The 80,865-nt window shown below is 52.2% G+C and carries 76 protein-coding genes, 1 tRNA gene and 3 pseudogenes (1 of these 80 running past the window's edge); 67 read left to right on the forward strand and 13 right to left on the reverse strand.

What is annotated here, in order from left to right:
* From ACLD72_RS02960 to ACLD72_RS03005, 10 genes are all read left to right on the forward strand, one after another.
* On the forward strand, window positions 1-500 hold the final stretch of the coding sequence (locus tag ACLD72_RS02960) for an FUSC family protein (RefSeq protein WP_410997961.1). Its footprint begins 529 nt before the window's first position; the window shows 500 of its 1,029 coding nt (coding positions 530-1,029); its start codon lies off the left edge, out of view; the stop codon is at window positions 498-500.
* Between the two features lie 258 nt (window positions 501-758).
* Window positions 759-3,122: an RNA polymerase recycling motor HelD gene (gene helD / locus ACLD72_RS02965; protein ID WP_410997959.1), complete on the forward strand. Its 2,364-nt coding sequence runs from the start codon at window positions 759-761 to the stop codon at window positions 3,120-3,122.
* A gap of 373 nt (window positions 3,123-3,495) precedes the next feature.
* Complete coding sequence (gene uxaC / locus ACLD72_RS02970; protein WP_410997957.1) at window positions 3,496-4,923, forward strand: glucuronate isomerase; 1,428 nt, start codon at window positions 3,496-3,498, stop codon at window positions 4,921-4,923.
* A gap of 171 nt (window positions 4,924-5,094) precedes the next feature.
* Window positions 5,095-6,489, forward strand: coding sequence for an MFS transporter (locus ACLD72_RS02975; RefSeq protein ID WP_410997955.1), 1,395 nt, complete (start codon window positions 5,095-5,097; stop codon window positions 6,487-6,489).
* 120 nt (window positions 6,490-6,609) lie between these two features.
* Complete coding sequence (locus tag ACLD72_RS02980) at window positions 6,610-7,617, forward strand: LacI family DNA-binding transcriptional regulator (RefSeq protein WP_410997953.1); 1,008 nt, start codon at window positions 6,610-6,612, stop codon at window positions 7,615-7,617.
* Between the two features lie 202 nt (window positions 7,618-7,819).
* Window positions 7,820-9,295, forward strand: coding sequence for a tagaturonate reductase (locus ACLD72_RS02985; RefSeq protein ID WP_410997951.1), 1,476 nt, complete (start codon window positions 7,820-7,822; stop codon window positions 9,293-9,295).
* A 16-nt stretch (window positions 9,296-9,311) separates the two neighbouring features.
* Complete coding sequence (locus ACLD72_RS02990; RefSeq protein ID WP_410997949.1) at window positions 9,312-10,802, forward strand: UxaA family hydrolase; 1,491 nt, start codon at window positions 9,312-9,314, stop codon at window positions 10,800-10,802.
* A 77-nt stretch (window positions 10,803-10,879) separates the two neighbouring features.
* Window positions 10,880-12,127: an MFS transporter gene (locus ACLD72_RS02995; RefSeq protein WP_410997947.1), complete on the forward strand. Its 1,248-nt coding sequence runs from the start codon at window positions 10,880-10,882 to the stop codon at window positions 12,125-12,127.
* A gap of 152 nt (window positions 12,128-12,279) precedes the next feature.
* Entirely contained in the window at window positions 12,280-12,966 is a 687-nt protein-coding gene (rpiA, locus tag ACLD72_RS03000) for a ribose-5-phosphate isomerase RpiA (RefSeq protein WP_410997945.1), read from the forward strand.
* Complete coding sequence (locus ACLD72_RS03005) at window positions 12,951-13,382, forward strand: GNAT family N-acetyltransferase (RefSeq protein WP_410997943.1); 432 nt, start codon at window positions 12,951-12,953, stop codon at window positions 13,380-13,382. The genes rpiA and ACLD72_RS03005 overlap by 16 nt, the downstream gene beginning before the upstream one ends.
* 420 nt (window positions 13,383-13,802) lie before the next feature.
* On the opposite strand, the gene ACLD72_RS03010 is transcribed toward ACLD72_RS03005, so the two are convergent.
* Window positions 13,803-14,480, reverse strand: coding sequence for a tetratricopeptide repeat protein (locus ACLD72_RS03010; RefSeq protein ID WP_410997942.1), 678 nt, complete (start codon window positions 14,478-14,480; stop codon window positions 13,803-13,805).
* Between the two features lie 101 nt (window positions 14,481-14,581).
* Window positions 14,582-15,175 (reverse strand): hypothetical protein, encoded by a 594-nt coding sequence (locus ACLD72_RS03015; RefSeq protein ID WP_458475526.1) that lies wholly within the window; start codon window positions 15,173-15,175, stop codon window positions 14,582-14,584.
* Between the two features lie 195 nt (window positions 15,176-15,370).
* Here ACLD72_RS03015 and gpmA point away from each other — a divergent pair, with 195 nt between their 5' ends.
* On the forward strand, window positions 15,371-16,120 hold the full coding sequence (gpmA, locus tag ACLD72_RS03020; protein WP_410997936.1) for a 2,3-diphosphoglycerate-dependent phosphoglycerate mutase: 750 nt from the start codon (window positions 15,371-15,373) through the stop codon (window positions 16,118-16,120).
* A gap of 566 nt (window positions 16,121-16,686) precedes the next feature.
* Window positions 16,687-17,580: a copper amine oxidase N-terminal domain-containing protein gene (locus ACLD72_RS03025; protein WP_410997934.1), complete on the forward strand. Its 894-nt coding sequence runs from the start codon at window positions 16,687-16,689 to the stop codon at window positions 17,578-17,580.
* An 87-nt stretch (window positions 17,581-17,667) separates the two neighbouring features.
* On the opposite strand, the gene ACLD72_RS03030 is transcribed toward ACLD72_RS03025, so the two are convergent.
* Window positions 17,668-18,156 carry a GNAT family N-acetyltransferase gene (locus ACLD72_RS03030; RefSeq protein WP_410997932.1) on the reverse strand — a complete coding sequence of 163 codons (489 nt, stop codon included), beginning with the start codon at window positions 18,154-18,156 and terminating at the stop codon, window positions 17,668-17,670.
* 215 nt (window positions 18,157-18,371) lie between these two features.
* On the opposite strand from ACLD72_RS03030, the gene ACLD72_RS03035 reads away from it, so the two are divergent.
* A complete protein-coding gene (locus ACLD72_RS03035; RefSeq protein WP_410997930.1) occupies window positions 18,372-18,836 on the forward strand; it encodes a hypothetical protein in 465 nt (154 codons plus the stop codon).
* A 76-nt stretch (window positions 18,837-18,912) separates the two neighbouring features.
* Here ACLD72_RS03035 and ACLD72_RS03040 read toward each other — a convergent pair whose 3' ends face one another.
* Window positions 18,913-19,425 carry a GNAT family N-acetyltransferase gene (locus ACLD72_RS03040; RefSeq protein WP_410997928.1) on the reverse strand — a complete coding sequence of 171 codons (513 nt, stop codon included), beginning with the start codon at window positions 19,423-19,425 and terminating at the stop codon, window positions 18,913-18,915.
* A 358-nt stretch (window positions 19,426-19,783) separates the two neighbouring features.
* Here ACLD72_RS03040 and ACLD72_RS03045 point away from each other — a divergent pair, with 358 nt between their 5' ends.
* The 5 genes from ACLD72_RS03045 to ACLD72_RS03065 all read left to right on the forward strand — a co-directional run bounded on the left by ACLD72_RS03045 (window position 19,784) and on the right by ACLD72_RS03065 (window position 24,216).
* Window positions 19,784-20,794, forward strand: coding sequence for a hypothetical protein (locus ACLD72_RS03045; RefSeq protein ID WP_410997926.1), 1,011 nt, complete (start codon window positions 19,784-19,786; stop codon window positions 20,792-20,794).
* A 37-nt stretch (window positions 20,795-20,831) separates the two neighbouring features.
* Window positions 20,832-21,062 (forward strand): hypothetical protein, encoded by a 231-nt coding sequence (locus tag ACLD72_RS03050; RefSeq protein ID WP_410997924.1) that lies wholly within the window; start codon window positions 20,832-20,834, stop codon window positions 21,060-21,062.
* Window positions 21,063-21,415: 353 nt separating this feature from the next.
* On the forward strand, window positions 21,416-21,544 hold the full coding sequence (locus ACLD72_RS03055) for a hypothetical protein (RefSeq protein WP_410997922.1): 129 nt from the start codon (window positions 21,416-21,418) through the stop codon (window positions 21,542-21,544).
* 845 nt (window positions 21,545-22,389) lie between these two features.
* Window positions 22,390-22,692: a hypothetical protein gene (locus ACLD72_RS03060; protein ID WP_410997921.1), complete on the forward strand. Its 303-nt coding sequence runs from the start codon at window positions 22,390-22,392 to the stop codon at window positions 22,690-22,692.
* A 63-nt stretch (window positions 22,693-22,755) separates the two neighbouring features.
* On the forward strand, window positions 22,756-24,216 hold the full coding sequence (locus ACLD72_RS03065; protein WP_458475527.1) for a class III lanthionine synthetase LanKC N-terminal domain-containing protein: 1,461 nt from the start codon (window positions 22,756-22,758) through the stop codon (window positions 24,214-24,216).
* Window positions 24,217-24,746: 530 nt separating this feature from the next.
* Here ACLD72_RS03065 and ACLD72_RS03070 read toward each other — a convergent pair.
* Window positions 24,747-25,175, reverse strand: a pseudogene (locus ACLD72_RS03070) (LysR family transcriptional regulator substrate-binding protein); the annotation flags it as partial.
* 235 nt (window positions 25,176-25,410) lie between these two features.
* On the opposite strand from ACLD72_RS03070, the gene ACLD72_RS03075 reads away from it, so the two are divergent.
* The 3 genes from ACLD72_RS03075 to coaD all read left to right on the forward strand — a co-directional run bounded on the left by ACLD72_RS03075 (window position 25,411) and on the right by coaD (window position 27,086).
* Window positions 25,411-25,593 carry a helix-turn-helix domain-containing protein gene (locus ACLD72_RS03075; protein WP_458475541.1) on the forward strand — a complete coding sequence of 61 codons (183 nt, stop codon included), beginning with the start codon at window positions 25,411-25,413 and terminating at the stop codon, window positions 25,591-25,593.
* Between the two features lie 377 nt (window positions 25,594-25,970).
* Window positions 25,971-26,540, forward strand: coding sequence for a 16S rRNA (guanine(966)-N(2))-methyltransferase RsmD (gene rsmD / locus ACLD72_RS03080; protein ID WP_410997913.1), 570 nt, complete (start codon window positions 25,971-25,973; stop codon window positions 26,538-26,540).
* 27 nt (window positions 26,541-26,567) lie between these two features.
* Window positions 26,568-27,086 carry a pantetheine-phosphate adenylyltransferase gene (gene coaD / locus ACLD72_RS03085; RefSeq protein ID WP_251588631.1) on the forward strand — a complete coding sequence of 173 codons (519 nt, stop codon included), beginning with the start codon at window positions 26,568-26,570 and terminating at the stop codon, window positions 27,084-27,086.
* On the opposite strand, the gene ACLD72_RS03090 is transcribed toward coaD, so the two are convergent.
* Window positions 27,083-28,315: a nucleoside recognition domain-containing protein gene (locus ACLD72_RS03090; protein WP_410997911.1), complete on the reverse strand. Its 1,233-nt coding sequence runs from the start codon at window positions 28,313-28,315 to the stop codon at window positions 27,083-27,085. The two genes, coaD and ACLD72_RS03090, sit on opposite strands and share 4 nt — an antisense overlap.
* A gap of 189 nt (window positions 28,316-28,504) precedes the next feature.
* On the opposite strand from ACLD72_RS03090, the gene ACLD72_RS03095 reads away from it, so the two are divergent.
* On the forward strand, window positions 28,505-29,530 hold the full coding sequence (locus ACLD72_RS03095; RefSeq protein WP_410998346.1) for a SepM family pheromone-processing serine protease: 1,026 nt from the start codon (window positions 28,505-28,507) through the stop codon (window positions 29,528-29,530).
* On the opposite strand, the gene ACLD72_RS03100 is transcribed toward ACLD72_RS03095, so the two are convergent.
* Window positions 29,527-30,774, reverse strand: a complete 1,248-nt coding sequence (locus ACLD72_RS03100) for a nucleotidyltransferase (RefSeq protein WP_410997909.1) — start codon at window positions 30,772-30,774, stop codon at window positions 29,527-29,529. The genes ACLD72_RS03095 and ACLD72_RS03100 overlap by 4 nt on opposite strands.
* Before the next feature lie 122 nt (window positions 30,775-30,896).
* Here ACLD72_RS03100 and ACLD72_RS03105 point away from each other — a divergent pair, with 122 nt between their 5' ends.
* The 11 genes and pseudogenes from ACLD72_RS03105 to ACLD72_RS03155 all read left to right on the forward strand — a co-directional run bounded on the left by ACLD72_RS03105 (window position 30,897) and on the right by ACLD72_RS03155 (window position 39,297).
* Entirely contained in the window at window positions 30,897-31,424 is a 528-nt protein-coding gene (locus ACLD72_RS03105; RefSeq protein WP_410997907.1) for a YceD family protein, read from the forward strand.
* A gap of 54 nt (window positions 31,425-31,478) precedes the next feature.
* Complete coding sequence (gene rpmF, locus ACLD72_RS03110) at window positions 31,479-31,652, forward strand: 50S ribosomal protein L32 (protein ID WP_009222962.1); 174 nt, start codon at window positions 31,479-31,481, stop codon at window positions 31,650-31,652.
* A gap of 480 nt (window positions 31,653-32,132) precedes the next feature.
* Window positions 32,133-32,730, forward strand: a pseudogene (gene fapR, locus ACLD72_RS03115) (transcription factor FapR).
* A complete protein-coding gene (gene plsX, locus ACLD72_RS03120) occupies window positions 32,714-33,700 on the forward strand; it encodes a phosphate acyltransferase PlsX (RefSeq protein WP_410998344.1) in 987 nt (328 codons plus the stop codon). Before fapR ends, plsX begins: the two are co-directional and overlap by 17 nt.
* A 13-nt stretch (window positions 33,701-33,713) precedes the next feature.
* A complete protein-coding gene (locus tag ACLD72_RS03125; RefSeq protein ID WP_410998342.1) occupies window positions 33,714-34,700 on the forward strand; it encodes a beta-ketoacyl-ACP synthase III in 987 nt (328 codons plus the stop codon).
* A gap of 49 nt (window positions 34,701-34,749) precedes the next feature.
* A complete protein-coding gene (fabD, locus tag ACLD72_RS03130) occupies window positions 34,750-35,685 on the forward strand; it encodes an ACP S-malonyltransferase (RefSeq protein ID WP_410998340.1) in 936 nt (311 codons plus the stop codon).
* A gap of 233 nt (window positions 35,686-35,918) precedes the next feature.
* On the forward strand, window positions 35,919-36,668 hold the full coding sequence (gene fabG / locus ACLD72_RS03135) for a 3-oxoacyl-[acyl-carrier-protein] reductase (RefSeq protein WP_410998338.1): 750 nt from the start codon (window positions 35,919-35,921) through the stop codon (window positions 36,666-36,668).
* 68 nt (window positions 36,669-36,736) lie between these two features.
* A complete protein-coding gene (gene acpP / locus ACLD72_RS03140; protein WP_128633117.1) occupies window positions 36,737-36,970 on the forward strand; it encodes an acyl carrier protein in 234 nt (77 codons plus the stop codon).
* A 126-nt stretch (window positions 36,971-37,096) separates the two neighbouring features.
* Window positions 37,097-38,335 carry a beta-ketoacyl-ACP synthase II gene (fabF, locus tag ACLD72_RS03145; protein ID WP_410997905.1) on the forward strand — a complete coding sequence of 413 codons (1,239 nt, stop codon included), beginning with the start codon at window positions 37,097-37,099 and terminating at the stop codon, window positions 38,333-38,335.
* Between the two features lie 13 nt (window positions 38,336-38,348).
* The gene (rnc, locus tag ACLD72_RS03150) at window positions 38,349-39,053 is read left to right on the forward strand and encodes a ribonuclease III (RefSeq protein ID WP_410998336.1); all 705 of its coding nucleotides are present in this window, start codon (window positions 38,349-38,351) and stop codon (window positions 39,051-39,053) included.
* A 40-nt stretch (window positions 39,054-39,093) separates the two neighbouring features.
* A complete protein-coding gene (locus ACLD72_RS03155; RefSeq protein WP_458475528.1) occupies window positions 39,094-39,297 on the forward strand; it encodes a hypothetical protein in 204 nt (67 codons plus the stop codon).
* Window positions 39,298-39,419: 122 nt separating this feature from the next.
* Here ACLD72_RS03155 and ACLD72_RS03160 read toward each other — a convergent pair whose 3' ends face one another.
* A complete protein-coding gene (locus tag ACLD72_RS03160; protein ID WP_410997901.1) occupies window positions 39,420-40,784 on the reverse strand; it encodes a transcriptional regulator in 1,365 nt (454 codons plus the stop codon).
* A gap of 519 nt (window positions 40,785-41,303) precedes the next feature.
* On the opposite strand from ACLD72_RS03160, the gene ACLD72_RS03165 reads away from it, so the two are divergent.
* Window positions 41,304-42,794 carry a stalk domain-containing protein gene (locus ACLD72_RS03165; RefSeq protein ID WP_410997899.1) on the forward strand — a complete coding sequence of 497 codons (1,491 nt, stop codon included), beginning with the start codon at window positions 41,304-41,306 and terminating at the stop codon, window positions 42,792-42,794.
* Between the two features lie 71 nt (window positions 42,795-42,865).
* On the opposite strand, the gene ACLD72_RS03170 is transcribed toward ACLD72_RS03165, so the two are convergent.
* Window positions 42,866-44,299 (reverse strand): serine hydrolase, encoded by a 1,434-nt coding sequence (locus ACLD72_RS03170; RefSeq protein ID WP_458475529.1) that lies wholly within the window; start codon window positions 44,297-44,299, stop codon window positions 42,866-42,868.
* Window positions 44,300-44,479: 180 nt separating this feature from the next.
* Here ACLD72_RS03170 and smc point away from each other — a divergent pair, with 180 nt between their 5' ends.
* The 9 genes from smc to trmD all read left to right on the forward strand — a co-directional run bounded on the left by smc (window position 44,480) and on the right by trmD (window position 54,166).
* On the forward strand, window positions 44,480-48,052 hold the full coding sequence (gene smc, locus ACLD72_RS03175; RefSeq protein WP_410997896.1) for a chromosome segregation protein SMC: 3,573 nt from the start codon (window positions 44,480-44,482) through the stop codon (window positions 48,050-48,052).
* 343 nt (window positions 48,053-48,395) lie between these two features.
* Window positions 48,396-49,391 carry a signal recognition particle-docking protein FtsY gene (gene ftsY, locus ACLD72_RS03180; RefSeq protein ID WP_410997894.1) on the forward strand — a complete coding sequence of 332 codons (996 nt, stop codon included), beginning with the start codon at window positions 48,396-48,398 and terminating at the stop codon, window positions 49,389-49,391.
* A 100-nt stretch (window positions 49,392-49,491) separates the two neighbouring features.
* Entirely contained in the window at window positions 49,492-50,139 is a 648-nt protein-coding gene (gene trhA / locus ACLD72_RS03185; protein WP_410997892.1) for a PAQR family membrane homeostasis protein TrhA, read from the forward strand.
* Between the two features lie 206 nt (window positions 50,140-50,345).
* Window positions 50,346-50,699: a putative DNA-binding protein gene (locus ACLD72_RS03190; RefSeq protein WP_410997890.1), complete on the forward strand. Its 354-nt coding sequence runs from the start codon at window positions 50,346-50,348 to the stop codon at window positions 50,697-50,699.
* A gap of 45 nt (window positions 50,700-50,744) precedes the next feature.
* Entirely contained in the window at window positions 50,745-52,121 is a 1,377-nt protein-coding gene (ffh, locus tag ACLD72_RS03195) for a signal recognition particle protein (protein WP_410997888.1), read from the forward strand.
* A gap of 37 nt (window positions 52,122-52,158) precedes the next feature.
* Entirely contained in the window at window positions 52,159-52,431 is a 273-nt protein-coding gene (rpsP, locus tag ACLD72_RS03200; RefSeq protein WP_059045412.1) for a 30S ribosomal protein S16, read from the forward strand.
* Between the two features lie 22 nt (window positions 52,432-52,453).
* Window positions 52,454-52,684 carry a KH domain-containing protein gene (locus ACLD72_RS03205; RefSeq protein ID WP_251588548.1) on the forward strand — a complete coding sequence of 77 codons (231 nt, stop codon included), beginning with the start codon at window positions 52,454-52,456 and terminating at the stop codon, window positions 52,682-52,684.
* Between the two features lie 188 nt (window positions 52,685-52,872).
* On the forward strand, window positions 52,873-53,391 hold the full coding sequence (gene rimM / locus ACLD72_RS03210) for a ribosome maturation factor RimM (RefSeq protein WP_410997885.1): 519 nt from the start codon (window positions 52,873-52,875) through the stop codon (window positions 53,389-53,391).
* Between the two features lies 1 nt (window position 53,392).
* Complete coding sequence (trmD, locus tag ACLD72_RS03215; protein ID WP_410997882.1) at window positions 53,393-54,166, forward strand: tRNA (guanosine(37)-N1)-methyltransferase TrmD; 774 nt, start codon at window positions 53,393-53,395, stop codon at window positions 54,164-54,166.
* On the opposite strand, the gene ACLD72_RS03220 is transcribed toward trmD, so the two are convergent.
* Complete coding sequence (locus tag ACLD72_RS03220; protein ID WP_410997881.1) at window positions 54,156-55,067, reverse strand: polysaccharide deacetylase family protein; 912 nt, start codon at window positions 55,065-55,067, stop codon at window positions 54,156-54,158. The genes trmD and ACLD72_RS03220 overlap by 11 nt on opposite strands.
* Before the next feature lie 275 nt (window positions 55,068-55,342).
* Here ACLD72_RS03220 and ACLD72_RS03225 point away from each other — a divergent pair.
* A tRNA-Pro gene (locus ACLD72_RS03225) sits at window positions 55,343-55,416 on the forward strand.
* Window positions 55,417-55,807: 391 nt separating this feature from the next.
* Here ACLD72_RS03225 and ACLD72_RS03230 read toward each other — a convergent pair.
* Window positions 55,808-55,891 (reverse strand): putative holin-like toxin, encoded by an 84-nt coding sequence (locus ACLD72_RS03230; protein WP_221928479.1) that lies wholly within the window; start codon window positions 55,889-55,891, stop codon window positions 55,808-55,810.
* 603 nt (window positions 55,892-56,494) lie between these two features.
* On the opposite strand from ACLD72_RS03230, the gene ACLD72_RS03235 reads away from it, so the two are divergent.
* From ACLD72_RS03235 to ACLD72_RS03290, 12 genes are all read left to right on the forward strand, one after another.
* On the forward strand, window positions 56,495-56,674 hold the full coding sequence (locus ACLD72_RS03235; protein WP_410997879.1) for a hypothetical protein: 180 nt from the start codon (window positions 56,495-56,497) through the stop codon (window positions 56,672-56,674).
* Between the two features lie 2 nt (window positions 56,675-56,676).
* Window positions 56,677-56,898: a DUF5780 domain-containing protein gene (locus tag ACLD72_RS03240; protein WP_458475542.1), complete on the forward strand. Its 222-nt coding sequence runs from the start codon at window positions 56,677-56,679 to the stop codon at window positions 56,896-56,898.
* 455 nt (window positions 56,899-57,353) lie between these two features.
* A complete protein-coding gene (locus ACLD72_RS03245; protein WP_410997877.1) occupies window positions 57,354-57,677 on the forward strand; it encodes a hypothetical protein in 324 nt (107 codons plus the stop codon).
* Between the two features lie 83 nt (window positions 57,678-57,760).
* On the forward strand, window positions 57,761-57,955 hold the full coding sequence (locus ACLD72_RS03250; RefSeq protein ID WP_410997875.1) for a flagellin N-terminal helical domain-containing protein: 195 nt from the start codon (window positions 57,761-57,763) through the stop codon (window positions 57,953-57,955).
* 174 nt (window positions 57,956-58,129) lie between these two features.
* On the forward strand, window positions 58,130-58,474 hold the full coding sequence (gene rplS, locus ACLD72_RS03255; protein ID WP_036622198.1) for a 50S ribosomal protein L19: 345 nt from the start codon (window positions 58,130-58,132) through the stop codon (window positions 58,472-58,474).
* 231 nt (window positions 58,475-58,705) lie between these two features.
* Window positions 58,706-59,248, forward strand: coding sequence for a signal peptidase I (gene lepB / locus ACLD72_RS03260; RefSeq protein ID WP_251588932.1), 543 nt, complete (start codon window positions 58,706-58,708; stop codon window positions 59,246-59,248).
* Between the two features lie 46 nt (window positions 59,249-59,294).
* Window positions 59,295-60,161, forward strand: a complete 867-nt coding sequence (gene ylqF, locus ACLD72_RS03265) for a ribosome biogenesis GTPase YlqF (RefSeq protein WP_251588526.1) — start codon at window positions 59,295-59,297, stop codon at window positions 60,159-60,161.
* Window positions 60,162-60,412: 251 nt separating this feature from the next.
* The gene (locus tag ACLD72_RS03270) at window positions 60,413-61,768 is read left to right on the forward strand and encodes an amidohydrolase family protein (protein WP_458475532.1); all 1,356 of its coding nucleotides are present in this window, start codon (window positions 60,413-60,415) and stop codon (window positions 61,766-61,768) included.
* Between the two features lie 160 nt (window positions 61,769-61,928).
* Window positions 61,929-62,546 carry a ribonuclease HII gene (locus ACLD72_RS03275; protein WP_410997871.1) on the forward strand — a complete coding sequence of 206 codons (618 nt, stop codon included), beginning with the start codon at window positions 61,929-61,931 and terminating at the stop codon, window positions 62,544-62,546.
* 109 nt (window positions 62,547-62,655) lie between these two features.
* Window positions 62,656-64,740, forward strand: a complete 2,085-nt coding sequence (locus ACLD72_RS03280; RefSeq protein ID WP_458475533.1) for a flagellar hook-length control protein FliK — start codon at window positions 62,656-62,658, stop codon at window positions 64,738-64,740.
* The gene (locus ACLD72_RS03285; RefSeq protein WP_251588516.1) at window positions 64,737-65,042 is read left to right on the forward strand and encodes an EscU/YscU/HrcU family type III secretion system export apparatus switch protein; all 306 of its coding nucleotides are present in this window, start codon (window positions 64,737-64,739) and stop codon (window positions 65,040-65,042) included. The genes ACLD72_RS03280 and ACLD72_RS03285 overlap by 4 nt, the downstream gene beginning before the upstream one ends.
* A 16-nt stretch (window positions 65,043-65,058) precedes the next feature.
* A complete protein-coding gene (locus tag ACLD72_RS03290) occupies window positions 65,059-65,427 on the forward strand; it encodes a YraN family protein (protein ID WP_411003887.1) in 369 nt (122 codons plus the stop codon).
* Window positions 65,428-65,883: 456 nt separating this feature from the next.
* Here the strand turns inward: ACLD72_RS03290 and ACLD72_RS03295 are convergent, their stop codons facing one another.
* Window positions 65,884-67,473, reverse strand: coding sequence for a YifB family Mg chelatase-like AAA ATPase (locus ACLD72_RS03295; RefSeq protein ID WP_411003875.1), 1,590 nt, complete (start codon window positions 67,471-67,473; stop codon window positions 65,884-65,886).
* Window positions 67,474-67,874: 401 nt separating this feature from the next.
* Here ACLD72_RS03295 and ACLD72_RS03300 point away from each other — a divergent pair, with 401 nt between their 5' ends.
* The 11 genes from ACLD72_RS03300 (at window position 67,875) to ACLD72_RS03350 (ending at window position 80,530) form a co-directional block, all read left to right on the forward strand.
* Window positions 67,875-68,825: a DUF1177 domain-containing protein gene (locus ACLD72_RS03300; protein WP_411003876.1), complete on the forward strand. Its 951-nt coding sequence runs from the start codon at window positions 67,875-67,877 to the stop codon at window positions 68,823-68,825.
* Window positions 68,822-69,520, forward strand: a complete 699-nt coding sequence (locus ACLD72_RS03305) for an AroM family protein (protein ID WP_411003877.1) — start codon at window positions 68,822-68,824, stop codon at window positions 69,518-69,520. Before ACLD72_RS03300 ends, ACLD72_RS03305 begins: the two co-directional genes overlap by 4 nt.
* A gap of 52 nt (window positions 69,521-69,572) precedes the next feature.
* A complete protein-coding gene (locus tag ACLD72_RS03310) occupies window positions 69,573-70,517 on the forward strand; it encodes an aminopeptidase (RefSeq protein WP_411003878.1) in 945 nt (314 codons plus the stop codon).
* Window positions 70,518-70,642: 125 nt separating this feature from the next.
* Window positions 70,643-71,269 (forward strand): aspartate/glutamate racemase family protein, encoded by a 627-nt coding sequence (locus tag ACLD72_RS03315; RefSeq protein WP_411003879.1) that lies wholly within the window; start codon window positions 70,643-70,645, stop codon window positions 71,267-71,269.
* Window positions 71,270-71,871: 602 nt separating this feature from the next.
* Window positions 71,872-73,416: a PucR family transcriptional regulator gene (locus ACLD72_RS03320; protein ID WP_411003880.1), complete on the forward strand. Its 1,545-nt coding sequence runs from the start codon at window positions 71,872-71,874 to the stop codon at window positions 73,414-73,416.
* A gap of 202 nt (window positions 73,417-73,618) precedes the next feature.
* Entirely contained in the window at window positions 73,619-74,629 is a 1,011-nt protein-coding gene (locus tag ACLD72_RS03325; RefSeq protein ID WP_411003881.1) for an ABC transporter permease, read from the forward strand.
* 40 nt (window positions 74,630-74,669) lie between these two features.
* Window positions 74,670-75,566: an ABC transporter permease gene (locus ACLD72_RS03330; protein WP_411003882.1), complete on the forward strand. Its 897-nt coding sequence runs from the start codon at window positions 74,670-74,672 to the stop codon at window positions 75,564-75,566.
* Window positions 75,567-75,617: 51 nt separating this feature from the next.
* Window positions 75,618-77,222 (forward strand): ABC transporter substrate-binding protein, encoded by a 1,605-nt coding sequence (locus ACLD72_RS03335; RefSeq protein ID WP_458475535.1) that lies wholly within the window; start codon window positions 75,618-75,620, stop codon window positions 77,220-77,222.
* Window positions 77,223-77,250: 28 nt separating this feature from the next.
* Window positions 77,251-78,522 (forward strand): M20 family metallopeptidase, encoded by a 1,272-nt coding sequence (locus ACLD72_RS03340; RefSeq protein ID WP_411003883.1) that lies wholly within the window; start codon window positions 77,251-77,253, stop codon window positions 78,520-78,522.
* 68 nt (window positions 78,523-78,590) lie between these two features.
* The gene (locus tag ACLD72_RS03345; RefSeq protein WP_411003884.1) at window positions 78,591-79,568 is read left to right on the forward strand and encodes an ABC transporter ATP-binding protein; all 978 of its coding nucleotides are present in this window, start codon (window positions 78,591-78,593) and stop codon (window positions 79,566-79,568) included.
* Entirely contained in the window at window positions 79,565-80,530 is a 966-nt protein-coding gene (locus tag ACLD72_RS03350; RefSeq protein ID WP_411003885.1) for an ABC transporter ATP-binding protein, read from the forward strand. Before ACLD72_RS03345 ends, ACLD72_RS03350 begins: the two co-directional genes overlap by 4 nt.
* A gap of 137 nt (window positions 80,531-80,667) precedes the next feature.
* Here ACLD72_RS03350 and ACLD72_RS03355 read toward each other — a convergent pair.
* A pseudogene (locus tag ACLD72_RS03355) lies at window positions 80,668-80,865 on the reverse strand (hypothetical protein); the annotation flags it as partial.

Consider the following 80,865-nt stretch of genomic DNA (forward strand, 5'->3'; position numbering starts at 1 on the left):
TCCGCAGTGAAAAAAGGGCGCTTGAGGATACGATCGGTTCGCTTACGGACAAGTATAAGCTGATGGAAGAGGAGAAAAACAAACTGCGCAAGCCGAAGTTCAGTGACAATCGTGGGTTGGTCGTCTACAAACAGATGCTCAGCGCCTTGCGGAAAGGCTTTGAGGTGCTGAACGCGGTGGACCAGCATTATTTTCAGGCCGTCCGTTCCCCGGAGTTGAACCGGGAATTCGACGAGCATTTGGAGAAGCTGACCAAGTTTCACGAGCATATCATGCTGAAATTTGATGATAAACTTAAGCCCAATTACGGGGAGGCGATGCAGTTCGAACAGGAAAACGACGCGTTTTTGCGGCGGATGCTGGATCGGTATGCGGCGGAGCGGACCGGGGTATTGCGGCTGTCGATCGTTTCGGCGGAAATGTACGAATACGGGCATCAGCTGGAAAGGCTGAACAGGCTGGCGGATCATACCGGTGCGGCTGCAGCTGCGGAGGAGTGAGTGCCTTAATGAGGTAGTTCAAGGACATCTTTTGATCACGCATTTAAAGCCACGCGTTTAAAGCAGAAAAAGTCCTGCCAAAGCGGCAGGACTCTCATGACGGAAAAAATAATACATAGATTGAAAATTAAGGGCAAAGTTGATACAATAAAAAATGGACTGCAAATAGGTAGATATAAAAGTGTTTATCCCTTTTGATTATATCACGTGTTTATTTGATTGTCAATAGTCTGAACGTAAACCAAGGGAGCGATTGAATTGGACAATAAAGACCAGGCTTGGCTTGAAGAGCAGCGCCGCGTAGAGTATGTCGCCGACCAAATCGACGCCAGAATCCGCAAACTTGAGCGGGAGGTCGGTGCGGTTCGCGGGGATGTCGTTACCATGCGCAAAGATTTTTGGGATGAAGTGACCGTCAATTTCAGCGAGGCTGATGACGTGGGCGAAACGTCCACCAGCCTCCGGCAGCAATCCCAGGTGCTTGCGGAGCGGGAAAAAAGCCACCTGCACGCTTCCGCCATGCTCGGAAAAATGAAACGGCTGAAAGAGTCCCCTTATTTCGGACGGATCGATTTCGCCGAAGCAGGAGAAGCCGGGGCCGAGGCGATCTATTTGGGCATCGCCTCCCTGCTGGAGGACGGAGACGAGCAGTTTCTTGTTTACGATTGGCGGGCGCCGATCTCCAACCTGTATTATGACAGCGTGCCCGGGCCGGCTTCCTATGAAACTCCCTCCGGCACCATATCGGGTGAGATGACGCTTAAACGGCAGTATGTCATTCGCGGGCGCGAACTAAGGCTCATGTTCGACACCGGCGTGACGATCGGGGATGAACTGCTGCAGCAGGTGCTTGGCCGCAGCTCCGACGCGCAGATGAAAAGCATCGTTGCCACGATCCAGCGCGAGCAAAACCTTATCATCCGCAACGACCGCAGCCGGATGCTGATCGTGCAGGGAGCCGCGGGCAGCGGCAAAACGTCGGCCGCTTTACAGCGTGTCGCCTATTTGCTGTATAAGCATCGCGACGTGCTGCAGGCGGATCAGATGATATTGTTTTCCCCGAATCCGATGTTTAACAGCTATGTATCGACCGTGCTTCCCGAGCTTGGGGAAGAGAACATGCAGCAAACGACGTTCCAGGAATATCTCGAGCACCGGCTGGGCCGGGATTTCCAGCTTGAGGATCCGTTCGTGCAGATCGAATATGTCTTGTCTTCCGAAGAAGATGAGGCTTATCAAGCGCGGATCAACGGGATCCGCTTTAAATCGTCCGTTCAATACCTGGAGGCGATCGCCCGCTACAAGGAGCTGTTGGAGAAGAAAGAAATGAAATTCAAGCCGCTGCGGTTTCAAGGCCGCGAGGTGATCGGTGCGGAAGCGATTGCGGCGCAATTTTACGGTTACGAACCGGCGATCCGGCTCGCCAACCGCTGCGAGTTGTTGAAGGAGTGGCTGCTTAAAGAGCTGGCCGCTTTCGGCAAAAGCGAGTTGGATCAACCCTGGGTCGAGGAACAGATTCAGCTGCTGGACACCGAGGACTACCAACGGGCTTACCAGCGGATGCGGCGCAAGAATCAAGGCAAAGGAGATTCCTTCAGCGAATTTGAGGACGAAAAAACGATTTTGGCCAAAATGGTCGTGAGCGAACGGCTGAAGCCGCTGCGGAAATGGGTGAAATCGCTGCGCTTCGTCGATGTGACCCGGCTGTATACGCAGCTGTTCAGCGATGTTTCGTTGTTCCGTGAAGTGCATCCGGGAGCTTTGCCGGAGCGTTGGGATGAAATTTGCTCCCAGACGCTGCGGAAAATCGCCGAAGGGGAGCTGTTTTACGAGGACATCACCCCGCTATTGTACCTGAAGGAGCTGCTTCTGGGCTTTAGATCGAATACGTCCATTCGCCATGTCATCATTGACGAGGCCCAGGATTATTCGGCTTTTCAGCTGTTTTTCCTGAAACGGCTGTTCCCGCGGGCAAAGATCACGGCTTTGGGCGATTTCAACCAGGCGATCTACGCGCACGGCTCCGTGCTGCAGGAATCCGGTCTTTTGGTGGACCTGTACGGTCCGGAGGAAACCGAGGTCATTTCGCTGACGCGCAGCTACCGTTCCACCAAGGAGATCGTCGAATTCACGCGGGGCATGGTTCCGGGCGGGGAGCACATCGTTCCATTTAACCGGAGCGGGGAGCGTCCGCGCGTAACGGTTCTGGACAACCGGGAAAGGCTGCTGCGGGTAATATCGGAGGACCTGAAGCGCCTGGCGGAAGAAGGGTTCGAGTCGGTGGCGGTCATTTGTAAAACGGCCGAGCAGAGCGCGGAGGTGCAGCAGGCATTGGAGCCGCTTTTGCCTGCGCCGCCGAAGCTGGTGAAGAAAACGACGCTTGGTTTTGAAAAAGGGGTGCAGGTGATCCCCGCCTATTTGGCCAAAGGGGTCGAATTCGACGCCGTACTGATCTATGACGCCTCGGCGGACCAGTATTCCCGGGAAAGCGAGCGGAAGCTGTTCTACACGGCCTGCACACGGGCGATGCATCTGCTTTATATTTACTCACTCGGCGAGCCCAGCCCGTTTGTTACCGGCCAGGACGCCGCCCTCTACGTGAGCGAACGGCAGCCTGTCTGAAGCCGGATAAGCGGTTTACAAAAGCAAGATAGCGATCATGCGAATCATACGGACAACCAATCTATTTAAGTTGAAAATATGGAATGGAACGGGGAAAGCTGCCTCTTCGGTTCGATCAGTAGTTCAACTTTTTTAGCTTTCGGTTGTCCGTTTTTTTTCGTTAGCGAATTCATAGTTCTGTAACAATAGATTGCAAATAAAATCTTGCGTAAGGAAATAAAACGGATACAATATAATGGTAACGTGAACATTTAAGGATTGAGATGATCATATTGCCGGCAATTATGTGATTTTTTTCTCACCATCTCTGCGCGCAGACATTTTTTTTAAAACAAATTGTTCACGTTAACAATATTTGCGGGAGGATACGGATGTGGTAAAGAAATTTATGGATGAGAACTTTCTTCTCTCCACCGAAACAGCCGTACGGTTATACCACGATTGGGCCAAGGATATGCCGATTATCGATTACCATTGCCACTTGAGCCCTCAGGAAATTTATGAGAACAAGCAGTTTGCCAATATTACCGAGGCTTGGCTTTACGGCGACCATTACAAATGGAGAGTGATGCGCGCGAACGGAGTGGACGAAGAGTGTATCACCGGCGCGGCCAGCGATTACGACAAGTTTTTGGCCTGGGCCCGCACCGTGCCGACCTTGATCGGCAACCCGTTGTATCATTGGACGCATTTGGAGCTGCAGCGCTTTTTCGGGGTATATGAACTGCTTAGTGAAGAGACGGCTCCGCTGATTTGGGAAAAGGTGAACCGTCAGCTGCAAGGCGAAGGGTTTGGGGCCCGAGATTTGATTACGAAATCGAAGGTAACCGTCGTTTGCACCACGGACGATCCGGCCGATTCGCTGGAATTCCATTTCAAGATCCGTGAGCTTGCCGGTTTTGAAACCGCTGTACTGCCAAGTTTCCGTCCGGATAAAGCGCTGGAGATCAAACGCGCGACGTTCCTGCCCTGGATCGAAAAGCTGTCCGGTGTATGCGGGGAAACCATCGCCGATTACGACGGGCTGCTTAAAGCGCTGGAAGCGCGGATTCGCTTCTTCCATTCGGCTGGCGGCCGGGTATCCGACCATGCGATCGATGTGCTTGCGTATAAGGAAGCGACCCGTGCGGAAGCCGCCGCCATATTCGCCAAGGCGCTCCGGGGAGAAGAAATTACGGCCGAAGAGGAAGCGATGTACAAATCGCACACTTTGCGCTATATGAGCAAGCTTTATGCAGAACTCGGCTGGGCGATGCAGCTGCACATTCACGCGCTGCGCAACAACAATACGAGCATGTTTAACCGCCTCGGGCCGGATACGGGATACGATTCCATCAATGACGGGGCGATTGCCAAGCCGCTTGCGGCCTTGCTGGATGGACTCGAGCGTGAAGGCGCGCTTCCCAAGACGATTCTGTATTCATTGAATCCGAACGATTACCCGGTTCTTGCCAGTGTGATGGGCAGCTTCCAGGCGTCCGGCATACCCGGAAAAATGCAGCTTGGGACAGCATGGTGGTTCAACGATCATATCGACGGGATGACCGAACAGATGAAAACGCTGGCGAATTTGGGCGTATTGTCCGCGTTTGTCGGAATGCTTACAGACTCACGCAGTTTTTTGTCGTATACTCGGCATGAATACTTCCGCAGATTGTTGTGCGCGGTGCTCGGAAACTGGGTGGAGCACGGAGAAGCGCCGGATGATATGAAGCTGCTCGGCAAAATGGTGCAAAATATTTGCTACGAAAACGCCAAGCGCTACTTTGCTTTTCCGGCCATGGCGGCGTTCCCGGGTTAAGCACGGCGGTTCGAAGCCTTTTGCCGCTATCTTTTGCCTAAAAAGTGAATACCGCAAAAGAAGGGCAAAAGGCTGCGATATGTCGAAGAAACCGGAAAATACCGCTTATTGTAAATTTGCAAGTGAATATTTTCACAAAATTTTTCACATAAATAGAAAGAAGGATAGCATATGGGAGTGGCTGTTACTGAACAAGCAAAAACCCTGAACAACACAGGAAGCCCAAATCAGGGCATTGGATTAAAGGAGAAAATCTCCTACGGTTTGGGCGACTTTGGAAACGGATTCATGTTTGACCTCGGACAATTGTACTTGCTGAAATACTTTACCGACGTCGCGGGCATATCCTCGCAAGCGGCGGCGGGCATCTTCCTGGTGAGCAAATTGTTCGCTGCTTTTGTTGATCCGATCGTCGGTTCTTCGATTGATTACCGCAAAAAAATCGGCCCCCGAGGCAAATTCAGACCGTTTTTGCTGTATGGAAGCTTCGTGCTTGCCGTGCTGACGGTTCTAACGTTTATTAGCCCGGGACTATCCTCCGGCGGCAATTTGTTTTACGCATACGCTTCTTATATGATCTGGGGCATCGGTTATTCTTTCGTAAATATTCCTTACGGTTCTTTGGGGGCGGCCATTACACAGGACACCAAAGAACGGGCGTCGTTGTCCTCGTTCCGGCAGGCCGGCTCGTTGGGCGCCCTGTTTGTGACTAGCGTGATCGTAATGCCGCTGATCGTCCGCTTCCCGAACGAAAAAATCGGGTACCCGGTTGTGATGGGGCTCATGTCCGCCATCGGCATCGTAGCCTTCTTCTTTTGCTACCGCGGGACAAAGGAGCGGATTGTGAAGCAGGAAGCACCGCGGGAAAAGCTGACTTTTATGACGATTGTCCGTACCTTCATATCCAATAAACCGCTGCTGGTTTTGGTGCTCATGACGATTTTTACAATTTCCGCCTACAACCTGAAATCGGCGATGCTGGTGTATTTCGCGGAATATAACCTGGGCAATGTGGAACTCATGGCTTATATGAACTTCATTATCATCGGTTCTTCCTTTATCGGCGTGCTTTTCCTGCCGAAGCTGGTTGCCAAATTCGGCAAGAAGAAAACGGCTTTGATCGGGATGGTCATCAGCGTTGCCGCCGATCTGCTGAACTTCTTTATGCCGTCCAATGTGGTGCTTTTTACGGTGCTCGCAAGCATCGCTTTTATCGGCATCAGCATTCCGAACGGCGTAACCTGGGCTTTCGTCTCCGACATTATCGATTACGGGGAATGGGTGTCCGGCGAACGCAAAGAGGGAACAACCTACTCGCTGTTTAATTTCTCGCGGAAGTTGGCGCAATCGCTCTCCGGGTTCCTTTCCGGGATCGGTCTTTGGCTGGTGGGGTATGTCCCCAATGTAGCCCAGAAAGCAGGCACTTTAGTCGGAATCAAGGGTCTGCTGCTGCTTTATCCGGCTGTGGCTTTGACGCTGGCGGCGCTTGTCATTGGTTACATGTATAAGTTGACGGACAAAAAACACGAGCAGATCGTTCAGGAGCTGCAAGCGGCCAACAAATAAGAAAAATGTGTGAATGTGTTCCCCAAGTCTTATGAGGCGTTTATCTGCTTGCCCGGGTTATGCTATTGTTAAAAGAAAAGACGGCAAGTACAGGATGCTGATAAGAGAGGGCTCATTCGGATGACAGTAACGATCAAAGATCTCGCCAAGCTGGCGAACGTATCCCATACAACGGTATCCCGGGCTTTGAACAACAGCCCGTTCATCAAGGAAGAAACCAAACGTAAAATTATGGAACTTGCGGCGCAAATGAACTATACGCCAAACGTCAACGCCAAAAGCCTGGTGATGCAGCGGTCGTACACGATCGGTTTGTTTTTTACCAGTCTGAAAAGAGGGACCTCCTCGAGCTTTTTTGCCGACGCCATGAGCGGGGTCAACCGGGTCATCGATGTCGAATACAATTTGTTCACGCGCGGCATTGAAGACTACGAGGATTATTCCTCGATCCATCGCAAACGGTTTGACGGCATTATCGTGATGAGCCAGAGCGAATCCGATAACGCGTTTATTTACCATGTGCTGCAGCAGGAGATTCCGCTCGTGGTTCTGAACCGTCAAGTGGCAGATTCGCGGATTATCAATATTTTATCGGATGACAAGGAAGGAGCGTACGCGGCGGGAAAACATCTGATCGCCGAGGGCCATACGCGCATTGCCATGATTGAAGGGGTCGAGGGCTTTAAGTCGACGCAGCAAAGAAGGGAAGGGCTGCTGAACGCATTGATCGACAGCGGCATTCCGATTGTCGGCGGTTATTTTGTGCATGGGAGCTATGATATGGAAAGCGGGTTCCAGGCCATGCAGGATTTGCTTAAGCTTGAGCAGCCTCCCACTGCCGTCTTCTGCGCCAATGACGATATGGCCATCGGTGCGATCAAAGCCGTGTTTGAGCAGGGCAAAAAGGTGCCGGAGGATGTCTCGGTGATCGGCTTTGACGATATTGAGTTTTCCCAATTCACCACGCCGTCGCTGACCACCATTAAACGGCCGATCGAAGAGATCAGCGCCGAGGGCGCACGCAAGCTGCTACAGCTGATCGACGATCCGTCAGCCGCGGGTGAGACGCTGTTCCTGAAGACGAAGCTGATGCGGCGGAACTCCACCGGGAAGCCGGCTGGGCTGTAGGGCGGCAGCAACTTGAGTCAGACCGGTTGCTTAAGGGTAGCCGGTCGCTTGATCGCCTATTTATTTTAACGTGTGCATATTTTATGAACTTATTAATAATTTGATTGATTTGTTTAAATAGTTTGCTAATATGTTAACGTGTGCATTAATAAATTTACGAATTCAAATGATTAATAGTCTGATGCGATGGAGGAATTTTGTGATGAATCGATTAACGCGAACCATGGTGCCGAACCGCGCCGCTCGTCCGGAGAAAGTGCTGCAGTTTGGGGAAGGCAATTTTTTGCGGGCTTTTGTCGATTGGCAGATCGATATCATGAACAAGCAAACCGGTTTTAACGGAAACGTAGTGATCGTCCAACCGCTTCCCGCGGGCCTGGCCGAGGCGCTGAATGAGCAGGACGGACTTTATACCGTTTATCTGGAGGGAATGAAGGAGGGGCGGGCTGTCCGGGAACATTCGCTGATTGAAGCGGTGGCCCGGGGCATCAATCCCTACAACCAATATGAGGCGTATGCCAAGCTGGCGGAAAATCCCGACCTGCGCTTTATCATCTCCAATACGACGGAGGCGGGGATTGCTTTTGTACCGTCGGACTGGCTGGAGGATCAGCCGCAATCCAGCTATCCCGGCAAGCTAACCGCTTTGCTGTACCGCCGTTTTCAATACTTTGGCGGCGACCGTTCCAAAGGCTTCATCATTATTCCTTGCGAGCTTATCGACCGCAACGGCGATGAACTGAAAGCGATTGTGCTGAAGTATGCCGAACTCTGGAACCTGAGCGCTGATTTTATAAGCTGGCTGCATGAAGCCAACACGTTTTGCTGCAGCTTGGTCGACCGGATTGTGCCGGGTTATCCGAAGGAGCGGATCGGGGAAATTACCGAAGAACTGGGGTATGAGGACCGGTTTGTCGTTGTGGGCGAGCAGTTCCATCTGTGGGTGATCGAGGGGCCGCAATGGATCAAGGAGGAATTTCCGGCGGAGCTTGCGGGACTGCAGGTGCTGGTGGTGGACGATATGACTCCGTACCGGACCCGTAAAGTCAGAATACTGAACGGGGCGCATACTGCCTTAACCCCGGTGGCTTACCTTTACGGGCTGGAAACGGTGGGCGAAAGCCTCGATCACCCGATCGTGGGAAAATTCGTAGAGTCGCTGATATATAACGAGATCATTCCTACGCTGGAGCTGCCGGAGGAAGAGCTGCGGTCTTTTGCGGCGGCCGTGCTTGAACGGTTCCGCAATCCGTTTGTCCGCCATTATTTAATGAGCATTGCGCTGAATTCCGTGTCCAAATTCAAAACCCGGGACCTGCCGACGTTGCTTACCTATTCCAAAGAACAAGGGAAATTTCCGAGGAAGCTCACCTTCTCATTCGCCGCGCTGCTGGCGTTCTACAGAGGAAAACGCGGCGGGGAGCCGATCGAGCTTGCCGACGATCAGGATGTGTTGGAACAATTTGCCGCATTGTGGCAGGTTTGCGACGGTTCGCCTGAAGCCATCCGCCGCCTCGTGATGGAGGTCCTTGCTTCCAAGGAACGCTGGGGCGCGGATTTGAACGAGGTGAGCGGGCTGACCGATCAACTGGCGGAAGATTTGTACCGCATCGAATCGGCAGGCATGGTGCGAGCGCTGGGCGATTTGCTCGGGACATCCGCCGCTGCCGATCGATGATGGGGAGGGCGCGCGAATGAAAGAGTTTATCCGGATTCAAGAGAGCGACAATGTGGCCGTTGCGCTGCGGGACTATACCGCCGGCGAAAAGATCAGCGTGGACGGGCGCGATATTGCTTTGACGGAAGCGATCGGACGGGGGCACAAGGTTGCGCTGACCCCGATCTTAAGCGGCGAAAATGTGATCAAATACGGCTATCCGATCGGCCACGCCATCCGTGATATTGCCCCCGGCAGCCACGTGCACACGCATAACACGAAAACGAATTTGACGGGCGTGGAGGAATACAGGTACACCCCCAAACTCGCGTCCAATCCGTTTTCCTGCGAAAACCGGACCTTTGAAGGATACAAACGAAAGGATGGCAGTGTCGGCATCCGCAACGAGCTGTGGATCGTGCCGACCGTGGGTTGTGTTAACGGGGTGGCCGACCTGATTTTGTCCAGTTTTATCCAGGAGGTCGGATCGACCCTGCCGTTTGAGAACGCGCTTGTCCTGAAGCACAATTATGGTTGTTCACAGCTTGGTGACGACCATGTCCATACCCGGACGATGCTGGCCGATGCCGTAAAACATCCGAATGCCGGGGGCGTGCTGGTTCTGGGATTGGGCTGCGAAAACAACACAATGAACGAATTTAAAGAGGCTTTGGGTGAATACGATGCTTCCCGGATAAAATTCCTCGTGTCCCAGGAAGTGTCCGATGAGGTTGGTGAAGGCGTGCGCCTGCTTAAGGAGATTTATGAGGCCGCGCGCAAGGACTGCCGGGAGAGCGTTCCACTGTCCGCGCTCAACATCGGACTGAAATGCGGGGGTTCCGACGGGCTGTCGGGCATTACGGCCAATCCGCTGCTGGGCCGCCTTTCGGATTATATGGCGGCGCAGGGCGGGACGACGGTGCTCACGGAGGTGCCGGAGATGTTTGGGGCGGAAACGATTTTGATGGAGCGTGCCGCCGATGAAGAGGTGTTCGGCAAGATCGTTCATCTGATCAATGACTTCAAGCAATATTTCCTCGATTACAAGCAGCCGGTATACGAGAATCCTTCGCCGGGCAACAAGTCGGGAGGCATTACGACACTGGAGGATAAATCGCTGGGCTGTACGCAGAAGTCGGGGATTTCTCAAGTCAATGACGTATTGCGGTACGGCGAACGCCTTAAAACAAAAGGCTTGAATTTGCTGAGCGCCCCCGGCAACGACCTGGTTGCATCCTCGGCGCTGGCGGCTTCCGGATGCCAGATGGTGTTGTTTACGACCGGGCGCGGAACTCCGTTCGGCACATTTGTGCCGACGGTGAAGGTGTCGACCAACTCGGCGCTGCATGGGGATAAGCCGCATTGGATCGATTATAACGCCGGCGTTCTGGTTGAGGATGGGGATCCGGATCAGGTGCTGGACGATTTCCTGAACTTTATTACGGATATCGCCAGCGGCAAGCGGGTCAATAACGAGAAAAACGGCTTTCGGGAGATTGCGATTTTCAAAAACGGAGTAACCCTTTAGCAGGTATAATTTCGCCGAAAATTAAGACACTAACCGGGTCGGTTATATACGTTATACGGAAGGACGGCGGACGACCTATGGTTAGCAAAAAAGGCGATTTGGTTGCGTTGGCTTCGATACCGCTTATCATGACGCTGGGGAATTCCATGCTGATCCCAATCTTGCCGGAAATTGCCCGTGCGCTCCGCGTCACTTCGTTTCAGGTCAGCATGCTGATTACGGTGTATGCGGTTGTCGCGATTTTGCTAATCCCCGTGGCCGGTTATCTGTCGGATAAATTCGGACGCAAAGCGATTATCATCCCCAGCCTGATCCTTGCCGGAATCGGCGGGGCCGTTTCGGGCGTTGCCGATTGGTTTGCCGATGGCATCGCTGTGTATTGGCTGATTTTGGCCGGACGTTTTTTGCAGGGTATCGGAGCTGCCGGAGCCTTTCCGATCGTGCTGCCGCTCGTAGGCGATTTGTTCGAAGATGAGGAGGAGGTTAGCCATAACCTGGGGATCATCGAAACCTCCAATACATTCGGCAAGGTGCTCAGCCCGATTCTCGGCGCGCTTCTGGGCGCCTGGATATGGTATGTACCGTTGTTGGCGATACCTGTACTCTGCCTGATCTCATTGTTGCTCGTCCTGTTTTTGGTTAAGGAACCGAAGGGAAGGGAGAAGGCGAAACCGCTGCCCGAGTTTTTACGTGCGGTTAAGGAAGTGTTCAGGGAGAAGGGGCGCTGGCTGTTTGCGATTTTCGCCATCGGCGGCATCTGCATGTTTTTGTTGTTTGGCGTGCTTTTTTACTTGTCGGAGCAGTTGGAAGTGAAGCACGGACTGAAAGGCGTGATCAAAGGTTTAGTGCTGGCCATTCCGCTCGCCGCGTTATGCCTCGCTTCGTATCTGACCGGGAAAAAGATCGGGAAAAACAAAATCCTCATGAAATGGCTGGGGGTGGCGGGTCTGGTGCTTGCGACGGCTGCCCTTTTCGGCATCGGATTTTTCAATAACATTTATTTCGTCATCGCTTGTCTTGTTGTTTGCGGCGGGGGGATCGGCATGGTGCTCCCCAGCCAGGACGCGCTGATTACCGAAGGCATCGGCAAGGAAATGCGCGGCACGATTACTTCCCTGTACAGCAGCATGCGTTTTATCGGGGTGTCGGCCGGGCCGCCGGTGATGTCGCTGCTGATGAAGCGGGGGCATATGACGATGTTTTTTGTCATCGCGGGGGTGTCTTTGGCGGGGATGCTGCTGCTTCTGCTGATGGTTAAACCCCATTCGGGGCGCGGCGGAGTCTCTCGGCCCACGAAAACGCCACGGCCGCTGCATCAGGGTTAAACTCCATAGGATTCGCCTGCCTGGACAGTGGAGCTGGAGCTCCGCTGTTCTATTGTGCGGGCTTTTTTGGTATGATTAAAAGCGAGTCGCATGAAAGAATGGACAGGTATTACATAAAGGCTTAGGCCATTATTTTTTTGGAGGGGAATCACATGAATGCAAAACAGGCGGCAGGGTACCGCGCGGCGGAGTGGGTTAAGGACGGGATGAAGGTAGGGCTTGGAACCGGATCCACGGCCTACTATGCGATTGAGAAAATCGGCCAAATGGTCGCCGAAGGGCTGCGCATCCGTGCCATCGCTACTTCCAACGCTTCGGAGGAGCTTGCCGTAAAATATAATATTCCGCTGCTTCAGGCTGGTGAAGTTGATCGCTTGGACATCGCCATCGACGGGGCGGACGAGGTTGATCCCGGGCTTTCGCTGATCAAAGGCGGCGGCGGCGCGTTGCTGCGCGAGAAGCTGGTCGCCATCAACAGCGACCGGTTTATCGTGATTGCCGACAGCGGGAAAATCGTGCCGCATCTAGGGCAATTTAAGCTGCCGATCGAAATCGTGCCGTTTTGCTATGAATGGACGCTGAAACAATTGGAAAGACGCTATAGCGTTCCGTTTGAGATGAGGATGCGAGGAGAAGAACGGTATGTCACCGACAACGGAAACTATATTGTCGACGCCGCATTCGGCAAAATTGAAAACCCGGCCGCGCTGGCCAAGGAGTTAAAAGCGATGACTGGCGTCGTAGATCACGGTTTATTCGTCGGAATTGCCGATACGGTCGTTGTCGGCTACGATGACGGGCATACGGAAATCAAGGAGGCCACATGTTCAAGCAAGTAAATTCGCGGGTGGACGAGCCGCAAATCCGCGAGCTGTTGGAATACGCCGCCGTTTTGGAACCTGAAGCACTGGAGGAAGCGTTAGAGGTGTACCGCTCCGGCGCGGGCCAACTATACGGTTATGAGGACGAAGGCGAAATCGTCGGGCTGATCGGTTTTCGGGTCAATGAATCTCGCGAGCTGGAAATCATTCATCTTGTCGTACGGCCCGAGAAACGGCAGCAGGGATATGGACGGGGAATGGTGCTGCTGGCGTTGTCCCATGCCAACCCGGACAGCATCGTCGCGGACACGGACGAGGAGGAAGCCCAGTTTTTCCGCAGCATCGGCTTTCAAATCACCGGTCTTGGCGGCGGCCCTTACGGGGAAGAGCGCTTCCGCTGTGTGTACAACGTGGACGAGGAGAATGAGGAATAATTCTCGGAGAGCAATTATTGGGGGGGGGAGCTGCCGAGGCATTATTTTTGCCTCCCTTTGAGGGATCGGCGGCAGCTTTTTATGGTCTGTGTGAATCAACTGCAAAAGTGCATTCCAATTGAAGAAATTCACCTGCTTTGGGGCGATTGAAATGCAAAAATGCATCTGTTTTGGGGCAGTTTGATAAAAAAGACTGTTTTGATCGAAAATGAACTGCAGTTTTGCATTTGACAAAGCATTTTCGGGGCATTTGAGTGAAATTGAACTGCACTTTTGCATCTCGTGGAAATGGATTAAGCCCTGGATTCAGTTAATTCATGTAGAGGAGTATAGACGGACAAGATTTACAAATGACCGCTATTTCGAATATCAAAAGACCGCCGGAGCAGATTCCTCCGGCGGTCTTTATAATCCGGCCGTTTAGTTTAATGTGCTTCGTTTAATCAGGCTGCGCAGTGCCCATTTGCGTTCCTGCCGTTTTTTGTATTTCGGCAAACTGCGATAAACGGCGATCGATTCGTTGAACGCCTGTCTGGCCTCCTCCTTGCGTCCGAGCGACTGATAAAGTCCGGCTAGCAAATAATAGGCTTCGCTGGAGGAGGATTGGATTTCCCTGAATTTGGCGGCGTAATCCAGCGCTTTTTGCGGATCTTTGTCGCGAAAAGCGGAGGCGAGCAGGAGATAGGGCTGTCCGTATTTGACGCGATCATTCAGGGAAAGCGCGCGCAGCATTTGTTCTTCACCTTCCTCGAGGCGCCCCAGCCCAAGTAGAGCGGCCCCCAGATCGCTCCAAAACTCGGCGGAGGTTTCCGAGGACGGCTTGACATCCTCAAGCAGGTCCCAGGCTTCGCGATATCGTTTCCGTTCCAGCAGCAGACGGGCAAGCTCGCGTTTGGAAGAAACGTCGAACGGGCTTAGCACAAGCTGCTGCCGCAATCGGGAGATACTGCGGGAACGTTTGAAAGGCTTCGTTATGCTGGGGAAAATGCCGATAAATTGCCGATCCAGGAAGTAGACGATAAGGAGCAAAATCACGATGGCGATAATCGGATTCCCGGTCAACCAGGTTAAGGCAAAAAACAGAATAAACTTACTCATGAGTGTCCTCCAACCAATGAATTAATTTCCATTATAACACAGGGCAGGAGAACGCGAAAAAAGAACAAGCCGTCCGCCCGGACGGCTTGTTCTTTGGGAAATTACTGAAATCCGCGCATATGGCCGCCGGAAGCGGTGGACGCGGAACCGGAGCCGGAGCCGGAGCTGGATACACTTGGTGCACTGCCAATGCCGGACGTACTGGACATCGCATTGCCCATGCCGCTGCCGGACGCTCCTGACATTCCACTGCCCATGCCGGAAGCAGAGGACATCCCGCTTCCAATGCCGGAAGCGGGAATCGAGTGGCTGATGCCGGAGGAGCTGAAGCTTCCTGCACTTCCCGGATTGTAGCCGGATGCTCCGATATGCTGCACGCCGTACGAGCTTTGGCCGATGCCGGATTGGCCGAAGCTTGCGCTGGCGTTCATCGAGTGGATGCTGTTTTCGAGTTGGCTTGCGATTTGGGCCACGCGTTGATAGGACTGCATCGCGTTGTGATGTCCTTGCAGCGCGCTTTGAATCGATTGCGCCGCTCTGTGTTCACGCTGAGCCAGCTCTTCAAGCTGCAGCGCATTATGATGCTCCTGCTGCAGCATTTGCTGATACATCATCGTAGCTTGACGGGTTTGCTGCTCCAATTGGCGCATCATTTGCTCGATTTCACGGAGTTGCTGACTAACATTGCTGTACATGAAATGAAAATCCTCCTCTAAAGATATAGGTTGGTGATTGAACCAGAGTTAGGTTGCCCTGCCCGCGTAGCGATATGCATAAAGACGAGCGGCGGGGCCTTACTAACAGAAATTTGAACCGCTGCGGCAAACGTAGTATGTTTTAAGAAGAAACGGAAAAGAAAGGTAAGGATAAGATAGAGGAGGGGAAAGAACATGTATCAATTAGTGCTTGTCAGACACGGTGAAAGCGAATGGAATAAATCCAACTTGTTTACCGGCTGGACCGACGTCGATTTATCCGAAAAAGGCGTCATGGAAGCAAAGGAAGCCGGGCAGTTGCTGAAACGGGAGAAATTCGAATTTGATGCCGGGTTCACCTCCTATTTGAAGCGTGCCATTAAAACGTTGGACTATATTCTTGATGAGATGAACCTGCTCTGGATTCCGGTCCGCAAATCCTGGCAGCTCAACGAGCGGCATTACGGAGCCCTTCAAGGGTTAAGCAAAGAAACGACCGCCCGTCAATATGGCGAGGAGCAGGTAATGAAGTGGCGGCGAAGTTATGATGTTCTCCCACCCGCCCTTACCGCCGGAGATGAACGAAATCCGCGCAATGACAGCAAATACCGCGATGTTCCTAAGCAATTTCTCCCGTTGACCGAAAGTCTGAAGGAGACGGGCGTTCGGGTCGAGGACTACTGGGAAAAGGAAATCGCCCCCCAAATCAAAGCTGGGAAAAAGCTCATCATTGCGGCCCATGGCAACAGTTTGCGGGCGCTCATCAAATATTTGGAGAATATAAGCAACGAAGCGATCGTCGATGTCAATATTCCGACAGGAACGCCGCTTGTTTATACGCTTGACGAGCACTTAAAACCCGTCGAAAAACATTATCTTGGAAGCGAAGGACGTACTTCGAACAAAATTGAAACAGCGGCCAATCCTGACCGAATTCTCGAATAAAAGTCTTGCTCTATCGTACATAGAGGGTTTTGCCCTTAAGTACGATTTTTTTATGGGATGTCCTGCCTAGCGGTCTTTTCGAATAAATTAACCGCGATTCCTGGTCGTTAAGTCCCTGCTCAGATACCTAGGCCAGAATGAAGAGCTGGCAGAACCATGCACAAGGATAGAGAGGCTGCTGTTCTCCTCTTGAATCCATCTTTTAATTTACACATTTTTATTGATTTATTTGTCCGATTCATTTCTCAGCGGCTTACATAAAATGAATTAAGTCTTGTTCGAAGGGAGGGGTGTCACATGAAAGATGATCATAAAAAGGTTATTGTAGTGATTCTCAAACCCGGACAAACAGCAGTAGTTAAGTGTAAAAAGCACAAAAAGCATCACTGGTAGAGGTACATTTTTGTGGTGGACCTTATTTTGGATAAGGTTCACCACTACCAAGGGGTTGTTTGAATGAAGTCCATACATAATTGAAAGTCGCTTGCAGTTGGAGCGGCTTATTTATTTTGCCGGAAAATAGTGATTCGATTATAATTGAGAGAATATGAAATGGAGATGACTATATGATTTTAAGAAAAAGAGTGGTATTCATCATGATATCCGTTACCATGGCGCTAGGTTTCAGTGTATCTGCGGCTGCTGCCGCCAAGGTCAATGTAACCGTACAGGTTGATGGGAAGACGATCTCTTTTCCGGATGCACAACCTTATTATGAAGATAATCGGGTAATGATCCCTTTGCGGTTTGTTAGCGAGGCGCTTGGAGCGGATGTAGGGTTTAAGAAAACCGCTTCCGGAGCTATTGTGAATCAGACGGTGATTACATCTTTAGGCGATAAAAAAATGAGCATGAATATTAATAGCAAGCAAGTTGTGGTCGGAGAAACCGTCGTAACTTTGGATGTTCCCGCCCGGCTGCAGCAAGAGCGTACTTACGTGCCGCTGCGGTTTGTAAGCGAAGCGCTGGGGGCAAAAGTCGATTGGAATCAAAGCAAGAAGCTTGTGAGCATTAGCACGGGAAAAGAAGTGACCGATCCGGATCCTGTACCGGATGGAAACAACGTGTATAGTGGTGATTTTACCTGGAATGAAGGTTATACAAAATTGGCTAAAGCGTTGTTTGCAGATAATATGCAAGTAGCGAACGGCAAGCTAACGTTTGCTTTGCCGAAGGAAGCGACTGCTGTCTATTCAACAGCAAAAGGAGCCAAAACCAGTTTGACTCCCGGAAAAACCTACACCTATCCGGTCGGTGAGAAGCAGGGCTCCATATCCATATCTCAGGTTTATCCAGGCAACGACAAGCAGGAAGCATATACAGTATTCCTCAACAGTAAAGAGAATGGGGATTTGGAAGAGCTCTTCGGACAATACGATGATGCCATTGTGATTGTCGGCGGGAATAGTTCCGGCGCCCCGCTTTCCGAAGTTCAAAAGTTGGCGCAGGAACTGAAATAAATAATTTTGAAGCACAAAAAGCGGAAACTAAGATGTGAAATATGTCTTAGTTTCCGCTACGTTATTAACTAACTTTCCTTTAGTTCATTAACTGCTTGTTAGTTTCAACTCCATAAACACATCCGCTCTTACATATGGCATTGGCCCGATTTGCTTGATAGGAACATGTTTGAATCCCACCGATTCATAAAGATGAACGGCGTTTGGCAGCTTGGTGCTACTGCCCAAAAAGAGAGATTCTGCACCAAGATCTCGTGCACGGTTAATAGCAGCCTGGATTATCTTCCGTCCGTAGCCGTGTCCCCTCGACTCGGGGCTAACGCTCATCTTCGAGAGCTCGAACCCCCCAGCTCCGCCCGGCACAAGTGCAACGCAACCTACGATCGAATCTCCTGCACGCGCAATGAGTACATCCCCACCTTTATTTACGATGTTCTCTACCGGATTATCTAGGATAACTTGGTCCGCATCTTCGATGGCGAAGACGCGGGTGATCCATTCTTCGTTAAGTGTTTTGAATGCACGAGCTTCATCGGGAGTCTTCAGTGATGTGATTGTAAGCACTGTTTCAAACATGATAGTTTCCTCCTCTTGTATAGTTATCTCCACTGTAGAAAAAAGCGAACGATTGATCAATGTCGATGTTTATATTATTTGCATTGATACTATCTATGATCGAATGTAGGCAACGTCGATATTTGCGGATTTAGTCATTAATTCAATTGAAAACAAGTAGAGTTTAAAGAACGCTTCTGGTACAATATCCTCATAAAGTCGAAGGAGCGGAACTTATGGAAAATGATTTAACCGAACTGTTGCGGTCCGTTATCAAAGAAGAATTGGCTCCCATGAATGAGCGCTTCGATAAGATTGAAGCTGAACAGAAAGAAATGAAACAGGACGTTCAAGGAATCAAACAGGAAGTTCAAGGAGTTAAACAGGAAGTTCAAGGAATTAAACAGGAAGTTCAAGGAATTAAACAGGAAGTTCAAGGAATTAAACAGGAAGTTCAAGGAATTAAACAGGAAGTTCAAGGAGTCAAACAGGACGTTCAAGGAATCACACAAGACATTCAAAAAATCAATCAGGACATTCGAGAAATTAAAGAGGATCAGCATTTAATTAAACGTGCAGTGTTGGACACCAACGAACGAGTTATGAAAATGGAATCCGTCCTGGAGAACCAGCATAAAATTATTGAATTGCTCTCCACTCGCTCTATCCAGCAGGAAGCAGAACTGAAAAGAATTAAGTAAATCAATCCGATGCGGCGGCATCGGATTTTCTTTGTCATTAATCTAATTCTTTGAACAGAGTGCTGGTTTTTAGGTTTTACTTGTAATAGTAAGAAGGGTGGTATAAACTTGTCGGTTCATAAAATTCGTCATGCGAATATTTGAAACCTAACTTCAATAACATTTTTTTAGAAGCTTCGTTATTGGGATTGTGGCCTGCAAACAAGTTATCGACTTTTTTTACGTCAAAGGCATATTGAATAACAGCATTTACGGTTTCTGTTGCATAGCCGTTCCCCCAATGACTACTTCTAAGATGTATTCCAATCTCATAAATATTTTTTTCTGTGTCGTACGGGCGTAGACCACAACAACCAATGAACTCTTCGTTTATTAGATTGAAAAGAGGCCAATATTGAACTTGGAATTCCTTCTGCGTATTAATTTCTTTATTCAATCTATCTTTAACTTGTTCGCGTGAAAACAGGCCGTTTGCAGAGATGTATCTTGTGACAGCGGGATCTCCCCAAAGCGTATATGCTAAGTCAATATCACTATTATCCCAGTGGGAAAAAGCTATACGGGAAGTTTTTAAAAAATACTTTCTCATTACCAATTACCTTCTTTCATAATCTATTTCATTTTTTAGATTAACATATTACCTCGAAAAATGACTGGTGGAGTTGACGCCGAAAACCGGGTTTATCGTTTTTCATGGGAAGAGGGACGGCCCGCTGGGATCAACTGCAAAGTGCATCTATTTTTCACCAATAACCATTTTAAAGCGGTTGAAATGCAAAGTACATCTCATTTAAGGTTATACGATTAAAAAAGCAGCTTTTGACTGGAAATGAACTGCACTTTTACCTCCGTGAAAACCAACTCAACACAAACTAGAACTAGTCCTAAAATCTGGGAATCTAATTGTCGATAAATAACATAAATCCGTATAAAAGGAGTGGTGTTCTATGATTATTGGGAGAAAGTATATTTCTGGATTGATGGTTGTCTTTTATCTGTTGTTTTCAATTGTGACACCCGTATCAGCAGAGGGTTCTAAAAGTTCTTCCTTAACGTTTTCGATTCCTGCAAATACTTTTTGTGATCAGTCACATACCTTGGAGCTATCACTGAACATAACAAATTTAAGCAGTTCAAGCTCAAGCGTAAAATTAGAGCTAAACCGTTATGACGGTAGTTCATTTACAGAGGCAGGAACCTCCTATAATGGAGTTTCTTCTAGCCTTGTTCCAGGTGTGGATGTAACTTTATCCCCACTTGAAACAGCGGCATACCACGTCTCTTTTGGGAGTAAATTATCGAATTGCGAGGACAGACCTTTTTCCGGTGCATTTGTTGCTGGGAGTGACGGTGCGGCATTCGTTGCATCAGGGTTTGTATCTGGTTCGCTTGGGGGTGTTCCGATCATAATCAATAATGGATCTCTGTGGCAGTACGATGGAGGCGATGGTGAAAATGACGATACTCCTATAAATACTCCTATTGATGTTTGCAGTGTAGAAAATAACAATTCATTAATCCATGCAATGACTTCGAATAGCGATCAGTATGGGGTTGCTACTGCTAGCAGCTATGATACATATTATGATACTCAGCCGTTCCGTGCTTTCGACAACAGTTGTTCTCCTTGGGAAAGCGCAAATGGTGAAAAGTCAGGTTGGATTCAATACGAGTTTTTTGATGCAAAAGTAGTTAATAAATACTCGATTCGTATGAAACAAAATGACCCAGCTCACGGTTTTCTACAATCACCGAACTCTTGGTTTTTTGAAGCCTATGACGGGCAAGAATGGGTAGTGTTAGATTCTCAGAGCAATGTTAAGGATTGGGACCGGGATATTACCAAAGAGTTTTCGTTCCAGAACTCAACCCCGTACAATAAATATAGACTTAGAATAACCGCTAATAATGGGGGGAACTTGGTTAATATAAGTGAAATAGGCATGATGGGTTATTAGTAAAATTGATGACCCGAAGGCGAAGGTTGAATATGGAATGAGTCGTGAGGATGCTGAAAAAATATTGGGCACTGGGAAAAGGCAAATGAAATTTCTTTACACTTACCAAGATGGCGTCACCATGTATTATCGGAATGACCTTGTGGCTGGGGTAGGTATTGCTAAAGAAGCAAAAGCACGGTACGAGACGGCTGGCGGAGCAAGGATTGGCCTTCATTATTCCTTATGCTTGTCGCTAGCAGCGATCTTCTGGATGATCAAGAAATAGAGAGCATCGAACTGGTGATTTTCGAAGCGTTTCGGGATCATATAAACGCGTCGCAGTTCTCATATGAGGAGAGTACGAGGACTCTCCGGTGGGTAGCTACTTATGTTGGGAGGGTCGGATATATAAAAACAGGGAAGCCACTGCTCCAGACCAGCATAGGTAGTTAACCTTGTTTACTGGACTGTAGACATCTGTATCGAAAACCGAATTCACTTCACTGAAAAGTGCCATAGGTGCGTTTGGCTATCCGTTAGAGAGGCGGTAAGTTATGGGCGAGTTGTTATCCGCGACCAACACAACGCATAGTGCGAAGTTGCTCGCCGCATAATATTACCTACAGGAGGTGTCTTGTGATGAACAAGAAGAATAATGCGAAGCACAGCTCCAAGCAAGTAAAAAAGAAATTAGGTGTTCCAAATCTTAATGTGGAATTTGCTGATGCAGATACCCTTAAAGGAACGTCCCAAAAGACGAAGCAATAGAATGAGCATAAGACCACCGAGGCATAGTGCCAGGTGGTTATTTTTTAGGATGATTAATCAGGGAACGCTTATTCATTTATAATACAAACGAACGTTCGTGTACAAAAGAGTGTAGACGACATTGAGCGCAGTCCTAACCTTCTAAAACAGCTTTATCTAGCAACTGGCCAAGTGGTCATGAACAAAATAAGCAAAGACATGCGTGATATAAGACGTGAGTTGACCAAACGTAACATAAAGATTATCAGTGACGAACATGCGGATTTGATCGTGTATCACCGTTTTCTGTGTCGAGGATATGAGGAGCGTTTTGGGATGCCTCGTGATGTTATACGTTCTGAAATAGCATTGAGACTGTCCAGATACATTGTGGAGCTCGAGCAAATTTAAAAGATCATTCAAAGTAAGGGTTCACCAGTTATCAATAGCGAGTTTTTTTTCTTTATCTCCTTTCGTCGTCTTCTCTATACATAAGATAAGACCACACAATCAATCTGGAGAAAAAAGCGCCACAGATCCGCAGCGCTTTTTTTGTCGAGGGACAAGAACATAGTCCCATAATAACCCGCGCCCAGCGCGGTTTTTCTTTTTTAAGGGACCAAGTTCTTGTCTTTTTCTCAGGACAAGAACTTGGTCTTATAGCCGATTTGACTTGAGGCTCTTGAAAGGTGGGGAGTATTTTACGTTTACTTTCAGGCGTTGATGGTGTGTTGGGTTTGATGCTTACCCAGACTGGGTAAGCGAAGCCCCGCTGAAACGAGAAAAACAAATTTTATTCAGAATAATTTAGTGTCATGAGTTAAAAATAAGTTCGGCAAAAAACAATAATTTACGGAGGTTCACGAATGAAATTAAATGAGGTTTTAAGTCGTGCAATGGAAGACAAGGAGTTCGCCAAGACTTTGAGGTCTAAGGCGATTGCAGCCTCGCGAAAAGGAATTGAGAGTTCTGAATGGTATGAGTATATGGCTTACTTCGGCACGAGTCCGGAGCTCCTCGCTCGAATGAAAACAGGACTAACTTCAGATGGTGCAGAGTATAGAGAAGAAGAGGGTACGACAACAACGACAACGATCACGACAACGACGACGATCTCGTGTACGATGACAACGGTCACAACAACGACGACAGGAACTGGCGTGGAATAACACTAAGGAGGTCCCGTTCCTGTGCGGAATGGGACCGTATCACTTAGCGAATGCTTACGATGTATGGTTCCTTCGGAAACATTTCAGAAAGGACAGATGTTTAAATCAATGTCGAATCTATTAACTTTTGAAAAGCATGAAAATGAGTGGACAGCGCTTTGTGAAACATACCTGCCCGTCGTGAGTGAAAAAATATGGAGACAAAGTCGTGCGGTTACGGAGCAAGATCCTAAACAGGGGTGGAAACTCCATGTATCTGCAACGATATTGTGTGCCTGCAATGTCTTTAAACAGGTTGCGCCATTTCTATCCGATTTGGGCGTACTTTTTAAAGCGCCTCGTTCTATGTTAGAACTTAAAAAACTGAACTGCGGGATGCACTATGGCTATAGTCAAATTGGAAAATTTATTACCGTTTACCCTCAATCAGAGGAAGATGCGCTATTTCTTGCAAATGAGTTGCACAATAGGACGATTCATTTCTCTGGCCCCGTAGTCCCCTATGATATTATATTTCAAGCGGGCAGCCGCGTTCATTACCGTTATGGATCATTTAGTAACTTGGAGATGCAGGATCAGAATGGTAAAAGTGTTCCCGCAGTCCGTACGCCAGAGGGGGATTTAGTTCCCGACCTTCGTGAACCAGGGGCAGCCGTGCCAGAATGGATAACGGATCCTTTTGCCAAGCAACTTCAGCAGGACAAACCGAAAAAATTTTCGCCAACGTTAAGTCCGCTCCAAACGACGATTTTGGCTTATGAAGCTCTATCTCAGAGAGGGAAAAGCGGTGTGTACCGCTCTCTGGATATAAGTGTAAGTCCGGCTCGCCTTTGTATCCTAAAAGAGGGACGAAGAGATGGCGAAACGGATTGGGATAGTCGTGACGGTTACTGGAGAGTACGACAAGAAGCGAACGTTCTCAATGACTTAATATTAAAAGGCGTAAAAGTTCCAAAGGTGTACACAACATTTGAAGAGGGGGGTAATTACTATTTAGCAATGGAACTCGTCGAAGGCGATAATCTTCAAACTCTTTTACGCAAAAAATTAAGCATTCAAGATGCCCTTCGGTACGGCATCCAATTAGCGAAACTTTTGAATGCGATACACACTTCCGGATGGGTGTGGAGAGACTGCAAACCACTCAATTTGATTGTGACGAAACAAGGCTTTATACGTCCAATCGATTTCGAAGGCGCTTGCCGCATTGAATGTCCAGACGATACGGAGTGGGGAACGCAAGGATATTTGCCGCCAGAATGGAATAAGCCATTCATTGGACAATCCAGACTGCCTGAAGATCTCTATGCCCTGGGTGCTACCTTGCATCAACTATTCAGTGGGCAGACGCCAAGAACGGCAACTTTAACACCGGTTGGTAAGCTAAGACGAAAAATTCCTTTTGCAGTTCGAAAAATAATTTCAGCACTGCTTGATTCGAATCCGGATACCAGGCCTGCCTCCGTAATTGTATTGCAAACATTGGAAAACGCCTACACAGAAAATTTCGGAGAGATATTATAGAAATGTATAAGGAGAGCCCTGCAAAAGCTCTGCTTTTGTCATAAAAAAGACTCCGATCTGGAAAACGCATACCCAGAATCGAGTAGGAGGGGGCGGTAGCCCCCGTCCTCTCACACCACCGTACGTACCGTTCGGTATACGGCGGTTCAACCGTTTAAGTGCCATTGACGCAAGCGCTCGTTTTCCTTAATGGTTTTTATTTGACCATACCTGAGACTCTTATATTCGTTCGTCGTCTTCTCTTTATAGAAGATGGAGTGTGGTTAAAGACAATCAGGGAATTGTATCTCCAAACCGTGACTCCTATATATATCGTTCCGGCTGTAAAGAAGCCGTATTAAACAAACCCGAGTGTGTGATATCACTCGGGTTGTTGTCTTAGTATTGGGGTCCCGCCAACATTTTAACGAAAATATATACACTAAGCCTTCGGATCCAGTCTGGCTTTACGTTTTTTCTTGCTCTAAGCTTTACGCGTGATGTATTTATGACATTCTACTAATAACTATGGCAAACCACAGTATTTTGTTTCAAGGCAATTTATCTATCTCATTTATTAAATGATCAATAAAAAATTTGCTGGATATAGGGAGAGTTTTTCTGTCTTTAATAACAAGTCCGATTTTTCTTGTGACAGGTGGATTAATCGGTAAGATGGCAACTTCATAGCCAATCCTACGTAAAACAAGTTCTGGTAATATACTCACACCCAAGCCACTTTCAATCATAGACAGGATTGAATAATCATCATGTAAGCATATTCTCACATTTGGTTCTAGACCATTTTTATGAAAAGCCTCCAATGGCTCGCTTAATGTACCCTCTTCTAACAGAAGAAACGGTTGCTCAGAAAGTTCCTTTAGTGTAACGAATTTTTGCTTTGCTAAAACATGATCTACTGGCAAAACTGCCTTCAACTCTCCTTCTTTCAAAAAATGTGTTTTTAAACCAGTTACGGCGGGTCTCGCAGCGAGGAAAGGTGGTGAACTAGATGACCTGTGATGCTCTTATTATTGATCTATTTTATTAATTACAGGACAGGAATTTAGCGCGTTATCGATACTGAATCAAATCAAAGGGAGGAAGATATACAGTGGATCTTAAGGATAAAAATGAAGGGCTACAATTATCTAGTGAAAAAATTGGTGGAGATTAAATCTTCCAATAATAATGTCACAATTAGCACAACTCATGATGCAGCAAAAAGATGTATCGGGAGAAGGCCAGACTTTAGACGTAAAAGAAGCAGCCGCTTTTTTAAGGGTCTCTACATGGATGATCTATGATATGGTACGGAAGAAGAAAATCCCATTTTTTCGAATCGGAAGCCGTATATTTTTTAGGAAAAAGGCATGGATAGTTAGGCTTGTTTATTGATATTTTGGTCCCCAAATGGTCCCCAGACCTTAAATTTTGCTTGTGTTATACAGTGTTCTAGAATCTGTATTATTCTCTTTATGCCTTATGAAACAAGGAGATTTTGACCTGTGCCAATAAAAAAATCGGGACCCCCTTGCGAGGGCCCCATCATGGGAGAGGAGAAACCGGACGAAGAGCTTATGGGGAAACGTAAGTCTTCTCCGCGGTTGTCTACGACATTTGGTGATGTCGATAATACAATTGTGTCCGGGAGGTTCGGGTTATATACCTCGGCGGTGAAAAAAAGTTATGATCTTTTGGTTTTTCAATCTGCGGCGGATTGTGGTACGATATCGACAGGAATTTTTCAGGCATACATAAGGGTGTGAATATTCATGAGAGTTATTTCGGGCAGCGTCCGAGGCCGGGCGCTAAAGGCGGTCCCCGGCATGGGGACGCGGCCCACGACGGATAAAGTGAAGGAAGCGGTGTTCAGCATCATCGGTCCTTACTTTGAAGGAGGAACGGCGCTGGATTTGTTTGCCGGTACGGGAGGTCTCGGCATCGAAGCGTTAAGCCGCGGCATGGACAAGGCCGTATTTATCGACAAAGAGTACAAAAGCATTGAAACCGTCCGCGCCAATCTGAAAGCAACCGGCCTCACAGATCAGGCCGAAGTGTACAAAAACGATGCGGAAAGAGCGTTGAAAGCTTTGGCCAAACGCGAAGCCGTCTTTGATCTGGTATTTCTGGATCCGCCTTACCGGCTAAAGCACGGGGATCAACTGATGACGCAAATGGACGAGCTTATGCTGCTTAAAGAGGGAGCTACGATCGTTCTGGAGTATGAATCCTCCCATGCGTATCCGGAGCGGTTCGGGAACTTTACGCAGCGGCGCAAGGCGGAATACGGAGAAACGGCCGTATCCGTTTATGATTACGAACGAGAAACCAGCGCGGTCTAACCGCTAAGATAGGAGAGGAACACAGGCATGAACGAACAACGGATCAATCATCCGCGAATCGCCGTTTATCCGGGCAGCTTCGATCCGGTGACCAAAGGACATATGGATATCATTCAACGAGCTTCGCGCCAATTCGACAAGCTGATTGTGGCGGTGCTGAACAATTTAAGCAAAAACCCGTTATTTACGGTGGAAGAACGGAAGCAGCTGCTGACCGAGGTTACCGGACATTTGCCGAACGTGGAGGTTGACAGTTTTCGAGATCTGCTCGTCAACTATATGAGCTACAAGCAGGCTCACGTCATCGTGCGCGGTATCCGCTCCGTCACCGATTTTGAATACGAGCTTCAGCTCGCCTCTACCAATCACAAGCTGAACAGCGACGTGGAGACGATTTTTATGATGACGAACCCAAAATACTCCTATTTAAGCTCCAGCATTGTCAAAGAGATCGCCAGCTTTCACGGAGACGTGAGCGATCTTGTGCCGCCGGAGGTAGAACTGGCGCTGCAACATAAATCCGCGGGCCGAACGGGCAAAAATTAATGTTCGCCGCGGCGGTTCCATACGAGCGCAATGGTTGCGAAGCCGAGCGTTAACAGCGCAAGCATCCATAGCTGCCATCCCATCACCCCGAACGCTTGCTGCCAGGTGGGCAGCCCGGCTGCCGGGGTGTCGTGTCCTATGCCGGTTTGTCCCTCCTGGGCAAAAGCGGGAAAAGCGCCGGGCAGCCATCCGATAAGCGGCTTCCACAACAGCAGCGTGATGGCGTAGGCGTAAGCTCCATGCAGCAGGCGGTTCAGCAGAAAAAAACGTTCGCGGATTCCGGCCGGTCCGAGAATCGCCCGAACCTGGAGATAGGCGCACAGACCGCTCCAGCCAAGGGCGGCGCCCAGCAGAGCGGTGAATACCGCCGGCGACAGCGCCGGGGAAGACAACCGGGACATGGCGTACGAGCCGAGGTGAACCTCCAGCAGGCTTTTGACGGTGACGGAAAAAAATGTTCCCGGCAATGCCAGCAGTATGACATGAATAATGATCGAAAAAATAAGCATGTAGCCGCCGGTGATCATCAGCGTTTGCACGCCGGAGGTCACGGTATCGCCAAGCAGCCGGCCGAGGCTGCGGCCGTCCTCCTGCCGCGCATGCTCCATGCTGCGGAGCGCCTGGCTAAGCCGGGACGATCTGCGCCGGTTGCTGCTTTTCGCAGTGGACGATCCCGAAGCATTCCGGGCGGAGGAGCGATCCGGCAAAAGAACATGCAACGTGCCCCCGGCGGCCAGGCCGGCGGCCCAGTGTACGGCGAGCAGCAGCAAGCCGAATTCGGGGCGGCCGAAAAAACCGGCGCCGATGACGATCACAAGCAGCATCGGGCTGCAAAAATGGGCCGCTCCGGCGATCCGTTCCGCCTCGCTTGCGGAGATTTTTCCTTGCTTGTATAAAGTCGCCGCCGTGTCGGCGGCGGCCGGAAAGCCGGCGGTCATGCCGAGCGGCAGCACCCAGCCGAAGGTGCCGGGAAGACCGAGCAGCCTTCGCGTCAAAGGTTCAAACAGCGCGCCTAGGCCATGGGCGAATCCGCCGGCGAGGAGCATCTGCGATAACATCACGAAAGGGAGCAAAGCGGGAAAAACGATATGCCACCAGATAGTCAGCCCCTGACCGGAGGCTTTAAACGCTTCGCTTGGAGCATATACGACGCACACGACAAGCATAACGGCCAGCAGCCCCGTGAAGGCGGTGGATGCGGGACTGCCGGCAAAATTTTTTAAGTTCAATCCGATTCACCTTCTTCATAAGTAGATAGAAATAAGCAGCATCTTGATCAAAAGATGACTTTTTGAACAACCTCGTATAGTACATGCTATGCAGCAGCCGTGAATCGCAGACTAGCCGTTTGCGGCCGGATGTTTCGCGTCCGGTCCGCCGCCCGTCTGCCGCGCGTGATGAAGGGAGAGTGCGAAACCATGCGTCAATCAAGATCCATAGCTTTAAAAGCGGGGTTATACGTCCTGACGATGGCGGTGATTGTATATGTGGTCGTTTTTATGAACACGCCGTACATGATCAATCAGCCGGGAACCGCCGAAGAGGTTAAGCCGATTGTCAGCGTCAAGTCAGGGGATACGGAGGAGAAGGGCGCATTTATGCTTACGACGGTATCGGTCAGCTACGCCAATTTGTGGATGCTGGCCACGTCTCCATTCAACAAGGATGCCGAAGTGGTCCGCAAGGAACCGGATCGCAACGATAAGGAATACGAGACGGAGCAGCGGTATTATATGAGCAGCTCGCAATCCAGCGCGGTGATGGCGGCCTACCGCAAAGCCGGGGTGAAATACGACGTGGTGTCCCAGTATGTTTTTATTATCGGACTGTCCAAAGAAAACGAGCCCAAAGGCAACTTCCGGTCCGGGGACATCATCCGCCAGGTGAATGGCCAGCCGGTGAAAAAGTTTGAGGATCTGGCGCCTTTGCTTCAAGGTAAAAAGCCCGGGAACGTCGTTCCCGTGCAGCTTTCACGAAGCGGAAAAACGGTTGAAGAGCAGGTGGAGCTCGTCCAGATCGTCAATGCGGAAGGTGTCCGCAAAGCGGGGCTGGGCGTCAGCGTCGGGGAAGTGCTGAAGGTGGAGGCTGCGGATAAGACGAAAGAAGTCATCTTTGCCGATACGGAGATCGGCGGTCCTTCGGCGGGCCTGATGTTTACACTGGAAATTTACAACCAGTTGACGCCCGGGGATTTGACCAAAGGGCATCGCATCGCCGGAACCGGCACGATCTCGGAGGACGGCACCATTGGGCCGATCGGCGGCGTCCAGTTCAAGATCGTCGCGGCGGAGCGGGAGAAGGCCGAAATATTTTTTGTGCCCGAAGCGAATTATAAAGAAGCCAAGGCAAAAGCGGAGGCAATCGGTTCGAAGATGAAGCTCGTGCCGGTCAAAAAGCTCGACGATGCGCTGGACGATTTGCAGGCGCTTAAGCAAAAAGACTAAATCCGCATCGGCGGTTGACGGTAGTCCCGGAACAGCTGATCGGCCTGCCGCCCAGGCATGCCGTTGGCATAAGCGGCGGCCGCCCGGATATCGAGCGTCAGCTGCGGATGCTCAAGCTCGGCGGCCCGGGTAACGATCGGCAGTTTGGCGCGCTGTTTCATCCGCTTCAGCATCTCCTGCCCCTGGTTGCTAAACGCCAGCACGCGCAGGTAGCCCGGACCTTCCGCCAGTGCTTCGGGTGTCAGCAGATCCCGCGGATGCTGCAGCAGCGCGTGCAGCAGGGTGCGCTGCAGCTTCGTGTGGGTGTACCGTTTCGTTTTGAGCTTGGCCAGCAGCTCGGCTACGGTCGGCTTTTCGAGCCGGGGCAGCGCTTTTTTGATACGGTACTCCAGGCCTTCGGTCATTTCGTGGCAGGCGCGGAGCTGCTCAGGCGAAGCGAGCAGCAGCTGGTGAAACAGCGGCGCGGCCAGGTTCTCCCACGTCACGGGGCCCCGTCCCGCCGCGAATTCGCGGGCGAGGATGTCCGCCGTGTACGGCGGGAGATAAGGCGCAGCCGCGTCCAGGCCGCCGCCGGCGATCAGCCGGCGCACGGCTGTGGCGCTGGCGATGCGCGCGTCCGTCGGCGCGGCATCGTTATAGCCCGCGGCCCGGCGCCGGACCGTGACCGGCGCGATGCCGCTGTGAAGCCGCCGCAGCGCGATCAGGTAGTGCAGCCCCAAGCTGTTGTTGGGCTGCTCCAGCAGCGCTCGCGCTGCGGCGGCATCCGCGCCGGCGGCAGCGCCGCTGCCGGCGAGCAGGCGCGCGGCCGCGGCGGCGTAGGCGGCGGGGAAGCTCGCCCCGGTGGCGAGCTCCTCCGCGACCGCCGCCTTCAGCGCGCCGCCGCCGTCGGCGAGCCGCTCGGCGAACGGCTGCAGCGCCTCGAGCGCGCCGGCCTCGCTGCCAAAGCACAGATGCGTCGCTACGCCCGTCGCCTCAAGCAGCGCCACCGCGCCGTACGCGAACCACTCCGCCGGCTGCGCCGCGTAAGCGATCGGCAGCTCGAGCACGAGATCGGCGCCGAGGTGCAGCGCCATTTCCGCCCGCGCCCATTTGTCCACGATCGCCGGCTCGCCGCGCTGCAAAAAATCGCCGCTCATGACGGCGATGACCGCGTCCGCCTTCGTCAAGCGCTTCGCCTCGGCGAAGTGATGAACATGCCCGTTGTGGAGCGGATTATATTCAACAATAATTCCGACGACATTCACGTACGGATCGACTCCTTTGTTTAAAGGCTTTTCCTACAAAATATACCACGAATTAAGCTATATTGTTGACAAAACTTGCTTGAAATCGGTATAATAAATTTTGTTTGTTTGGAGTGATGCTGATGTTTATACATTTTCGCCAGGTGGCATCGTCGGAAGCTCCGGTGGAGATCCATCAGACCTTGGATGTCAGCCGGGTGATTAAAGGCCGCAGGGACATCACCGGGATCAGTCCGCTACGGGTTGATCTGCGGGCGGAAGCCTCCGGCGGCGGAGTTGTCGATGTCAGGGGCAAGCTGACGGCTGAGCTCGACATGACGTGCTCCAGATGTCTGAAGCCTTTGAAACGCACGGTCGCAGCGGAATTTGCAGAGAGCTTCAAACAAAGTGACGATCCCGAGATGGACATGCAAGCGCAGGACGAAGAGGACGATCTGCAATATGTCGCCGAGGACAAATTGGACTTGACGCCATATGCGGAGGAAACGTTATTGCTGAATCTGCCGTTTGCCGCTGTCTGCAAGGAATCCTGCAAAGGGCTTTGTCCCAATTGCGGAGCCGATCTGAACGAACGGGAATGCGGCTGCAACACCGAACGGATCGATCCGCGCCTCGCAGCGCTCGGTGATTTTTTCAAAAACAAGCAGTAAACACGAATAAAGCACACCGTTAATTGGGTTGACTTGAATAAGGAGGTGGGAATCATGGCAGTACCTCAACGGAGAACGTCCAAAACGCGCCGCGACAAACGCCGCACGCACTTCAAATTGGCTGTGCCGGGCATGGTGAAATGTGAACAATGCGGCGAATTGAAGCTTGCTCACCACGTATGCAAAGTTTGCGGAACATACAAATCGAGAGAAATTATTGGTCAATAAGCTGCATCTGAATTCCAAGTAGTACTTCATTTCGGTGAGGTGCTATTTTTTTTGCCTGCGGTATCCGTAAGAAGGGCGGAGGAACATTCGGGTTGCCGCTTCCCGGCCGTTTGCGGAGGTTGCCCCAAATCCCTGTCCTGCAATGTTTCCGGCAATGCCACTTTCTTTTTGCTGCGGGATGTTTTATACTAAAATTTAGTACCAGGTTCTAATGAAAACAATAGAAGCAGAACTCACACTAATAGATTCCTGCAAAAGTGCAGTTTTTTTCAGCGTGAATCATGAGCGACGAGGGAAGGCCTGCAGCTCCTGCATTTTGCGGGAATTTGCGTTTGATCGCTTGGATAGCCGAAAAGAACTGCAGTTTTGCAGACTTTGGACGAAATGATTTTGAAATTTGAAAGTATAGAGGTTTAGCCGGTTCAGTTCAGTGTTGAACTGTCTCTATGATCATCAGGGAGGGGAACACCCATCGAACGTTTGCCCAAAAAGGCGAGACAGCAGCAGCTCGTCCAAATAATCGAAGAAAATCCGTTCATCACGGACCAGGAGCTTACCCGGCGGCTGAAAGTCAGCATCCAGACGATTCGGCTCGACCGCATGGAGCTCGGCATCCCGGAACTGCGGGAGCGGATGAAGCTGATGGCGGAGCGCTCTTACGACCAGGTTAGGTCGCTGCCGCTCGATGAAGTTATCGGGGAAATCGTTGACTTGCAGTTGGATAAAAGCGGGATCTCGATCTTTGAAATCCGCGAGGAGCATGTGTTCTCCCGGACCGGCATCGCCCGCGGCCACCATGTATTCGCTCAGGCCAACTCCTTGGCCGTCGCCGTCATTAATGACGAGATTGCGCTGACGTTTTCTGCGGACATCCGTTTTATCCGCTCGGTGCATTTGGGGGAGAAGTGCATCGCCAAAGCGTATGTACGGCCTTCCTCGGGGCAAAAAGGAAAAGCCAGGGTAGAGGTTTTTACATATGTCGGCGAAGAGATGGTGTTTCAAGGAAACTTCGTCATTTACCGTTCTACGGGAGAGGACAGACATGAAGGAGGAAAATCATCATGAGAATCGCCATTGATGCTATGGGCGGGGATCATGCGCCGCAAAGCACCGTCGAGGGCGCGCTGGCCGCGGCCAGGGAATGGAGCGACACCGAGATCGTTCTTGTCGGAAAAGAACAGGTGCTGAAGCCATTGCTGGAGGGCGCCCCGGCCAACCTGCGCATCCATCCCGCGGAGGAAATCATCGAAGCGGAGGATGAACCGGTCAAAGCCGTCCGGCGCAAAAAAGACGCTTCGATGGTCGTCGCCGGCCGGCTCGTCCGCGAGGGCGAAGCCGACGCGATGATTTCGGCCGGTAACACCGGCGCGCTTATGACGACCGGGCTGCTCGTCGTCGGCCGCATGGAAGGGATCGAGCGACCGGCGCTGGCGCCGATGATCCCGACCGTCGACGAGCGCGGTGTGCTGGCGCTGGACCTTGGCGCCAACATGGACGCGAAGCCGGAGCATTTGGCGCAGTATGCGCTGATGGGCAGCGTTTACCGCGAAAAAGTGCACGGGATCGCGAAGCCGCGCGTTGGGCTTTTGAACGTCGGCACCGAAGCGATGAAAGGCAATGAGCTGACCAAGGCGGCCTATCCGCTGCTGGAGGAGCTGCCGGTCAACTTTGTCGGCAATGTGGAAGCCCGCGATATTTTGACCGGTGCCTGCGATGTGCTGGTGTGCGACGGGTTTGCCGGCAATATTTTGCTCAAATCACTGGAAGGAACGGCGGGTACGCTGTTTTCGATTCTAAAGCGGGAATTTACGAAATCATGGAAAAACAAGCTGGCCGCAGCGGTGCTGATGCCGTCTTTGCGCGGGCTGAAGCAAACGCTTGACTACAAGGAACACGGGGGAGCGCCGCTTTTGGGGCTTAGCGGACTTGTCGTCAAAGGGCACGGCTCCTCGGACGGAGGAGCGGTCAAAAATGCCGTGCGCCAGGCGCGTCTAGCGCTGCAAAACAAACTGACGGAGAGCATAGCACGGGAAATCAGCGGGAAGTGAGTGATTGAAGCTAATGAAATTACGTTCGGTAGGAATTATCGGGACCGGGAAATACGTTCCTGAAAGAGTGTTGACGAATGCCGATTTGGAACAAATGGTGGATACCAATGACGAATGGATCGTGTCGCGGACGGGAATCCGGGAACGCCATATCGCCGCTCCGGAGCAAGCAACATCCGATTTGGCGTATGAAGCCGCGGTGCGGGCGTTAAAGTCCGCGGGCTTGGCGGCGGAGGAGCTTGATCTGATTATTGTGGCCACGATTACGCCGGACATGGCGTTTCCGTCTACGGCTTGCATTTTACAGGATAAGCTGGGGGCTAAAAAGGCGGCCGCGTTCGACCTGTCCGCCGCCTGCTCGGGTTTCGTCTACAGTATGGCAGCGGCCAACGGGTTCATTCAGACGGGAATGTACAAAAACGCCTTGGTGATCGGCGCCGACACCTTGTCCCGCATCACCGACTATACGGACCGCAATACATGCGTGTTGTTCGGCGACGGGGCGGGCGCGGTCGTGCTCGGCGAGGTGCCGGAAGGACGCGGCTTCCTCTCCTTTGATCTGGGCGCGGAAGGCGCCGGCGGCGTGCAGCTTAATCTGCCGGCGGGAGGCTCACGGCTTCCGGCCTCGGAGGCGACGGTTGCGGAGCGTAAACATTACCTTTATATGAACGGCCGCGAAGTGTTCAAGTTCGCAGTACGGGTGATGGAGAATGCGACCGAGGAAGTCTTGCGCAAAGCGGGCAAGAGCAAAGAGGACATCGATCTGTTTGTGCCGCACCAGGCCAATATCCGCATTATTCAATCGGCAATGCAGCGGCTGAATTTGTCGGAGGAAAAATGCGTCATCAACGTGGATAAATATGCCAACACGTCGGCGGCTTCCATTCCGCTCGCGCTTGTAGAAGCGGCAGAGGAAGGCCGGATGAAGGAAGGCGATACGCTGCTGCTGGTTGGCTTCGGCGGCGGATTGACCTGGGGGGCTTCCGTACTGGTGTGGTAGGACGCCGGCTTTGACAAAGGGTATTTTTTTAAATGAGGAGTGCTACAAGATGGGCAAATTGGCATTTGTTTTTCCCGGACAGGGTTCCCAAAGCGTCGGAATGGGTAAGGATATATATGATGCGCTGCCTTCGTCCCGGAACTTGTTTGATATCGCGGATGAAAAATTGGGCTTTCCGCTGACCCGGCTCGTGTTCGAAGGACCGGAAAGCGAATTGAAGCAGACGGCCAACACGCAGCCGGCGCTGCTTACGACAAGCTCAGCGCTGCACCAGGCGTTTGCGGCCAAAGGCTTCGCGCCGGATTATGTTGCCGGACACAGCCTGGGCGAGTACAGCGCGTTAACGGCGGCCGGGGCGCTCGCTTTTGAAGACGCCGTCTCGATCGTGCGGGCCCGCGGCGAGTATATGGAGCAGGCCGTGCCCGGCGGGCAAGGGGCGATGGCCGCGGTGCTTGGCGGCGAACGCGAGGCGCTGGCGCAGCTCTGTGCGGATATTACCGCCGGCGGAGCACTGGTCGAGCTTGCCAACGTCAATTGCCCGGGGCAGATCGTCGTCTCCGGCAGCAAGGAAGGCGTTGCGCAGGTCGCCGAACGCGTCAAGGAGATCGGGGCCAAACGGGCGATTCCGCTTGAAGTCAGCGGACCGTTTCATTCCTCGCTGATGAGAGCGGCGGCGGAGCGTCTCTCGGACAAGCTTGCGGGCGTCACGTTTAAGGATGTTTCCGTTCCGGTTGTCGCGAATGTCACCGCGCGCCCGGTTCAAAGCGGGACCAACATTTCCAAACTGCTCGTGGAGCAAGTATATTCTCCCGTACTTTGGGAGGACAGCGTTGCCTGGCTGATTGCGCAAGGCGTGGACACCTTCGTGGAGATCGGGCCGGGAAGCGTGCTTTCCGGACTAATCAAAAAAATCGACAAATCGGTGCGTCTATTCAACGTGAGCGGCTTGGAGAGCCTGGAGCAAACCGCGGCCGCGCTGGGATAAGCATTCAGACCCGCATCTGCTGTTTAGGAGCGGATCGCCGCAAAGGAGCGATACGGCATGCTTAAAGCTCCCTGCTTCGGCCGCAACTCGGCCGGATGGAGAGTGCACCGCCGTGCTTCAAGAATGGCGACAAAATGGAAATATCTTAATATAAGTGCGAGTTCAAAAAGTCAGGTTTTCAAAAGATGACTTTTTGAACTACCTCTAAAATTTAATGAAAGGAGATGAACATGATGAGTAGACCGCTTCAGGGCAAAACCGCCCTCGTTACCGGAGCGTCGCGCGGCATCGGGCGCAGTATTGCGCTGGCGTTTGCCGAAGCCGGGGCCGATGTGGCTGTCAATTATGCCGGAAACGAACAGGCTGCGGCTGGCGTTGTCGCCGAAATCGAGGCGCTTGGCGTCAAAGCGTATGCCGTCAAAGCCCATGTCGGAAGCAGCCAGCAGTTTGAGGATATGGTCAAAGGCATGCTGGACGCCTGGGGCCGGATCGACATTCTGGTGAATAACGCGGGCATTACTAGAGATAATTTAATTATGCGCATGAAGGAAGAAGAGTTCGATCAGGTCATTGAGACGAATCTCAAAGGCGTATTCAACGGCATCAAAGCCGTCACCCGGCCGATGATGAAACAGCGCTCTGGGCGCATCATTAACATTTCCTCGGTCGTCGGCGTGCTGGGCAATGCAGGGCAGGCCAATTACGTGGCGGCTAAAGCCGGCGTTATCGGTTTGACGAAATCGTCGGCCCGCGAGCTGGCCTCGCGGGGCATTACGGTGAACTGTATTGCGCCTGGATTTATCGAGACCGACATGACCGATCAGTTGCCTGAAGAATTGCGTCAAAGCATGCTGGCAGGCATCCCGCTGACGCGTTTGGGTCAGCCGGAGGAAATCGCGAATGTCGCCGTGTTCCTCGCTTCGGACGGCGCGTCCTACATGACCGGACAAACGCTGCATGTCGACGGCGGGATGTATATGTAATTGCATCCCTTGCTTCTATGGCATTTTAGCGGCAATTCTCGTATAATACCAAAGAGGAGGTGAACCGGATGTCCGATGTATTTGATCGCGTAAAGCGCATTGTAGTGGATCGCCTCGGCGCTGACGAAGCCGAAGTGACGCTGAAAGCGTCTTTCAAAGATGACCTTGGTGCTGATTCGCTCGACGTAGTTGAATTGGTCATGGAGTTGGAAGATGAATTCGATCTGGAAATTTCAGACGAAGATGCTGAGAAGATTACGACCGTAGGTGAAGTTGTAAACTACATACAATCTCATACCTAATGTCATTCCAAAGTCCCGTACCTCCTTACAAGAAGGCGGGACTTCTCCTCATTTTGACATGAGCGTCGTTTTATCTTGGAAAAACATTTGCATGGTACACATGTAGTCCATACGAGGTGAGTGTGTTTGAAGCATAGAGTAGTGATAACGGGGATGGGCGTCGTAACTGCGCTCGGACAAGATCTGGATACGTTATGGAACAACCTGGTTGAGGGGAAGTCCGGCGTTTCCGCGATCGACTCGTTTGATGTTAGCGAATATCCGACGCGTATTGCCGCTTCGGTGAAAGACTTTAATCCCGAAGATTATATGGACCGCAAAGAAGCGCGGAAAATGGACCGTTTCGTTCAGTTTGCAACGGCGGCAGCCAAAAGCGCATTGGATGACAGCGGCCTGAATATTACCGAACAGGCCGACCCCGAGCGGGTGGGCGTGATGATCGGTTCAGGGATCGGCGGCCTCGGCACCTGGGAGGATCAGCACAACATTTTGCTGGAAAAAGGCCCGAAACGCGTGAGTCCCTTTTTTATTCCCATGATGATTGCGAACATGGCTTCCGGTTATGTCTCGATTTTGTTTGGCGCCAAAGGGCCGAACACAGCGGCGGTGACGGCGTGCGCTACCGGAACTCATTCCATCGGCGATTCGTACAAGCTCATCCAGCGGGGTGACGCCGATGTGATGATTTGCGGCGGCGCGGAGGCGACGATTCGCCCGACCGGTCTGGCGGGGTTCTGCTCCATGCGGGCGATGTCAACGCGCAATGACGAGCCGGAGAAAGCGAGCCGGCCGTTCGACCTCGAACGCGACGGATTCGTCATGGGCGAGGGTGCGGGCATTTTCATTTTGGAAGAACTGGAGCACGCGAAGAAACGCGGCGCGAAAATTTACGGCGAGATCATCGGCTACGGGCTTAGCGCGGACGCTCACCATATGACCGAACCGGACCCGAACGGACCGGAGCGCTGCATGAAGATGGCGATCCGCGATGCCGGCATCGCGCCTGAGCAGATCGATTATATCAATGCCCATGGCACTTCGACGCCGGTTGGCGACCGCTCGGAAACGATCGCGATCAAAAACGCGCTTGGCGACCACGCCTACAAAGTGGCCGTCAGCTCGACGAAGTCGATGACCGGGCATTTGCTGGGCGCAGCGGGCGGCGTCGAAGGTGTGATTTGCGGACTGACGCTGAAGCACGGCGTGATCCCGCCGACGATCAATCTGGAGCATCCAGACCCGGAATGCGATCTGGATTACGTTCCCAACGTAGCGAGAAAGGCCGATGTTCAGGTGGCCATGTCCAATTCCTTCGGTTTCGGCGGGCACAACGCCACGATCATTATCAAGAAACTCGAAGCATAAGGGGTTAAGTCCGGTGAATGGAGATCTGAAGCAGTTACAGCAAAAACTTGGGCTGTCGTTCCAAAACAGGCAGCTTTTGAAACAGGCCTTCACCCATGCATCTTACGTTAACGAGCACCGTTTCAGTCAGTATGAGGATAACGAACGCCTGGAATTTCTTGGCGATGCCGTGCTTGAATTGACCGTTTCGGAGCATTTATACCAGCTATTTCCGGATCGTCCTGAAGGCGAATTGACGAAGCTGCGCGCCGCGATCGTATGCGAGCCGTCGCTGGTGAAATTCGCCGAAAGTCTGGAATTTGGCCACTACGTATTGTTAGGGAAAGGGGAGGAACTGACGGGGGGACGGACGCGTCCGGCACTGCTGGCCGACGTGTTCGAGTCTTTTATCGGCGCATTATACCTGGACCAGGGCCTGGAAGCCGTTACTGTGTTCCTTCATCGCCATGTTTTTTCCCAATTGACGTTTGACGGGAAACTGCAGACGAGCGATTACAAGACAGAGCTGCAGGAGTTGACTCAGCATCATAATATGGGCGCGCTGGAATACCGGATCATCGAAGAACGGGGACCTGCCCATGAGCGCGAGTTCGTCTCCGAAGTTTGGATGGAGGGCCGTGCGCTGGGCCGGGGAACCGGCCGATCCAAGAAGGAAGCCGAGCAGCAGGCCGCGGCCGTAGCGCTGAATGTGTTGAAGGAGTCCGATTCCCGAGATTAATGCAGAAATGAAAAAGGCTGTTCCGCAGGTTCGTTAGGACTTGGGGGCAGCCTTTTTTGTGGCGGTTTTGGGAATAGCGGTAAAAAAGGGCCTTATTTTCGGAGAAAAAGGGAGTACAACGAAAATAGAGGAATTTTATTCCTCTATTTTAGAAATATGTGAGCAATCAGGCGCTTTTTCCAAGTCCAATCCCAAAATAGCGGAAAAATTTTCCGCTACTTTGCCTGGGAAAGGAGGATTGTAGCAATAACGACATAAATTGTCTCTATTTTCGGCATGGGTTTGATTTGCATCAGAGGACCGCCGATTCTGCGGGGGCTTTATAGGACTGTGAAGAATGGACAGGTTCGATTAACATCAACCAACTTAGGTTAAAGAACATTCTTTTTTTGAGGATTGCTCATCAGCGAAAGAGTAGCCAAGCCGGCATAAAAGTTCTAATAATCCTGCACATCGACAACTGATTAGACATGTTTTGTTGTTTATGATAACGGATTTTTCCAAACTGATTTGTAAAGCATCGAATACCTCTTTATATCTTGATTTATTTAATTGATATTTAGCTAGTTCATATAATAAGAAAGCTAATGAATTCGACATAAACTGTTCTGTGTATACGTCAGTGGCCTGTTGCTCCTTTATTGATGCCGTAATATATGAATCAAACCGGAGGAGAATGTCATCAACGTTGATATTGTATTGATTTGCAGCTCGCAATATAATGGCCAGCGCCGGAAGAATCTCTTCTTCTTTCGTTTCAATATATGCTATGTAATCCGGAAGAACGCTAACATCGCCGGATGATAATTTATTGACATAAAGATTGGCTTGAGCCCATTTCTGGAACAGTTCCTTCCAATGCAAAGTGTCCTTATCCGTCTCTTTAACCCAACTTAGATCAGCATAGGCATATGTATATCTTAACGCTTGCTCATAGTCTCCGTTGGCATTGCATACGTCAGCAAGAAACAAATTAGATAGAGCTATATATGAAAACAGCGGCCTGCTGGGCTTTTTTGGGGAATGCGCATTCCTTCTGGGTTGAAGATTTAAGGTGTATTGCATCTTCGCTTTTAATTCCATTTCATGCGCAATTTTCTCTACTTTATCCCAACGGTATAAGGAACGGTACGTATTTCCTAAATCCTTTAATGCGTCTAGTTGATCGAATTCATCCAAACGGTCGACAAATGGCTCAAATTGGATCGCTGCTTGATAATTTTTCTCTTGATCTTCACTTTGTCTTAACAGAAACAAGCGGTATTGGCACATTGCAAGCCGTTCCGAATGCTGCATCCTTTCGCTCATTGCCACGTTTTCGTACAGGATGGCTGCGGCCTCCTTCAGACCGCGATGAAAAAAATCCTCCGCGGCTTCGAACAACAGGGGCAAATACATCAGGTTGTCAAGCAAAATGCCTGTGACCTGCCGAATACAGTCCAGCTTGTCCAATTCCGCGCAGCGGTCTAAAAAAGGGCGAGCTCTGCGCCAATCGGGCGCGGTTTGAGCGAGGAACTCCTCGATATATTGTTCGTAAAAATAACCCTCAGGCAAAGCCAAAGCAGCAGTAATCGAATCCAGATGCGTTGCGTTCAACAACCGCTTGCCGTTTAAAATCGAGCTTAACGAGCCCGTGTTTATTTCGGCTTTTTGACTTAACTGGAGTAAGGTTAAACTGTTTTGCTTCATAAAATTTCTGATTTCCGCAAGAATCGTGGTTGTATGTTTCAAATAAACCACCCCTTAAATAAGCGAAGCTGATCACCGGATTCATTTCCGATTATATACAAATATACTCATATTATGAATTTTGGTCAATTGGTTAAATTGAACTAATAAGTTAAATTTCTGTGGCGGAAAATCAGCTAATAAAAAAGGCAGGGTAAACTCGGCTGTCCGAGCATGCGGTTCGGTTTTCTAACGGTTGCCACAAGCGCTATTTGCTCCAAAAACATTGATTTCGAATTCTAACGGTTGCCGTGGCGCTTATTTTGCTTAAAACCGGCTGATTTTACCTGGATTAGAGCAAATAACGTCGTTCACAACCGTAAGAATTTAGAAAAGGTCATTTTTCGTAAAATAGCGGCTGCTGCAATCGTTAGATTTCCGGCGGGTCACCAATACCGTCGCGAAAAACGCTGGGGGTTCGTTAATAGGGGACTTTTTCATATGAGCGAAACATTTTCCCTAAACCGGCGTCAGTATATCGCAAATATATATGCAGTTTATGGAAGAAGGGAGATATTGCAGTTGAAAACTAAAATACGCTGGGTCAGCGGGTTTTTAGCGGTTGTTCTTGCGGCGACGGTTGGTGCTTCTGCCTGGGTTCATGATGTGGGGGCGGCGTCAGCTGTACAGCCGGTAAATGCGGCAGGCGGGTTCGGACAGGGGATTGCTGCTTGGAGTGACGGTTCGGTTACGGGCTGGGGATACAACAAATTCGGACAGGTTGGCGACGGAACCTCCATAGATCAGTTTGTACCCAAAACGATAGCCGGGTTGTCGGATATTGTCCAGGTTCAGGCAGGCGAACGCACTTCATTTGCAGTAAGTAAGGACGGAGAAGTCTGGGCATGGGGGGATTTTTATTCTCGTTACGTCAGCGGGGACCCCATTCTTCCCTATCAGAAGCGGGGGGAACCGGTTAAGGTGGAACAGCTGCAGGACGTGAAGCGCCTTGCCTATGCGAATGCGTATGCTTCTATCGCCATTCACAAAGACGGCACAGCTTCGTTATGGTACCCGTCTTTCCAGGACGATTACCAATCCTATGATATCAAGCTTACTCCGCTTAAAGGCTTTTCCAATGTTCAGGATGCCGTGATCGCGGGATACGAAGCCGTTGTTCTGACGGAGGGCGGAAACGTAGGCACTTTGAATTTGTACAATAGCTATTACGACAGATACCGTACAGAGAGTGAACTGAAAGAAGTAAAACCTCTTGCATCCTCGATTGAGCAGATGGCAGTATCGGCGAGGGATGTATTCTTCCTGCATCAAAACGGCAGCATCCTTCGTTGGAATGCCGACACTAAAGAGCCGCCGGCTGTAGTCAAGGATCTCAGCAGTGTCAAGGATATCAAGGAGATTAAGACGGGATATAATCGGCTGTATATGTTGAAGGACGACGGGACCGTCTGGCAGTGGAATTACAACACGGGTCAGTTGGCCAAACCGTTTCAGGTGAAGGGACTTACCGGGATCAAGGCGATCGAAGGCACTTACGATCAAACCGGGTATGCGATCAGCAAAAATGGAAAACTGCTTGCATGGGGCGACGGCTACTACTCCGGAATGGGAACGGACAGCGGCTCGCAGCAGATCAAAGACGGCGAAATTGCTCAAGTGCTGCCTCCTTTCTCCTTTAAGGTCAACGGGCAGGATGTGCAATTTTACGCGACATCGGCTAACGTTGACGGCAAACTGTACGTACCTTATAGTAGTGTATTTGAAGCGCTGGGCGTCAAAACCAAAACCGTGCAGTCCAAACCCGATCCGAAAAACTATAATCGGTCCTATTCAGTGGTATCTTTCTCTTATAACGGGCAGACCGTTTCCTTTAAACGCACCAGTCCGACGGTGCTGCTGGTAAACGGGAAAGTTGCGAAGGAGGAGGTTAATCTGCCGTTCCTGGCCAACTCCACGCTGTATCCGTTAGAGCTGATCTGTGAGAAGCTGCGAATCCCGCTCGATTGGAACCGGGAGACCGGAGAAGTTCGTCTCGGCGGGAGCTCGCAATAACTCGATATAAGAAAAGATCGAGGACAGGCTCTATTTTCAGAGGTCTGATCTTCGATCTTTTTTTCCGGTTCCTATTTAACCAGCCCGCGCAAGTTATCCATCAGCTCTAGCATATCGATCCCGGCGTGATTGCCGAGCAGGATGATCGTAACGCCTCCGCCGGCTTCCCGGGACAACCCTGTGGCGTATCCCGTGCCGCTGCCATTATGAAAGACGATCGTACGGTCTCCCTGCTGCTTAATCATCCAGCCGTATCCGTAGTTTTTTTCGGAATAGGGGGTGAACATCTTTTCCAGCGAAGCTTTTTGCAGCACTTTATTCGTATTTAAGGCCAAATCCCATTTCAACAGGTCGTCCACGGTGGAATACAAACTGCCCGTCCCCGAGGGGGAGATGTAATTGCCCGCGAGCGTCCAATCCTTCGTTTGGCGGATATATCCTTTAATGACCTGAGTCGATGAATCCGCTTCTCCGGTATCGTCCATATTGAGCGGCTGAAAAAACTGCTGATTCAGATAATCTCCATACTTCATCCCGGATATCTGCTCAATGATGGAAGCTAGAAGCACATAACCTCCATTGCTGTATTTGAATTCGGCCCCGGGTTCCGCCAGCAAGGGTTTGCTTTTGATCGCGTCGACCGTCTGCTGCAGCGTCATGCCCTGTTCTCGGGGAATGTTGGAAGTTATCCCGGAGGTATGGGAGAGCAGCATATGAATGGTGATCCGGTCGCCGGACGGAAATCCGGGTATGTAGGATTCCAGCGCATCGTCCAGCTTGAGTTTGCCCTTTTCGGCCAGCTTCATAACCGCCGCGGCGGTAAACGACTTCGTCAAGGAGGCGATGCGCGATTTTTGGTCGGCGTGGACAAGCCGGTTTTCATCGCTGTAGCCGTAGCCTTTACGGAGCAGGATTTGCCCGTTTTTGGCGATCAGGGCGATGCCCGAATATTGTTGATCGATCAAATATTGGTCCGCTTGTTTAGTTTTTCCGGAAACTAGCGTTGCCGTGTCACGCGTCAGATTGACGGAGGTACCCCCGGAAAGCGAAAGAGTTGAAAGGTCGGCTTTCAGAACTTCGGCCAGCGTTCTTAGTGGCACCATCGTCTTTCCGTTCTTTTGAAAAGACGGCAAAGCGGCTTGAACGGAATAAGAGTTCACCTGAAAAACGGCCGTTCCGGGCCGATGCTGAATCGTATCGCCATTGAGTTTCAGCTCGGTAACGCGTTCGGCAGGGTTCCAGCGCACGGTAGCGCCAAGCTGTTCGGCGGTTTCCCTTAACGAGACAAAGGTTGAGCCTTTGTACATCAACGGCTCGACACTGGTTGCGGCCTTTCCTTCAAAGGCGATTTGCGATACGGCCGCGGCGTTTGCCGTGGCCGCCGGATAGAAACCGACACCAGCCGAAAACGTAATGGCTACGGCAAGGGACAGAATCGCGGTGGTGCGTCCAGCTCGGCCGTGGTTTTTGGAGTAGTTGCGGATCGATTGCATGTAGTGCCTCATCATCAGAGCTCCTTTTACCGAATATTAGTATGTCTATCAGACTAGCAAAACGTGCCGGAGAATTCAAGAGGTCCGTGGGCGATCCAGGCGGACTTCCGCTTCTTCCAGCGCCCGCTCGGTTGTCCTGTGCTCCGGGGTCTACTGTGTGTTACAATAGTCGTTAGAGGTGATCGTGAACGTATGTTTTTGAAACGGATCGAGCTAGCGGGTTTCAAATCATTCGCGGACAAGACGGAAATGGAATTCGTCCGCGGCATTACCGCTGTAGTAGGACCTAACGGCAGCGGCAAAAGCAATATTTCCGACGGCATCCGCTGGGTGCTCGGGGAGCAAAGCGCCAAATCGCTTCGCGGCGGCAAGATGGAGGACATTATTTTTGCCGGCAGCGATGCGCGCAAGGCGGTGAACTACGGGGAGGTTTCGCTGACGCTGGACAACGGCGATCAGGCGCTGCCGCTCGACTTTAGCGAAGTGACGGTAACCCGGCGGGTCCACCGCAGCGGGGAAAGCGAATATTACATCAACAAACAGGCCTGCCGCCTGAAGGATATAACCGAACTGTTTATGGATACCGGGATTGGCAAAGAGGCGTATTCGATCATCGGCCAAGGCCGGATCGAGGAGATTTTGAGCACGCGTTCGGAGGATCGCCGCGGTATCTTTGAAGAAGCTTCGGGGATCGTGAAGTACAAAAGCCGCAAGCGCGACGCCCGCCGCAAGCTGGATGATACGGAGCAAAACCTGCTGCGGATTCACGATCTGATCAGCGAACTGGAGGATCAAGTCGGACCGCTGAAGGAGCAGTCGGAAAAAGCGCTGAAATACAAGGAACTGCGCGAGCAGCTGAAAAATAAAGAAATTTCGCTGTACGTCCATCAGATCGAGCAAATTCATGAGTCCTGGAGCGAGGCCAACGCCAAGCTCACCAAGCTGCAGGAAGAACAGCTCGCTTTGTCCACGGTCGTATCCGCCCATGACGCCAAGCTGGAAAGCGACCGTTTGGCGCTGCGGCAGGTCGAAGACCGGATCGAAACGCTGCAGGCGCAGCTGCTGGAATACAGCGAAAGCTACGAAAAAAGCGAAGGCTACGGCGAGGTGCTCAAGGAACGGGCCAAAAACCTGGCTCAGAACCGGGAGCAGCTGCGGCAGTCTTTGGCGGTTAGCGAGGATCGTTATGCTCAGCGTTCGCAGGAGCTGGAGCAGCTTACGGCCAAATTCACCGCCGCCGAGCAGCAACTGGAAGAGCTGCGCCGCGAGTTGGCGGATGAACAAGCGAAGCTGATCGGGGTGACCGGGGGCATCAGTCAGGCGCAGGAGGAGGGCCTAAAGGGCCAACTGCTGGAGGTCATGAACCAGATGGCGCAGGCGCGCAACGAAATCCATTATGCCGAGCAGCAGAAGGAAAGCGTAAAGCGCCGGATGGAGCGGGCCGAAGTGGAAGGCGTCAAGTGGACCGAAGAGCAGCAGCGTCTGAAAGCGCGCAAAAGCGAACTGGAAGCGATGCTGGAGAAGCTGGGGAAAGAGATTTCCGATTTGCGCAGCAAATATATCCAGCAAAGCGAACACCACCAATCGCTGCAGAAGCTCGTCGAGGAAAGCCAAAGCGGTATCCGCAAGTGGGAGCAGAAGCGCGAAGGCTTGGTGTCGCGCCGCGATACGATGAAGGAAATGGAAGAGGATTACGACGGCTTTATGCTTGGCGTCAAGGAAGTGCTTAAAGCCGCCAAGAAATCGGTGCTGCCCGGCGTACACGGGGCCGTGGCCGAGCTGATCCGCGTTCCCGAAAAGCTGGAAATTGCGGTGGAAACCGCGCTCGGAGGGGCGATGCAGCATATCGTCATGGAGAACGAAGCCGTGTCCCGGCAGGCGATCGCCTTCCTGAAGCAGCGGCAGCTTGGACGGGCTACGTTCCTGCCGCTCGACGTCATCCGACCGCGGCAAATTTCCGCGGGTGACAAGCGGCTGATGGAGGACGCCGAAGGCTTCGTCGGCATCGGCGCCGAGCTGGTCGGCTATGAGCCGCGTTACGCCGATATCGTCGGCAGCTTGCTGGGCAACGTCGTGTTTGCGACCGATTTGGAAAAGGCGAACAAAATGGCGGCCCGCTGCCAATACCGGTTCCGGATCGTCACGCTCGAAGGCGATGTCGTCAACGCCGGCGGTTCAATGACGGGGGGCAGCCAGCATCGCAAGAACAGCAACCTGCTCGGCCGCAAGCGCCAGCTGGACCAATTGGCCGCCGACATTCGCGAAAGCGAAGAAATGCTGGACAAGCTGCGCAAAGGCCTGACCGATGTCCGCAGCCAGGTTGCCAAGTCGGAGAGCGACCTGAACCGGCTGCGCGAGGCGGGCGACGCCAAGCGGGCGGAGGAGCAGTCCGTCGCCGGCGACCTGAAGCAGGTCGAGCACGAATGGCGGCATGTAGCGGAGCAGTTCGAGCTCTACGGCCAGGAAAAAGGCCAATATCAGAAAGAGCTGGAAGGGCTGGAGGCGACGAAAAAAACGGCGGAAGAACGCTTGGTGGAGCTGGAGAAACAAGAGCAGTCGGTGCAGCAGTCAATCCGGGCAGCCGAATTTGCGCGCAAAGCAAGCGAGTCAGCCAAGGAAGAACTGCAGGATTTGCTAACCGGGCTCAAGGTACGCGAAGGCAAGCTGGACCAGGAGTGTTCCTCGCTCCGCGAACAATTGCGCCGCGCCGAGGAAGAATACCAAATCCAGCAGCGCGAACTGGAGCAGAACCGCACGATCCTGCAGTCGATCGAAGCGGATTTGCAGCAAAACGAAGAGCAAAGCGTCCGCCAGCGCGAAGAGCTCAACGATTTCAAGCTGAAGAAGGAACGCGCCGGCGAGCAGCTCGAAATGGAACGGGCTTCGCGTACCGTGCTCGTGAAAAAGCTGGAGGAAGGCGAAAGTGAAACGAAAGAGCAGCGGGTCGGCCTGAAAGCCGTGGAAGAACAGCTGCGGCAAACGGAAATCCAGGCCAACCGGCTTGACGTGGAGCTGGACAATATTTTGCGCAAGCTGTCGGAAGACTATGAGCTGAGCTACGAATTGGCCAAGCAGCGCTACGCGGTGCCGGAGGACGTGCCGCAGACCCAGGCCGAGGTGAAGGAGCTGAAGCGGCAGATCACCCTGCTTGGCGAGGTGAACCTCGGTGCGATCGAGGAATACAACCGCGTCAACGAACGCTATCAGTTCCTGACCGAGCAAAAGGACGACTTGGTGGAAGCGAAAACGACGCTGTATCAGGTTATCCGCGAAATGGACGAGGAGATGTCCAAACGGTTCAAGACGACATTTGACGCCATCCGGCGCGAGTTCGTCATCGTCTTCTCCAAGCTGTTCGGCGGCGGCCGCGCCGATTTGGTGCTGCTCGATCCGGACAATCTGCTGGAGACGGGCATCGATGTGGTCGCCCAGCCACCGGGCAAAAAGCTGCAAAACCTGCAGTTGCTCTCCGGCGGGGAGCGCGCTTTGACGGCGATGGCACTTCTGTTTGCCATTTTGCAGGTGAAGCCGGTGCCGTTTTGCGTGCTCGACGAAGTCGAGGCAGCGCTGGACGAAGCGAACGTGTCGCGGTTTGCCCAGTATTTGCGGGAGTTTTCCGAACAAACGCAATTTATCGTCGTAACGCACCGCAAAGGAACGATGGAGGAGGCCGACGTGCTGTACGGCGTGACGATGGAGGAAGGCGGCGTTTCCAAGCTTGTTTCGGTGAAGCTGGATGATGGGGAAACGATGGAAATCGCCTGATCCCGCTAATCGGGGCTCGAAGCAGTTAGCGCAAAATTGCTTGGCTGCAAGCATTGTGCGATAATGGAGAGGGACGCACGAAGCGAATTAACGGCACTTTATGGACTTATTGCGGGGCAACCGAGCATCTTTTCATAATTAACGGTAATCCATGGCGCTATTTATGGAGACAAGCGTGAATAAAGCGGATTTTGCGTAGGTTTTCCAGGGATAGCGCCATATTTTTCCGCTATGTTGCGGGCAACGTTCGAATGAATATAAATAACACCCTTTATTTCCTTTAAGTTATGGTAGGATCGCTACATATACATACCCGGATGAATCGAAGGAGGATAAAGCTTGTATGAGTTTCTTTAAGAAACTGCGAGAAAGCATCGCGGCAAAAACGGAATCGGTAACGAAACAGTTCAGGGACGGCCTGGAAAAAAGCCGCAAAGGCTTTGTCGAGAAGGTCGCGGAGCTGGTTACCCGCCGTAAAAAAATAGATGAAGAATTTTTCGAGGAACTGGAGGAAATTCTTATCGGCGCTGATGTGGGCGTGAATACGGTGTTAAAGCTGATCGACGACCTGCGCAAAGAAGTTAAGCAGCGCCGGATCGAAGACCCGGCGGAGCTGCAGCCGCTGCTGTCCGAGAAGCTGACTGAGCTATTGCGCGGCGATGAGGACAACGAAGTGCACCTGAGTCAAGACGGGATCAGCGTCATTTTGTTCGTAGGCGTCAATGGCGTCGGCAAAACGACGACGATCGGCAAGCTGGCGCACTACTACAAGCAGCAAGGCAAAAAAGTAATTCTGGCCGCGGGCGATACATTCCGGGCCGGGGCGATCGAACAGCTTGAGGTATGGGGCCAACGGGTTGGCGTCGATGTGATCAAGCAGCAGGCTGGGTCCGACCCAGCGGCGGTCATGTTTGACGCGGTGCAGGCGGCCAAGCAGCGGGGAGCGGACATTTTGCTCTGCGATACGGCGGGCCGGCTGCAAAACAAGTCCAACCTGATGGAGGAGCTGAACAAAATTTACCGCGTCATCCAGCGGGAAATTCCTGGCGCGCCGCATGAGGTGCTGATGGTACTGGATGCGACGACCGGGCAAAACGCCCTGAACCAGGCCAAGCTGTTTGGAGAAAAAAGCGGCGTTACCGGGCTTGTGCTCACCAAGCTGGACGGCACGGCCAAGGGCGGGATCGTCATTGCGATCCGCCAAGAGCTGAGACTGCCGGTAAAATTCGTCGGCCTCGGCGAGAAAATCGGCGACCTGCAGCAGTTCGATTCCGAGCAGTTTGTACACGGCCTGTTTGCCGGGCTGATCAGCGACGAGGAGGCTTCGGCGGAAGCCTGATTCCGGAGTAGGCGAAGTCTTGCACCACATGAAGCTCAATGGCGTAAAATGGGTAAACGCCCAGATTTTTTAGCAAGGCAAAAATATGGAGGTGACAGGGATGGCGAGTACGCATACTTTTGACCGCAGGGAGGAAATCGCTAACGCCGTAACGCACGGGATCGGGGCGCTGCTGAGCGTGGCTGCCCTGGTGCTGCTGATCGTGTTTTCCAGTATAAAGGGGACGGCCTGGCATGTCGTGAGCTTTACGATCTACGGGGCCAGCATGCTGCTGCTTTACCTTTGTTCGACGCTGGTGCACAGCTTTAAAGCAGGCAAAGCGAAGGATTTGTTCGAGTTCTTGGACCATTCTTCAATTTACATCTTCATTGCCGGGACGTATACTCCGTTTTTGCTGGTGGTGCTGCGCGGTCCGCTCGGGTGGAGCCTGTTCGGGACGGTGTGGGGGATCGCCCTGCTTGGCGTCGTGTTTAAAGCTTTTTTCGTAAAGCGATTCCTGTTTTTGTCGACGGTATTTTACGTCATTATGGGTTGGCTGATCGTGATTGCATGGGGGCCGTTGACGGCGGCTGTCCCGTCTCAGGGCATCGTTTTGCTCGTTACGGGCGGCGTTTTGTACACGCTTGGCACCGTGTTTTACGTCTGGCGGGGGTTTCCGTACCATCACGCGATCTGGCATCTGTTCGTGCTTGGCGGCAGCGTTACCCACTTTTTTGCAATCCTGTTGTATTTGCTTCCCCATCACTGAATTTCACATCTTCAATAGCCGCTTTGCGCTCCGTTCGCGAGGCGGCTTTTTGGCGTTTGAGGGATGCTTTTGCTGTTCAACCGGCATTACGGTGGGCTTTTCAACATGTTAAGGGAAAATGCTTGACATCTTATTCGGCGCTGAGGTATCATAGGAAAAGTTGATGCGCTGTAAAGTGTTTTTCCTTGACGGAGGGGAGTGCCCAAATGAGTCAGGAGAATAGACTTGAGAAAACAAATCGGATCAACCTTTTGTTTGATTTTTACGAAGCGCTGCTGACGGAAAAGCAGCAGACTTTTTTACGATATTATTTTCTGGACGATTTTTCGCTTGGCGAAATCGCCGCAGAGTTTGAAATCAGCCGCCAAGCGGTGTTCGAGCACATTAAACGGGCCGAGGGCATGCTGGAAACGTATGAAGAGAAGCTCGGGCTGCTGGGGAAGCACGAGGCGCGCAGCGGTGTGTTGTCCCGGCTGGAGAAGCTGGTGGAAGGCAGCGCGATGTCGGCGCCCGATAAAGAAGCAGCGAGAAATTTGCTTCGCCAGGCGGAGCAATTGTAATATGGCGTTAGGAAACAAATTTTAGCGAATGGAGGTGACGGCAACATGGCATTCGAAGGATTGACGAGCCGGCTGCAGAGCGTGTTCAGCAAGCTCCGGGGCAAGGGCAAGGTTTCGGAAGACGATGTCAACGAAGCGATGCGAGAGGTCCGGCTGGCCCTGCTGGAGGCGGACGTCAACTTTAAAGTCGTCAAGGAATTCATCGCCAAAGTGAAGGAAAAGTCCGTCGGCAAGGAAGTGATGGACAGCTTCACGCCGGGCATGGTCATTATCGACATCGTCAACAAGGAACTGACCGAGCTGATGGGCGGCAGTCAGGCTAGGCTAGCTAAGAGCAACCGTCCTCCGACCGTCATTATGATGGCAGGTTTGCAGGGGGCCGGGAAGACGACGACATCGGCCAAGCTGGCGAAGCTGCTGCTGAAAGAAAACCACCGGCCGCTCCTCGTGGCCGGAGACATATACCGTCCGGCGGCGATCAAGCAGCTGCAGGTGCTGGGCGAACAGATCAAGGCGCCGGTGTTTACGCTGCCGGAAGGCAACAGCCCGGTGGAGATCGCCCGTCAGGCGCTGCAGCACGCGAAGGATAACGGCAACGATTATTTGCTGATCGACACCGCTGGCCGGCTGCACATTGATGAGGAACTGATGGAAGAGCTGCGGCAAATCCATGAGGTGACGAAGCCGGACGAAGTGCTGCTGGTCGTCGATGCGATGACCGGTCAGGACGCCGTCAACGTCGCCGAAAGCTTTAATCAGCAGCTTACCTTGACAGGGGTCGTGTTGACGAAGCTGGACGGCGATACCCGAGGCGGGGCGGCGCTGTCGGTTAAAGCGGTAACCGGCTGCCCGATCAAGTTCGCCGCGCTTGGCGAGAAGATCGACGCTCTTGAGCCGTTTCATCCCGAGCGGATGGCTTCCCGGATTTTGGGCATGGGCGACATGCTGTCGCTGATCGAAAAAGCCCAGGCAAACATCGATGCTGAAAAAGCGAAGGAAATGGAACGGAAAATGCGCAATGCGGAATTTACGTTCGACGATTTCCTGGAGCAGATGGATCAGGTGAAGAAGCTGGGTCCGCTGGATCAGCTTATGGACATGATTCCGGGCATGGGCAAAATGAAGCAGATGAAGGACATCAAGGTCGACGAGAAGCAAATGGGCCGGGTGGAAGCCATCGTTCATTCGATGACCAAAGCGGAGAAGCAAAACCCGGAAATGATCAATCATAGCCGCCGCAAACGGATCGCCGCCGGAAGCGGGACGACGCTGGCCGATGTCAACCGCTTGATCAAGCAGTTTGACGAGATGCGCCGGATGATGAAGCAGTTTTCCGATATGATGGGGCCGAAAGGCAAAGGCAATAAAATGATGAAGCAACTGAGCAAAGCCGGAAAAGGCATGCGTTTTCCGTTCCGTTAATCGGCGGATCATTGATTTTTTGAAGGAGGTGAATTTCGTGGCAGTTCGTATTCGTTTGAAACGTATTGGTGCTCATAAAGCTCCTTTCTACCGTATCGTGGTGTCGAATTCCCGTTCCCCGCGTGACGGCCGTTTTATCGAGGAGATCGGTTACTACAACCCGGTTGCTCAACCGGCCGTAGTGAACATCGACGAAGAGAAGGCGCTTAAATGGCTTCAAGACGGAGCGCAAGCATCCGATACCGTTCGCAATCTGCTGAGCAAAGCAGGCGTAATGAAGAAGTTTCATGAGCTCAGACAGCAGAAATAATTGCTGATTCGGAGGGTCGTAAGTGGAACAATTAGTCAGCGTTATCGCGAAGGCTCTTGTTGACCATCCGGACGATGTTCGTGTGGAGATTGTGGAGAAGGATCACCTGATTGTGTATGAACTGTCCGTGCATCCCGACGATGTGGGGAAAGTGATCGGCAAGCAGGGGAGAATCGCCAAAGCGCTCCGCACGGTCGTGACATCGGCAGCGGTCAAGATGGATAAGCGGGTTACCGTGGACATCATGTCTTAAACAACCTCTTAAAGATGTACGAAAGCGGGTTAGGATGTTTGTCCTAACCCTTTTTCGTACATGCTGAAGCGTAAAGGGCATGGTTTTTATGGATACTTTGGCTATTATACTTGAAGCAAGGCTTTTAAAGCGGCTGGCTGGTTTCCCTGGGGTTCAGCGTCAGCCGTTTATAAGATGGGGAGGTTGTTATGTCGAATTCTTTGTTGACGGTCGGCAAAATCGTAAATACGCACGGGATCCGCGGGGAGCTGAAGGTGCTGCTGCAAACGGATTTCCCGGACGTGCGGTTTGCGCCGAAAAGCCGTCTTCTAATCGTTCACCCGGAAAGCGGGGAACAAATGGCGGTCACCGTGCAATCGTCGAGACCGTACAAACAGACGTACATCGTGAAATTCAGCGAATTTTCCGATATCAATGAAGTTGAAAAATTTAAGGGCCGGGATCTAAAGGTGACAAAAGCGGAAACGGTGGAATTGCCGGAAAACGAGTACTATTTCCATGAAATCATCGGCTGCCGTGTCATCAGCGACGAAGGCGAGGACCTCGGCGTGATCGAGGAGATTTTGCGTCCGGGAGCGAACGATGTGTGGGTCGCCAAGCTGCCGTCCGGCAAACAGCTGCTGCTGCCCGTTATCGATGACGTCGTGCTGGACGTTAACGTACATGACAAACTGATCAAAGTTCACCTGATGGAAGGGCTGTTATAGGATGCGTGTGGATGTGCTGACGCTTTTTCCGGAAATGTTTGCAGGCGTGTTCGCCAGCAGCATCCTCGGCAAAGCGCAGGAAAAAGGAATCGCTACGCTAAATGCGATCAATTTCCGGGAATATTCGGGGAATAAGCATGGGACCGTAGACGATACGCCGTACGGCGGCGGAGGAGGGATGGTGCTGAAGCCGGAACCGATCTTCGCTGCGGTGGAAGCTGTACTGGAAGGGAAGCATGGTGATGCCCCCAGGGCGAAAACCCGCACACCGCGGGTTATTTTGATGTGTCCGCAAGGCGAGACTTTTACGCAGAAGAAGGCTGAGGAGCTTGCCGCCGAGGAACATTTGATCTTTATTTGCGGCCACTACGAAGGGTATGATGAACGGATTCGTGAGCATCTCATAACCGATGAAATATCCATCGGCGATTATGTCCTGACCGGCGGCGAGCTGCCGGCGATGGTCGTGATCGACAGCGTGACCCGGCTTCTGCCAGGCGTGCTTGGGAATGAGTTGAGTGCGGTCACCGACTCCTTCAGCACCGGAATGCTGGAGTACCCCCATTACACGAGACCTGCGGAGTTTCGCGGCTGGAAGGTGCCCGATATTCTGCTGAGCGGACATCATGCCAATGTGGAGGAATGGCGGCGAAAAGAAGCGCTTCGTCGCACCCTTTTGCGCCGCCCGGATCTGCTTAAGAAGCTGGAATTATCGCCTCAGGATTTGAAGTGGCTGGAGCAAATGAAAGCTCATCTTCCGGAAATTAAGGATTGAGCAATTTATCTATGTCTGTGTCCGATGTGACCGTCAATCTCTTCAAGGTCATTAGCCGATCCCCGGGTTTTATGAAGCCCTGGTGGACGGTGAAGGCCATTCGGTAACCGTTTTCCTGAAGATAATAAATCATCTGCCGGGTCTTCTCTCCAAATGGGTAGGCGAAGTAAGGAGAATCGACCACTTTTTCTTTCATCATCGCAATATCCTTTTCCACTAACGAGGGGTCTTGTCCCGCGGCTTTATTTACTCCGCATTTCTCAAAGCCTTTGCGATGCAGATCGTAAGTATGGCTGTGAAACTCGAACACATCGCCCGCAGACTTCATTTCTTCCTTCGATAAATACGTTTTTTTGGCGGGATCAAAGGCTTGAGTCTGTTCTTTCAATTTACTGCCGATGACAAAAATGGCTGCCTTATATCCGTATTTTTTGAGGATCGGGTAGGCGTATATATAGTTGTTTTGATATCCATCATCAAACGTAATGACAACGGTTTTGGCCGGGAGGGAGATCTGCCCCCTGACGTATTGTTCCAGTTCGCTTAGCGAAGCCGTATAGTACCCATGGTCATGGAGATAATCGATATCTTGTTCGAAGGCCTCCAAATTGATGACGGATTCGTTGCCCGGATACTTATTGTATTTCTTCGGCGTGATGTAATGATACATAAGTACGGGAACTTGCTCGGCAGTGCCGGGTGCGACGGTAAAACCTTCGGGCAGCTTAGGGTACACTTCATGCTTTTTATGGGTCAAGGTAAACATTGTATTTTTGACCATGCCCCATGAGGTGCAAGCCTTGCGTGATAATACGTTGCTCGGGTGGGTCACCGCCACCGCATAGATCAGCACCAGAATGGCCAGCGAGAGTAATGCATACTGCGAGATTCTTTTTCTCATTCCTTGATAAAACTCCTATCCTATCTAATTGTCTAACATATCTATTTTATATGGTCTTAAAAAAAATGGGTTACGATTTGTTTGCAATTTGGATTGAAATGGGGCTGGTCGGTGATCAACGCACGTTTTCGTTATTTTATTGGGAAAATTTTGTGCTGCTATGCTCGTCAAAGTCTTGCAAGGATGCGCGTCTATAGCGTATAATAACATATGTCGCTATTCATGAGCGTTGGGCCAACGGTACTGAAACGTTGATACAATGCTTTAGACAGCATCGGGGTATGGCGCAGTCAGGTAGCGCGCACCCTTGGGGTGGGTGAGGCCGTGGGTTCGAATCCCGCTACTCCGATTTAAACTGATAATATCAGGGGTTTTCATTGCTTTCTGATGAACAAAAAAGAATGCGGTCGATAGCAGAAACGGTTTTGCAAGAAAAGACCACACCTTATACCAGATTAACATCTGTTATAAGGTGTGGTCTTTTTTGCCGCTTAAATTTTCCATTACCAGAACTCTTAATGAGTTTCACCACGATGAAGAGGATGAGTTGGATATATCAACTTCATGATGATTTGATTCAACATTTTGATACTTTTATGCTATAATGAGTTCAAAAGAGGATTTAAATGCTGAATGGAGCCGTGCGGCTAACACGACTCCATAGCAATAGCCGCTTTTAAGGGCGATGGCAGCAACGGAGCAGTGATACAAATAGACCGTTTACCTTTGGCGAGGGCGGTCTATTTGCGTTTATGGAAAGATAGTATCAGGACAATTAGAGTCGCAAATGAGATCATTAGCGTCAATGCTTGATAAACTTCCATAGCGGCACCTCCCTTCCGGGAGATTAGCCGACCGCCCTTAAGCCTATTCTATTGCTTGTACAATTATACCATATATTGTAGTTAAGTGGCGTTTTTTGCCGCTCTTTTTTGCTCTCATATTTACGAAAGGAAAATGTAAATGGTTCTGACCAAAAAGCAAAAATATTCAAGATAGTAGTTATAAGAATGCTATAAATATTTACAATAAGGAAATCAAAGGAAATACAAAAAGGGAAACTGAGGTAGAAAAATATCTTGAATCAGATCTTATTAAAATCCAGCAAGATTTTGAAGAAGAGAAAATTGATTTTGATAAAGCGATAAGCAAACTAGATACTATAAAGAAAACAGAATTACTTACTTCTAAAGTTTCCGAAGTTCAAGAAAAAATAAACTCTTTAAATAATTCCAGGATAGCATTTAAAACAGGTAATGAACTAATAAAAAATAATAATATTAAAGACGCTCTTGTTGAATTAAAAAAAGTTACTGAAGATGATTCTAAGAATTATGCAAATGCGAAAGAATTAATTGAAAAGTCTTCAAGTGACTATAAAATTATAATTCTTAATAATGCTGAAAAAGCAGTAGCTAATAAAAAATTTGAAGAAGATACTTAGCGAAATAAATCAACGATTAAGTGTAATTCCCAATGATGCTGATTTAATCGCAAAAAAATCTATATATGAAAAGAAAAAAGAGGAACAAATTGAAAATGAAAGAAAAATGAAGATGCAAGAAACAAAAGATAAACAAGAGATTATTTTGAGAAAGCAAGTATAGTAATTCAAAGTACTAAATATAAAGCATTGTATCCTGATATGATTCAAGTAATAGCAAAAAATAAATCAAAAAAAGAAGACAAAGGGTGGTCTATTGATGAGAACCAAGGTATAAAATCTGTTCTTTCTTGTGTAAAAGAGGTTGAATATTACGATGGGACAACTTGGGAGAATGAATATTATAATTATTGGCTTGACGAATATAAAGAAAAGCCATTGCATTAAATTAATTAACCGCCAATTTAGGCGGTTTTTTCTTTCCTGACAAATATCGCACGCCTTAAATTGAAAAACGTCTGCAAACCCTTGATACATATGGAGTTCAAAACTCGGGGTATGGCGTTTCAACTGATAGTTCCCCATGATCACTAACTACATTTTTTATTAATTCTGTAGACCTATTTTGCCGATAATGATAATGTGGTGGAAAAATATAGGTTTGGGGGAATGTTTAAGTGAAATTGAATACTGCAACAAAAACTCTGATCGTTGGATCTCTCATTTTTTTATTTGGCATCTTGTATAATTCCTTTTTTTAGCTTAGGAATCATTGAAGTTAATATTGACAATTATCGAGTACATAATTTTGTGCTGAGTCTGTCCAATTTTATTTTTGCTATCACAGTTCTTATTTTCTCAGTTTCTTTCTTAAAAGCCCAAAATAAGAGAGGAAAATAATCATGAACTCATTGCTTGATGAAATCATTGAAGAACAAGAAGAAAAGAATAAATCTGATGATAGCTCAACTTCCAGTTCAATAGGTTCAGCATTACATTATGTTGGAATTGCTTTTATAGGATTAGGTTTACTAGTGGGAGTATTTGTAATCACCTTATTGAAAGACGCGGATTCAGGTTCTTATTTTCCTGATCCTCATCCATTAAGATGGTTATATGGCATTGGAATAATAATTTCCACATCGATAAGTGGGCTTTTATTTATGGGGTTTTCTGAAGTGATCAAATTATTAATCAGTATTAGGGACAATACAAAAAGTACATAATTTTTTAACCGCCATGTAGAACCGAGGGAAAGTTGTTAATAGTAATGGGGTATTTTCTGTAATGGTATTAACGGGGGGCTAAAATGATTGTATCTCATAATATTGTTGCGCTTACCACAGCAAATAACTTAAAGCAGAAAAATGCGGCAGTATCCAAAAATTCAGAAAAATTGTCATCAGGTCTAAGGATAAATAGGGCTGCAAATGATGCAGCAGGATTAAAAGCCGGTCCATCCGGTAAAGGCGGGCATTTTTTTATGAAAAAGGGATATGATTAGAATGACTAGGTATAAGTTAACCCCTTTAATAAATTAGATTTTCCTTGCTATGCCTATGGAATTATGATAAAATTCTCCTTGTTGTGAATTCGGTGGTCCGCTGCGGATGATGAAGGAGAACATGGGGTTCTCCGGAAGAGGCATGAACACCTGAGTGGAAGGAGGGAGTCATAGATGAATATCGTACAAGCGATTACGCAAGAACAACTTCGCAAAGATATTCCGAGCTTTCGTCCTGGTGACACTTTGAAAGTGTTCGTTAAGGTTATCGAGGGATCTCGTGAACGTGTCCAATTGTTCGAAGGTGTTGTTATCAAGCGTCGCGGCGGCGGAATCAGCGAAACTTTTACGGTTCGTAAAATTTCCAACGGTGTAGGCGTGGAAAGAACTTTCCCGCTTCATTCCCCGAAAATCGATAAAATCGAAGTGGCTCGCCGTGGTAAAGTGCGTCGTGCGAAGTTGTACTATCTTCGTGCATTGCGCGGTAAAGCAGCGAGAATTAAAGAAGTGCGTCGTTAATTTTTTAACGAACAGGGGGCTTGTATCCATTCAAGCCCTTTTGCTGTTTTTAACGGAGGAATTTCCGTTTACATATTCCAAAACAAAGTGAGGTCGCGGTCCATGGAGAAGCATGAGCAACCAAACCATCCGGACGATCGGGAAGTGCCAGGGCAACTGAATGATCATGAATCAAGCCCAGTGGAAACGGCACCCGCCCCTGCTTCGGGCAAAAAACAATCGAGTGAGGCCATGGAATGGCTTAAGGCGATCGTGATCGCCGTCGTGCTCGTTCTTGTGATACGTTGGCTTTTCTTTGCGCCGTTTATTGTGGATGGCCCATCGATGCAGCCGAATTTTCATACGGGCGAAAGAATTATCGTAAACAAAATCATTTACGATATCCGTCAGCCGAAGCACGGGGAAGTCATCGTGTTTCACGTCCCGTCCGAAGGTCGCGACTTCATCAAACGGGTGATCGGCGTTCCCGGGGATACCGTAAAGGTCGAAGGAGATACCGTCACGGTTAATGGGCAGGTTGTGGATGAGACTTACATCAAAGCAGCCGTGAATGCAAAGCATAACAACAATGAGCTTTATAATACGGAAGCGGATTTCCCAAATGAGCGGGTTTCCGATGGAGCCGTGCCTGAAGGATATGTTTTCGTGCTTGGGGATAACCGTTCCAACAGCACGGACAGCCGGAGCATCGGGTATGTGCCGTTTGGCGACATCGTAGGAAGGGCCGACCTGGTGTTCTGGCCGCTACAGGAGCTCCATTTCATTAAGCATTAAAATCTGCGGCTAGAGGGCCATACTCGGAAGCTAGAGGTGAAGAAACATGACAATACAATGGTTTCCCGGGCATATGACCAGGGCCCGCCGGCAAATCCAGGAGAAGCTGAAGCTGATCGACGTGGTGATCGAACTGCTTGACGCCCGTCTCCCTTTATCGAGCCGGAACCCGATGATCGACGAGATCCTGCAGGGAAAGCCGCGGCTGATCGTTTTAAATAAAGCGGATTTGGCCGATCCTGCGGTTACCAGGCAGTGGATTGCGTTTTTTAAGCAGGAGGGGCACACCGCCGTTGAGGCGGACGCTTCCAGCGGTCGAGGGATCAAGGAGATCCCGCAGCTGGCCAAAGAGCTGCTCAAGGATAAAATCGAAAAACAGCTGGCCAAAGGCATTAATCCGCGCGCGGTGCGGGCTCTGATCGTCGGCATTCCCAATGTCGGCAAGTCGACGCTCATTAACCGGCTGGCCGGGAAAAGCATCGCGGCGACCGGAGATCGTCCGGGCGTCACCAAAGGGCAGCAGTGGATCAAAGTCGGCACCGAAATGGAGCTGCTGGATACGCCGGGGATTTTATGGCCCAAATTCGAGGATCAGAACGTCGGTTACCGCCTTGCCGTAACGGGGGCGATCCGGGAAGAGATTTTGAATGCCGAGGATATCGCTTTTTTTGCGGTAAAATATTTGGCCAGATATTACTGGGAGCCGTTCAAAGACAGATTCGAGCTTGAGCAGCCTCCCGGCGATTTTGAAGACCCGGATGAAATCGTCGCCATTATGGAAGCGGTTGGCCGGAAACGGGGCTGTTTGCAAAGCGGCGGCAGGGTTGACCTTGAAAAAGCTTCAAAAATCCTGCTTCGCGAGCTGCGGGCCGGAAAAATGGGCCGATATTCGCTGGAGGATCCGAGCGTATAGGCCGAAATATAGAGAGCCACGCTCCATAGAGCCGGAGGAGAATGCGTCATACCTGGTCGGCAGAGGAGCAATGAGGCGAAAGAACCGTAATAAGCGCAAGTCCCGGACATTTGGTTCGGGGCTTGTGCTATTTTAGTTTACTTATTATTCCAAATGACCTATAATTAATATAGACTATGTAATATTTTTCCAAGAGGGGATTTCATCAGCTTTTCTTGTACATCCAATCAAAGCTAAAGGGGATGGAAAGTTTGAGTACACGTCGCTTAATCAAGAACGGTTGCGTGTTGACGATGGACAGCTCTTTAGGAACCCTTCGGAAAGCCGACATCCTGGTCGAGGACTCTCTGATCGTAACGATTCAAGCCAACCTTGACGTACCGGATTGTGAGGTCATTGATGCCACGGACATGATTGTTATGCCTGGATTCGTAGATACCCATCGTCATGTCTGGGAGTCTTTATTGCGGACTGTCGGCGCGGATTGGTCGCTGCCGGTTTATCTGCAAAACATTTATTATGGCGGACTCGGCAGCAGATTGCGGCCCGCGGACAGTTATGCCGGCAATCTGCTGGGAGCAATGGAAGCGCTTAACGCCGGGGTGACGACCGTTTTAGACTGGACGATGATTTATTCGCCCGATCATGCTGATGAACTGATACGCGGCTTACGGGATTCCGGTATTCGCGCCGTATTCGCCTACGGTGTCTCCGGTGAAACCGAATATTGGAGCCGTGACAGCCAAAAGATCTTCCCGGACGATGTGTACCGCGTCAAAAGGGATTATTTTGCTTCCGATGATCAATTATTGACGATGGGGCTGGCGATTAGAGGACCTGAGTTCAGCAGTTGGGAGGCGACGGTCCGAGAAATCGCGCTTGCCCGGGAACTGAATACGCTATGCTCCATGCATATTGGGTTCGGCAGTTGGGGAGCGGACGACCGCTCTGTTGAGAAGCTTTATAAAGCCGGCTTGCTTGGTCCGGATTTGAATATGGTGCACGCCAACACGATGGGCTTCGACGATTACAAGCTGCTGGCGGATGCGGGGGCGTCGCTATCCGTTACGCCGGAAGTGGAAATGATGATGGGGCATGGCTATCCCGCCACCGGGTACTTCCTTGAGAATGGCGGCACTCCCGCGCTTGGCGTGGATGTCGTGACCTCAACCGGAGGGGACATGTTCACGCAAATGAAATTCGCGCTGCAGGCGGAGCGGGCAAGAGCAAACCAGGATATTTTGGCCTCGAAAAACATGCCCGGCGAATTGAATTTGCAGGCCGGGCGAGTGTTGCATTTTGCTACCTCGGCAGGAGCCAGAGCTTTGCGATTGGACCATAAAATCGGTACCTTGACTCCGGGGAAAGAAGCCGACCTTATTTTGATTCGGACGACAGATTTGAACATGTTTCCTGTATCCGATCCGGTAGGCGCTGTCGTACAATTTGCCAACCCGGGCAACGTGGACTCCGTTTTTGTGGCCGGTCGTCCGGTGAAACGGCACGGGAAGCTTCTCAATGTCGACTTGAACCACGTTCGCAAACTTGCCAATGAAAGCAGAGAACATCTCTTGGCCTCATCTGCCGGTACAAAGGATGAATCCTAAAAGCGATTGAACAAGCTCTAAAAAATTTAAAGAACTCTATATTTTTTAACCGTTTTAACCGATAAAAGATTTATCATCCGTAGGGCGAGGATCAAACGCTTGATAAAACGTCCGTGACCCCTTAAGCTATAGAACAGGGTTTAATCGTGAAGGAGGCGCTATGGACGATCTGCTATCCTATGAAAGAGAGTATTGGTCCTCGTACCGTTACATAGCGGGAGTCGACGAGGTAGGCCGAGGTTGCCTGTTCGGCGACGTGGTTACTGCGGCGGTGATTTTGCCGCAGGGTTTGCTGCTTGAGGACGTGGATGATTCGAAAAAGTTAAGTCCGAAAAAGCGGGAAAAGTTGTACGACCTTATTATGGAAAAGGCGGTTGCGGTCGGGATCGGATATGCCGATGTGGCGACGATTGACCGGATCAATATCAAGCAGGCCAGCCGGCTGGCGATGAAGCGTGCGGTGGAGCAACTTTCCGTAGCTCCGGAATTTTTACTGGTGGATGCCGAAAAGGTCGATGTCGACATTCCACAGCTGGCGGTCATTAAAGGGGATGCGACAAGCCAGTCGATCGCGGCGGCCTCGATTATCGCTAAAGTGACGCGGGACCGGCTGTGCCAGGGTGAGTGGGATGCGCGTTATCCCGAATACGGCATCGCGGTACATAAAGGTTATGCAACCAAGCTGCATCGAGAGCAACTCCTGGCCCTTGGGCCGACGCCGATGCATCGGAAAAGCTTTTTGGGCAATTTGTTTACCGAGGAGCAAACGTTGTTTTAAGAGGTAGTTCAAAAAGCTGGAAACCTGACTTTTTGTACTTGCACTTTAACCAACCCGCCGAAGCGATGGCGGGTTTTCCAATATGTTTTTGAAGTGAGGGGGGAGTTTCATGAATATCGGGCCGCTGCTGCGCGGAATGTTGGGAAATGCCCAGGCGGGGGAACCCAAAACTCTGGAATTGAAAACAGGGCAGGTGGTCCGCGGAACGGTGTTGTCCGTATCCGAAAACGGTCAGGAAGCCGTCATTCAGGTTCAGGGCGTTAAACTGCACGCCGCTCTGGAAACACCAATGCGCCCAGGGGAAACGACTTTGCTGCAGGTTCAGCCGGAATCCCAAAACGGGCTGGCGGTGCTGAGGCCGATGAGTTCCCTCCCGGGCGCCGAGCTGTCCGCGGCTTCCTTGGCCAAAGCGCTGCAATCTTTGGGATTGGAAGATACGGCGACGAACCGAGAGCTGCTGCAGTTGATGCAGAAAAGCGGTGTGCCGCTGACGAAGGAGAACGTATCGCAGATTTTGCAGGTGTCTGGGCAAAAGCCGGGTGGTGTGCCGCTGTCGGAGTGGATTCAGGCGGCCAGCATCGCTTTTAGCCGGGGGCTGCCGCTGACCGGGGAAACGGTGGCGGGATTGCATCAGGCGGTGTTTGGGCCGCCGCTGCACACATTATTGTCTGCGCTGGACGAGCAGATTGCTAACTTTCTTGGTCAATCGGCTGGGAACTCCGACGGGACGGCCACGCCCGGATCAGGGACGAGCGGCAGCAGCGCCGGAGGCGCTGCTGTGCAGGGGCAGCAGGCTCAAGCCGGGCCAAGCGCTGCCGCATTGACGAATACGGCATCCTCCGGCTCGGAAGTGGCCGCTGCGGGCACTACGGCAGGTGGTGCCGGGGCGGCGGGAGCTTCCGCCCAGCCGAATCAAGCAGCCGGACTGGTGCAGTTGGCGCTGCGCGAAGCGTCTGCCGGAGCGCTTGAGGGGCAAACGCCGCAGCCGGGCAATCCGGGCGGCAGCGGTTCGGCCATCCTGTCCGGCGGCGCTTTGGTGGCGAAGCTGCAGGCGGTGCTGGCGGAGCTGGATGGGGCCATGCTGCAGGAGGGCATGGCCGAAGCGGCGCCCGGACGAGGGACGGGCGCCGGTGGGGCTGCTCCCAGCGCGGGAACGCTGGGAGGGAGCGCTGCCGCCGCCGGAGGCGCGGCGGCAGCGCCGCAGGCGCAGGGCGAAGGGGCCGCTGGCCCTTCGCCGGCAGGCACGCGTCCCACCCTCGCGGCGGAGCCGTGGGTGGGGCGCGTGCTGAAGCTGCTCGGTGCGGAGCACGAGCAGCAGGTGCGCGCGGCCGCGCCTAGCGCAGCGGCGGCGCAAGCGCAAGAAGCGCCGCCTGCGGCGGGCGCTTCGGCTAAGCCCGCCGGGGGCGCGGAGCTCCCCGGCGGCCAGGCGCCCGGCAACGGGCCTGCGGCCGCGCCGGGTGGAGCCACAGGCAGCACGGCGCCGCCTGTGGAAAGCCGCGCCGCGCAGGCGGACGCCCGCGCGGCAGGCGGAACGGCGCCGGCCCCGGCGAACGCCGAGGAGGCGGCTGCAACGCGCAGCTCCGCCTTGGCCGGCGGCTCCACAGTAGGCGCCACCGCAGCAGGTGCCGCCGCAAGCGGCGGGGCCGTGCAAGACACGCTCAAAGGCTTGCTGCTGCAGATGGCGGCCGCCGATGATTTGCCCGCGCCGCTCCAGGAAGCGGCCCGGCAGCTGGTGCAGCAACTGACCGGCCAGCAGCTGCTGCTCAATACCGACCGCACGGCGCCGTTTGCGCAGGTGACCATGTTCCTGCCCTTTTTCGGACCGGACGGCAAGCAAACCGCCTCCGTGCATATCGAATCGCGCCGCGGGCGCAAAGGCGAACTGGACCCGGCCAACTGCCGGCTGTGGTTCGACCTGCAGATGAAGACGCTGGGTCAAATTATGGTCGACGTGCAGGTTGCCGACAAAAAGGTGCTGCTAAAATTATTCAGCGAGCAGGAAGCGACCGGCGCGTTCCTGGAATCCCGGCAGGAGGAAATCAGCGAAGCGTTGTTAAGTGTCGGTTACCGGCTGCTGTCCATGAAGTCGGAGCCGCTGATTCCGGCGGAGAGCAAAGAAGGCGGCGCAACCGACTTTAGCCTGCCGCTGACTTACGCCCCAAGCCCATATAAAGGGGTGGATTACCGCGTATGAACGAACAGCCGAAGAGACCCAACCTTGCGTTTAAAAAAGCGGTAGCCCTAAAGTACGATCCCGGGCAGGGCGAGGCTCCGGTCGTCGCCGCCAAAGGAAGCGGACTGCTGGCGGAGCGCATTTTGGAGACGGCGAAGGAGCACGGCATTCCCGTGCAGGAAGATGCGGCGCTTGTCGAGGTGCTTTCCAAACTCGATTTGGACCAGCAGATCCCTGCGGAATTATACGACCTGGTGGCGGAAATTCTTACCTTTATATACCGGTCCGACAAAATGGCGGAAAGAAGGATGCTCTTTGAATAACCGGGAGTTGAAGCCCATGGGCGGGGATGATCGAAAAGCGCGGGGCCGCGAGGCGGAACAAGCCGCAAACGATTATTTGACCGCTCTTGGCTATACCATCCTGAAACGAAACTGGCGCTGCCGTTCCGGCGAGCTGGATCTGATCGCCAAAGACGGGGACACGATCGTGATTGTGGAGGTGCGCAGCCGCAGCCATCGGGCTGCGGCTTTCGGCACGCCGGCCGAGTCGATCACGCCCCGCAAAATCAAGCAGGTCCGCGACACGGCCGCCGTATACTTCCACCAAACCGGCCAAACCCTGGCCAACGTCCGCTTCGACGTCATCGCCGTCACGTATAGCCCTGGTGAACAGCCGAAAGTGGAACATATCAAGAACGCTTTTTAAGAGGCAGCTCGAAAAGTTCATCTTTTAAAGATGTAAGAATGCTGGTAGCACGGAGTTCCCATATTTCCAATAGATTTGGACCAGCAGGGCTGAACGGGCAACTTGAGCACTAGCGTTATTAACTTTTGAACAAGACAACTTGTAGCCCTGATACCTTCCAAATTTCCCGCAAAAGCTCAGGCGATCTAATCGGATTTTGGTCCTGCCGGAAATCTAACGGTCCATGGCAACCGTTATAAATTGAAATCACCGTTTTTGGAACGAATAGCGCTTGTGACAACCGTTAGATTATTTGTGTGGCTAGAAAATGTACCTTGGTCAGATTTAATACAACACCAGTACGATGTGATACCTATTGGATACTTCTAATCAGTGTTCAAACTGTGGGCGATTTCCGCCAATCTAGTGGATTTTTTCGCTGAGAGGTGGGGGATGGGAGGTGGGGGCAACCAAACGTCACCCTCTCACTTCCAACAGCCTCCGATCCAACTGGCGGTATTGAATCGCTTCCGCGATTTGCTCCGTCTGAATGGCTTGCTGCCCCTCAAGGTCGGCAATCGTGCGCGCCAGCTTAAGTGTGCGGTCGTAGGCCCGCATACTTAAGCCCAGGGTCTCGAAGGAAGACTGCAGCAGCTTTTCAGCTTCGGGGGCCAGCGGGGCAAACCGCCGCAGCAGGCTGCCGGACAATTCGCTATTGCGGGAAATTTTGTAATTTTTATAACGTTTCGTTTGAATCTGCATCGCCTTGAGCACCTGCCCGCGCATTTCCTCTGAACTGAGCGGCCGCTTGTCTTCCTGCCAGCCGCTAGGCCGCGGTACTTCGATATGCATGTCGATCCGGTCCAGCAGCGGGCCGGAGATTCGCTCGCGGTATTGGGCGACGCGCCATGGACTGCACGTGCAGCGGGGCAAAGGCGGTTCGGCCCCCAAAAAACCGCACGGACACGGGTTTAACGAACCTGCCAGCAAAAAATGGGCGGGAAACGTAAACGACGCGCGGGAGCGGCTAATGGTCACCTGGCGTTCCTCCAGCGGTTGGCGCAGCACCTCCAGCACGTTGCGGGAGAACTCCGGCAATTCGTCGAGAAATAAAACCCCGTGGTGAGCCAGGCTCACTTCACCCGGTTTTGGGATGGCGCCGCCACCGATGAGGCCCCTCGCCGAGATCGTATGATGCGGAGAGCGAAACGGACGCTGGGTGATCAAGCCCTGCTCCGTATCGCTTAATTTGCCAGCGGCGCTGTAGATTTTGGTGACTTCGAGTGCTTCCTCCGGGGAAAGCGGCGGCAAAATGGAAGGCAGTCTGCGGATGAGCATCGTTTTGCCGATTCCGGGCGGGCCGATCAGGACGATGTTGTGAAAGCCGGCGGCGGCGATCGTAAGCGCCCGTTTGATGTGGAGTTGGCCGAAGACATCGCTGTAGTTTTCCGGCGCTTCATACGGTGCGTGGGCGGTTGACGGCTGCGCTCCTATTTCCAGGTGACTCAGCGACGTCAATCGCAGCGGTGCCCCTTTAGCGTCCTTGGCTCCTGCTTCTCCTGCTCTCTCTTCGGGAAAAAGTTCGTTTAAATGGCGGAGCCCATATACCCGGATTCCCTCAAGCAAAAGCGCCTCGGCGGCATTTTCCCGAGGCAGCAGCACGGAGTTGAATCCTTCCCGGCGCGCGCGGTCGACCATCGACAACACGCCGGGAACGGGGCGCAGCGTGCCGTCGAGCGAAAGCTCGCCGATAATCAGCAGCTTTTCCTCCGGCGGCAGGGCGATCTGCCCGCTGGCCGTAAGTAAAGCGAGCGCGATCGCCAGATCGAAGGCGGCCCCCTCCTTGCGCAGGTCGGCAGGCGCCAAATTGATCGTCACCCGCTGCAGCGGAAAATTATAGCCGCAATTTTTGATCGCCGCCCGAACCCGTTCCACCGCCTCGCGGACCGCAGAATCCGGCAGACCAACAATGTTGGTTTGGGGGATGCCGCTGGACAAATCCACCTCCACTTCGATCATCATACCGTCGATCCCGTATAAACAAGCACTGTACAATTTTCCGTACATAACAAAAAACACCCCTGACCCTGTATTTTCCGGCTCTAATAAAACCGTCTTCAGGATAAAAGGTGCTTCCTTATTATCGCATCATACTATTCATTTAGCCATTGCCAAACTCATCTTAACAAATTATACCATACAATATTCATCCAAGGAAAGCTCCGCTTGACATCCCAAATAATTTGGTATAGTTTTGGAACAAATTCATGTGATCATTTCGGTAAATATCGTAAAGTAAGCTTTTCTAACATAACAGGCAAGAAAACGCCTGATTTTGCCCGTTTTTATTCTCCCGGGACAATAAACCGTCGGGCCTTTTGGTAGAGGAGAACATTGTGGCCGTTCTTTTGCCTGGGTTACCATTAATGAAACTGATCGACATCAGGAGCATTGGGAGGTAACGAATTATGGCATTGAAACAGACACTGACGGTCATCGACGCGCTGGACAGCGCTCATGTAAACGGTGAAGCGGTAAAACGGTTGTTCTCTTCATTTCCCGGCGTTTCCGTAACGGTTCAAACCGTAACAGGGGAAAAAGGGAGCACGGATTTCATTAAAGTTGTGATCCCGGGCGCAAACGGCAAAAACAGCGGCGGCAGCACGCCGACGTTGGGGATTGTCGGGCGGCTTGGGGGAATTGGCGCAAGACCGAGCCGGATCGGGATTGTTTCCGACGCGGATGGCGCGGTGGCGGCGATCGCCTCGGCTTTGAAACTGGCCGACATGCAATTGAAGGGCGATACCCTGCCCGGGGATGTGATCGTAACGACGCACATTTGCCCCGATGCGCCAACCTTGCCGCATGAACCGGTTGATTTCATGGATTCGCCGATCGACATTCTCACCATGAACCGCCATGAAATCGTGCCGGAGATGGATGCGATTTTATCAATCGACACCACGAAAGGCAACCGCGTGATCAATCACAAAGGGATAGCCATCTCCCCGACGGTGAAGGAAGGGTATATTCTCCGCATCAGCGAGGACCTGCTGCGCATCATGGAAATGACGACAGGGCAGTTGCCGGTCACTTTTCCGGTGACGATGCAGGACATTACGCCTTACGGGAACGATCTGTATCATATTAACTCGATTTTGCAGCCTGCCGTGGCCACGGACGCCCCGGTGGTCGGGGTCGCGATTACGGCACAGTCGGCTGTACCCGGTTGCGGGACGGGAGCCAGCCATGAAGTGGATATCGCTCAAGCGGTGCGTTTTGCGGTGGAAACGGCCAAGGAAGTGGGGAGCGGGACTTGCCGTTTCTTTAATGCCGAAGAGTTTGCCCACATCACCAAACTTTACGGTTCGATGAAAGTGCTGCAAACGATGGGGAAAGAGACGGCTGTCCAGAAATGATCCGGACGGGCCTGGAACTCGTTCCTAAGTTAGGCATGATCACGATCGGCCAGGCCCCGCGCACCGATGTGGCCCCGTTTTTACTGAGGCAGCTCGATGGACGGGCTGAACTAGTGCAGGCTGGGTTGCTTGATGGCTGGAGCCTTGAGGCGATCGAAGCTGAGTTATCTCCGGCTGACAGCAGTTACATGCTGACCTCGCGGCTGGCCGACGGCCAGGCGGTGGTCGTGGCCCGCGACAAAATCATGCCCCTGCTGCATCGCAAAATCGCCGATTTGGAAGCCCAGGGTATCCGCCATATCCTGCTTTTGTGTACGGGCGTTTTTCCGGATCTGCAGGCGGCATCGGCCCATTTGATCGAGCCGGACCGCATTCTGACTCCTGCCGTAGCGGCGTTGGCGGGGAATCGCCGGCTTGGCGTGATCTGTCCGCTTCCCGGGCAAGCCGATGCGCTTCAAGCGAAATTCGCGGAGTACGGCATCGAACCCGTTTTCGCTGCGGCATCGCCTTATACCGGAAACTGGCAGGATTTTGCCGCCGCGGCCAAAGAGCTGAGAGGGCGGGCGGATGTCTTATTGCTGGATTGCATGGGTTATACCGAAGGGCACCGGAACTGGGTAACCTCTTTGTCCGGGCTGCCGACGATTCTGTCCAGCTCGCTGATGAGCAAACTGGTAGCCGAAGTGATCGCCTGAACGAAGAACAGCGGCTTTGCCCGGCAAAGCGCGCCGATGAAAGGTGACGACCATGAACGAGAGTATTGTGATGTCCAGCAAGAAACTGCTGGCTGAATGCCTGGCGCTTAAGGCCGGGGAAAACTTTTTGGTGGTGGCGGACGGCCCCAAACAAACGTTGGGCGAACTGCTGCAAAAAGCCGGCCATGAACTCGGCGCGGAATCCGTGCTGATGGTGATGGAAGAGCGCTCCCGGTCGGGGGAGGAGCCTCCGGCGCCGGTGGCCGCGGCTATGGAGGCCGCCCAGGCCGTCGTATGCGTCACGGAGCACTCGCTGACGCATACGAACGCGCGGAAGCGAGCGGCGGCCGCGGGGGCAAGGGTAGCCACGATGCCGGGGATTACGGAAGATATGTTTTTGAACGGGGCGGTGACGGCTGATTATTTGCAGGTCAAGGAATTGACCGAGCAATTAACTGTCAGACTGACCCAGGCCCGTCATGTGCGGATTGAGAAAGCGGGCCGCGCATTGGAATTTTCCATTGAGAACCGGGACGGCGTTCCGAGCACGGGCATGTTTGTGGAACCGGGGCAGTCGGGCAATCTCCCTTCCGGCGAGGCCTATATCGCTCCGGTAGAGGGGAGCGCATCGGGGCAACTGCTGGCGGACGGTTCCGTGGCCGGTTACGGCGTGCTTGCCGCCCCGCTTTTGTTAACGGTGGAGCAAGGGAGGCTTGTGGCGGCCGAAGGAGACGGAGCGAGCGAACTGCTTAACATGTTGGGCGATGGCGACGGACGATGGCTCGGCGAATTTGGCATTGGCACCAACGACAAAGCGCGTATTACCGGCGTTGTGCTGGAGGACGAAAAAGTATTCGGTACGATCCATGTCGCTTTCGGCAGCAACAACACGTTTGGCGGCCAAATCGCGGCCGGGGTGCATATCGATATCGTTGTAAAGGAGCCGGACGTTTATTTGGACAATCGGTTGATCATGTCGCAAGGAAAACTTGTTTAGTTAGGTTGAACTAAAGAAATACGGGGGTTAGGACTTTCTACATTTCACACGGCTGCCCTAACACGTACAGTCAATAGTTCATCTTATATAGCTAAGTCAAGCGGTGCGAAGGGAGGCAGGTTCATATGCTGGGAATCATACGAGTCATTACTTTGCAGGACCGCAGGGATGCGGAATTGCATGGGGATCTGATCCGTCAAAAATACGGACTTGACGTTAGGAGCGCCTGCATCCCGGACCAGCCAAGCGGGGTATATGACGAGCAGACCGAGCGGCTGGCCGTGCCTAAAATCATCACTTTGGCCAAGCGGCTGGCGGACGAAGGATGCACGGTCATCGGCATCAGCTGCGCGGCCGATCCGGCGCTGGAAGAATGCCGGCAAGCGCTCCCGGTTCCGGTGCTGGGGGCGGGCTCCTGTGCGGCCCATCTTAGCCTTACCCAAAGCACCCGCGTCGGCGTATTGACCATTTTGCAGGAGACCCCGCCGTTAATCCGTTCCATTCTCGGGGAGGCTTACGTAGGTATGGACCGCCCCGAGGGAGTCACGACCACCCTGGATTTGCGGACAAACCAGGGGCGGGAAGCGGCTTTCGAAGCGGCGCAAAGACTGGCGCGGCGGGGAGCGACAAGCATTGTGCTGGCTTGCACCGGATTTGCGACGATTGGCTTTGCCGCGGAACTGAAGCAGCGGCTTGGGCTGACTGCGTTTGATCCGATTGATTCGCTGGGAGCCGCGGCCGTTATGGGCTAGCGGCTTAACAACGGTTTTAGTAGTTTTCAACACTAGTCAAGCCGGTAATCGATTGTGGCAAGAAATGCGGAAGGGCGTTGAAAGCTTGAGAACAGGGAAGGCTGGTGCTGGTGGGTTGGCCGGAAGATCAACATCCCCTATCCGGGCGCTTTTGCGCGATTATCCCATTTGATCAGGAAGCAGAGAAGAAGATCAATTCAGGAGAAGAAAATACGTTTGGGAGAAGCAGACAGGTTCGAGATCATTAGCGGATTTATGAAAAAACACCTCTAACCCTTTTCCCTGAACGAAAGGTATAATCGTGCAAAGCAGCATGCAGGGGACACCAAGACATGAATGCTATAGAGCCGCTTTAGCCACTTACCTCAACCACCTCAGTCTGGCATCCTCCATATTATGGATCCTATAACCCTTCGGACCTTCTGAAAGTAAATAACGCGTCTTATAATTCATAACAAGCGTTCGATTGTGCTGGTGGTACAAGTTGGACGTTTGTTTTTTTGACAATTCTTTGCCATTTTCGTGTTTTTTAAAGCTTTCTTCTGGTACACTAGCATGAAATATTATTTTCTGCGACGTTATCACATGAAGGGGGCGAAGATATGGAAAAAAATACAGGAACCACTGTCAGGGAAGTGCTTAACCTTTCGATTTTGCGGCAGGCCAAAGTGCTTAGCGGGCATAAAGGCTTGGATCGCGTCGTTCAGTTCATCGATATCATGGAAGTGCCCGAGCTTAAGGGATGGGTCAAGGAAGGCGTGCTTATTTTGACTACGGCGTACGCGATCCGCAACGAACCGCTGCAGTTGACCGAGCTTGTCCGGATTTTGCATGCTTCCGGCGGAGCGGCGCTGGCGATCAAGCCGACCCGTTTTTTACAGGGGATTCCGCAGCAAACCCTGGATGTCAGCAACGAAATTGAACTGCCGATCATTGAAATTCCGGCGGAAATACCTTATACGGACATCACCCGGCCGATCATGGAGCTGATTTTAGACCGTCAGGCCGCTTTGCTTCGCCGTTCGGAGGAAGTATACCGCACGCTCACCGCCATGGTGCTGGAGAACAGCGGGATTCAGGCCGTCAGCGACAGTGTGTCAGGCTTGCTGCGCGCTCCCGTCAAGGTGGTGGACAATGTAGGAAATACGATTGTGTCTTCGCCGGCGGAGCTCCACTGGGAAGAGGCGGATTCGCCGTTGCAATGGGGGATCACGGTGGACCGCCGCCAGGTGGCCAAGCTGCTTGTAGCCAAAGACAGGCTCGATGAAATGGAAAAGGTCTGTATTGAACAAGCCCGGATTGTACTGGCGCTGGAAATCATGCGCGGGAAAATCGTCGCGGATACGGAGCACCGGCTGCGGGGAAATTTCATCGATGAGTTGCTTACCCCGCCTGTTCCTTCCCGGCATGAAGTGGAGCAGCGGGGCCGCAAGCTTGGCATGCATGTGGAACATCTGTGGGAAGTCGCCGTTATCGAAGGGGAGCAAGCTCCTGATGAGGAAGCGCTGCTGAAACGGCTTGGGGAGGAAGCCAGACTGCGGCGGGTCAGTCCCCATGTCGAGTTTCGCTCGAACCGCGCCGTCCTGTTTCTGCCCAGCCTGGACGTGAAAAGAGCCGAGGATTTGCGCAATGTGCCGAAGCCGTGGGCGGAAACTTTGCTCGAATGGGTTGGCGATAAAGCGTTGGGGGCAACAGGCAGCCTGGTTGGGGTTGGAGGCAAAAAATATTTGTGGGAGATTTACGACAGCTATACTGAAGCGCGCAAAGCGATGGCCGTCGCCCGCCGCATGCCCCGGGAAACGCCGGTCATCCGCTACGAAGAGGTGGAAATCTATCATTTGCTGGGAGAGGCGATGCAAAAGACCGATTTCAGCAAGCTGTTTGAGCGGAAACTCGGGGCTTTGCGCCGCTATGACGAAGAGCATAACGGGGATTTAATGCGCACCTTTCTATGCTATTTGGAGACTCGCGGAAGCTTGATCGAAACCGCCAGCCGGCTGTATATCCACCGCAATTCCGTGAAATACCGGATGGAAAGGATTAAGGACATCACCGGATTTGATCTAAGTGATGCGCGCGAGCAGCTCGTATGCCATTTGTGTTTAATCTATTTTTATTTGCATGATAATACAGCCGCTGACCTGTAACTTCCATCTGCAGTGTTATATATTCTCACTTTTAAAGATATATTCGTCCTAAGGATACAAACGGGGAGGTCTTTTTTTAGTTGGAGGGGACGTAGTGAGCCGCTCGGAAACTATGTAGAATGAGCACAATTCAGTAAAACCTTTTTCGCTGGGTACCTAACCTGACATGAGCTGAACTGAAAGTGAGAGAGGGGGTGAGAGGTTGTTCACTTATACGATCCGGAGACTTGGACAGATGATTCCGGCGCTGCTCGGCATCGTGCTGATTACGTTTATTCTGTCCCGCGTACTGCCGGGCGACCCGGCTGTGATGGTGGCCGGTGAACAGGCGCCTCCGGAGGTCATTGAGAAAATCAGGCACGACATGGGGTTGAACAAGCCTCTATTTGCCCAATTTTTCGACTACTTGGGGCAATTGCTGCGCGGGGATTTGGGCTTTGCCTACCACACCGGTCATACGGTGGCGAGCGATTTTGCTTCGCGTTTCCCGGCCACGGTGGAGCTTACGCTGGCGAGCATCTTGATCGCCGTGATCGTGGCCATTCCTGTAGGCATCGTTGCCGCAACCCGCAAAGAATCGATCATCGACCACATTTCGCGGGTATTTTCGCTGGTGGGTGCGTGCATGCCGATTTTTTGGCTCGGACTGATTTTGATTTACGTGTTTTATTCCAAGCTCGGTTGGGCGCCGGCGCCGATGGGGAGAATCAGCGGCGATCTGAATCCGCCGACAGACATTACCGGGTTGTACGTTTTGGACAGTTTGCTGTCCGCGGACTTTGTTGCTTTAAAGAGCAGCATTGTCCATTTGATATTGCCGGCTATCTGCCTCAGCACCGGCACGATGGCGATCGTGGCCCGGATGACGCGCTCCAGCATGCTTGAGACCATCGGCCAGGACTTCGTTCGCACGGCGCGGGCCAAAGGCCTCAGCGAAGCGGTCGTGATCGGCAAGCATGCGCTAATCAACGCGCTGATTCCGACGCTTACGGTGCTTGGATTGCAGTTTGGTTATCTGCTGGGCGGCGCGGTCATTACGGAAACGATATTTTCCTGGCCCGGGGTGGGCGGTTATATCACCGATTCCATTCTGGCTGCGGATTACGCGCCGATTCAAGCTTTTACACTGGTCAGCGCCGTGCTGTATTGCTTGATTAATTTGCTGGTGGACTTGCTGTATGGCCTCCTGGATCCGCGTATTCGTTACGAATAGGCAAATGAGGCTCACTAGATTAGAGAAAGGGGGAAATGCCATGTCTGCCGGGTCGACGATGATGGCGGGATCTCCGGTTCAGCCGGCAAAAGCCCGCAAAGCGACGTTCCTGCGGCTGCTGCTGCGTAACCGGCTGGCGACCATCGGTTTGACGTTTATCCTCTTATGGACGATCGCCGCGATCATTGCGCCGTGGGTCGCTCCGTACGATCCTTACGTGCCGGATACCGCTGCCAAATTGCAGCCGCCGAACGCCGCTCACTGGCTGGGTACGGACAATTTCGGAAGGGATATTTTCAGCCGCGTTCTTTATGGGGCGCGAATCAGCATTTGGACGGGCCTGATCGCGGTCGGAATCTCTTTTGTGATCGGTGTTCCGCTGGGCGGCTTTGCCGCTTATTACAGGGGAAAAACCGAAACGGTCATTATGCGCGTGATGGACGTGCTGCTTTCTTTTCCATCGCTCGTGTTGTCCATGGCGATCGCCGCTTCTATGGGGGCCGGTTTATCCGGGGCCATGATCGCGGTTGGTATCGTCGGGATTCCCGAATTCGCCAGGCTGATGTACGGACAAACCGTTTCCCTGCGTGAAAAAGAGTTTGTGGAAGCCAGCCGGTCGATCGGGGTCAAGGATCGCGTCATTTTGTTTAAGCATATTCTCCCGAATGCCCTTGCTCCGCTTTTGGTGCAGGCGACTTTGGGCATGGGATTTGCGATTTTGACCGCGGCCAGCTTAAGCTTCCTCGGCCTCGGGGTGAAACCGCCGATCGCCGAATGGGGCGCCATGATTTCGGAGGGCCGGGAATATATCATTTCGGGCGAATGGTGGCTTGTCACTTTCCCCGGTTTGGCCATCGCCACGGCGATTCTCGGCTTTAACCTGCTGGGAGACGGATTCCGCGATATTTTGGACCCGCGCTTACGGTCCGGTAAATAGGGGTTCATTTTCTTGACCATATAAAAATAAAACAAAAGGGGAGATCGAGTGATGAAGACAGGAATGAAGTATTTTCTGGCGCTGGTATCGTTATGTGTAGTATTGGCCGGTTGTGCTCCTAAAGCCAACCCGCCGGCAGCCGAAGGAAACTCCAAAGGCCAAAATGAAACGACCGGACAAGCGGCAGGCGGTTCCAACACGCTGACCGTCGCTTTTTCCGAAGGGGGCACGACCCTCGACCCGGCGGAAGCGAGCGACCTTACATCCGATACGTTCGTCATCGCCGCTTACGATCAGCTTGTCACCTACGGGGTGAAAAACGTCGATGGCGCCGATGTAGCCGACACCGACAATATTAAGCCGATGCTGGCCAAGGAATGGGAAGTATCCGACGATCAATTGACCTATACGTTTAAACTCCAGGAGGGCGTGAAATTCCACAGCGGCAATCCGCTCACCGCAAAATCGGTCGTTTATACGTTCGACCGCGTGAAAAATTCCAACTCCGGCAGCTTCCTGTACGGAATGGCGGATATCAAATCGGTAACCGCACTCGACGATAACACCGTGCAAATGGTGCTGAACAAACCGAATCATATGTTTTTGCAAATCATCGCTTTGTACAACTTCTCCATCGTTGACGACGTGGCCATGGAAGGCAAACCTGCCGACTATCTGAACACGAACACGGCCGGTTCCGGTCCGTTCCTGCTGGATAAATGGGATCCGGCGAGCGAAGCGGTGCTGACGGCCAACAAAGATTACTGGCAAGGCGCTCCGAAACTGGACAAGGTCACGCTTAAATTCACCAAAGAAGCTTCGAACCGCGTGATGCTGCTGAACAAAGGGGACATCGACATGGCCATCGAAATTCCGGCCAAAGATGTGGCCAGCCTGGAAGCCAATAGCGCGTTGACGGTTAAGTCGAATGCCAGTAACCGGATTTTGTACCTGGCGCTGAACAACAAAGTCAAGCCTTTCGATAATGTGAAGGTGCGCCAGGCGATGGCCTACGCGGTGCCATACGATCAGTTGATCAATGATGTTATGCACGGCCAGGCGAAAATCATGAAAAGCTCCGTGGCCAGCAATACGCCGGGATTCACCGGCAAAGGTTATGTATACGAGCACAATCTGGATAAAGCGAAGCAGCTATTGGCGGAGGCCGGTTATCCGGACGGGTTTACATTTGACCTGACGCTGGGCTCGGGCTTCCAGGACTGGGAAGACGACGCGGTGCTCATTCAAGCGGAACTGGCCAAAATCGGCGTAACCATGAACATCAACAAAGTAGCGCGCGCTCAATTCCTGGAAATGCAAAAACAGAAAAACCTGACCTCCTATATTTCGAAATGGACGTCTTTCGTCAACGATCCTTCTTATCACCTTGGCTTCCTGATGTACAGCAAAGGATCGTCCAACTACCATAACTACAGCAACGCCGAAGTGGACAAGTTGTGGGAGCAGGCCAACCTGGAGCCGGATCTGGACAAACGCAACGAACTGTACGCTAAAGCGCAAGAAATCATTACGACTGAATCGCCATGGCTCTACCTGTATGAATACAACCGCATCGTGGGCATGAACAGCAAAGTAAGCGGCTATGTGTATTACCCGGATGAAGTCATTCGCTTCTATCCGTTGTCCAAGAACTGATATAAACGGAGAAAAGGAGTGGCGCCTTGTGGCAGACTGGAAAACGAAAGTTTTGGAAGAAATCGACGCGCGGCAGGATGAACTGCTTGAGCTTTGCTCGAAGCTGATCCAGTTTCCGACGGAAAATCCTCCCGGCGACTCGCGTGAAATCAGCGCTTTTATCATTGACTATTTGCACCGGGCAGGAATTTCAACGGGTATTCACGCGGCGACGGAACAGATGCTGAACCTGGTGTCGGAATACAAACCGGCTTCGAGCAACGGCCGGAAAAAATTGATCTTTTGCGGGCACACCGATGTGGTGCCCGCGGGAGATTTGGAGCGTTGGGATTTCGATCCGTTCAGTGGGGAAATTCGTGACGGCTATATGCTGGGGCGCGGCGCTTCGGACATGAAGGGCGGGCTGGCCGGCCTTGTTTTTGCCACCGCGCTGCTGGCCAAGCTGGGCGTACCGCTGCAAGGCGATCTGTCGCTGCTCATTGTCCCGGACGAAGAAACGGGCGGCCACCTCGGCGTGCCGTGGGTTTTGGAACGCGGCTTGATCGCAGGCACCGCGGCGGTCATTGCCGAGCCTTCGGGGCCGCTGAATCCGACGATCGGCCAGAAGGGAAGCTGCTGGTTCGAGTTCACCGTGGAAGGGACGCCGGGTCACGGCAGCCTGTCGCCGATCGTTGGCGAGAGCGCGATCGTCAAAGCGGCCAAAGGCATCGAGGCGCTGCAGCGGCTGTGGGACATCGAGCCGAAAATTCCGGACGAAGTCAAGGAAATCATCGAGATTTCCAAGGAGTACGCTAAAGAGCGGGAAGGCCAGGGCCTGGCTTATCAAGTATTTGATCATGTCACGGTCAATATCGGGACGATTCAAGGCGGGACCAAGGTCAATGTCGTAGCCGACCGCTGCACCGTGCAGGTTGACTCCCGCGTGCCGTTTGGCGTGGATTACCGCGAGGTGATGGAACGGGCTCATTCGCTGCTCCTCGGCGCAGGTATCGAAACGGAAATCAAACCGTTCGGCTTTCAGGGCAACGCCAACTGGACGCCGCCGGAAGAGCCGGTCGTCCGCCATCTGGTGGACAGCATTTCCGAGGTCAGCGGCGAGGAGGCATACGGCGTATTGCAATGGGCTTCCAGCGACGCCCGCCATTTCCGTACCCACCATATTCCGGTGCTGCAGTACGGTCCGGCGGAGCTGTCCACGATTCATAATTTCAACGAGAAGGCGCCGGTTTGGCAAATCATCCAATGCGCAAAAGTATACGCGCTCACGGCGCTTAAATATTTGGGAGTCGATGAGAAGTAGCAGGAAATAGCAGGGCAGCGAACTTGATGAGTTATTATTGAAGTTTTTTTGCAAAGGAGGGGACTAGGATGGCCAATTTGCTGGAGATTTCCGGCCTCCGCACGGAGTTTACGACGCCGGGAGGCGTGATCAAAGCGGTGGACGGCGTCAGCTTTACGGTGCGTAAAGGGGAGACGCTCGGGATCGTCGGCGAATCGGGGTGCGGGAAGAGCATCACCTCGCTGTCGATCATGCAGCTGCTTCCTAAGCGGGTCGGCCGCATTGCTGCGGGGGAAATCCGCTTCGAAGGCAAAAACCTGCTGACCGCTTCGGCAAGGGAAATGCGGCAAATTCGCGGCAATCGGATTGCGATGATTTTCCAGGAGCCGATGACGTCCCTGAATCCGGTATTCAAAGTCGGCAAGCAAGTATCCGAAGCCGCGCGTTATCATTTGAAAATCGGCAAACAGGAAGCGCGTAGGCGGGTGGTGGAGATGCTGGCCAAAGTCGGGATTCCCCGTCCCGAAAAAATATTCGACCAATATCCGCATCAGTTGTCCGGCGGTATGCGGCAGCGGGTGATGATCGCCATGGCGATGGTGTGCAACCCGAGCCTGCTGATTGCGGACGAGCCGACCACGGCCCTTGACGTGACGATCCAGGCGCAGATTCTCGATCTGATGCGCGATTTGCAGAGCAAAGAAGGGACATCGATCATGATGATCACCCACGACCTCGGAGTTGTGTCGGAAATGTGCGATCGCGTCGTGATTATGTATGCCGGGCAGGTTGTGGAAGAGACGGACGTCAAGACGCTGTTCCGGGAGCCGAGGCATCCTTATACCCGCGGGCTACTGGCTTCACTGCCGCAGCTGGCGGGGGACGCCGACCGGCTTAAGTCGATTCCGGGACAGGTTCCGAACCCGCTCGAAATGCCTTCGGGCTGCCGTTTCGCGCCCCGCTGTCCGATGCGGGCCGAACGCTGCGAACAGTCGGCCCCGGAACTTAAGGAAGTCGCTCCCGGACATCTGTGCCGGTGTCTGCTTGAACAGGAGGCCAGCCTATGAGTAATACGCTGCTTGAAGTGCGCAACCTGAAAAAGCATTACCCGATCCGCAAAGGGCTGCTGTCCAAGCAAGTCGGATCGGTGAAAGCGGTCGACGGAGTCACGATGTCGGTGCAGCGGGGAGAAACGCTGGCCGTGGTCGGCGAGTCCGGCTGCGGCAAATCGACGACAGGGCGGGCGATTCTTCGCCTGATCGAGCCGACGGACGGCGATATCTGGTTCGACGGCACCGACGTGCGGGCGCTTAACCCGGAAGGGTTGCGGCAGCTGCGCACGCAGATGCAGATGGTGTTCCAGGATCCTTATGCTTCGCTTGATCCGCGTTGGACCGTACGGCAAACGCTGGAGGAGCCGCTCCGTACGCACAATCCCGGCGGCGCCGCTACGTTGAAGGACCGGGTCGCCGAATTGATGGAGGTCGTCGGGCTATCGCCTTATCACGCCGACCGCTATCCGCACGAGTTTTCCGGCGGCCAGCGGCAGCGGATCGGCATCGCCCGGGCACTGGCGCTGAACCCGAAGTTTATCGTCTGCGACGAGCCGGTCTCCGCGCTGGACGTATCGATTCAGGCGCAGGTGCTGAATCTGATGCAGGACCTGCAGGACCGGTTTGGCTTGACCTATCTGTTTATCTCTCATGACCTGTCCGTGGTGAAGTTTATCAGCGACCGCGTTGCGGTGATGTATTTGGGTAAAGTGGTGGAGTTGGCGCCGACGGCGGAGCTTTTCGCGGCCCCGCTGCACCCGTATACCAAGGCGCTGATGTCGGCCGTTCCCGTGCCAAACCCGGAGCAGCGTCCGGAAAGAATCGTCTTGTCCGGCGATGTTCCTAATCCGGAAAATCCTCCAAGCGGCTGTGCGTTCCATACGCGCTGCCCGCTGGCGACCGACATCTGCCGCAAGGAGACCCCTGTGTTAAGGGAAGTGTCTTCCGGCCGGCAGGCCGCTTGCCATCTTGTTTAATTGATTTGGAGATGAACATATACAATAGTAGAAAGCGGAAATGGCGTAAGCCTGTGCATGTCGCTCAAATGTTTAAAACCGCCGGTCTTTGGTGCCGGCGGTTTTTTTAGTTTATAGAATTTATAACTCAACTTTCCGCAGCAAAAAATCGGCAGACAAGCCTTGATGTAGTTGGGCAAAGCAGCAATCCATTCCATTGCCGGAGTTGACGCTGAATCAGAGGCGGACAGTGTCTTCCCGGCTTTTTGGGCTGCTTCGTTAATCAAGAGCATAGGAGATCCCTTGTAAAACGTGCCGGTGGCATGATCTCTAAACGGGCAAACAACTCGACCGCT

It is taken from the genome of Paenibacillus lacisediminis (assembly GCF_046567315.2).

Excerpts from the sequence above, each read along its gene's own strand:
- ACLD72_RS02975 (WP_410997955.1), top strand. The coding sequence starts at position 5,095 with ATGGGAGTGGCTGTTACTGAACAAGCAAAAACCCTGAACAACACAGGA.
- ACLD72_RS02980 (WP_410997953.1), top strand. The coding sequence starts at position 6,610 with ATGACAGTAACGATCAAAGATCTCGCCAAGCTGGCGAACGTATCCCAT.
- ACLD72_RS02985 (WP_410997951.1), top strand. The coding sequence starts at position 7,820 with ATGAATCGATTAACGCGAACCATGGTGCCGAACCGCGCCGCTCGTCCG.
- ACLD72_RS02990 (WP_410997949.1), top strand. The coding sequence starts at position 9,312 with ATGAAAGAGTTTATCCGGATTCAAGAGAGCGACAATGTGGCCGTTGCG.
- ACLD72_RS02995 (WP_410997947.1), top strand. The coding sequence starts at position 10,880 with ATGGTTAGCAAAAAAGGCGATTTGGTTGCGTTGGCTTCGATACCGCTT.
- rpiA (WP_410997945.1), top strand. The coding sequence starts at position 12,280 with ATGAATGCAAAACAGGCGGCAGGGTACCGCGCGGCGGAGTGGGTTAAG.
- ACLD72_RS03005 (WP_410997943.1), top strand. The coding sequence starts at position 12,951 with ATGTTCAAGCAAGTAAATTCGCGGGTGGACGAGCCGCAAATCCGCGAG.
- ACLD72_RS03010 (WP_410997942.1), bottom strand. The coding sequence starts at position 14,480 with ATGAGTAAGTTTATTCTGTTTTTTGCCTTAACCTGGTTGACCGGGAAT.
- ACLD72_RS03015 (WP_458475526.1), bottom strand. The coding sequence starts at position 15,175 with ATGTACAGCAATGTTAGTCAGCAACTCCGTGAAATCGAGCAAATGATG.
- gpmA (WP_410997936.1), top strand. The coding sequence starts at position 15,371 with ATGTATCAATTAGTGCTTGTCAGACACGGTGAAAGCGAATGGAATAAA.
- ACLD72_RS03025 (WP_410997934.1), top strand. The coding sequence starts at position 16,687 with ATGATTTTAAGAAAAAGAGTGGTATTCATCATGATATCCGTTACCATG.
- ACLD72_RS03030 (WP_410997932.1), bottom strand. The coding sequence starts at position 18,156 with ATGTTTGAAACAGTGCTTACAATCACATCACTGAAGACTCCCGATGAA.
- ACLD72_RS03035 (WP_410997930.1), top strand. The coding sequence starts at position 18,372 with ATGGAAAATGATTTAACCGAACTGTTGCGGTCCGTTATCAAAGAAGAA.
- ACLD72_RS03040 (WP_410997928.1), bottom strand. The coding sequence starts at position 19,425 with ATGAGAAAGTATTTTTTAAAAACTTCCCGTATAGCTTTTTCCCACTGG.
- ACLD72_RS03045 (WP_410997926.1), top strand. The coding sequence starts at position 19,784 with ATGATTATTGGGAGAAAGTATATTTCTGGATTGATGGTTGTCTTTTAT.
- ACLD72_RS03050 (WP_410997924.1), top strand. The coding sequence starts at position 20,832 with ATGAGTCGTGAGGATGCTGAAAAAATATTGGGCACTGGGAAAAGGCAA.
- ACLD72_RS03055 (WP_410997922.1), top strand. The coding sequence starts at position 21,416 with ATGAACAAGAAGAATAATGCGAAGCACAGCTCCAAGCAAGTAAAAAAG.
- ACLD72_RS03060 (WP_410997921.1), top strand. The coding sequence starts at position 22,390 with ATGAAATTAAATGAGGTTTTAAGTCGTGCAATGGAAGACAAGGAGTTC.
- ACLD72_RS03065 (WP_458475527.1), top strand. The coding sequence starts at position 22,756 with ATGGTTCCTTCGGAAACATTTCAGAAAGGACAGATGTTTAAATCAATG.
- ACLD72_RS03075 (WP_458475541.1), top strand. The coding sequence starts at position 25,411 with ATGCAGCAAAAAGATGTATCGGGAGAAGGCCAGACTTTAGACGTAAAA.
- rsmD (WP_410997913.1), top strand. The coding sequence starts at position 25,971 with ATGAGAGTTATTTCGGGCAGCGTCCGAGGCCGGGCGCTAAAGGCGGTC.
- coaD (WP_251588631.1), top strand. The coding sequence starts at position 26,568 with ATGAACGAACAACGGATCAATCATCCGCGAATCGCCGTTTATCCGGGC.
- ACLD72_RS03095 (WP_410998346.1), top strand. The coding sequence starts at position 28,505 with ATGCGTCAATCAAGATCCATAGCTTTAAAAGCGGGGTTATACGTCCTG.
- ACLD72_RS03105 (WP_410997907.1), top strand. The coding sequence starts at position 30,897 with ATGTTTATACATTTTCGCCAGGTGGCATCGTCGGAAGCTCCGGTGGAG.
- rpmF (WP_009222962.1), top strand. The coding sequence starts at position 31,479 with ATGGCAGTACCTCAACGGAGAACGTCCAAAACGCGCCGCGACAAACGC.
- plsX (WP_410998344.1), top strand. The coding sequence starts at position 32,714 with ATGAGAATCGCCATTGATGCTATGGGCGGGGATCATGCGCCGCAAAGC.
- ACLD72_RS03125 (WP_410998342.1), top strand. The coding sequence starts at position 33,714 with ATGAAATTACGTTCGGTAGGAATTATCGGGACCGGGAAATACGTTCCT.
- fabD (WP_410998340.1), top strand. The coding sequence starts at position 34,750 with ATGGGCAAATTGGCATTTGTTTTTCCCGGACAGGGTTCCCAAAGCGTC.
- fabG (WP_410998338.1), top strand. The coding sequence starts at position 35,919 with ATGAGTAGACCGCTTCAGGGCAAAACCGCCCTCGTTACCGGAGCGTCG.
- acpP (WP_128633117.1), top strand. The coding sequence starts at position 36,737 with ATGTCCGATGTATTTGATCGCGTAAAGCGCATTGTAGTGGATCGCCTC.
- ACLD72_RS03170 (WP_458475529.1), bottom strand. The coding sequence starts at position 44,299 with ATGAGGCACTACATGCAATCGATCCGCAACTACTCCAAAAACCACGGC.
- smc (WP_410997896.1), top strand. The coding sequence starts at position 44,480 with ATGTTTTTGAAACGGATCGAGCTAGCGGGTTTCAAATCATTCGCGGAC.
- ftsY (WP_410997894.1), top strand. The coding sequence starts at position 48,396 with ATGAGTTTCTTTAAGAAACTGCGAGAAAGCATCGCGGCAAAAACGGAA.
- trhA (WP_410997892.1), top strand. The coding sequence starts at position 49,492 with ATGGCGAGTACGCATACTTTTGACCGCAGGGAGGAAATCGCTAACGCC.
- ACLD72_RS03190 (WP_410997890.1), top strand. The coding sequence starts at position 50,346 with ATGAGTCAGGAGAATAGACTTGAGAAAACAAATCGGATCAACCTTTTG.
- ffh (WP_410997888.1), top strand. The coding sequence starts at position 50,745 with ATGGCATTCGAAGGATTGACGAGCCGGCTGCAGAGCGTGTTCAGCAAG.
- rimM (WP_410997885.1), top strand. The coding sequence starts at position 52,873 with ATGTCGAATTCTTTGTTGACGGTCGGCAAAATCGTAAATACGCACGGG.
- trmD (WP_410997882.1), top strand. The coding sequence starts at position 53,393 with ATGCGTGTGGATGTGCTGACGCTTTTTCCGGAAATGTTTGCAGGCGTG.
- ACLD72_RS03220 (WP_410997881.1), bottom strand. The coding sequence starts at position 55,067 with ATGAGAAAAAGAATCTCGCAGTATGCATTACTCTCGCTGGCCATTCTG.
- ACLD72_RS03230 (WP_221928479.1), bottom strand. The coding sequence starts at position 55,891 with ATGGAAGTTTATCAAGCATTGACGCTAATGATCTCATTTGCGACTCTA.
- ACLD72_RS03245 (WP_410997877.1), top strand. The coding sequence starts at position 57,354 with ATGAACTCATTGCTTGATGAAATCATTGAAGAACAAGAAGAAAAGAAT.
- ACLD72_RS03250 (WP_410997875.1), top strand. The coding sequence starts at position 57,761 with ATGATTGTATCTCATAATATTGTTGCGCTTACCACAGCAAATAACTTA.
- rplS (WP_036622198.1), top strand. The coding sequence starts at position 58,130 with ATGAATATCGTACAAGCGATTACGCAAGAACAACTTCGCAAAGATATT.
- lepB (WP_251588932.1), top strand. The coding sequence starts at position 58,706 with ATGGAATGGCTTAAGGCGATCGTGATCGCCGTCGTGCTCGTTCTTGTG.
- ylqF (WP_251588526.1), top strand. The coding sequence starts at position 59,295 with ATGACAATACAATGGTTTCCCGGGCATATGACCAGGGCCCGCCGGCAA.
- ACLD72_RS03275 (WP_410997871.1), top strand. The coding sequence starts at position 61,929 with ATGGACGATCTGCTATCCTATGAAAGAGAGTATTGGTCCTCGTACCGT.
- ACLD72_RS03280 (WP_458475533.1), top strand. The coding sequence starts at position 62,656 with ATGAATATCGGGCCGCTGCTGCGCGGAATGTTGGGAAATGCCCAGGCG.
- ACLD72_RS03285 (WP_251588516.1), top strand. The coding sequence starts at position 64,737 with ATGAACGAACAGCCGAAGAGACCCAACCTTGCGTTTAAAAAAGCGGTA.
- ACLD72_RS03290 (WP_411003887.1), top strand. The coding sequence starts at position 65,059 with ATGGGCGGGGATGATCGAAAAGCGCGGGGCCGCGAGGCGGAACAAGCC.
- ACLD72_RS03295 (WP_411003875.1), bottom strand. The coding sequence starts at position 67,473 with ATGTACGGAAAATTGTACAGTGCTTGTTTATACGGGATCGACGGTATG.
- ACLD72_RS03300 (WP_411003876.1), top strand. The coding sequence starts at position 67,875 with ATGGCATTGAAACAGACACTGACGGTCATCGACGCGCTGGACAGCGCT.
- ACLD72_RS03305 (WP_411003877.1), top strand. The coding sequence starts at position 68,822 with ATGATCCGGACGGGCCTGGAACTCGTTCCTAAGTTAGGCATGATCACG.
- ACLD72_RS03310 (WP_411003878.1), top strand. The coding sequence starts at position 69,573 with ATGAACGAGAGTATTGTGATGTCCAGCAAGAAACTGCTGGCTGAATGC.
- ACLD72_RS03315 (WP_411003879.1), top strand. The coding sequence starts at position 70,643 with ATGCTGGGAATCATACGAGTCATTACTTTGCAGGACCGCAGGGATGCG.
- ACLD72_RS03320 (WP_411003880.1), top strand. The coding sequence starts at position 71,872 with ATGGAAAAAAATACAGGAACCACTGTCAGGGAAGTGCTTAACCTTTCG.
- ACLD72_RS03330 (WP_411003882.1), top strand. The coding sequence starts at position 74,670 with ATGTCTGCCGGGTCGACGATGATGGCGGGATCTCCGGTTCAGCCGGCA.
- ACLD72_RS03335 (WP_458475535.1), top strand. The coding sequence starts at position 75,618 with ATGAAGACAGGAATGAAGTATTTTCTGGCGCTGGTATCGTTATGTGTA.
- ACLD72_RS03345 (WP_411003884.1), top strand. The coding sequence starts at position 78,591 with ATGGCCAATTTGCTGGAGATTTCCGGCCTCCGCACGGAGTTTACGACG.
- ACLD72_RS03350 (WP_411003885.1), top strand. The coding sequence starts at position 79,565 with ATGAGTAATACGCTGCTTGAAGTGCGCAACCTGAAAAAGCATTACCCG.